Source organism: Cellulomonas fimi (genome assembly GCF_012952065.1).
Lineage (GTDB): Bacteria > Actinomycetota > Actinomycetes > Actinomycetales > Cellulomonadaceae > Pengzhenrongella > Pengzhenrongella fimi_A.
In genome coordinates, this window is record NZ_JABCJJ010000011.1 from 1 (window position 1) to 112,428 (window position 112,428).

The following is a 112,428-nucleotide window of genomic DNA, read 5'->3' on the forward strand; positions in this document are numbered from 1 at the left end:
CGCCGCCCAGCGCCGCGAGCGCCGTCGGGTCCAGCCCGGCGAGCGCGTCGGGCGGCGGGGGCAGGAGGTCGCGCAGGGCGGCGGGCGCGCCGGGCAGCGCGAACGGCGCGCCGAGCCCCAGGGTCGAGGGCGTCCGGGTCCGCAGCCACCACGCGGCGTACGACGGCGCGGTGCCCGACAACCCCGTACCCGACGACCCCGTGCTCGACGGCGCCACCCGGTGCCGGTGGTCGCCCTCGGCACGCACCGGGTCGAGGAGGGCGCGGCGCAGGTCGTGGTCGGTGGTGACGTGCCGCAGCACGGCGGGCCAGGCGTCGTCGCGCACGGCGTCGAGGTCCGCGACCGCCGCCAGCTCGCCCACGAGGGCCCCGGCGCCGAGGCGGTCGGCCAGGACGTCGAGGTAGTCGGACCAGCCGTCGAGCGACCGGGTCGCGAGGTCCTCGGCCGTGCCGCCCAGGAGGTCCGCGCCGTCCGGCTCGACGAGCACCTCGGTCAGCCGGACGAGCGCGAGGTGGTCGCGGACGCCGGCGGCGACCAGCACCTCCCGCCCCCAGCGCTCGACCAGCTCGTCCGCGACCGACGCGAGCACGCGGTCGTCGAGCAGCTCCGCGGCCGGCGACCCGGGCAGGACGAGGCCGCGCGCGGGCGTCGGCTCGTCGTCGGCGTCGTGCAGCGTGAGCTCGCCGAGCCACGCCGTCGCCTCCGTGGGGACCTGACCGTCCGCGACGGCGTCGGCGACGAGCGTGAGGACCGCCGTGGCGACCGCCTCGGCCAGGGCGAGGTCGTCGTCGTCCGCGGCCTCGAGCACGGCCTCGCGCACCGCCGGGACGAGCAGGAGGCCGCCGGCCTCGGGCGCCGTCGCGCCGAGCCGTTCGAGCAGCGGGTGCGCGGCGCCCGGGTGCACGAGCCGTAGCCCCCACCGCCCGAGCACCTCGAGCGCCTCGGCGTCGGCGGGCGCTCCGACCGGTCCCGACGAGGGAAGGTGTGCTCCCGGCAGGACGAGTCCGCGCACGCCGCGGACCGTGCGACCGTCCGCGAGCGGGACGGGGATCGCGCCGAGCGCCTCGCGGACGAGCGGGTCGCCGGCCGACGCAGCGAGCGCCGCGTACAGCTCTCCCCAGCGCTCGGGCTCACCCGCGGCCGGCAGCTCGGCGACGACGTCCGCGAGGTCGCGCACCTCGACGCCCAGCATCCGCGCGGGGGCCTCCTGGCCCGGCCCGAGCACGACCAGCCCCGCTGCCCACCGCGCGAGCGCGCCGACCGCGTGCCGGTCCCGTCCGACCTCCCCCGTGATCGCCACGGCACGTCGCGGCTCGATCAGCCGGGGTCCGCGCGTGGCGGCGCGATCGTCACCGTCACCGTCACCGTCACCATCACCATCACCGGCGGCCTCGGGCGTCGTCGTCGCGTCGGGGGCTGGGACCGACCGGGCGGGCGTCAGCAGCGGGGTGGCGGCGAGCGTGTCGACGACCCGTTCGCGGAGCGCGGCGTCGAGGCTGCCCGCAGGCAGGCCGGTCGGGACCAGCGCGAGCGGGTCACGCCCGTCCTGCACGACGGCGCGCGCCAGCTCCGCGTAGACGTCCGCCGCTCGTTCGACCACGGCCTGGGTCGACCGCCCGGGGACCACGTGCCGACGCGACGGGTCGAGCGGGAGGCTCGCGACGAGCAGCGCGGGAAGCGTGGTGCGCTCGTCGGTGGGCGTGGGCGCATGCACGACGCCGCCCCACCGGGTCGCACCGGTCCCCGCGCCGCCGCCCGCCTCACGCGGCAACGCCCACGTGACGCGCCAGTCGCGCGCCGCCCGCTCCTCGACCGGCCGGTCGGCGACCAGCGCGAGCTCGAGCGTGCCCTCGCCGCGCGCGACCAGCCAACGGGCCGCGACGTCGGCCACCCTCCGCTGCGAGCTCTCGCCGGGCACGTCGACCTCGACGACGACCTCGGTGAGCGCCGGCAGGGCCAGCAGCAGCGGGTCGCCGACGTCGCCCAGCAGCGCGCGGACCTCGTCGACCGCCGCCGCGTCTCGCAGCTCGAGCACGACCGCCGTGTCGTAGCCGGACGGCGGGCGGGCGTCGTCGGGCAGCGGCAGGCGCAGCGTCGGGAGGACGCCGTCGCGGCGTCGGGCCTCGTCGGCGAGCTCGGGATGGTCGACGCCGAGCGCCGCCAGCTGCGCGGTCGCCTCGGCGAGCGAGAACCGGACCGCCCCGGTCGTGGACGCCACGCGGAGCTCGTCCGCGACCGAGCGCACCGCCGCGAAGCCGACGCCGAAGCGCCCGACGGTCGACGTCGTCGCGCCTGCCCCGCGCTTGGCCGAGGCGCGCAGCGACGCGAGCGACGCGACGCCGTCGGCGTCGAGCGGGGCCCCGGTGTTGGCGGCGGTCAGGACCGTCGTGCCGTCCTGCTGGCACAGCCGGAGCAGCAGGTGACCCGGCACGCCTGCCCTGCTCGCGGCGTCGGCGGCGTTCTGGGCGAGCTCGATGACGACCCGGTCGCGGTAGTACCCGCGCGCGTGGTCCTCCTCGGAGTTGGCGTCCTCGCGGAACCGGGCGGGCGACGCGGCCCACGCCTGCAGGACGGCGGCACGCAGGCCGGCCGTCCCGAAGGCGTCCCGGTTCACGACTCCTGCGTGTCGGGGGTCTCGGCGTCCGTGCCAGGAGTCTCGGCGTCCGTGCCAGGGGTCTCGGCGTCCGCCTCAGGGTTCCGGGCGTCGTCCGCGAGCGCCGGGTCCACGTCGGCCAGCTCCGCGGCGATCTCGTCCGCCGGCGCACTCGCGGTCTCGCTCGGGGCGGGCTCGTCGGGGGCCGCCGGTGCGTCGTCGGCAGCCCGCTCCGGGCCGACGTCGCGCGCCGCCGAGCTCTCGAGCAGCGACACCAGCTCGACGTCGAGCTCGTCGTGCATCGCCGACGGCGCGGGCCAGTCGGACGGGTGCGTGTCGAGGTCCGTCTGCGAGTGCGCGCCGCAGCCGTGGTCGAGGCTGACGACCTTGCCGTCGTCGGGCGACCACTCGTTGGTGCACACCCCGAACAGCTGCCCGAGCTCGCCGCTCAGGGGAACGAGGAACCCGCACGTCTGGCACGACGCGGCCGCCGCGACCGCACCCGGCGTCGTCGGCCCGTGGGCCCCGGCGTACCACCGCTCGGCCGCACGCCGGCGCCCCTCGGGGGACAGCACGCGAGCGCGGGCGAGCGCGAGCTCCTCGATCGCGACGAAGTCCTGCTCCTCGTCGCCCGTGGGCGTGTAGCCGGGCTCGAGCCGCGGGTCGTCGGCACGGAACGGGAGCACGTCACCGGGGCCGATGTCGCCCGGCCGCAGCCGCTCGGACCACGGCACCCACTCGCGCGCCAGGATGGCGTCCGGCCCCGGCAGCAGCTCGCTCTCGCACACCGTCGCGACGCGGGCACGGGGCGCGCGGGCGAGGGTGACCGTCCAGTGCCAGCCTCGGTATCCCGGCGCCGTGCACGCGAACCGGTGGGAGACGAGCCGCTCACCCTCGACGACCACACCGAGGTGGTCACCGACGTGTGCGGGGTTCTCCGCCGCCTCGAGGGCCGCGTCGCGCGCGAGGTCGAGCGCGGACGTCAGCACGGCGTCCTTCGTCGCGGTCGCCATGGATCAGACCTCGAGGCTGTCGGCGACGGCGCGCAGCAGGGACGCGTACTTCTCGCCCTGGGCCTTGTCGGGGTAGCGGCCGCGGCGCAGGTCGTTGCCCACGCGGTCGAGCACCTTGATGAGGTCCTCGACGATCACCGCCATGTCCTCGGCCGGCTTGCGCGCCGCCTTCGCGACGGACGGGATGGGATCGAGGACTTTGACGGACAGCGCCTGCGGGCCGCGCCGCCCGTCAGCCACCCCGAAGTCGACCTTGGTGCCCGGCTTCGGCGCGGTGACGCCGGCGGGCAGCGCGGAGGCGTGCAGGAACACCTCGTCACCCTCGTCGCTGGCGATGAAGCCGAAGCCACGCTCGGTGTCGAACCACTTGACCTTGCCGGTGGGCACTGGAACCTCGGAGACGTCGTCGGGACAGGCAGAGGTGGACAGTTTATCGGTCCCGCGGTCGCCCGGGCCCCGCCACGCGTGGACGGGCCGCCGTGGCGTTCGTGTCGGTGGCTGCGGGCACGATCCCGCCATGCCTCCCGAGCTCCTCGTCCCCGACGACTACCCGCTGCTGCTCGCCGAGCTCAAGGAGGCGGTGCGCACCACGCGGGCGGTCGCCCGCAGGGCGGTGAACACCGAGCTGCTGGGGCTGTACTGGCGCATCGGTGAGGCCATCCGCACCCGCCAGGACGCCGAGGGGTGGGGTGCCAAGATCATCGACCGGCTCGCGCTCGACCTCCGCGCGGAGCTCCCTGCGATGACCGGCCTGAGTCGGGCCAACCTCTACCGGATGCGGGCGTTCGCAGGCGCATGGTCGCTCGCGGAAGCTGTCGCACAGCCTGTGCGACAACTCCCCTGGGGACACGTCGTGACCCTTCTGGAGAAGGTCGACGACCCCGCCGTCCGCGACTGGTACGCCGCCGCAGCCGCAGAGTTCGGTTGGTCCCGCAACGTCCTGCTGAACCAGATCATGTCCCGGACCCACTCCCGCGTCGGCACCGCCGCCTCGAACTTCGGCGACCGGCTTCCCGCGCCGCACTCCGATCTCGCGCAGCAGATCGCCAAGGACCCGTACGTCTTCGACTTCCTGGACCGGCGAGGTCGCCGAACGGGACCTCGAGCAGGGACTCATGGACCGCCTCGTCGACACCCTGCGCGAGTTCGGCACCGGGTTCGCTTTCGTCGGCCGCCAGGTGCGCTTCGACGTCGACGGCGACGAGTTCTTCGTCGACCTGCTCTTCCACGTCACCCAGCTCCGATACGTCGTCGTGGAGCTCAAGACCGGGCCGTTCAGGCCCGAGCACACCGGTCAGCTGGGCTTCTACGTCGAGCTCGTCGAGGATCGGCTGCGCCAGCCCGCCCACCAGCCGACCGTCGGGATCCTCCTGTGCACCGGGCACAACGGGACCACCGTGCGGTACGCGCTCCGCAGCACTGCCGCGCCGATGGCCGTCGCCACCTTCTCCTACGACGAGCTGCCTGCCGACGAACGCAGCGCTCTGCCGTCCGAGAAGCTGGTGGTGCACGCACTGACCCGCGCGGTGCGGGCGCCCGAGCGCCCGGAGCGCTAGACCCGCCCGACCAGCACCCGGGCGGCACTCCAGCGACGACCGCCCGGCGCGTACCGTTGTGCGGATGGCCACCTTCAGCGAGCACCTGCGCTCGCGCAGCGACGCCGAGCTCGTCGCGCTGCTCGAGCGGCGCCCTGACCTGGCCAGTCCCGCCCCGTCGACGCTCATGTCCCTCGCCGCGCGGGCCACGAGCCGGTTCAGCCTCGAGCGCGCGCTCGCCGGCGTCGACGCCTCCGTGCTGCAGGTCCTCGAGGCGGTCGTCGCGCTCCATGAGGTGCGGCCTGCGGTCACGCCCGACGACGTCGCGTCGGCGGTGGGCGCCCCCGTGCCCGACGCCGTCGCGCACGCCGAGACCTTCGCCCTGCTCTGGACGGACGCAGGGGCCCTGCACCCCTCGCCCGGCCTGGGTGAGCTGCTGGGGCCCTACCCCGCGGGTCTCGGCCCCGCGCTCGGCGCCGGCCGACCCGCACCGCCCGACCCGGCGACGCTCCTCGCCGACGCCCCGCCGGGTGCCCGCGAGATCCTCGACGCCCTCACCTGGGGCCCGCCGGTCGGCCGCCTCCCGGCTCTCACGTCGACCGGCCCGCGCGCCGCGGTCGACTGGCTCGTGGCCCGCGGCCTGCTCGTGCCGACCGACGCGGCCACCGTGATCCTTCCGCGCGAGATCGCCCTCGCCCTCCGAGGTGGCCGCACGCACCGCGAGCCCGCCGTCGCCGAGCCGCGCCCCACCGGCTCGACGCACCCACCGGCTCTCGTCGAGGCCGAGTCCGCCCGTGCGGCGCAGGAGATCGTGCGGCTGGTCGCGGCGCTCGTGCGCGAGTGGGAGCTCGCGCCCGCGCCGGTCCTCCGCTCGGGCGGGCTCGGCGTGCGGGAGCTGCGCCGGCTGGGCACGCGCCTCGAGGTGGACGATGCCGGCGCCGCCCTGGTCGTCGAGCTCGCCGGCGCCGCGGGTCTGATCATCGACGACGGCGCGGAGCGTCCGTCCTTCGCCCCGACGCTCGAGGTCGACGACTGGCTCGACGCCGAGCTCCCCGACCGCTGGGCCACGCTCGCGACGGCATGGCTCACGACCACGCGCGCCCCCTGGCTCGTCGGCAGCCGCGACGACCGCGGGGAGCTGCGCGCGGCGCTCGACCCCGAGCTGGTCCGCCCGTGGGCGCCGCGCCTGCGCCGCGCGGTGCTCGAGGTGCTCGCGGGCCAGCAACCGGGCACGGCGCTCGACGCCGACGCCGTCACGGCCGTCCTGCGGTGGCGCACGCCACGGTCCGTCCCCCCGCCGGCGGCCGTCGCCGCGACGCTGCGCGAGGCCGGCGCCCTGGGGCTGCTCGGGGCGGGGGCGCTGGCCGAGCCGGGGCGCGCGGTCCTCGCGGCGATCGCCGACGACTCCGCCACCACCGGCTCGCCCACCCACCGGTCCCCCGCCGACGCTCTCGTCGCCACCCTGCCCGCCCCGGTCGACGAGATGCTCGTCCAGGGGGATCTGACCGGGATCGTGCCCGGCCGCCCGACCCGCCAGCTCGCCGAGCTGATCGAGCGCACGGCACGCGTCGAGTCGCGCGGCGCCGCGGTCACGGTCCGGTTCACCGCGGAGTCGGTGCGCGGCGCGCTCGACGCGGGGCACACCGCCGACGACCTGCTGGCCGCCCTCGCAGCGCATGCGAGGGGCCCGCTCCCCCAGCCGCTCGAGTACCTCGTCCGCGACGCCGCCCGACGCCACGGGCGCCTGCGCGTCGGCGGGGCGCTGGGCTACGTCCGCTCCGAGGACCCGGCGCTCCTCGCCGGCCTGCTCGAGGACCCCGCCCTCGCCCACCTCGGCCTCACCCGGCTCGCCCCGACGGTCCTCGCCGCGCAGGGCACGCCGACCGCCCTGCTGAGCGCCCTGCGCGACCGCGGCCTGGCGCCCGCGAGCGAGACGCCCGAAGGGCACGTCGTGCACGCCGGCCCGACCGTGCGCCGGGTCCGGGCCTCGACCCGCCGACGCCGCGCCGCGGGTGGCGTCGTCATCCCGCCCCACGCCGCGCCGTCGGGCACGCGCGCCGGCACCGCCGCCGAGACGACCGCGGACCGGCTCGCCGCGCTGGTGCCCGCCATGCGCCGCGCGGAGGAGACGGCTCAGGCCGAGCGCGCGACCCGTGCGCGCGAGCTGGCAGCCGAGCCGCCACCGTCCGGGCACGCGCGGCGTCGGCCGGGGGCGCCCGGCGGCGACCTGGGAACAGCCGACCCCGTCACCGCGTTGGCCACCCTGCGGGAGGCGGCCGACGCCGGGCGCGAGGTCTGGCTCGAGATCGTCGGCCCGCAGGGCACACCGCAGGGTCGGCGGGTCCGCCCGGTCCGGGTGGACGCCGGCCGCGTGCGCGCGATCGACACCGCGCGTGACGCCGAGCTGACCGTCGCCGTGCACCGCATCGCCCGTGTGACCCCGATCGACCCCGCGCCCGCCCAGCCGGCGGGCACCAGGTCCGACGCGCCCGAAGCCGACGCGCAGAACAGAGAAGGAACCCCATGACGGATGGCCCGCTGATCGTGCAGAGCGACAAGACGCTCCTGCTCGAGGTCGACCACGACCGGGCCGACGCGTGCCGGCGCGAGATCGCTCCCTTCGCGGAGCTCGAGCGCGCGCCCGAGCACGTCCACACCTACCGCCTCACGCCGCTCGGCCTGTGGAACGCGCGCGCCGCGGGCCACGACGCCGAGCAGGTCGTCGACGTGCTGCTCGAGTACTCGCGCTACCCGGTGCCGCACGCGCTGCTGGTCGACGTCGCCGAGACCATGTCCCGGTACGGCCGCCTCCAGCTGGTCAGCCACCCGGTGCACGGGCTCGTGCTGCACGCGCTCGACCGCGCCGTGCTCGAGGAGGTGCTGCGCTCCAAGCGCACCGCCGGCCTGGTGGGGCAGCGGCTCGACGGGACGGACGTCGTCGTGCACCCGAGCGAGCGCGGGCACCTCAAGCAGGTGCTGCTCAAACTCGGCTGGCCCGCCGAGGACCTCGCGGGCTACGTCGACGGCGAGGCGCACGCGATCGACCTCGACACGACCGACTGGCACCTGCGGCCGTACCAGGAGCACGCGGTCGAGAGCTTCTTCCACGGCGGCTCGGGCGTCGTCGTGCTGCCGTGCGGGGCGGGCAAGACGCTCGTCGGCGCGGGTGCGATGGCCCGCGCGCAGACGACCACGCTGATCCTCGTGACGAACACCGTCTCCGCGCGCCAGTGGCGCGACGAGCTGGTGCGGCGCACGAGCCTCACCGAGGAGGAGATCGGCGAGTACTCGGGCGCGCGCAAGGAGATCCGCCCGGTCACGATCGCGACGTACCAGGTGCTCACGACCAGGCGGAAGGGCGTCTACACGCACCTCGAGCTGCTCGACGCCCGCGACTGGGGCCTCATCGTGTACGACGAGGTCCACCTGCTGCCCGCGCCGATCTTCCGCATGACGGCCGACATGCAGGCGCGCCGCCGCCTCGGCCTGACCGCGACGCTCGTGCGCGAGGACGGCCGCGAGGACGAGGTGTTCTCCCTCATCGGGCCCAAGCGGTTCGACGCGCCGTGGAAGGACATCGAGGCGCAGGGCTACATCGCGCCGGCCGACTGCGTCGAGGTGCGCCTCACGCTCCCTGACCGCGAGCGCATGCTCTACGCGACGGCCGAGCCGGAGGACAAGTACCGGCTCGCGGCGTCGGCGTCGGGCAAGAACCGGATCGTCGAGCAGCTCGTCGCGAAGCACGACGGCGAGCCGACGCTCGTCATCGGCCAGTACCTCGACCAGCTCGAGGAGCTCGGCGAGCACCTGGACGCGCCGGTCCTCACCGGTTCCACGAGCGTCCCGGAGCGCCAGCGGCTGTACGACGCCTTCCGCAACGGCGAGATCACGAAGCTCGTCGTGAGCAAGGTCGCGAACTTCTCGATCGACCTGCCCGAGGCGTCGGTCGCGATCCAGGTCTCCGGGTCGTTCGGCTCACGCCAGGAGGAGGCGCAGCGCCTCGGGCGCCTCCTGCGACCCAAGGGCGACGGGCGCACCGCGCACTTCTACACGGTCGTCGCGCGCGACACCGTCGACCAGGAGTTCGCGGCGCACCGCCAGCGCTTCCTCGCCGAGCAGGGCTACGCGTACACCATCGTCGACGCCGAGGACCTGGTTCCCGACACGACGGACTGACGCGCGGACCGGTGCACGACGGCGGCGAACCCGCTCGCGATCGCGCGTCCGGCCGACCCCAGGTCGTCCGCACGCGCGTCGAACGCGTCGAGGACCGCGCCGGTGTCCACGCCGTCGTACTGGTCGGCCCACGCCCGCAGCGTCGCGCGGCCGGCCTCGGGGTGGAACTGCACGCCCCACGCCGTGCCGACGCGGAACGCCTGGTACGGGTACATCGCGCTCGCGCCGAACCACGCCGCCCCCCGGGGCAGCTCGACGATGGCGTCGGCGTGCATGCTCGGCGCCGGGGTCGTCCCGGCGGCGGCGCACGCGCCGAGCACCGGGTCCTGGGCCGCGCCCGGCCGCCAGCGCACGTCGACGATCCCCGACTCGCGGCCGGGAGGGGCCGCGACCTCCACCCGGCCGCCGCACGCCACGGCGAGGAGCTGCGCGCCGAGGCAGATGCCGAGCGTCGGGACGCCCGCCGCGACCGCCGCCGCGAGCAGCGAGCGGGTCGCGGGGAGCCAGGGCGCGACGTCGTCGGCGTAGGCGTTCGTGTGGCCGCCCAGTACCAGCAGGCCGTCGCCGACCTGGGCCGGGTCGGTCGGGACCGGCCGGCCCTCCCAGGCGCGCACGGTCCGCAGCTCGACGCCCTCGAGCCAGCCGGCGAAGCGGTCGAGCGGGACGTCCGCGTCGTGCTGGACGACCGTGATCACGGGCGTGCGGGTCGGGGCGACGGGTGCCTGCTCGGGCATGGCGTCCTCTCCTGGTGGCCGGGGGTACCGGTCAGTACGGGTCAGTCGGAGAAGGTACCTGGTCCTGCGTCGGGTCCGGATCGCCCGGGAGTGGGTTTTCCCCGGACTTTGCCGCGGCCGCGCGCAGGTTTGCCACGCGACGGAGCGGAGGAGAGGATCAGCGGGTGATTCCCGCCGCGCACGCCCGGTCGACCGCCCTGCCGCGCCGAGGGGTCCGGCTGCGGCCCACGCAGTTCGGCGCGCTGACCACCGCGCTGACCACCGCGCTGCTCGCGCTGCTGGTCGCCGTGGGGGGCGCGGCCACGCCCGCCTACGCCGTGCCACCGGCCGACCTGGCCGACGACCTGGTCGATGACGCCGGCGTCATCGGCGGCGACGCCGGCGACGTGCGCGCGGCGCAGCAGTCGCTGCGGGACGCGACCGGGCTCCAGCTGTTCGCCGTGTTCGTCGACAGCTTCGACGGGATGGACGGGGCCACCTGGGGGCGCGAGACGGCGAACCTGTCCGGCCTCGGGCAGGAGGACGTCGTGCTCGCCGTCGCGGTCGAGGACGGACGGTACGGCCTCGTGCTGTGGGAGCCGGGCCCGATCAGCCCGCAGGACCAGTCGACCATCCGGTCCCGCGTCCTCGAGCCGCGGCTCAGCGCCGGCGACTGGGCGGGCGCGGTGATCGACACGGCCGGGGCGATCGAGGAGGCCGCGACCGGCGGCGACGTCGGCGGCGGGGGTGGCGGCGGCGGCCAGGGCGGCGGGGGTGGCTCGGGTAGCGGCGGGTTCCTCACGTGGCTGCTGCTCGGCGCGGTCGCGATCGGCGCCTTCCTGCTGTTCCGCACGTTCCGCAGGCGCGGCAAGGCCGGCGCCCCCGGCGAGGGCGGGCCCGGCGGCCCGCGCGGCCCCGAGCAGGTCGACACCGCGACGCTCGACCGCCAGGCCAGCACCGCGCTCGTCACGCTCGACGACGAGCTCCGGGCCTCGGAGCAGGAGCTGGGCTTCGCGCAGGCGCAGTTCGGGCTCGAGGCCACGCGGCAGTTCGCCGAGGTGCTCGAGGCGGCCAAGGCGGACTCGCTCACGGCCTTCGGCATCCGGCAGCAGCTCGACGACGCGGAGCCCGAGACGGAGCCGCAGCGCCGGGCGATGCTCGGCCACATCATCGAGCTGTGCACGCGCGCCGACGCCGCGCTCGACCGGCAGAAGGAGTCGTTCGACGAGCTCCGCGACCTGCACGCCCGTGCCCCCGAGCTCATCGACGGCACCGAGCGCCGCGCGACCGAGGTGCAGGCGCGCGTCCCGGCGTCCGAGCAGGCGCTCGCCGAGCTCGCGCAGACCTACCCGCCGACCTCGTTGGCGTCGGTCCGGGACAACCCCCAGCAGGCCGCCCGCCTGCTGGCCGGCGCGCACGAGGCGGTGGCGCAGGCCCGTCAGCATCTCGCCGCGGACGACCGGGGCGAGGCCGTCGACGCGGGTCGAACGGCCGAGAACGCCGTCGCGCAGGCCGCCAGCCTCCTCGAGGCGGTCGACCGCGCGGGCGAGGAGCTCGCGACCGCGTCGGCGACCATCGCGTCGGGTATCGCGTCCCTCGGCTCGGACCTCGACGACGCCGCGCGGCTCGCGCCGGACGACCCCGCGGTCCGCGCGGCCGCGGCCCGTGCGACCGAGGTGCGCAACGCCGCGCGTGCTGCGGGCCCGGGCAGCGACCCGCTCCAGATCGTGCGGGACCTGCGCGACGCCGAGGCCGCACTCGACAAGGCGCTCGAGCCCGCACGGACCCAGGCCGAGCACGCGGAGCGGGCCCGGCGCCAGCTCACCGAGGCGCTCGCCGCCGTCGGCTCACGCGTGCGCGCGGTGGGCGACTACATCGAGACCCGGCGGGGCGCCGTCGGGCCCGAGGCACGGACCCGGCTCGCCGAGGCGCAGCGCCTGCTCGACCACGCGCACCGGCTCGTCCGGTCGGACCCGGTGCAGGGCCTCGAGGCCGTGCGTCGCGCCGAGCAGCTGGCGGCGCAGGCGCAGGGCATCGCGCAGCAGGACGTCGAGGAGTTCGAGCGCAACCGGTTCGGTGGACCGCACGGCGGCGGCGGGTTCGGCGGCGGGTCCAACGCCGGCAGCCTGATCCTCGGTGGCATCCTCATCGACAGCATCCTGCGCGGTGGCGGCGGTGGCGGGTTCGGCGGCGGCTGGGGTGGCGGCGGTGGGGGCGGCGGCGGCTTCGGCGGCGGCGGCGGGGGGTTCGGCGGCGGGGGCGGCGGCTTCGGCGGCGGAGGTGGACGCTTCTAGACCGACACCAGGGGCTCGACCACACCCAGCGCGACGCGAGGCTGCGGCTCGACGCAGACTCTGCACAAGGCCCGGCACGACGACGGAAGGTTCAGGTACCACCATGACCGAGAAGCAGACGATCCTGGGACGCATCAGCCAGCTCACCCGCGCCAACATCAACGCGATGCTGGACCGCGCCGAGGACCCGCAGAAGATGCTCGACCAGCTCATCCGCGACTACACGAACAGCATCGTCGAGGCCGAGAGCGCCATCGCCCAGACGATCGGGAACGTGCGGCTCGCCGAGCAGGACCACGCCGCCGACGTGGCCGCGGCCCAGGACTGGGCGAACAAGGCGGTCGCGGCCTCGCGCCGGGCCGACGCGCTGCGCGCCGAGGGCAACACCGCCGACGCCGACAAGTTCGACAATCTGGCGAAGGTCGCGCTCTCCAAGCAGATCGGCTTCGAGCAGGAGGCCAAGGACGCCGAGCCGATCATCGCCTCGCAGAACGAGACGGTCGAGAAGCTCAAGTCCGGGCTCGCGAACATGAAGGACAAGCTCCAGGACCTCAAGCGCCGCCGCGACACGCTCGTCGCGCGCGCCAAGAGCGCCGAGGCGCAGTCGAAGGTCCAGGACGCCGTCGGGTCGATCAACGTGCTCGACCCGACGAGCGAGGTCGCCCGCTTCGAGGAGAAGGTGCGCCGCGAGGAGGCCCGCGTCGCGGGCCAGGCCGAGCTCGCGGCGTCGACCCTCGACGCGCAGTTCGAGGAGCTCGAGGACCACTCGGTCGACGTCGAGGTCGAGGCGCGGCTCGCCGCCCTGAAGAGCGGCAACGCCTGACCCTCACCACAGCACCACCGCAACGTCCGCACTCCGTGGGGCCAGGGCCCCACGGAGTGCGGACGTTGCGGGTGGTTGTGGGCGCCGCGGGTCTGCAGGCGGCTCCCAGCGAAGTCTCAGCCTTCGTGCTCACACTGTGCTCATGAGGAGCGCGACCACCCGGCCCGAGGCGCGGCTCGTCGTCGTCGACGACGAGCCCAACATCCGCGAGCTGCTCGCGACGTCGCTGCGGTTCGCGGGCTTCGAGGTGCACGCGGCGGGGGACGGCACGAGCGCCATCAAGCTCGTGCGCGACCTCGACCCGGACCTCGTCGTGCTCGACGTCATGCTGCCGGACATGGACGGCTTCACCCTGACGCGCCGACTGCGGGAGAAGGGCCAGCACGTGCCGGTCGTCTTCCTCACGGCGCGCGACGACACGTCCGACAAGGTCACCGGCCTCACGGTCGGCGGTGACGACTACGTCACGAAGCCGTTCAGCCTCGAGGAGGTGGTCGCCCGGATCCGCGCGGTGCTCCGCCGCACCGGCGCATCGCCGGACGACGCCGACGACGCGACCCTGCGCTACGCCGACCTCGAGCTCGACGACGACAGCCACGAGGTCCGCCGCGCCGGTCGGACGATCGAGCTCTCCCCCACCGAGTTCAAGCTGCTGCGCTACCTCATGCTCAACGCCGGCCGCGTGCTGTCGAAGACGCAGATCCTCGACCACGTCTGGCAGTACGACTGGGGCGGCGACGCGAACATCGTCGAGTCCTACATCTCGTACCTGCGGCGCAAGATCGACACCAGGTCCGCCGACGCCGACCCCGACGACGCACCGCCGGCCCCTCTCATCCACACGAAGCGAGGGGTCGGGTACGTGCTGCGGCTGCCCCCGGGGTCCGCGTGAGCGTGTCCGAGCGCGTCGGCGGCCTGCCGCTGCGCGCCCGCATGGTCGCGATCATCACGGCACTGCTCGTGCTCGGCCTCGGGCTCGCCGGCGTCACCACGCTGACCCTGCTCGGGCGGTCCCTGGTCGACCAGATCGACGCCCAGCTGGGTGCCTCCGCAGCCCAGGCGGCCCAGCAGGCGTGGGACGGCTCGGAGCGGCTGCTGCGTGGCGACCGTCGCCCGAGCGACTACTACATCCAGGTCGCGACGGCCGACGGGAGCGTCGTCCAGGTGTTCCACACGGTCGCCTCCGTGCAGGCCGGGGCCGCCCCGGACCTCCCCACGCTCACCACCCGCGAGGTCTCCGCGCTGCGCGGCGAGCCGTTCACCGTCCGCAGCGCCGACGGGCGCACGCGGTGGCGCGTCGTCGAGCTCGGGCTCGTCAACGCGCAGTCGCTGCTCGGGTCGGTGGCCGTCGCCCTCCCGCTCACGGCCGCCGACGCCACCATGGCGCAGATGCGCTGGGCGCTGCTCGGGATCGGGATCGCGGTCGTGGCGCTCGGCGCCGTGGCCGGGCACCTCGCGGTCCGGCGGTCCCTGCGACCCCTCCGCGAGATCGAGGAGACCGCCGCGACGATCGCCGCCGGCGACCTGTCCCGGCGGGTGCCGACCGCGCCCGGGACCACGGAGGTCGGCCGGCTCGGGGCCGCGCTCAACTCGATGCTCGCCCAGATCGAGCAGGCGTTCGCCGCGCGGGCCGCGTCCGAGGAGCGCATGCGGCAGTTCGTCGCCGACGCCTCGCACGAGCTCCGGACGCCGCTCGCGACCATCCGTGGCTACGGCGAGCTCTACCGGATGGGTGCCGTGACCACGAAGCCCGAGGTCGACGACACCCTGCGCCGGATCGAGGACTCCGCGCACCGGATGGGCCGCCTGGTCGAGGACCTCCTGCACCTCGCCCGTCTCGACGACGGCCGCCCGCTGCGCTCCGAGCCGGTCGACCTGACGGTGCTCGCCGCCGACGCCGTGAGCGACCTCCACGCGCTCGACGCCGGCCGCCCGATCCGGCTCGAGTCACTGGTCGCGGGAAGGCCGGTGACGCCCGTCGTCGTGCTCGGCGACGAGGACAGGCTCCGGCAGGTGCTCGCGAACCTGACGGGCAACGTCGCCCAGCACACGCCGTCGGGCACGGCCGTCGAGGTGGCCGTGGGCGTGGCGGACGCAACGGGGGCGGGCGACGGCGCGGACGCGGGTGGAGTCAGCAGCGTGGCGGTGCTGGAGGTCCGCGACCACGGACCCGGGATCAGCCCCGAGCACGCCGCTCGCGTGTTCGAGCGGTTCTACCGCGTGGACCACTCGCGCACACGGGAGACAGGCGGCGGCGCGGGCCTGGGGATGGCGATCGTCGCGGCGATCGTGGGCGCCCACCGGGGGACCGTCGAGGTCGCGCCGACCCCGGGCGGCGGCACGACCGTGCGGGTGAGCCTGCCGCTCGCGACCCCGGTCGGCCCGTCACCCGACACCGGCCCGGACCGCAGCGGCGCCGCGACGACCCCACCTGCTGCCCCGCCCGCCGCCCCACCTGCTGCTCCACCTGCTGCTCCACCTGGTGCCCCACCCGCTGCTCCAACGACCCGACCGGCCGACGGCGTCGCGCAACCACCACCCCCGCACCGTCCAGCCGGCTCCAGGCTAGGATGACGGTCTTTGCCCGCCTGTTCGGAGATCTGGTGAGGGAAGGCCATGGGCGTCATCGACGCGCCGCAGTGGTTGGTGTCCGCGTGGGTACGCACCTGCGTCGGCGCGGGGGCGACCGCGTCGCCCGACGAGATCCGCGGAGTCGGTGAGCGGCTGATCGAGCGGTGGTCCGGGCCCGGTCGGCACTTCCACGACCTGAAGCACCTCGCGGACGTGCTCGCGCGGGTCGACGAGCTGGCCGAGGAGACCCACCAGCCCGAGGTCGTCCGACTGGCCGCGTGGTACCACGGCGCGATCTTCGACGCGGCCGACACTGCGGCGTACGCCAACCGCGGTGGGGAGGACGAGGTCGCGAGCGCCGAGCTCGCACGGGCCGAGCTGGTCGGGCTCGGCGTGCCCGAGGACCGGGCCCAGCGGGTGCACGACCTCGTGATCGCGCTGCGTCGGCACGCGTCCGACCCGAGCGACTTCGACTGCGCGGTGCTCTGCGACGCCGATCTGGGCGTGCTGGCGAGCGAGCCCCAGCGCTACAAGGCGTACCTGCGCGACGTCCGCGCGGAGTACTCGCACCTGCCCCTCGAGCACTACGTGCGCGCGCGGATCCGGATCCTCACCAAGCTGCTCGGGCGCTCGGCGCTCTTCCTGAGCCCCCTCGGTGCCGCGTGGGAGGAGCCCGCACGGCAGAACGTCTCCGCCGAGCTCCAGCGACTGCAGAAGGAGCTCCTCGCCATCGAGCAGTCGGGCGAGACCTCGCCCGAGCCGCTCCCGGGCGACGGGGCGGCGCCCGAGCCGCCCCCGGGCGACGGGGCCGCGCACGACGGTGACGGAGCGTCGGATCGCCGGGACCACCAGGGCGCGCCGTCCGCCTGATCGGGTCGACCGCAAGCCCGCGCGAGGTCCTGCGGCCTCACGCTGCGGGGCGGCGTCGAGCACCCGCCCCCAGGCCGCCGTCGGTCGCGCCCCCTCCCCAGCGCCACAGTGCCCGACGTCGCGCGGCCGGGTCGGACACCTAGCGTCGCCTTCCTCGACGACGACGGAGGAACGATGAGCAGGTACGAGGTCGACAGCACCCAGGTCGCGAACGCGGCAGCCGCGGTCCGGGGATCGACAGCGGCCATCCGCAGCGAGGTCGCGGCGATGATGCGGCACCTCAACGAGCTCCAGGACAGCTGGCGCGGCGGTGCGGCGACGGCGTTCGGGTCCGTGATCGCCGACTGGGCCGCGACCCAGACACGGGTCGAGCAGTCGCTGGACCAGATCACGGCAGCCCTCGGCGCCGCCGCGTCGACCTACGCGGACGCCGAGGCGCAGGCGGCGCGACTCTTCGGCCGCTGAGCGCCGGCTCCCGATGCGGCGGTGGCGGTCGTGGGCCCCTCGAGGCCGCGTCCGGTCCGGTGCCCGGGCTCGGTGGCAGCGACGTCGAGAAGGCCTGTGGCTAGCCTCGGGGGATGGCTGTTCTGGTCGACCCTCCGCTGTGGCCCCGGCACGGGCGGCTGTGGAGCCACCTCGTGAGCGACACGTCGCTCGAGGAGCTGCACGCGTTCGCCGCGGCGGCGGGGATCCCTGCCCGAGGGTTCGACCGCGACCACTACGACGTCCCTGACGAGCAGCACGACCGCCTCGTCGAGCTCGGCGCCGTGCCTGTCGACACCCGCGAGCTCGTGCGCCGGCTGCGCGCCTCGGGCCTCCGCGTCCTCGCCCGCGACCGCTGACGCAGGCTCGTGCGGCAAGCCGTCAGCGGGGACCATCGTCGCTGGTCGAGGACCGTCGTCACGCCAGCAACCACCCACGCAGCACGGCGGGCCGGCCACCCGAGAGGTGACCGGCCCGCCGTCGTGCGTCGTCGTGCTGGGGGCGAACCCCTGATCAGTCGATCAGAAGTCCATGCCGCCCATGCCGCCGCCGTCGCCGCCGCCCATCGGGGCCGACTTCTCCGGCTTGTCGGCGATGACCGCCTCGGTCGTGAGGAACAGCGCCGCGATCGAGGCTGCGTTCTGCAGCGCCGAGCGCGTCACCTTGACCGGGTCGTTGATGCCCGCGGCCAGCAGGTCCTCGTAGTCGCCGGTCGCGGCGTTCAGGCCGTGACCCACCGGGAGGGAGCGCACGCGCTCCGCCACGACGCCGCCCTCGAGCCCGGCGTTGATGGCGATCTGCTTGAGCGGGGCGTCGATCGCGAGCTGCACGATCCGCGCACCGGTCGCCTCGTCGCCCTCGAGCACGAGGTCGGCGAACGCCAGCTTGCCGGCCTGGATGAGCGCCACGCCACCACCGGCGACGATGCCCTCCTCGACGGCCGCCTTGGCGTTGCGCACCGCGTCCTCGATACGGTGCTTGCGCTCCTTGAGCTCGACCTCGGTCGCCGCACCGGCCTTGATGACGGCGACGCCGCCGGCCAGCTTGGCGAGGCGCTCCTGGAGCTTCTCGCGGTCGTAGTCCGAGTCCGAGTTCTCGATCTCGGCACGGATCTGGCTCACGCGACCGGCGATCTGGTCGGCGTCGCCGCCGCCCTCGACGATCGTGGTCTCGTCCTTCGTCACGACGACCTTGCGCGCGGTGCCGAGCACCTCGAGGCCGACCGTGTCGAGCTTGAGGCCGACGGTCTCCGAGACGACCTGACCACCCGTGAGGATCGCCATGTCCTGCAGCATCGCCTTGCGGCGGTCGCCGAAGCCGGGCGCCTTGACGGCGACCGAGCGGAACGTGCCGCGGATCTTGTTCACGACGAGCGTGGCCAGGGCCTCGCCGTCGACGTCCTCGGCGATGATGATGAGCGGCTTGCCGGCCTGGATGACCTTCTCCAGGAGCGGCAGCAGGTCCTTCACCGTGGAGATCTTCGACTCGACGAGGAGCACGTAGGCGTCCTCGAGGACGGCCTCCTGGCGCTCCGGGTCGGTGACGAAGTAGCCGGCGAGGAAGCCCTTGTCGAAGCGCATGCCCTCGGTCAGCTCGAGCTCCAGGCCGAGAGCGTTGGACTCCTCGACCGTGATGACGCCTTCCTTGCCGACCTTGTCCATGGCCTCGGCGATCAGGTTCCCGATCGCCGGGTCACCGGCCGAGATGCCCGCGGTCGCGGCGATCTCTTCCTTGGTCTCGATGTCCTTCGCGGCCTTGAGCAGCTGCTCGGTGACGGCCTCGACGGCCTTCTCGATGCCCCGCTTGAGGGCGATCGGGTTGGCGCCGGCGGCGACGTTGCGCAGGCCCTCCTTGACGAGCGCCTGGGCGAGCACGGTGGCGGTGGTGGTGCCGTCTCCCGCGACGTCGTCCGTCTTCTTGGCGACCTCCTTGACGAGCTCGGCGCCGATCTTCTCGAACGGCTCCTCCAGCTCGATCTCCTTGGCGATGCTCACACCATCGTTGGTGATGGTGGGGGCGCCCCACTTCTTGTCGAGCACGACGTTGCGGCCCTTCGGGCCGAGCGTGACCTTCACGGCGTCAGCAAGGGCATTCATGCCCCGCTCCATGCCGCGACGGGCCTCCTCGTCGAAGGCGATGATCTTGGCCATCGGTGTGTGTTCCTCCGCTGTGGCTGGTGGTGGGCCGGCTGATGCCCGCGACGGACGGCTCGGGGAGCGACGGTCATGTCCCGTCCCTGCCCGCACCTCACCGGTCGGCCCGATGATTCTGTCACTCTCAGGTGAAGAGTGCTAACCCCATGGTTAGCACTCTGGGGTGGCGAGTGCAAGCGTCGGCCGGCCCGCGCACCCCCTCCACGCGCGGGCGTCCGTCGCGTTTCGCTGCGGGTGGAACGCGCCGCATACCCTGTCGCGATGAACGTCCCGACCCGCGAGGTCGACACGGGGTCCGAGCCCGGCCCGGCCCCCGCTCCCGGCTCCCCCGACGAGCCGCACCCGGCTGCGCCCGACGACGCGGCCGGCCCGGCGTCGTCGGGCACCGGACGGCTCCCGCGTCGGCCGCGCCGCGGTCGCTGGGGCCGCCGAGCGGTGACCGCAGCGGTCACGCTCACGATGATGGCGTACCCCTTCCTCCTGACCGACCCGCGCTCGCCGCTGGCGAACGCCGGCGAGCCCGCCTACATCCGCCTGTACTCCAACGGGATCGGCCTGGGTCCCGACGGCGCCCCCGAACTCGTCGCGACCGGATCGACCCCGCCCTACCTCGCGGGCAGCCGGGTCCTGGATCCCGGTCCCGACGACCCCGCCGCACAGGCGGAGGCGCGCGCCCTCGCGGCCGAGACGCAGGCCTGGCTCGACGCCGGCACGATCCCCGGGGAGGGTGGCCCCTACGGCGACATGGTGCGCGACGCGCTGCTCGACATCCGTGCCCTCCTGCTCGACGACGGCGCCTCGGTGGCCGGCTGGTCCGCACGCTGGCGGTACGTCTGGCCGCGCGATGCCGCGTTCGTCGCCGCGGCGCTCGCCACCACGGGGCACACGGAGGAGGCGCTCGACGTCCTCGGCTTCCTGCGGCGCGTCCAGCACCGAGACGGCTCGTTCGAGGCGCGCTACCTGCCCGACGGCTCGGGCCCGCCGGACGACCGCGGCATCCAGACCGACGGGACCGGATGGGTGCTGTGGGCGACGGACAACGTGGTGCGTCAGCTCGACCCGGGTGACCAGGCCGACGCCGTGCGGCGCCTGCGCCCCCTCGTCGACCGCTCGACCGCCCGCGCGCTCGAGCTCACGGACCGGCGCGGGACCTTGCCGCCGCCGTCGAGCGACTACTGGGAGGTGGGCGAGTCCCGCGTGACGCTCGGCACCGCGGCGCCCCTGCTGAGCGGGCTCGAGGCGGCGGGCAGGCTGTACGGCGTCCTCGCGGCGGGCGGCACCCCGACCGCCGCCGCCGACGCGGCCCGGGCCGCCGAGGCCACCGCCGAGCGCGCCGCGCAGCTCCGCGCCGCGATCGAGCGCGAGTTCGCGCCACGCTTCGCGCGGTACACCGACGGCCGCGAGCGCGACGCCGCGAGCGCGTTCCTCCTGCCCCCCTTCCAACCGACACCGCTCACGGGCGCCCTCGACGCCTGGCGCGCGTCCGCGGCCGAGATGGCGCGGCCGGCGGGCGGTCTCGCCCCTGGCGCGGGGTGGAAGGACGACGGCATCTCGTGGACCCCCCAGACGTCGCTCTACGCGCTCACGGCCGCCACGGTCGGGGACACGGACGCGGCGCGCGGGTGGCTGACGTGGATCGACTCGCACCGGACGCCGTCGGGCGCGATCCCGGAGAAGGTGCTGGCGGACGGCTCACCCGCGGCCGTCGCGCCCCTGTCGTGGAGCGCCGCGAGCGTCGTGCTCGCGGTGGCCGAGCTCGAGCGTCACGGCGTGTAGTCGTTCTCGAGCACGACCTCGATGCCGTCGACGTCGCCGTCGAGCTCGACCGTGTCGATCCCGAGCTCCGCGGCCGCGGCGCGCGCGGTGACCTCGAGCTCGGACGACCCGTACCGGACGGTCGACGAGGGTAGTGTCCCGCCCGTGTAGTTGGCCGCGCTCACGGCCTCCCACCCGGCGTCCTCGAGGACCCCGGCCGCCGAGGCGGCCAGACCGGAGCGCGACGTGGAGTTGTAGACGACGACGGCGGTGCCGAGGTCGGGCTCGGGCTCAGGCTCCGGCGTCTCGACAGGCGGCGGAGGGGGCGGCGGTGCCGTGGTCTCCTCCGGGGCGGCGCTCTCGGCCGGAGTCTCCGCAGGCGTCTGCGCGGGTGCGCTGCTCTCGGTCGACGCCGTCGCTGGCGGGTCCGCGGCGCGAAGCTCGAGCCAGGACGAGACCGCGCCGTACGCGAGCACCGGCACGACCACCAGCACGAGCAGGAACGGCCACGCCTTGCTCCACCCGGAGCGCGGCGCGCGGTGCACCCCCCGGGGTCCGGAACCGGGCTCGACGAGGTCGAACTCGTCGGGCGCGTACGGGTAGGGGGCCTTGCTCACGGCGGACAGGCTAGCCCGTCCGGAACGGGTCTCAGGCGTCGACACCCAGGCGCCGGGCGCTGCGCGCACGCTGCCGCGACGCGCGCATGCGGCGCAGCCGCTTCACCAGCATCGGGTCGTGCGCGAGAGCGGCCGGGGAGTCGATGAGGGCGTTGAGGACCTGGTAGTACCGGGTGGCCGACATGTCGAAGAGCTCGCGCACCGCCTGCTCCTTGGCGCCCGCGTACTTCCACCACTGACGCTCGAAGGCGAGCACCTGCTGGTCGCGCTCGGAGAGCTGCTGCCCGATCGTCGCGCCCTGCTGCTCACGTGGCTGCTCACGTGCCCTCGTCGCCGTGGCTTCCATGCGTCCTCCTCGCTCACCGGACCCGTCGGGCCTCGTCGCCGTTTGCGGGCTCCGGCCATCGTACGGACGAACAACACCGGTGTCATTCCCCCGCGGCGGGCCGGGCCCCTGCCGGTACTGTCCCGGGCGTGGACCGCGCACCCCTCGCCGATCTCGTGGCACCCGACTGGGCCGCTGCGCTCGCACCCGTCGAGCCGCAGCTCCGCGCCCTCGGCGACTTCCTGCGCGCCGAGGTCGCGGCCGGTCAGGGCTACCTGCCGGCCGGCGACGCCGTGCTCCGGGTGTTCGCCCGACCGCTCGCGGACGTCCGCGTGCTCGTCGTCGGGCAGGACCCCTACCCGACGCCAGGTCATCCGATGGGCCTGTCCTTCTCGGTCCAGCCGGACGTCCGGCCCGTGCCGCGCTCGCTGGCGAACATCTTCACCGAGCTGAGCGCCGACGTCGGCCTCCCCACCCCGTCGAGCGGCGACCTGTCACCCTGGGCCGACCGCGGCGTGATGCTGCTCAACCGCGTCCTCACCGTGCGGCCGGGCGCCAGCGGCTCGCACCGCGGCCGGGGGTGGGAGGCCGTGACGGACCGCGCGATCGCCGCGCTCGTGGATCGCGGCGGCCCGCTCGTCGCGGTGCTGTGGGGGCGTGACGCGCAGGCGCTCGCCCCGGCGCTGAGGTCGACGCCGATCGTCGCGAGCGTGCACCCGAGCCCGCTGTCCGCGCACCGCGGGTTCTTCGGCTCGCGACCGTTCTCGCGCGTCGACGCGCACCTGGCCGCCCAGGGCGCCGCCTCGATCGACTGGACCCTGCCCTGACCTCGTGCCCGTCGCCGATCTCCTGAGCGCGGCCCACCTGTCAGGACCACGTGACGCCCCCGACTCACGCGACGTGCGACAACTCGCGCAGAATGGGGCCGTGACCGCGACGCAACCTGCCGGTGAGACCGCCGATCCCCCCCGCTGGACCCGCTACATCGCCCTGGGCGACTCGTTCACCGAGGGCCTGTGGGACCCCGACCCCGAGGACGCCACCCGGTGCCGCGGCTGGGCGGACATCCTCGCCGCGCGCCTCTCGCTCCGACGCACGACGGCGGGGCTGCCGCCGCTCGAGTACGCGAACCTCGCGATCCGTGGTCGGCTGCTGCGGCCGATCCTCGCGGACCAGGTGCCCGCGGCCCTCGAGCTGCGTCCCGACCTGGTCTCGCTGATCGGTGGCGGCAACGACATCCTGCGCCCCGCCGTCGACCTCGACGCGATGGCCGGGTCGCTCGAGACCGCGGTGGAGCGGCTGCGCGGAGCCGGCGTCGACGTGCTGCTCGGCACGGGGGTCGACACGCGCGACAGCCCGATCGTCCGCCGCACGCGCGGCCGCGTCGGCGTCTACAACGCGCACCTCTGGTCGATCGCCCGTCGGCACGGCGCGCACGTCCTCGACCTGTGGGGCATGCGCTCGCTGCGTGACTGGCGCATGTGGGCGGACGACCGGATCCACCTGACGACCGACGGCCACGACCGCGTCGCCCAGGCGGCGCTCGTCGCGCTGGGCCTGGTGCCCGACGACGTCGCGTGGGACGACCCGCTGACCCCCCTGCCGCGCGTCCCCCGGCTCCAGCAGGCCCAGAAGGACGCCGAGTGGTTGCGCACGCACGTGTACCCGTGGGCGACGCGGCGACTCCAGGGCCGCTCGTCGGGCGACCTGCGCGTGCCCAAGCGGCCCGAGCCACGCCCCGTCGACTGAGCCGTCAGCCCAGCAGGACCACCGCGAGCCCCTCGATGTCCGCAGCGGGCACCTGACCGCCGTCGTGCAGGTGCAGCACGGTCGGCGCCTCGCGCACGACCCCCGTCGCGCGGCCCAGCGCCCGACCCTCGGCGCCGGTGAAGGTGACGCTCACGGTCGCGCCCCGGCAGTCCTCGGGGGCGGAGACGCGCGCGGCGCTGACGCCGTAGCCGCCGAGCTCGGCCACGTAGTCGACGGAGTACTCGACGGAGAGGTCGTCGACCGTGCAGTCGACGCGGTCGAGCGCAGCCGCACCGGCGAGCAGGTCGACCTCGTCGCCTGTCACGGCATACCGGAACCCGAGCGCGGCCAGCGCGACGAACGCGCCGGACAGCAGACGCCGGCCCCAGACATGTGTGCGATCCATCGCCACGGTGATCTCCTCATCCCCGCCACGGGATCGATCCCGCCGCGGAGCACCTGACGTCCAGATCGGCGGCGGTCAGGGGCGTGTGAGGAGTGGGGTCGCCGAGGCGAGCCGGTCACCCGAACGCCAGGGCGCCGCTCAGCCGCACCGCTGGGAGTCGATGGTCGAGCCGCCCGACGACTGCGCCTGGATCCCCAGCGACGAGACCGGCGCCGACGCGGACACCGTCCGGCTCCAGGTGCGCTCGCCCCGGAACCGCAGGACGGGCAGCTCCGTCCCCGTCGAGACGAAGCACAGGTTCTCGCTGGTGAACCGCGACGGGTACCAGGGTGCCTGCCAGACTGTCCCGGGCACCGGCCAGCCGGGGAAGGCCTCCTGCCCCGCCGGCGTGGGGATGCCGGTCGCGGACAGGTCGATCGTGGCCTCCCACACGAACGGCGTCGGGGAGCTGGTCCGCACCACGAGCCTGACCCGGTACCCGCTGCCCCAGTAGAGGTACCCCGCCCACCCGTCGAGGACGACCTCGCACGTCGCGGTCACGGCGGGGTCGACCGGCCGGCACGTGCCGAGGGGCGGCGGACCGTAGGTCCACGTCGCGGGGACGGGCCACGCACCGAGCACCACGTTCGCGCGCAGGTCCGCCTCCGGCCGGAAGCCCGGGGACCCGGTCAGCGTGACGGACCCGCCCGCCGCAGGGACCGTGCCCTGCGCGGTCAGTCGCGCGGGGCTCGTGGCAGCCGCGGCCGGGTCCCACACGCGCACGACGACGGGACGTCCCGCGCAGGCCGCGTCGATGCCGCTCAGCACGACCGACGTCGTCGTGCCCGAGGTCGTGGGCGTCGTGGCGGCCACCGCGTCGTCGCAGCGCGTGACCGTCGAGGCGCTGAACGACGGGCGCCCCGCGAGGGTGAGCTGGGCCGCGCTCGCGCCGCTCGGCAGGAGGAGCGCGGCGACCAGCAGCACGACGGCGACCGCCACGCTCCTCACGGCTCCTCCGCTCGGGTGGTGGTCGGGCCGTCGTCCGCGGCTGTGACGTCGGGAGCATCGTCGTCGGCCTCGTCACGGCGCGGCCAGACCAGGAGCGCGACCGCGAGCGCGATGACCGAGAGCCAGACGACCGGGCTCGTGAGCGCCGCCGCGGCGATCCCCACCCGGGGCAGGTGCAGGCGTGCGGTGCCGAGCACCTCCTCGCCGCGCGGCGTGAACGGGTCCACGAAGTCGTTGTTGTCGCCCTGGAGCTCCCAGCCGGACGCCTCGTCGCCTCCGATCACGCGGTGGATGATGCGCGCGCCACCCGTCGACCCCGGCTGGTAGACCATGACGTCGCCCACCCGGGGCTCGCCGCACCGCGACACGACGAGGTCGCCCGTCGAGTACGTCGGCTCCATCGACTGCCCCGACACGATCGTCAGGGTGGTGCAGCCCCCGAGGCTCGACGGCCAGAGCAGCCACCCGGCGACCAGCGCCGCGACCACGAGGACCGCGTTCCCGAGCACGCCACGGAGCCGGCGCGGGAGTCCCGCGCCGGCGTCCGGCCGCACCCGGTGAGGTGCGTGGTCGATCGTGATGGCGTGCTCGAGCGGACGCGTCGCGTCAGCTGTAGATGGTGAGCGAGACCTGCTTGATGCTGTCGACCTGGGCCGTGTCGAGGCCCGAGATGTCGACGAAGAGCGACGAGGTCGTCGCCGGCGCCACCACGGCGGCGACCGTGCCCGCCTTCTCCGGGACGACGGGCTGGTTGGCCGCGGTCAGTACCGAGACCTTGTAGCTCTTGCCCGAGCAGGCTGCCTGGATTCCCGAGAGGTCGATCTGCGCCGACTTGTAGGCCGCGCCGACCCGCACGGGCGCCGCGAACGTCACGGGGATCGCAGTCGTCTGGCAGTCACCGTTGACGACGGCGGTCGAGCCGGCCTGCAGCGTGCCGGCGGTCGGGCCGGTGAGGTTGAGCTGCGCAGCGGACGCCAGCGACAGCCCCGCGATGCCGACGAACGCGAGGCCGAAGGCCAGGCCCTTGCGAGTGGTGGAGGACTTCTTCGTTGCCATGCTCTCTTCTCCCGAGGTACGCGCCCGAGCGGGCGGCGGGGCGCGCACCCTCGTGCGAACCCTGAGCAGCCCGAGGTGTCGAGCCGTCGCGCAACGTACGGGGGACGGGTGTCGTGACGCCGGCGTGACTTGGGTGTCAGCACCCTCTCGGCCGCGAGTGCCCGGTTTGCCCGGCCCGCGAACCTGCCCAGAAGGGACGAAACCTGAGGGGCGGAGGTCCACGTCACACACACCGCAGTCACCCGCCCGGGCTAACGTCCCGCGGCCGTGACACCCGCTGTGACGCCGTCCTCGGCGTCCGCCGTGACGGGGAGCCACGCGGTGAGCACCGCTCCGCCCGGCGATCCTGGCCGCAGCTCGAGGGACCCGCCGACGAGCTCGAGCCGGTCCCCGAGCCGCGCGGTCCCGGACGGCTCGGCGGCGCGCTCGGGGTCGAGCCCCACGCCGTCGTCGCGGACGGTGAGGCGAAGACCCCCCCGCTCGAGCCCGAGCGTCACCTCGAGGCTGCCGGCGCCGCCGTGGCGCAGGGCGTTCGTGACGCCCTCCTCGACGATCCGCACGGCCAGGAGCCGCTCGGACCTCGACAGCGCCGGCGACGCCGGGTCGTCGAGCCGGCGGACCGGGTCGGCGACCACGAGGCGGGTCGCGATCGACGCGGGCAGCCGCCCGAGCAGGCTGCGTACCGCCGGGACCATCCCGACCTCGAGCCCCTCCGGGTACAGCATCCGGCTCATCTCGCGCACGTCGCCCTCGCGCGCCTGCTCGAGCGTCCGGGCGACCGCGCGGAGCTCGGCGACGTCCGCGGGTGTCGCGGGCCCGTCGCTCAGGCGGTCGGCGAGCGCCTGGACGCGCGCGGTCACGATCACGAGGCGCTGCTGCAGGCTGCCGTGCAGGCCCTCAGCGACCTCACGGCGAACCCGCACCTCCTCGTGCTGGAGGGCGTCGAGGGCGAGCCGGATCTGCGTCCTGCTGGCAGCCGTCGCCAGCACCTGGCGGCGGAGGCGCTGCCTGGACGTGAGGAGCGCGAGCCCGAGCACGTTGGCGGCGCCGGCGGCGAGGAGGCCGCTCACCAGTTCCACGAGGACCTCGCGGGTCGCGGCCGGCTCGTGGACGCCGACCGCGAGCTGCACCGCGACGCGCGCCCCTGCGGCCACGACGGCCGCCACCAGGAGTGCGCTGCCGCGCTCCCATGCCCGGCGTCGCACCTCCGTACGGAGCGCCACGAGCACCACGAGGTCGACGACGACGGCCACGGCGTTCGCGAGGAGCCGGTCGAGGAACGGGGCACCTGGGCCGTCCGGGAGCACCTGCCCGTACACCCACGCCGTCTGCGCGGCGGCCCCGACGGCGAACAGCGCGCAGACGACGCCCGCGCCGAGGAGCAGGGCGCGACGGTCACCCACGACGTCGTGCCGGGTGTCGCGCATCGCCCCTCCCAGGTGCATGGCCCCCCGGGGGCAGAACACGCCCCGGCCGGGCCAGTGTGACAGGCACCCGGGGGCAGTCATACTGCGAGGGATGCCGAACCAGAGCCCCGTCCGTCCCACGCCGACCGCGCCCGCCGATCCTCGCGCGGACGCCTCACCCGTCCGCCTCGGGATCGTCGAGGACCAGCCCCTGTTCCGGACCATGCTCGAGCTGACCCTCGGGTCCGAGCCCGGCCTCGACGTGGTGGCCGCGGTCGGGACCGTCGCCGAGGCGACGCGCGCGCTGCGACCGGGGGCGGTCGACGTCGTCGTGCTCGACATCGACCTCCCCGACGGGAACGGGATCGCGCTCGGCGTCACGCTGCGCCGGGCCCGGCCCCGCCTGGGGATCCTGCTGCTCTCGGCGCACGATGCGATGGACCTGCTGCTCGACCTGCCGAGCGACGTCGCGTCCGGGTGGAGCTACCTCTCGAAGACGTCGTCGACCAGCTCGGGCGCGCTCGTGACGGCCGTCCGCGCGGCCGCGCGCGGCGAGACCACGCTGGATCCCGCTCTGGTCGACCGCATGACGCCGCGGGCCGGCTCCGCGGTGGCGCGGCTCACCGACCGCCAGTACGCCGTGCTCCGGCTGCTGGCCCAGGGGCTCTCGAACGCCGGGATCGGTGAGCGGCTCGCCATCACCGAGAAGTCCGTGCAGAACCACATCAACGCGATCTACGCGACCCTCGCGATCGACGCGGACCCGGCCCGCAACCCGCGGGTGAGCGCGGCGCTCCGTCTCATCGAGGAGACCGGACGGGTCTGAGCCGCTCGCCGCTCCGAGGCTGCAGTCAGGGGTCCAACCGCTCATGCGCACGTGCGCCAGCCTCAGTCGGGAGATCGTCAGCCGGGGCGCTGTCAGACCTCCCAGGAAGCGGCTCCTCCTCCCCGGCGGAGGCGGGCGTCCCTGACGCCGCCACGCTGTCGATGATCCACTGGCGAGCCCGGTCAGCATCACGACGGGACCCCTCGAGGGAACCAACGATGTCCGGGTCGGCCCACTGGGCCAGGAACGCGACACCGGCGTCACGCGCGGCTCGCTCCGCGCTCACTGCGGGAGCCTGGTGCCTCGCCATGGTTCATCGCCTCCCAGCCGTGACCGACGCCGACGGCGTGGGTTCCGGCTCGCTGGTCGAGACCTCTACCGTAACGCTGACGAGCAGAACCACCAGTCCCACGATCAGGGCCCATGCTGCGGCGATGAACCAGCGCCGCTTGTTCCGAAGCCGGCGCTCCCGCTCGCCGTGGAGCCTGACATTCGTCGCCAGCAGCGCTTGGGCCACGTCGCTCGGACGGCGTGCGATGTACTTCTGCGTGGCGTCCACCGGGTCGACCGTCGTGCTCGTCGCTCGCATCAGGACGACGCGCACGCCTAGCACGGCGCTGATCGACGTCGCGGTGGCCGCGAGTACGGACGTGCGATCGCCCCGCGCCAGGAGGATCGCGGTGATGACCCCGGCGAACCCCACGAGGACCCCGCCGAGCTGGTCGATCGCCGCTTCGATCCTCTCCTGAGCGGCTCCCGCTCGGGTGACTTCCACCTCGATCAGCTCGAGCGTGCGCCGATCCGGTTCCCCGCCCGGCGTGGTGGTCATGCCCGGGATTGTGCCGGGTGCGGGCAGGCTCGGCACCCGGCACGCCGGCCCCACCAGCGAGAGGCAGAACTCGCGACCACGCGACCGACCGGGACGCGACAAGGGCTTCGCGTTACCCGTGCGCGGGTTCGGACGTCACGGGTCCCCGCGGCCCGTCGAGAGTCAGCCACGTCGAGCACTGCTCGGCTCTCCGGCGAGGTGACCGCCGCCCCCGCGAACGGATCAGCCAGCGAGTCCTTCGACCGGAGCCTCCTGTCGGATTCGAACCGACGACCCCCTGTTTACAAGACAGGTGCTCTGGCCAGCTGAGCTAAGGAGGCGAGCCGCGGACGGCGAGCCGCCCGCGGTGCGGCGCCCAGCCTACCGATCGGGGGCGGCGGGGATCGCCTCGCGGTCGAGGCCGGGGCACGGCGGTGGATCGAGCGCCTGCCGGGACCCGCCCAGGACCTGCGTCCGCGCCCGGCCCTGGGTCCAGGACCGCTCAGGCGAACGACGGCGGCCCCGGCAGCGGTGTCCACGTGATGGGGTGCCCGGACGCGACCAGCGCCGCGAGCAGCACGGCGCCCGCGAGCGCCAGCACGACGACGACGCCGGCGCCCGCCAGCCCCGGTGCCACCGCGGCCAGGGTCCGCCGCGCCCCGACCCGGGTGAGCGTCGCCATCGGGCCGAACCACACGACCGCGAGCCCGAGGAGCATGGCGAGCGCGAGGACCCCCGGGTAGACCCACGGCGCGTTCGAGCCGTCCGGGCCCGCTCCACGGCCTGACGACGCGGGGTCGACGACGACCTGCCCGGTGCCCAGCAGCCACCAGAGCAGACCGCCAACGAGCACGACGACGCTCCCGCCGACCAGCAGCGACGGGAGCAGGCCGACGACCGCGCGCACCAGGTGCCACGGGCTGGACACGACGGCACGGGCCACGTCCGACCGGGCAGCGCCCCCACGCGCCTCCCGGCGCGCCTGCATTGCGCCGGCGGCGGACCCGACCGTGCGGGCCAGCACGAGTGCTGCGGCGAGCACGAGCAGGGTGAGGCCCGGGTACAGCGACGCACCCGCCGTCGCCAGCACCGCGAGGGCGAGGACCGTGCCGGTCCGGCGCCGCGGCCGCGGGGAGACGTACGCGGGCGGCTCGTCGTACGGGCCCGCGCCCGCCGCCCCGTCGGCGGCGTCGAGGCCGGCGTCGGCGTGGGGGTCCTCGTCGCCCGCCGGTGTGCCGCTGCCCGCCCACGACGGGCGGACGCGCGTCGACCCGACCCCCGCCCCGGGGGCACCGGACGCCGCGGCCGGGGGTACCACGGGCGGCGCGACCCGGGTCGTGAGGACCGCGGTCGGCGCGGGCTCGTCGCCCCGCTCGGCGGCCGCCTCGAGGTCGGCGACGACGTCGTCGGGCAGCGCGCGCAGGTCGGGCTCGGGCGCCAGGGCGGCGCGCAGCGCCCCGGCGGTCACGGCTCCGAGCCCGCCGACGTCGACGTCGCCGGCCTGCGAGCGCGCGAGCACCGCATCCACCGGACGGGTGCCGAACGGCGCTCGGCCGGTCGCGGCGAAGGCGAGCACCGCGGCCCACCCCCACCAGTCGCTCAGCGGACCGGGCTCGCCGTCCGCGAGCAGCTCGGGCGCGAGGTACCCCGGCGTCCCGGCGACGAGACCGGTCGAGGTGACGCGGGCGTCGTCGGCGGCCTGCGCGATGCCGAAGTCGATGAGGACGGGCCCGTCGGGCGTGACCAGCACGTTGCTCGGCTTGAGGTCGCGGTGCACGAGTCCCGCGGCGTGGACCGCCTCGAGCGCGTCCCGGAGCCCGCTCGCCAGCCGGGCCAGCGGCCAGCCGGTCAGCGGGCCGGCGACGCGGACGTGGTCCTCGAGGTTGCGGCCGTCGATCAGCTCGGTCACGAGGAACGCCTCGGTCGAGTCGACCTCGGCGTCGAGCACGGCCGCGACGGCGGGGTGGCGCAGGCGCTGGAGCGCCGCGACCTCCCGCCGGAGCCGGTCGCGCGCCACGGGGTCGGCGTCGAGGTGCGCGTGCAGCAGCTTGAAGGCGACCTCGGTGCCACCCCCGTCGACCGCCCGGTAGACGGAGCCCATCCCGCCCGCGCCGAGCGGCGCGACGATGCGGTACCCGCCGATCTCGACGCCGGGTGCCGGCTCTGAGCCCTCCATGAGGGCACGCTAGCCCGGCCGCGCCCGGCGAGCCGTCGGCGGCGCGGGCGGAATCCGTGCCGGGAAACCCCCCGGCCCACCCTGCGAACCCGCGGCGAGTGACGATAGCCTCAAGAAAACGTCAAGGGGAGATGTGTGAGCAGCGACGGGTACGACCTGATGATGGTGGCCAACCGGCTCCCGGTGGACGTCACGATCGGGACGGACGGGAGCACGACCTGGACCCGCTCGCCCGGTGGCCTCGTCACCGCGCTCGAGCCGGTCATGCAGCGGGCGCAGGGTGCCTGGGTCGGCTGGTCGGGCTCGCCGGACGTCGAGCACGAGCCGTTCGACAACGACGGCGTCCGGCTCGTGCCGGTCACCCTGAGCGAGTCCGAGATCGCGCTGTACTACGAGGGCTTCTCGAACGACACCCTGTGGCCGCTGTACCACGACGTCATCGCGCCCCCCACGTACCACCGCCAGTGGTGGGACGCGTACCGCAAGGTCAACCGGAGGTTCGCCGAGAAGGCGGCCGAGCACGCCGCGCGCGGCGCCACCGTCTGGGTGCACGACTACCAGCTGCAGCTGGTCCCCGCGCTGCTGCGCGAGCTGCGCCCGGACCTGCGCATCGGGTACTTCCACCACATCCCGTTCCCGCCGCTCGAGATCTTCGCGCAGCTGCCGTGGCGCGCGCAGGTGGTCCACGGCCTGCTCGGCGCCGACCTCCTCGGCTTCCAGCGCGTGAGCGACGCCGCCAACTTCGTCCGCTCGGTCCGCCGGTTCACCGACCTCACGACCCGCGGGGACGTCATCACGGTCACGGACGACGACCAGGAGCCGCGCCAGGCCCGCGCGGCGTCGTTCCCCATCTCGATCGACTCGCGGCAGGTCGACGCCACCGCGCGCACGCCGGAGGTCGTCGCCCGCGCCCGCGAGATCCGCGCGGAGCTCGGCGACCCGAAGGTCGTGCTCCTCGGCGTCGACCGGCTCGACTACACCAAGGGCATCCGGCACCGCATCAAGGCCTTCGGCGAGCTCCTCCAGGACGGCCGGCTCGAGGTCCCGGACGTCACGCTCATCCAGGTCGCGAGCCCGAGCCGGGAGAACGTGGGCGCCTACCAGCAGCTGCGCGAGGACGTCGAGCTGCTCGTCGGGCGGATCAACGGCGAGTACTCGCACCTCGGCAAGGCGGCGATCCAGTACCTGCACCACTCGTACGGGCCCGAGGAGATGGCCGCGCTCTACCTCGCGGCCGACGTCATGCTCGTCACCGCCCTCCGCGACGGCATGAACCTCGTGGCCAAGGAGTACGTGGCGGCGCGCACCGACGAGCGCGGCGTCCTCGTGCTCTCGGAGTTCACGGGAGCCGCCGACGAGCTCCTCGGTGCGGTGCTGGTCAACCCGCACGACATCGACGGGATGAAGGACCGGATCGTGTCGGCGGTCGAGATGGACCCGCGCGAGCAGCGCAAGAGGATGCGCCGGCTGCGCCGCCGCGTGCTCGAGGACGACGTCGCGACCTGGTCCCGCTCGTTCCTCGAGGTTCTCGCGTCGGTGCCGTCGCACGCGGGCGCCCCACCGTCGGCGGCGAGCCGGCCGTCCGGGACCGCGGGCCCGGGGAGCGCCACGTGAGCACGCCCGACGCCGTCGCCCCGGCCCGTGACGAGCTCGAGGCGGCGCTCACCGACCTGGCGCGCGACCGCGGGCGCCGGCCGCTCCTCGTCGGGCTCGACTTCGACGGGGTGCTCGCGCCGCTGGTCGACGACCCCGACCAGTCGCGCCCGCTGCCGGCCGGCGCCGCGGCCATGGTCCGGCTCAGCACGACGCCCGACGTGCGGCTCGCCCTCGTGTCCGGGCGGTCGATCGTCGACCTGCACCGCCGCGCCGACCCGCCGGTCGGCACCGTTCTCGTCGGCAGCCACGGCGGGGAGCGCGGCACCGTCGGCCCGCACGGGCTCGAGCGTGACCCCGTCCAGCTGTCCCCCGAGCAGTCGGACCTGCTCACGCAGGTCGGGGCGGGCCTGGCCGCCGCAGCCCGCGGGCGCGAGGGCGTCTGGGTCCAGCACAAGCCGGCCGCCGCCGTGCTGCACACCCGCATGGCCGGCGCCGACGACGCCGAGACCGCCACCGCGCAGGCCCTCGCCCTCGCGGCCGAGCTCGACGTGCACGCCCTGCACGGCAAGGACGTCGTCGAGATCTCGGTGCTCCCGGTGACCAAGGGCGACGCCCTGGTGCGGCTGCGCGACGAGGTGGGCCCCGCCGTCGTGCTCTACGCCGGCGACGACGTCACGGACGAGCACGCGTTCGCGCGGCTCGGCCCCGAGGACCTCACGATCAAGGTCGGCGAGGGCGAAACGGCGGCCCGGCTCCGGGCGGCCGACCCCGCCGAGCTCTGCGACCTGCTCGCATCCTTCGCCGACGCGCTCGCCGTGTGACACGATGAGCGCGGATCGCCCGGCGCCCACGCGGACGTGGACGCCGGCGGACCGTGTCAGCGAAGACACTCTGGCACCGCTCACGACGGATCGTCCGGCACGTACCTGCCGGTGAGGGGATGTATCAATCATGGCTACGGTCACGTTCGACAAGGCCACCCGGGTCTACCCGGGGACCGAGCGACCTGCGGTCGACGCGCTCGACCTCCACGTCGGTGACGGCGAGTTCCTCGTGCTCGTCGGGCCCTCGGGCTGCGGCAAGTCCACCTCGCTCCGCATGCTCGCGGGGCTCGAGGACGTCAACTCCGGGCGCATCCTGATCGGTGACCGTGACGTCACCGACGTGCAGCCCAAGGACCGCGACATCGCGATGGTGTTCCAGAACTACGCGCTCTACCCGCACATGACGGTCGCCGACAACATGGGCTTCGCGCTCAAGATCGCCGGCAAGCCCAAGGCGGAGATCCGGCAGCGCGTCGAGGAGGCCGCCAAGATCCTCGACCTCAGCGAGTACCTCGACCGCAAGCCGAAGGCGCTCTCGGGCGGTCAGCGCCAGCGCGTCGCGATGGGCCGCGCCATCGTGCGACAGCCCCAGGTGTTCCTCATGGACGAGCCCCTGTCGAACCTCGACGCCAAGCTGCGGGTCCAGACCCGCACCCAGATCGCGTCGCTCCAGCGTCGCCTGGGCGTCACCACGGTCTACGTGACGCACGACCAGACCGAGGCGCTGACGATGGGCGACCGGATCGCGGTCCTCAAGGACGGCCTGCTGCAGCAGGTCGGCACGCCGCGGGACATGTACGACACCCCCGCGAACGTGTTCGTGGCCGGCTTCATCGGCTCGCCCGCGATGAACCTCGGGACGTTCCACGTCAAGGACGGCAACGCGTCGCTCGGCGGCACCAACATCGCGATCCCGCGCGCCGCGGTGGACTCGCTCGCCGCCGACGACAACAAGTCGATCGTGGTCGGCTTCCGCCCCGAGTCGCTCGACGTCGTGCCCCAGGGCACGCCCGACGCGATCCCGGTCGAGGTCAACATCGTCGAGGAGCTCGGCTCGGACGCCTTCGTGTACGGGTCGCTCAGCCGGGCCCTGGGGGCGGAGGCGGAGCAGATCCACTCCGGAGCCGGTGACGCGCAGGTCATCGTGCGCGTCGACCCGCGTCAGGTCCCCCTGAAGGGTGACACGATCTGGGTCCGGATCCGCCCGGGCGAGCAGCACCTGTTCCACGCCGGCTCGGGCGAGCGCATCACCGTCTGACGACGACGCGCGAGGGGCGGCCCGGCGAGCAACCGTCGGGCCGCCCCTCGCGTCGTCCACGAAGGAGCACCCGCCCATGGCGCACAACCTCCAGATCACCGCGGCGTCCCCGGACCCGGCGCTGCTGGACCTCCCGTGGCACGTCCCGCTCGAGGACTGGCCCACCGACGTCCTCGCCGCGCTCCCCCGAGGCATCTCGCGCCACGTCGTGCGGTTCGTCAAGCTGTCCGGGCGGGTCATCGCGGTCAAGGAGATCGGGGAGAGCGTCGCCTACCGCGAGTACGACCTGCTCCGACAGCTCGGCCGCATCGACGTCCCGAGCGTCGAGCCGGTCGGGGTGATCACCGGTCGGCGCTCACCCGAGGGCGAGCCGCTTGAGGCCGTGCTCATCACCAAGCACCTGCAGTTCTCCCTGCCGTACCGCGCGGTGTTCAGCCAGGTCCTCCAGCCGGACACCGCGACCCGGCTCATCGACGCGCTCGCCGTGCTGCTCGTCCGCCTCCACCTCGTCGGGTTCTACTGGGGCGACGTCTCGCTGTCCAACACGCTGTTCCGGCGGGATGCGGGGGCGTTCGCGGCGTACCTGGTCGACGCCGAGACGGGGGACCTGCATCAGGCGCTCAGCGACGGCCAGCGCGCGTACGACCTCGAGGTCGCGCGCGTCAACATCATCGGTGAGCTGATGGACCTCGTCGCGGGCGAGCTCCTCGAGGAGGACACCGACACCGTCGCGATCGGGACGATGCTCGTCGAGCGCTACGAGGACCTGTGGACGGCGCTCACCGACGAGGAGTCGTTCACGGCCACCGAGCGCTGGCGCGTCGCGGCGCGCATCGACCGGCTCAACGACCTCGGGTTCGACGTCGGCGAGCTCGACATCACGACCGACATCGACGGCACCACGGTGCGTATCCAGCCCAAGGTGGTCGACGCGGGGCACCACTCGCGTCGTCTCATGCGCCTGACCGGCCTCGACGTCGAGGAGAACCAGGCGCGCCGGATGCTCAACGACCTCGACGCCTACGCGGCCGCGACGGACCGCCAGAACGAGGACGAGTCGTTCGTCGCGCACGACTGGCTCACGCAGGTGTTCGAGCCGGCCGTCCGTGCGGTGCCCCGCGAGCTGCGCGGCAAGCTCGAGCCCGCGCAGATCTTCCACGAGCTGCTCGACCACCGCTACTTCATCTCCGAGGAGCACCAGCGGGATGTCCCGCTGCCCGAGGCGGTCCAGAGCTACGTCCAGGAGGTGCTGCGGCACCGCCCCGACGAGCTGGCCGTGCTCGGCGCGAGCGGCCTGCCCGACGACGAGGCCTGACCGGCCCGGTCCCCCTACCTCGCGGACGTCCGCACTCGCTGCGCTCTCCTTGCGGACGTCCGCACTCCGTGGGGCCATGGCCCCACGGAGTGCGGACGCAACGAGCTCAGCTGCGGTTCGGGAGACGGCGCCTGCGGCTCGACCGTCCGGGCCGGACGGTGAGGGAGGAGCCGCAGGTGAGCCGGGGAGCCGGCCGCGTGTGAGCCGGAGCCCCGGTGCCGGCCGCCCGACCGGGTGGTCAGCGGGTGGTCAGCGATGGCGACGCGGGGTCAGCGACAACACCGGCGCGCGGCAGACGCAGCCGCACGGAAGGCGACTGGTTGCGTGGCGGCGGGTTGCGTGGCGGCGTGCTGCGGGTGGGCGACTCGGCGCGCTCGGTGCGGGCTCACGGGACGTGACCGTAGGCGCGGGTGCCCGCGACCGTCAACGGCGCCACGCCCAGGCTCTCGCGTGCTGAGACGTGGATCGCCGAACCGTGAGACGCCGTGCTATACCTGTCGGCAGGTCACGAGTACCAGCGCCAAGCCCCGGCTCGCTGGTCAGCAACCCCCACGTCACGGCGGGGTGCTCCGGGAGATGACCTGGCCGCGTTGAGGGACGCGGCAAGCGTGATGTACCCATCAGGTGTGCCGTCCGGCGAACCTCGACGGGGCCGAGTCGCCCGACAGGTCGACCGTCCCGGTCCTGGTCGCACCGTCGCACCTCGACCGTAAGGACCGAGCATGTCGACCCTCACCCCCGCCACCGGCGTCGTCGCCGTCGTCGGCAACCCGCGACCGGCGTCGCGCACGCGGACGGCCGCGGAGGCCGTCGCCCGGCGCGTCGCGGAGATCACCGGCCAGCCGCTGCTGAGCACGATCGACCTCGCCGATCTCGCCGGCGAGCTCCTGGCCCCGGCCCACCCCGCCGCCGACGCCGCGCGTGACCGCGTGGCGCGTGCCGCCGTCGTCGTGGTCGCGACGCCCGTCTACAAGGCGAGCTACACCGGTCTCCTCAAGGCCTTCCTGGACCTGTACGGACCGGACGGTCTGCGCGGCACCGTCGCGGTGCCGCTCGTCGTGTCGGGCAACCCGGCGCACTCGCTCGCTGGCGAGGTGCATCTGCGGCCCGTGCTGGTCGAGCTCGGCGCCTGGGTCCCGACGCGGGCACTCGCGCTGGCGGAAGCACAGCTCGGCTCGCTCGACGACGCCGTCACCGCGTGGTCCGACGCGGCCGCACCCGTGCTCCGCTCGCTCGCCGCGGCCGCGAGGGGCACCCTGGCGACGGACGACCTCACGTCGTCCGGCGCCGCGCTCGAGGCGGCACGCTCATGAGCGCCGACGCGCTCCACGCGGTGGAAGGGCTGCTGGCCGTGGACGACGAACCCCAGCTGTCGGGCGACGAGTTCAAGCAGGTGTTCCGTCGCCACCCCGCGGGCGTCGCGGTCGTCACGCTCGTCGAGCCCGGTACGGCTCGGCCGGTCGGCTTCACCGCGACCTCGGTCATCTCGGTCTCGGCGCAGCCACCGATCCTCGCCTTCTCGATCGCGTCGACGTCGTCGTCGTGGCCCGCGCTCCGGGAGTCCTCGACCGTCGTCGTGAACTTCCTCGGCTCGTCCCAGGCGGAGCTGTCGGGACGGTTCGCGACGCACGGCATCGACCGGTTCGACGGGACGCCGTGGGCGCACCTGGCCACGGGCGAACCCGTGCTGCACGGCTCCCTGACGTGGGTCCGGGGTCGCGTTCTCCAGCGGATCCCGGTCGGCGACAGCTACCTGGTCACCGTGCGCGCCCTGTCGTCCGACGTGAGCGCGGCCGGGTCACCCCTGATCTACCACGACCGCGCCTACCGCCGCCTCGGCGACCACTACGAGATCTGAGCGACGGCGAGGTCCGCCGCGCGCTGTCCCACCATCCCGCTCCTAGCCCTCCTGGGCGGACCGCGACCGCGCGACCTCGTACAGCGCGATCCCGGCCGCGACGCCCGCGTTGAGCGACTCGACCGCCGAGGCGATCGGGATCGACGCGATCGCGTCGCACGTGTCCCGGACCAGACGCGAGAGCCCCTTGCCCTCCGACCCGACCACGAGCACCAGCCCGTCCGTCGCGAAGGGCAGCGCGGCGATGTCCACGTCCCCGCCGCCGTCGAGCCCGACGACGAAGCAGCCGGCCTGCCGGTACGCCTGCAGCGCACGGACCAGGTTCGTCGCGCGCGCGACGGGCACCCGGGCCGCGGCCCCGGCCGAGACCTTCCACGCCGACGCCGTCACGCCCGCCGAGCGCCGCTCGGGGACGAGCACGCCGTGCGCACCGAAGGCACCGGCCGAGCGCAGGACGGCGCCGAGGTTGCGCGGGTCGGTGACGCCGTCGAGCGCCACGACGAGCGGCGCCGCGCCCGCGTCCGCCGCGAGGTCGAGCAGGTCGTCGGGCTCGGCGTACTCGTACGGCGGCACCTGGATCGCGACGCCCTGGTGCACCGAGCCGTCGGTGAGCCGGTCGAGCTCGGCCTTCGAGACCTCGAGGAGCGGGTAGCCGCGGCCCGTCACGACGGCGAGGATCTCGCGCGTGCGGTCGTCGGCCTCGATCCGCGTGCCGTAGTAGACCGTGCTCACGGGGATGCCCGCGCGCAGCGCCTCGACGACCGAGTTGCGCCCGGAGACGATCTCGTGGGTCGCGCTGACCCCCTTGCCGCCCTTCGAGCCGCCGGCCGACCGCGACGTCCGCGCGCCCGCGACACCGCTCGGGCGCGAGGTCCCCGTCGCGGCCCGGCGCTCGACCGCGACCTTCTTCTTCGCCGCCGGGTGGTACGGGCGCTCGGTCGCCTTGGGCGTGGGCCCCCGGCCCTCGAGCGCCTGGCGCCCCTGGCCGCCCGAGCCGACCCGGGCGCCCTTCTTGGAGCCGGCCTTGCGCGTCGCGCCGCGACGCGAGGAGTTCCCTGCCATCAGTCCTGGTCCCTCGCTGTCGTGGCGAGCGACCATCGCGCTCCGTCCGGTGAGTCCTCGACCAGGATCCCGGCCGCCGCGAGGCGGTCCCGGATCGCGTCGGAGGTGGCGAAGTCCCGCGCCGCGCGGGCCTGTGCGCGGGCCGTGAGCTCGGCGGTGACGAGCGTGTCGAGCGCGTCCGCGTACCGCGTCCTTCCCCCGCGGGCGACCCACTGCGGGCTCCCGGGGTCGAGCCCCAGCACGTCGAGCATGGCCCGCAGCTGCACGACGACGTCCCGCACCTCGGGCAGGTCCCGCTCCGCGAGCGCGGTGTTGCCCGCGCGGAGGCGCTCGTGCACGACCGCGAGGGCCGCGGGCACGTTGAGGTCGTCGTCCATGGCGGCCGTGAACTCCGCCGGCAGCGCGACCTTCCCCACCTCGTCGTCGTCCACCGCGCCCACGGCCTCGACCGCACGCTCGACGAAGCCCGCGAGGCGGTCCCACGTCGCCTCCGCCTCGCGCAGCGTGTCGTCCGTCCACTCGAGCATCGAGCTGTACTGCACGGCCGTGAGGGCGTACCGGAGGACCGCACCGCGGGTGTGCCTCAGCACCTCGGTCACGAGCAGCCCGTTGCCGAGCGACTTGCTCATCTTGGCGCCGGCCTGCGTGACCCAGCCGTTGTAGAGCCAGAGCTGCGCGAAGTCGTAGCCCGCGGCGCGCGACTGGGCCTGCTCGTTCTCGTGGTGCGGGAACCGCAGGTCCAGGCCGCCGCCGTGGATGTCGAACGCCTCGCCGAGGTAGCGCTGCGCCATCGCGGAGCACTCGAGGTGCCACCCGGGGCGGCCCCGGCCGAACGGCGTCGACCACGAGGCCGTCGCAGGCTCCCCCGCCTTGGGCGCCTTCCAGAGCGCGAAGTCGCGCGGGTCACGCTTGTGCGCGTCGAGCTCGTCGGACCCCGTGTCGCGCGCGGGCACCATGTCCTCGAGCCGCTGGTTCGTGAGCGACCCGTACGCGGGGTACGAGCGGACGTCGAAGTAGACGTCGCCGTCGCCCGCGACGTAGGCGTGGCCGCGCTCGACGAGCCGCTGCATCATCGCGACCATCTCGGGGACGTGGCCCGTGGCCCGCGGCTCGTAGCTCGGGGGAAGCACACCCACGGCGTCGTACGCGAAGGTGAAGGCGCGCTCGTTCTGCATCGCCCACGCCCACCACGGCTGCCCGGCGTCGGCCGACTTCGCGAGGATCTTGTCGTCGATGTCCGTGACGTTGCGGATCATCGTGACCCGGTAGCCCGAGCGCACGAGCCAGCGCTGGAGCACGTCGAACGCGACGGCCGAGCGCAGGTGGCCCACGTGCGGGGGCGACTGGACGGTCGCGCCGCACAGGTAGATGCCGACCTCGCCCGGGACCAGGGGGACGAGGTCGCGCACCTGGCGCGTCGCGGAGTCGAACAGTCGGAGGCTCACCGGCCCAGGCTACCGGGGCGCGCGCTGCGTTCACCGCCCGGGGCGGGCGGCCGCTACGCGGTCTGCACCCCGGGCCGGGCGAGCTGCGCCAGGTGGTCGGCGAACTGCGCGAGGTCGGCGCGAGCAGCCCGGTCGTCGCCGTCGACGAGCCACGCCAGCGCGACGCCGTCGAGGACGGCCACGCACGTGCGCGCGAGGTGGCGCGGTGGCACGCCCCAGTCCGTCCCCGCAGCCGCGGCCGCCTCGACGAGAAGGTCCTCCGCGAGCCGGCGCTCGTGCTCGAGCTGTGCGGTCGCCACCGGCGCGAGCTCGGGGTTGCGCAGGGCCGACAGCGTCATCTCGAAGGCCAGCAGCTGGTCGCCGCGCCGCGCCGACATCGAGTCCCAGATCGCCGTGACCGCGTTTCCGACCGCGGCGCGCGCGTCGAGCGGCGGGGAGCCGAACTCCACGCGCTCGACGTTCCGCGCCGTGATCGCCTCGCCCATCGCGCGGAGCAGCTCGTTCTTGTCCTGGAAGCAGTAGTGCACGACGCCGAGGGACACGCCCGCCTCCGCCGCGACCGCGCGGACGGTGGCCGCCTCGACCCCGTCCCGACTGGCCACGGCCAGCGCGGCGTTGACCAGCTGTTCCCGACGCTTCGCCATCGGCAGACGCGACATCGCGACCTCCTCGCCCCCTCCGCGCGCTGGTCGAGACCACGGCGGAGCTCCATCGTCGCACCACCCGAACCTGCGAGCCACCGCCTGCGCGTACGTCCCTGCCCTGGTCAGGTGCGTGCGGAACGGCCATGATCGATAGCATGTCGCGCGCAGTGGTGGCGACCGCCTACGGCGGGCCGGACGTCCTGAGGATCGTCGACGTCGACCCGGGTGAGCCCGGGCCCGAGCAGGTGCTCGTCGAGGTGCGCGCCGCGGGGATCAACCCCGCCGACTGGAAGGCGTACAGCGGCGCGAGCGGCACGGACGCGTCGCGGCTGCCGATGCGGCTCGGCTACGAGGCCGCGGGCACGGTGCTCACGGCCGGTCCCGGCGTCGACGGCGTCGCGCCCGGTGACGACGTCCTGTTCCAGCGCTCGGGGGCATACGCCGAGCGCCTCGTGGTCAAGGCCGAGAACGTCGTCAGGAAGCCGGCCGCACTGAGCTGGGCCAGGGCGGGGGGCCTGCTCGTCGTCGGGTCGACCGCGATGCACACGGTCGTCGCGACGCGCGTGGGCAGCGGCGACACCGTCCTGGTGCACGGCGCCGCGGGCGGCGTGGGGTCGATGGCCGTGCAGCTCGCCCGCGTGCGGGGCGCCCGCGTCATCGGCACCGCCAGCGTGGCGAACCACGAGTACCTGCTGGACATCGGTGCGACGCCGGTCGCCTACGGTCCGGGCCTGGCCGACCGCGTGCGCGCGCTCGCTCCGCGGGGGGTCGACGCAGCGATCGACACGGTCGGCACGAACGAGGCCCTCGACGTGTCGATCGCGCTGGTGAAGGACCGGCACCGCATCGCGACCGTCGCCGCGTTCGGGCGCGCGCCCGCCCTGCGCATCCAGCTGCTGGGCCACGGGCCGCATGCCGACCCGGGCGACGACATCCGGGCCGCGGCCCGGCCCACGCTGGTCGACCTCGTCGCGACCGGGAGGATCGACGTGCGGATCGCGGGGACGTACCCGCTCGAGCAGGTCGCCAGGGCGCACCGCGTCGGGCTCGCCGGCCACGTGCACGGGAAGCTCGTGCTCGTCCGCTGACGTCCGACCCGGCCGCTCAGGGACCGACGACGAGGGCCGTCGCGATCGCGGCCACGCCTTCCCCGCGCCCGGTGAGCCCGAGCCCGTCGGTCGTCGTCGCGCTCACGGTGACGGGCGCGCCGGCCGCCGCCGACAGCGCCGCTTCTGCCTCGGCCCGACGCGGGCCGAGGCGCGGGCGGTTGCCGATCACCTGGACGGCGACGTTGCCGATCGTGAAGCCCGCCGCCCGGACGCGCCGAGCCGTCTCGGCGAGCAGCGCGGTCCCGGGGGCACCCGCCCACTGGGGCGCGGAGGTGCCGAAGTTCGAGCCGAGGTCGCCGAGCCCCGCGGCGGAGAGCAGCGCGTCCGCCGCGGCGTGCGCGGCGACGTCCGCGTCGGAGTGCCCCGCGAGCCTGGGCTCCCCCGGCCACGTCAGCCCGGCGAGCGCCAGGTCGCGGCCGTCCGCGGCGTCCGTGTCGGCGTCGGCGTAGGCGTGGACGTCGATCCCGATGCCCGTCCGGGGCAGCGCGCTCACCCGTGCTCCTCGAGCAGCAGCCGCGCCAGCGCGAGGTCGCGCGGGGTGGTGATCTTGACGGCGGCCGCGTCGCCGGGCACGACGTGCACGGGTTCGCCGAGGGCCGCGACGAGCGAGGCGTCGTCGGTCGCGGCGAGGGACTCGTCGCCCGCGCGGTGGGCGCCGGCCGCGTGCGCCCGGTCGAGCAGCGCGCGGTCGAAGCCCTGCGGCGTCTGGACGCTGCGCAGCACGCTGCGGTCGGGGTTGCCCGTGACGAGCTCGGCGGTCGCGCCGGCGGTCGCCACCGTGCCCGGCACGCGGTCCTCGACCGCGGTGGGGCCCTCGGGACCGACCTCGACCACGGTGTCCGGCACGGGGACGCCGGGCACCACGGCACGCCGTCCGGCCCGGACCGCCTGCACCACCCGCTCGGCGAGCGACGACGGCGCGAGCGAGCGCGCGGCGTCGTGCACGAGGACGACGTCGACGTCGGGGGGCACCGTCGCGAGCGCCGCCGCGACCGACGCCTGCCGGCTCATCCCCCCGGTCACGACGGTGACCGGGACGCCGAGGTCGGCGGCGGAGAGCACGGACTCGAACGCCGCGAGGTGGTCGCCGGGCGCCGGCACCACGACCAGGTCGACCACGCCGCAGGACGCGAGGCGCCGGGCGGCGTGAACCACGAGCGGCTCGCCGGCGAGCGGGACGAGGGCCTTGGGCAGCACGTGACCGAGGCGGGTGCCGCTGCCCGCCGCAGTGAGGATCGCGGCGGTCGTCACCGCGCGACGCTCGTCGGCGCCGGCCGCACCTGACGGCAGATACCGCTCGGGCGCCGTCCCCCCGGAGGGAACGGCGCCCGAGCGCTGGTGCGGGTGGTGCTCAAGAAGCGAGGACCTCGTCGAGGATGGCCTCGGCCTTCTCCTCCTCGGTGTGCTCCGCGAGCGCGAGCTCCGAGACGAGGATCTGCCGGGCCTTCGCCAGCATGCGCTTCTCGCCGGCCGAGAGGCCGCGGTCCGCGTCGCGGCGGGAGAGGTCGCGGACGACCTCGGCGACCTTGATGACGTCGCCCGACGCGAGCTTCTCGAGGTTCGCCTTGTAGCGGCGCGACCAGTTGGTCGGCTCCTCGGTGTACGGGGCGCGGAGGACGTCGAAGACCTTCTCCAGTCCCTCCTGGCCGACGACGTCGCGGACACCGACGAGGTCGACGTTCTCCGCGGGGACCTCGATGGTGAGGTCACCCTGAGCGACCTTGAGCTTGAGGTAGATCTTGTCCTCGCCGCGGATCGTCCGGGTCTTGATCTCCTCGATCAGCGCGGCGCCGTGGTGCGGGTAGACGACCGTCTCCCCAACAGTGAAAGTCATCTGGTGATGTCCCCTTTCGCGGGAGACCATCCTACCACGGCGTGTCGCGGCCCTGACCTGCCAGATTGTCCCGTGAGGACGCGTCGTCGCAGGTCAGGACCACGGCGGGCGGACGGTGCCCCCGGGCGGGCGACCCACTAGGCTGACCGCAGCAGCCCGAGCGGCGCGCGCGTCGCTCCGGCCGCACGTCGATCGCAGCGACCCGCCCCACCGTCTCGAGGAGTCCATGTGGCCAGCGCTCGTCCGTCCCGCCGTCTGCGACCGTCGTCCCGGTGGGCCGGTCTGCCGGTCGTCGTGCTCGCGGGCACGGCCCTGGCCGGGTGCTCGGCCGTCAACCCGATGACGTCGATGGAGCCCTACAACGCGTCGGACGGCGTGCGCGTCGAGGTGAGCTCGACCGTGAGCGTCGAGAACCTGCTGGTCCTGACCGCGGCGGAGGGCGCGCCGGGCACGCTGGTCGGCGGGGTCGCGAACCGCGGTGACGAGGACGTCCGGGTCACGCTCTCGGCCGACGGCGCCGACGACCTCACCGTGTCCGTCCCCGCGGGCCAGACGGTGGTGCTCGGCGGTGCGGGCGAGGACCCCGCCGAGCTCGACACCGTGAACGCCGCGCCCGGCGCGCTGCTCAGGGTCACGGTCTCGGCGCCCCAGGCGGGCAGCCAGGAGGTCCAGGTTCCCGTTCTCGACGACACCCTGTCGGAGTACGAGGACCTCGTCCCCGCAGCGAGCTGACCCCTCGCGCCCTCGACGTCGTCCGCACGCTGCCGGGCTGTGCCCCGGCGGCCTCGGGCGTTCGGTCAGCCGAAGCGGCCCGAGATGTAGTCCTCGGTGGACTTCTCGCGCGGGGTCGAGAACATCGTGGCCGTCGAGTCCACCTCGATGAGGCGACCGGGCATCCCGGTGCCCGCGATGTTGAAGAACGCCGTGCGGTCCGAGACGCGCGCCGCCTGCTGCATGTTGTGGGTCACGATCACGATCGTGTAGTCGGCCTTGAGCTCCGAGATCAGGTCCTCGATCGCGAGCGTCGAGATCGGGTCGAGCGCCGAGCAGGGCTCGTCCATGAGGAGCACCTGCGGCTTCACGGCGATCGCGCGCGCGATGCACAGCCGCTGCTGCTGGCCGCCCGAGAGGGACGAGCCGGGCCGGTCGAGCCGGTCCTTGACCTCGTTCCAGAGGTTCGCCCCCCGGAGCGAGCGCTCGAGGACGTCCTGCGCGTCGCCCTTCGAGATGCGCCGGTTGTTGAGCCGGATCCCGGCGAGCACGTTCTCGGCGATCGACATCGTCGGAAAGGGGTTGGGTCGCTGGAACACCATGCCGACGGAGCGGCGTACCGCGACCGGGTCGACGCCCTCGCCGTAGAGGTCGACGCCGTCCATCGCGACGGTGCCGTCCACGCGGGCGCCGGGGACGACCTCGTGCATGCGGTTGAGCGTCCGCAGGAAGGTCGACTTCCCGCATCCCGACGGGCCGATGAAGGCCGTCACGGAGCTCGGCTCGATGTCGACGGAGACGTCGGCGACCGCGAGGAAGTCGCCGTAGTAGATGTTGAGGTCCTTCACGTCGATGCGCTTGGCCACGAGGTGTCCTTTGTCTGTCGGCGGAGCGTGTCGCCGCCGGCGGGCGGCCGGGGGTGAGCCGGTCGCCGGCGTCAGCGGGTCTTGGGGGCGAAGAAGCGGGTCAGGAGGCGGCCGGCGAGGTTGAGCAGCATCACGAGCGCGATCAGCACGAGCGCCGCCGCCCAGGCCCGGTCGTAGTTGATCGTCGCGATGCAGTCGACGGCGTCCGGTGCGCAGGGGACGAGCCCCTGGCTGTACTGCCGGTACACGTAGACCGGGAGGGTCATCATGCGGCCCTCGAACACGTTGAAGTTGATCGAGTCGAGCACGCCGACGGTGATCAGCAGCGGCGCGGTCTCGCCGATCACACGAGCGATCGCCAGCATGATGCCGGTCCCGAGCCCCGCGACGGACGTGCGCAGCACGACCTTGACGATCGTGAGCCACTTGGGCACACCGAGCGCGTACGAGGCCTCGCGCAGCTCGTTCGGCACGAGCCGCAGCATCTCCTCGCACGACCGGACGACGACCGGGATCATCAGCACCGAGAGCGCCACCGCGCCCACCGCGCCGAACCGCACGCCCGGCCCGAAGATCAGCGCGAACAGCGCGTACGCGAAGAGCCCGGCGACGATCGACGGGATGCCGGTCATGACGTCGACGAAGAAGGTCACCGACCGTGCGAGCGCGCCGCGCCCGTACTCGACCAGGTAGATCGCCGTGAAGAGGCCGACCGGCACGGAGATGAGCGTCGCCAGCCCCGTGATCAGCAGCGTGCCGATGATGGCGTGGTAGATGCCGCCCGCGTCCATCCCGCCGAAGACACCGCGCATCGAGACCGTGAGGAAGTACGGCGAGAGCCGCTCGATCCCGTTCACGACCACGGTCCACGTCAGCGACACCAGCGGCACGAGCGCCACGAGGAAGGACGCCACGATCAGCCCGGTCATGACGCGGTCGGTCCGCCGGCGGCTCTTGTCCGTGCCCGCGAGCATCGCGCGGGTGTCGGCGTGCGGGTCGAGCGTGGGTGGCGGCGTCGGGCCGCTGCCGGGGGCGCCGGCCGCGCCGGGCGTGAGAGTCGTCATGTCAGTTGGCCCCCGAGAAGTCCTTGCGGCGCGCCACGATCGCGCGGGCGGCCATGTTCACCACGAGGGTGATGACGAAGAGCGCGAGGCCGGTCGCGATGAGGACGCTCACGCCCTCGGTGTTGGCCTCGGGGAACTGCAGCGCGATGTTCGCCGCGATCGTCTGGTGCTTGCCCGCGAGCAGCAGGGCGAACGAGTAGGTGGCGCCCGGCGACAGGATCATCAGCACGGCCATCGTCTCGCCGAGGGCGCGGCCGAGTCCGAGCATCGCGGCCGAGATGATCCCCGGCCGGCCGAAGGGCAGGACGGCGAGCCGCACCATCTCCCAGCGCGTCGCACCCATCGCGAGGGCCGCCTCCTCATGGAGCCGCGGCGCCTGCAGGAAGACCTCGCGGCAGACGGCGGTGATGATCGGGAGGATCATCACCGCGAGCACGATCGCGACGGTGAGGATGACGCGCGGGGGGTCGGACGCGGGCCCCGCGAAGAGCGGGATGAACCCGAGCGTGTCGCTCAGCCACCGCCACACGGGGAAGAGCAGCGGCACGAGCCACAGGGCGCCCCAGAGGCCGTAGACGACGCTCGGGATCGCGGCGAGCAGGTCGATGAGGTAACCGAGCCCGTTCGCCAGCCGGCGCGGCGCGTAGTGCGAGATGAACAGCGCGATCCCGACCGACAGCGGCACGGCGATCACGAGCGCGAGGGCCGCGGCCAGCAGCGTGCCGAAGACGAGCGGTCCGACGAACTCCAGCAGGTTCTCGCCGTCGGGCAGCCAGCTGACGGCCTCGGAGAGCTCCTGCGCGTTCGCCGTCAGCGCGGGCCAGGCCCGCAGCACGAGGAAGAGGGCGACCGCGGCGAGCACCAGCAGGATCAGGACCCCCGCGGAGGTCGCCGTCCACGCGAAGGCGCTGTTCGCCAGGTCGCCCGTGTGGCGGGAGGTCCGGCGCGGCGTCGCGGGAGACGTCGGGGGCGGTGACGTCTCCGGCGCCGACGTGCGGCTCGTGCTGCTCGTCACAGGTGCTCCGGGGGAAGTGTGGTGGGGCAGGGCCTGCGGGCCACGCGCTCCGAGGCTACGGCCCTGAGGGGTCGGACGGCGAGACGCCGACGCGCCGCGGTGGCCGGCTCTCCGTCAGGGGAGCCGGCCACCGGGGGTTGCGAGAGCTCAGGCGCCCGCGGTGATCGACTCGAGAGCCGCCTCGACGTCGGCGCGCAGCTCGTCGGAGATCGGCGCGGAGCCGGCCGCGGTGGCCGCGGCCTCCTGGCCCTCCTCGCTCGCGACGTAGCCGAGGAACGCCTTGACGAGCTCGGCGTCGGCCTCGTCCTCGTACGACGTGCAGGCGAGCGAGTACGAGATCAGCACGAGCGGGTAGGCGCCCGCGGCGGTCGTCGTGCGGTCGAGCTCCACGACGATGTCGTGCTCGTAGCGGCCCTCGACGCGCGGCGAGGCGTCGACGACGGCGGCCGCAGCCTCGGGCGAGTACCCGACCCACTGGTCGCCGACCTTGATCTTCGCGGTGCCCAGCGAGCCGGCCTTCGACGCGTCGGCGTAGCCGATCGTGCCGTTGCCGCCCTGGATCGTCTGGACGACGCCCGAGGTGCCCTGGGCGGACTGGCCACCCGAGACCGGCCAGTCACCGCTCGCCTCGTACGGCCAGGCGGGCCCGGCCGTCGCCGCGAGGTACTCGGTGAAGTTCTCCGTGGTGCCCGACTCGTCCGAGCGGTTGACCGGCGTGATCGGCAGGTCGGGCAGGCTCACGCCCGGGTTGTCCGCGGCGATCTCCGGGGCGCTCCAGGTCGTGATCTTCCGGTCGAAGATGCCTGCCATGACCGACGGGGACAGGTTGAGCTCGTCGACGCCCTCGAGGTTGTAGACGACCGCGATCGGGCTGATGTAGAGGGGCAGGTCGATGGCCTGGCCGCCGACGCAGCGCTCCTCGGACTGCGCGAGCTCGTCGTCCTTGAGCGCCGCGTCCGAACCGGCGAACTGCACGCCACCCTCGAGGAACTGGGTGCGCCCACCGCCCGAGCCGACCGGGTCGTAGTTGATGTTCACGCCCTGGTTGGCGGACTGGAACCCGGCGCGCCAGGCCTCCATGGCGGACTCCTGCGAGCTCGCGCCGGCGCCGTCGAGAGCGCCACTGAGCTCCGAACCCGCGGTGTCGTCCCCGCCTGCTGTCGGGTCGGCAGCACCCGTGGGGTTGTCCGAACCGCACGCCGCGAGCGAGATGGCGAGAGCGCCCGTCAGGGCGATCGCCCCGACGCGGCGGTGGAGGGAGAGCTTCACAGTGTTCCGTCCTGTCGTTCGTGGCGCCGCGCACGGGTCGTCCGCGGCCGGGTCCGAGGGTAGGGAGCCGAGGTGACGCGCCGCCCGGACGAAGGTGAACTCCGGATGAACGCCGGCAGACGACTTCCGTCGGCGAGTGCGACGCAGGTCACGCCCGGTCCGGACTCGTGACCGTGCCCGGATCAGGGGCTCACGTCGTCGGCGAGCTTGTAGCCGAGACCGCGCACCGTGAGCAGCAGCCGCGGGCTGCCGGGGTCGATCTCGATCTTGGACCGGAGCCGCTTGACGTGCACGTCGAGGGTCTTCGTGTCGCCGACGTAGTCCGACCCCCAGACGCGGTCGATGAGCTGGCTGCGCGTCAGCACCCGCCCGGGGTTCCGGAGCAGCATCTCGAGCAGCTCGAACTCCTTGAGCGGGAGCGCGATCGGCTCGCCGTCGACCTCGACCGTGTGCCGGTCGACGTCCATCCGCACGCGGCCGAGCCCGAGCGCGCCGTCGTCGGGCTCGACGTCGTCGTCCGCGCTGCGGCCCCGCCGGAGCACCGCCCGGACCCGGGCGAGCAGCTCGCGGTACGAGTACGGCTTGGTCACGTAGTCGTCGGCGCCGAGCTCCAGGCCGACGACCTTGTCGATCTCGCTGTCCTTCGCGGTCAGCATGATGACCGGGACGTCGCCGCGGGCGCGCAGCTGGCGGCAGACCTCCGTCCCGGACATCCCGGGCAGCATGAGGTCGAGCAGCACGAGGTCCGCCCCACCCTGGTCGAACTCTGCCAGCCCGTCGGGCCCGGTGGCCGCGGTCGCCACCTCGAAGCCGTCCTTGGTCAGCTGGTAGGACAACGGGTCGCGGTAGGACTCCTCGTCCTCCACGAGCAGGATGCGCGTCACGCACCCACCTCCTGGGTCGTCGGTGCGGGGGACCCGGGCGGGAGGTCCGCGGCCGGGATTCGAAGCGTGAAGGTCGAGCCGCGCCCGGGCTGCGACCAGATGACGACGTCGCCGCCGTGGTCGGCCGCGACGTGCTTGACGATGCTCAGCCCGAGGCCGGTGCCGCCCGTGTCGCGCGAGCGCGCGGGGTCGACCCGGTAGAAGCGCTCGAACACGCGCTGCTGCTCGTCGGGCGCGATGCCGATCCCCTGGTCGACGACGGCGATCTCGACCATGTCGTCCCGCCGCCGCACGCCCACGCCGACGTGCGTGCCGCGACCCGAGTACGACACCGCGTTGTCGAGCAGGTTGCGGACGGCCGTGACGAGCAGCGCGTGGTCGCCGTAGACGGTCGTGCCGGTCTCGCCACCGGCGTCGATGGTGATCTGCTTGGCCGCCGCGGTCGTGCGCGCCCGGTCCACCGACTCGGCCAGGACCCGGTCGATGTCGACCGGCGCCAGGGCGCTCAGCGCACCGGCGACCTGGAGCCGCGAGAGCTCGATGATCTCGTGGACGAGCGCGGACAGGCGCGCGGACTCCCGCTGCATGCGACCGGCGAAGCGGCGCACCGCCTCCGGGTCGTCCGCCGCCGCCTCGACGGTCTCGGCGAGCAGCGACAGCGCACCCACGGGCGTCTTGAGCTCGTGCGACACGTTGACGACGAAATCCCGCCGGATCGCCTCGAGCCGCCGCGCCTCGGTCCGGTCCTCCGCGAGCACCAGCAGGCGGTGCGGTCCGACGTGCGCGATGCGCACCTGGATCAGGATCGTCGCCGCTCCCGCCGGCCCGCGCGGCAGCTCGAGCTCCTCGTCACGGATCTCGCCGGTGCGGCGGACCTCGGCGATGAGGTCGCGGATGGCGGGCGGGACGATGCGCCCCTCCCGCACGACGCCGAAGACGTACGCGGGCGGGCTCGCGCGCAGCACGTGGTCCTCGTCGTCGAGCACGACCGCGGCCTGCCGGAGGACGGCGAGCACGCGCACGAGCCCCTCGTCGAGCAGCGGCTCGGGCTGCGGCGGGAGGCGGTGCTGGACCCGCTCGCTGTAGCGGAAGGCGAGCCCGGCGGCGAGCCCGACGAGCAGGCCGAGCAGCCCCGCGACCACGATCTCCACGCCGTTCACCTGGCCAGACTACGGTTGACCCGAGACCGCTCGACGACGAGACGGACCCGTGAGGCGGGCACGGCACCCGATGTTCACCTGCGGTCGGTCCGACGTTCATCGCCGCCTGTGAGGGTGGGCCGCCACACCGGGAAGAGGGAGACATGCGGGAGATCTTCGAAGCCGAGCTGCACCAGCTCGGCACGGACCTGACCACGATGAGCCAGCAGGTCGAGGTGGCCATCCGCGACGCCGGCAGAGCGCTGCAGACGGCCGACCTCCAGCTCGCGGAGTCGGTCATCGTCGCGGACGAGGCGATCGACGCGCTCGAGCGCGAGCTCGACACGCGGTGCGTGCACCTGCTCGCGCAGCAGGCGCCGGTCGCGGGCGACCTGCGGGTCGTCGTCACGTCGCTGCGCATGAGCGCGACCCTCGAGCGGATGGGCGATCTCGCGCGACACATCGCGCAGGTGTCCCGCCGGGGCTACCCGCGCGTCGCGATCCCGCAGGCCGTCTCGGGCACCTTCGCGGAGATGAACGACGCGGCCGTGCGGGTCGCGGAGCGCACCACGCAGCTGCTCCGGACGCGCGACCTCGACCTCGCGACCAGCATCGAGCACGACGACGAGATCATCGACCGGCTCCACGAGGAGACGTTCACGGCGATCCTCGGCGGCAACTGGAACGGCACGCCGCAGGAGACCGTCGACACCACGCTGCTGAGCCGGTACTACGAGCGGTTCGGCGACCACGGCGTCTCGATCGCGCGCCGCATGGTGTTCCTGGTCACCGGCGGGCACATCGCCGGCGCCCACACCACGGCCTGACCGGCGTCGAGTGCGACGTTCCCGCGCCCCATCGCTGCCATGACCGGGGCAACGTCGCACTCGGGGTCCGGTGGGTGTCGCCGCCGAGAGGGCACCGGCGACGACGGCGCGCCCCCGGTGAGGAGGCGCGCCGTCGTCGGTGGTGCGGTTCGTCCGCGTCAGCGGCCCTGGTTGGCGACGGCCGCGATCGCGGCGGCCGCGGCGTCGGCGTCGAGGTACTTCCCCCCGGGGACGGTCGGCCTCAGGTCCTCGCCGAGCTCGTAGACGAGCGGGATGCCGGTCGGCACGTTGAGGCCCGCGATCGTGTCGTCGTCGATCCCGTCGAGGTGCTTGATGATCGCGCGCAGGGAGTTCCCGTGCGCGGCGACCAGGACCGTCTTGCCGGCCCGCAGGTCCGGGACCACCTCGGCGTCCCAGTACGGCAGCGCGCGCTCGAGGACGTCCTTGAGGCACTCGGTGCGGGGGATCGGCTCGCCGGTGTAGCGCGGGTCGGCGTCCTGCGAGAACTCCGAGCCGAGCTCGATCTCGGGCGGCGGCGTGTCGTACGAGCGGCGCCAGAGCATGAACTGCTCCTCGCCGAACTCGTCGCGGATCTGCTTCTTGTCCTTGCCCTGGAGCGCGCCGTAGTGCCGCTCGTTGAGCCGCCAGTGCCGCTTGACGGGGATCCAGTGCCGGTCGGCCGCGTCGAGCGCGAGGTTCGCCGTCGTGATGGCGCGGCGCAGGAGCGAGGTGTGCACGACGTCGGGCAGGAGCCCCGCGTCGGTCAGCAGCGTGCCGCCGCGGACGGCCTCCGCGGTGCCCTTCTCGGACAGCGGGACGTCGACCCAGCCGGTGAACAGGTTCTTGGCGTTCCACGTGCTCTCGCCGTGGCGGAGCAGGATCAGGGTGTAGGTCATGGCGTTCATCCTGCCGCACGACGCCCGGTACGGTGCGGTTCAGCCGTGGCGGCGCTGACCCGCGAGCGCGTAGGCCTTGAGCACCTGCTCGGCGGCCGGGCCCCATCCGAGCCGCGTCCCCGCGCGCCGGGCGCCGCCAGCCAGACCCGCGCGCGCGACGTCGTCCCCGAGGAGGTCCGCGAGCGCGTCCGCCCAGTGCGCCGGGTCGTGCGACGGGACGAGGCGGCCGGTCACGCCGTCCTGCACGACCGTGCGCAGGCCGCCGACGGCGGCTGCCAGGACGGGCGTCCCGCTCGCCTGCGCCTCGGCCGCAACGAGCCCGAACGACTCGGTGCGCGACGGCATCGCGACGACGTCGACCGCGCGGTACCAGTCCGCGAGCTCGCTGCGCGGCAGGGGCGGTCGAAGCACCACGTGCTCCCCCACGCCGCTCGAGGCGGCGAGCGCCTCGAGCTCGCGCACCGCGGTCGGGCGCCCGCTCGGCCCGCCGAGGACGACGAGCAGCGGTACCGGGCGGCCGGTGGCCGCGAGGACCCCGAGCGCCCGCACGAGGACGTCGGGCGCCTTGAGCGCCTGCACGCGGCCGGCGAACAGCACGACGGGGCGGTCCGCGGGGAGGCCGAGCCGGGACCGCACCACGGCGCGCGCCCCCGGAACGGCCGGCAACGGGCGGAAGAGGTCGAGGTCCACCCCCGGCGCGACGACGTGCACGGCCGCCGGATCGGCGTCGTACAGGCCGACCAGGTCCGCCGCCTCCTGCGCGGTGCTCGCGACGAGGGCGTCCGCGGCCGCCACGACCTGCTCCTCGCCGATGACGCGCCCGAACGGCTCGGGGGTGTCACCCGGCGCGAGCGAGGCGTTCTTGACCTTGGCGAGCGTGTGCATGGTGTGGACGAGCGGGACGTCCCAGCGGTCGGCCGCGAGCCACCCGACCTGGCCGGAGAGCCAGTAGTGCGAGTGCACGACGTCGTACCAGCCCTCCGAGCGGCCGGCCTCGGTGCGCAGCACACCCGCAGCGAACGCACAGAGCTGGCCGGGCAGGTCGTTCTTGTCGAGGCCCTCGAACGGCCCCGCCGGGACGTGCCGCACGAGCACGCGCGGGTCGCCCTCGTCGAGCTCGACGACGTCGGCCTGGCGCGACGACGTGGCTCGCGTGAAGATCTCGACGCGCGCCCCGCGGCGGGCGAGCGCGCGCGAGAGGTCGGTGACGTACACGTTCATGCCGCCCGCGTCACCGACGCCCGGCTGGTCGAGGGGCGACGTGTGCACGGAGAGCATGGCCACGCGGGGCTGCTCGATGCTCACGGTGCTCCAGGCGAGGACGGGCGCTCGCGGCTGCGGCGCGGGAGGACGGGTCTGGTCCTAGTGTCGGTCACCGGCCGGGCGGGTCGCACATCGAGGCGCGACGTCGGAACGATCCACGACGTCGGAACGATCCACCAGGCGCGTCGCACGCTCGCGCCTCGTGCGCATGCATTGACGCCCTCGTTCACCTGCGGGGCGTGTCCGTGAACCCGTCGTCCGTGGGGACGAGAGGACACCCCCTCGACGGCGGAGCGCCCGCATTCCGAGTTCCCCCGGAATGCGGGCGCTTCGTGAGCGGGCGCCGCGAGCCTCGCACGGGCTGCGCCGCCCGGCGCTCGCCGAATCTCAGTGCGCGGCCTCGTAGGCGGCCTTGACGTCGGCCGAGATGCGACCCCGCTCGGAGACATTGTGGCCGTTCGCGCGGGCCCACTCACGGATCGCCGTCGCATCGCTCGAGCCGCTCGACCGGCGCGCGCTGCCACCGGAGCCGCGTGCCTGCCGCGCACCGGAACGGCCGCTCACCTTGCGGGCGTGGCCGACCCACCTGCCGAACGAGTCGCGAAGCTCCGAGGCGTGCGCCGCGGTGAGGTCGATCTCGTAGGAGACGCCGTCGAGAGAAAAGGTGACGGTCTCGTCGGCTGCGACGCCATCGATATCGTCGACCAGAAGAACCTGGACCTTCTGAGCCATGGGATTGCCTCGGATTCAGCGTGGGAGGAGATCGGGTGCTGAAATCATGGCACCAGATGAATCATGCGTCAAAGGCTGGCCCGCCACCGCTGCGAGTCGCGCGAAGATATGACTCGACGGGTGACGGGTGTTACTGGCTCGGCATTCCGCGCACACCACCCAGCGGTTGCCGGACGGCTTTACTGGTGCGACGATTCCGCCGCGTCGCGCTCCTGGGCGTCGAGACGCGCGAGGGCCGCCCGCTCGTTGCGGTCGGCATTCACGACCGCGCGCATCGCGAGATAGAAGAGGAACCCGACCCCGGCCGAGGGGACCAGGGCGGCGATGCCGGCGAGCACGGGATTCACACGCCTACTGTACGTCGGCGCTCGGGCCGGTGGCGGCCGAATCAGGCGAGGGGCTTGACCAGGGGAAAGAGGATCGTCTCGCGCACGCCGAGCCCGGTGAGGGCCATGAGCAGGCGGTCGATGCCCATCCCCATGCCACCTGCGGGCGGCATGGCGTACTCCATCGCGGTGAGGAAGTCCTCGTCCAGGGCCATGGCCTCGTCGTCCCCGGCCGCGGCGAGCAGGGCCTGCGCCTCGAACCGCTGCCGCTGGATCACGGGGTCGACGAGCTCGGAGTACGCCGTCGCGAGCTCGAACCCGCGCACGTACAGGTCCCACTTCTCGACCTGACCGGGCTCGGTGCGGTGGTCCCGCGTGAGGGGCGACGTCTCGACCGGGTAGTTGCGCACGAACGTCGGCGCGTACAGGTGGTCACCGACGAGGTGCTCCCAGACCTCCTCGACCAGCTTGCCGTGGTTGACCTTCGCGGGGTCGACGGCGATGCCGAGCCGGTCGGCGTGCGCGCTGAGCTCCGCCACCGACGTCGAGGCGGTGATCTCCTCGCCGAGCGCGTCCGAGAGGGAGTCGTACAGGCGCAGGGTCGTCCACTCGCCGCCCAGCTCGTACGGCTCACCGTTCGGGAGGGTCACGCTCGTCGTGCCCAGCACGTCGAGCGCCGCGCGCTGCACCAGGTCCTGGGTGAGGGTCGCCATCGTGTCGTAGTCGCCGTACGCCTCGTACGCCTCGAGCGAGGCGAACTCGGGCGAGTGCGTCGAGTCGACGCCCTCGTTCCGGAAGTTGCGGTTGATCTCGTAGACCCGCTCGACCCCGCCGACCACCGCGCGCTTGAGGAACAGCTCGGGCGCGATGCGCAGGTAGAGCTCGAGGTCGAACGCGTTCATGTGGGTCGTGAACGGGCGGGCCGACGCCCCGCCGTGGATCGTCTGGAGCATCGGCGTCTCGACCTCGAGGTAGTCGCGTCGGTGCAGGTTCTCGCGGATCGAGCGCACGACGCCGGCCCGCAGCCGGACCATGTCGCGGGCCGCCGGGCGGGCGATGAGGTCGACGTACCGCTGCCGGACGCGCGCCTCCTCCGACAGGTCCTTGTGCAGCACCGGCAGGGGGCGCAGGGCCTTCGCCGCGAGCTGCCAGTCGTCGGCCATCACGGAGAGCTCACCGCGCCGCGAGCTGATGACGCGGCCGTGCGCGTAGAGGTGGTCGCCGAGGTCGACGTCGGCCTTGAACCGTGCGAGCGACTCCTCGCCCACCGCCGCCTGGCTCAGCATGACCTGGAGCCGGGACCCCTCGCCCTCCTGCAGGGTGACGAAGCAGAGCTTGCCGGTGTTGCGCAGGAACACGACGCGGCCGGCGACGCCGACGACGTCGTCGGTCTCCTGACCCGCCTCGAGCTCGGGGTGCGCCGCGCGGACCTCGGCGATGCCGTGCGTGCGCGGGACCGAGACGGGGTACGCCTCGCCGCCCGCGGCCAGGATCCGCTCGCGCTTCTCCCGGCGGACCCGCATCTGCTCGGGCAGGTCGTCGGCGGCCGGGGCCGCCCCGGCCGGCCCCGTGGGAGCGGCGACGGCCGACCGGTCACCGCCCGAGGCAGCGGTGGTTGCGGCGTCGGCGGTGGGGACGGTGGGGACGGTGGGGTCGGACGAGGTCACCGCGTGATCCTACCGACCGGCTCGCGCCCGTCCCTGGCGCCGCCGACGTCACGACCGCGCGACGAGGTCCAGCGCGAGGTCGAGGATCGGCGAGGAGTGCGTGAGCCCGCCGACCGACAGGTAGTCCACCCCCGTGGCCGCGACCTGCGCGGCGCGGTCGAGCGTGAGGTTGCCGGTCGCCTCGAGCTCGACCGGGCCGGTCTCGGCCTCCCGCGCCCGCACCGCCGCGACCACCTCGCGCAGCACGGGCACGGGCATGTTGTCGAGCAGCAGGAACCGCGCCCCGGCGTCGAGCGCCTCGAGCGCCTGCTCGCGGGTGTCGGCCTCGACCTGCACGACGACGTCCGGGAAGCGGGTGCGCACCGCCGTCACCGCGGCGCTCACCGAGCCGGCGGCGACGACGTGGTTGTCCTTGACCATCGCGACGTCGTAGAGCCCCATGCGCTTGTTGGTGCCGCCGCCGCAGCGCACGGCGTACTTCTCGAGCGCGCGCAGGCCCGGGGTCGTCTTGCGCGTGTCGAGCACCTTCGCGCCGGAGCCGGCGAGCGCCTCGGCCCAGCGGCGCGTGTGCGTCGCGACCCCGGACGCCCGGCTCGCGAGGTTGAGGACCGTGCGCTCGGCCACGAGCAGCACCTGGACCCGGCCACGGACGACGGCGAGGACGTCGCCGCGAGCCACGGCTGCGCCGTCGGGCACGTGGAGGTCGACCTCCGCCCGGGGCAGGCCGAGCCGGTCCGCGACCTGGTCGAGCACCTCGGCGACCGCGACGAGGCCCGCGACCACGCCCGCCTGCCGCGCGACGAGGTGCGCCGCGCCGGTCTCGTCGGGCGAGACCGTGGCCTGCGTCGTGACGTCGCGCCCGGGCGCCGGCCCGAGGTCCTCGTCGAGGGCGCGGGCCACGACACCGGCGAGCCAGCCGTGGTCGAGCGGCTCGAGGGCGGGCGCGGGACGGGCGGCGGGGCGGACTGTCACGCGGTCACGGTAGCGGCGGGCAGGAGCACGCCTGACCTGCCGATGTCGAGCGCGTTGGTCACGAGCACCTCCCCTTCCCGCGCGCCTGCTCCGGCTGCCACCCTCGAGCATGGTTCCCGACGACGCCCCGCCCGCACCGGCAGCGCCCCGTCCGCGTGGCGGGCCGCTCGACACCGACGCACTCCTGCGCGAGGCGGCGGACGCCGCGCTCGCGTACGCGGCCTCGGTCGACGGCCGGCGCGTCGCTCCGGACGCCGACGCGGTCGCCGCGCTCACGGCGTTCGACGCGCCCCTCTCCGACGCGGGTACCGACGCGGCGGACACGCTGCGGCTGCTGCGCGACGTCGGCGGCCCCGCGACGGTCGCGAGCACCGGGCCGCGGTACTTCGGCTTCGTCACGGGCGGAACCCAGCCGGCCGCCCTCGGAGCCGCCTGGCTCGCGGCGGCCTGGGACCAGAACGCCGCGCTCCCCGTCATGTCTCCCGTGGCGGCACGTCTGCACGACGTCGTGCGTGGGTGGCTCGTCGACCTGCTGGGGATGCCGGACGGCACCGCCGTCGCGTTCGTCACCGGCGCCACCGTCGCCAACGCGACCGGGCTGGCCGCCGCGCGCGACGCGCTGCTCGCCCGGGCGGGGTGGGACGCCCAGGCGGACGGGCTCTTCGGCGCGCCCGCGATCGACGTCGTCGTCGGGGAGCGTGCGCACTCGACGCTGTCGAAGTCGCTCGGCCTCGTGGGGCTCGGCCGCTCGCGCGTGACTGTCGTCCCCGCGGACGACCAGGGTCGGATGCGCGCGGAGCTGCTGCCCGAGCTGCTCCCCGAGCGGGCCGGGCCCGGGCCGGTGCTGGTCTGCGCGCAGGCCGGCGAGGTCAACACGGGCGCCTTCGACCCGTTCGACCGGCTCGCGGACTGGGTCGCCGCGCGCGGCGGCTGGCTCCACGTCGACGGCGCCTTCGGGCTCTGGGCGATGGCCGACCCGACCCGACGGGACCTGGTGCGCGGCCTCGAGCGCGCCGACTCGTGGGCGACCGACGCGCACAAGTGGCTCAACGTGACCTACGACAGCGGGATCGCGTTCGTCCGCGAGCCGGCCGACCTGCGCCGCACGTTCGCCGCCGTGGCCGGCTACCTGCCGTCCGACGTCGGCTTCGAGGCCATGCACCACACGCCGCAGTCGTCGCAGCGGGCACGCCAGGTCGAGGTGTGGTCGGTGCTGCGGACGCTCGGCCGGCGCGGGATCGCGGACCTGGTCCAGCGCGCGTGCGACGCAGCGGTGCTGATCGCCGACCGGCTGCGGGCGGGGGGCCTCGAGGTCCTCAACGACGTGGTGCTCAACCAGGTCCTCGTGCGGTGCGACGACGGCCCGACGACGCAGGCGCTCGTCGCCGCGGTCCAGGCGGACGGCCGGATCTGGGTCGGCCCGACGTCGTGGGACGGCGCGGCGGCCATGCGCATCAGCGTCTCGTCGTGGAAGACCGACCTCGACGACGCCGCGTTCGCCGCCGAGGTGATCCTCGGCTGCGCGAACCGGGTCCGCGCGACGAGGTGAACCCTGCGACACACTGGCCGCAGTGACGGACCGGCCGCAGTGACGGACCGGCCGCGGTGACGGACCGGCGGCGAAGGCGAGACCGGTGTCCCGCAGCCTGGGTCGCCGCCGTCGTGCTCCGATGCCACAGTGGTCGGGAAGCTCTGCCGATGATCGCGGACGGTGGGTACCGGAGGGCAGCATCATGGACCGCGCCGGGCATGCGCGGGCCGACGACGACGCGGGGGCGGTCGACCCGACGACGCCCGGCTCCGAGCACCTCCCCGAGGCCCGCGACCGCGAGGAGGCGCCGCGTGCCCGGCCCTGGCGCGGCCGGATCCTCTTCTTCGTCGGACTCATGCTGCTGGCGCTGTCCCTCCGTCACGCCGTCACGGGAGTCGCGCCCCTGCTGACCCGCATCGAGCAGGAGATCGGTCTCGACACGTTCGGCGCCACGATCCTGGGGATGCTGCCGACGATCGCGTTCGGTCTGGCGGGGTTCGTCGCGCCGGGGTTCGTCCGTCGCTACGGTCCTACGCGGGTCGCCGTCGTCGCGATGCTCGTGGGTGCCGCCGGCACCGTGGTGCGTGTGCTGGGGAACTCCGACCTGGCGTTCCTGGCCTTCGGGTTCGTCGCGCTCTTCGCGATGGGTGTGGGCAACGTCGTGGGCCCACCGCTGGTCAAGCAGTGGTTCGGTGACCGGCAGGCCACGGCGATGTCCGTGCTGACGCTGCTCACCCAGGCAGGGGCGACCATCCCTGCACTGCTCGCGGTCCCCGTCGCGAACAGCCTGGGGTGGCGCTTCTCGGTCGGTTCCTGGGGCGGGCTCATGGTGCTCGCCGCGCTGCCCTGGATCGCCGCTGCGGTGCAGGAGCGCAACCGCGCCGCCGACCCCGCTGCCGCCGCGACACAGGAGTCGCCGAAGGTCGGCATACGGACGCTGCTGACCAATCCGACGTCCCTCGGCGGGGCGATCTTCTACAGCATGGCCGCGCTCAACACGTACGCGATGCTCGCCTGGATGCCCGTGATGTTCCAGGACCTCGGCGCCACCGAGGCGCAGGCCGCGGGCACGTACTCGATCTTCACGTTCCTGACCCTGCCCATGGCACTGGTCACCCCGATCATCACGTCCCGGCTGCGCAGGCCGTTCGTGATCGGCCTGCTGTTCCCTGTCGTCCTGGCCGTCGGGTACCTGGGGATCATCGCCGCGCCTTCGGCGGGGGTCCTGTGGGCGTTCGTCCTGGGCGTCTCGGGCGGCGCGTTCCCGTTCGCCATGGTCATGTTCAACCTCCGCACCCGGACGCCGGAGGGCTCCGCGGTCGTCACCGGCTTCAGCCTCGGCGTCGGTTACGCCGTCGGAACCGTCGGCCCGTTCCTCGGTGGGCTGCTCTCGAGCGCCACCGGCGGATGGACCGTCCCCCTCCTCGTCTTCGTCGCCTCCGCGGCCGTCATGGTCGTGGGCGCGTGGCTGCTCACCCGCGACCGCCTCTTCGAGGACGGCGCGACCTTGCCCAACGACCGGACCACCGAAGGAGAAGCATCGTGACCCAGCATGTCCTGATCACAGCCGGTGCAGGCGGCATCGGCCGCGCCATCGCCCAGGCCTTCGTGGCCGACGGCGCCCGCGTGCACGTCGCGGACATCGCCGACGACGCCGTCGCGGAGGTGGTCGCGAGCTCCGACTCCGTCACCGGGTCCGTGACGGACGTGAGTGACGAGGGCGCCGTCGACCGCCTCTTCGAGGACGTCCGCCGCGACCTCGGCGGGCTCGACGTGCTCGTCAACAACGCCGGGATCGGAGGGCCGACCACGCCCGCTCATGAGCTTCCCTTCGAGGACTGGCGCGCCGTCGTCGACGTCAACCTGCACGGCACCTTCCTCGTCACCCAGCGCGCCATCCCGCTGCTCAAGGAGTCCGACGCCGGCTCGATCATCACCATGTCGTCCCTCGCGGGCCGGTTCGGGTACCCGAACCGCATCGCGTACGCGGCGACCAAGTGGGCCCTGGTCGGCTTCGCCAAGACCCTCGCGATGGAGCTGGGCGAGTTCGGCATCACGTCGAACACGATCCACCCCGGCGCGGTGGCCGGGGACCGCATCGACCGCGTCCTCGCCGGCCGCGCCGAGGCGACCGGGCGGCCGCTCGACGACGTCAGGACCGAAGCCCTCGGGAACCAGTCGATCAAGCAGTTCATCGACGCCGCGGACATCGCCGCCCTGGTGCTGTTCCTCACCGGCCCCCACGGCCGGACCATCAGCGGCCAGATGCTCCCCATGGACGGCGACTCCAAGTCCACGCAGTAGCCGTCCGGCAGCTGGTCGTCCCCGATCCGACCCCGGCGGGGGACGAGGCGCTCGACAGGTCAGCCGAGCGGCGCGCGCTCCGTCCTGAGCCCGCCGTCCGCCGTGAGGGACGACTCGAGCCGCACCCGCCACGCCTCGTCGGGCACCGGGAAGTCCGCCCGGAAGTGCCCGCCGCGGCTCTCGGTCCGGAGCAGGGCGGTCGCCGTGAGCACGGTCGCGGCCTGGTGGAGGTTCGTCGTCTCCCACTCCGCGGACTGCGGCGCGGCGACCACGCCGGCCGCCCGGTGCGCGTCCGTCCGCACCGCGGCGAGCTCGACCTGTGCGGTGGCCAGTCCCTCCGCGGTCCGCACGACGCCCGGCCCCGACGACGCCGCCCGCTGGATCCGTGAGCGTGCGGCCGCCGCGACGAGCGCATCACCGCCGGGCCGCTCGACCGGGTCGCGGTGCGGCAGCTCGCCTGTGGCGACGCGCGACGCGATGTCGCGCGCCGCGCGCTGCGCGAACACGAGGCCCTCGACGAGCGAGTTCGACGCCAGCCGGTTGGCGCCGTGCACCCCCGTGCACGCCACCTCGCCCGCTGCGTACAGCCCGCTCAGCGTCGAGCGACCGGACAGGTCCGTCACGACGCCGCCCGAGTGGTAGTGCTGCGCCGGCGCCACGGGCACGACGTCGGTCGTGAGGTCGATGCCGTGCTCGAGGAGCCGGTCGTGGATCGTGGGGAACCGCGCCCGCAGGAAGTCGGCACCGAGGTGGCGGGCGTCGAGGAGCACGTGGTCGGCCCCTGTCTGCGCCATCCGCCCGACGATCGCGTGCGCCACCACGTCGCGCGGCGCGAGCTCCGCCATCGGGTGCACCCCCGGCATGAACCGCACGCCGTCGGTGTCGAGCAGGTACGCGCCCTCGCCCCGCACCGCCTCGGAGACGAGCGTGAGCTGGCCCAGCACGCCCGACCCGAGCCACAGCACCGTGGGGTGGAACTGGACGAACTCGACGTCCCCCACGCGGGCCCCGGCGCGCAGCGCGGCCGCGATCCCGTCGGCCGTGGCCTGGACCGGGTTGGTCGACGACCGGAACACCTGCCCGATGCCGCCCGTGGCCAGCACGACCGCGCGCCCCAGCGCCGCGCCGACCCCGTCGCGCGACCCCTCGCCGATCACGTGGAGCGTCACCCCGCACGCCGCACCCGGACGCCCGTCGGGACCCGGGGCGCTCGTGAGGACGTCGAGCACCAGCGCGTGCTCGATGACCTCGATGCCCGGGTCGGTGCGCACGGCCTCGAGCTGCGCGACGAGGGCGCGCGAGATCTCGGCGCCCGTCGCGTCGCCACCCGCGTGCACGATGCGGTCGGCGTGGTGCCCGCCCTCGCGGGTCAGCGCGAGGTCGCCCGCGGCGTCGAGATCGAAGACGGCGCCCCGGGTGACCAGCTCCCGCACGCGCGCCGGACCCTCGGTGACCAGCACCTCGACCGCCCGCGGGTCGCACAGCCCGGCACCCGCGACGAGCGTGTCCGCCAGGTGCGCGGCCGGCGAGTCCTCGGGGTGGAGCGCGGCCGCGACGCCGCCCTGCGCCCACACGGTCGAGCCGGACGCGAGCGCGCCCTTGGTCACGAGCAGCACGCGCGGGACGCGGTTCCGCAGCTCGAGCGCCGCGCTGAGCCCCGCGATCCCCGAGCCGACGACGACGACGTCGGCCTCGGTCGTCCACCCCGGCGCCGGGGCCGCGAGCCGTCGTGCGAGGCGGGTCACCGCCGGGACCCGTGGAGGGGCAGCCCGCTCGGGCGCAGGCCGCCGTGCAGGTCCGCGGCGGCGTCGGGCACCTGACCGGGATCGTCCGAGAGCTCGACGACCCGGTTCTGCTCGTCGACGAACACCACGCTCGGCGCGTAGGTGCGGGCCTCGGCGTCGTCCATCGACCCGTAGGCGATGAGGATGACGACGTCGCCGGGGTGCACGAGGTGCGCGGCCGCGCCGTTGATGCAGATCTGGCCGGAGCCGGGCTCGCCCGCGATCACGTAGGTCGTGAGCCGGGCGCCGTTCGTCACGTCGACGACGTCGACCTGCTCGCCCGGGAGCAGGTCCGCGGCGGCGAGCAGCGTGGAGTCGACGGTCACCGAGCCGACGTAGTGCAGGTCGGCCTGCGTCACGGTCGCCCGGTGGATCTTCGACGTCATCATGGTGCGACGTCGCGAGGTCATCGGGTCGCCTCCCCGCCGAGGGTGAGCGGCACGTTGTCGATGAGGCGGGTGGCGCCGACCCGGGCGGCGACCGCGAGGACCGCCGGTCCCCGGTAGCCGGCCGGTACCTCCTCGGCCGTCGCGGGGTCGACGAGCGCGAGGTAGTCGAGCACGACGTCGGCCCCGTCGAGCGCTGCCCGGGCGGCCGTGCGCGCGGACTCGGCGTCGCCGTCGTGCCCGGTGAGGGCGTCTGTTCCCGCTCGCAGCGCGCGCGGCAGGACGAGCGCACGCTCGCGCTCGGCCGGCGAGAGGTAGGCGTTGCGCGAGGACATCGCGAGCCCGTCGGCGTCGCGCACCGTCGGCGCGACGTCGACCACGACCGGGACGTCGAGGTCCCGGACCATCCGCCGGACGGCCATGACCTGCTGCGCGTCCTTCTGGCCGAAGATCGCGACCTCCGGGGCGACGAGGTGCAGGAGCTTGAGGACGACCGTGAGGACGCCGTCGAGGTGGCCGGGGCGCGCCTCGCCCTCGAGCACGTCGCCGATCCGCCCGGCGGTCACGCGCACCACCGGGTCGCCGTCGGGGTACACGACCTCGGGTCCGGGCGCGAAGACGACGTCCGCGCCGGCGCCCGCGAGCAGCCGCAGGTCGCCCGCGAGGTCGCGCGGGTAGCGCTCGAGGTCCTCGCCCGGCCCGAACTGCAGCGGGTTGACGAAGATCGTCACGACGACCTGCTCGGCGAGCTCACGCGCGCGCCGCACGAGCGAGAGGTGGCCCTCGTGCAGCGCGCCCATCGTCATGACGACGGCACGCGCGTGCGGTCCGCCGGCCGCGGCTGGATGCCTCGCGAGCGCCGTCCGCAGCTCGTCCCGGGTCCGGACGAGCCGAGGGTCGGACGGGGTCATGCGGGCTCCTCGGGGGATCCGGGTGCGGGCGGCTCAGACGGGTCGGGCGGGTCGGGCGGCGCGGGGCGCGCCGGGGGGTCGGGCGGCGGTGTCCGGTCGGGCGGCGGTGCCGGGTCGGCGAGGGCGTCGAGGAGTGCCTGGGCGGCGTCCTCCCGCAGCCGGCCGGCCGCGAGCGCCCGCTGCGTCCCGGCGCGCGCGAGCGCACGGTAGGTGCCGGGCACGTCGAACGCCCCCTCGCGTGCCGCGAGCTCGGTCAGCACCGCGAGGTGCTCCCGCACCGTGCCGACGTCACCCCGCGCCACGGGTCCGGTCAGCCCGGCGATCGCGCCCTGTCCCGCGTGGGCGACCTGCCCGTCCTCGGCACGCAGCGCGCCGTCGAGCGCGGCCGTCAGCAGCGGCGTCAGCATGCGCCCCGGCTGCTCGACGCCGGCGGCCGCGAGCGCCTGCGCCGCCTGCGCGACGAGCACCACGAGGTGGTTCGCGCCGTGCGCGAGGGCCGCGTGGTAGAGCGGCCGCACCTCCTCGGCCAGCACGACCGGCTCGCCGCCGAGCTCGACGACGAGCGCCTGCCCGATCGGCAGGACCGGGCCCGGTCCGGTCACCGCGAAGCAGCAGCCCTCGAGCCGCGCGAGGTCCAGCGAGGTGCCCGTGAACGTCATCGCCGGGTGGACGGCGAGCGGGATCGCGCCGGCGGCGCGCGCCGGCGCGAGCACCCCTGTCCCGTACCGGCCCGACGTGTGCACCACGATCTGCCCCGGCTGCCACGCCCCCACCGAGGCGAGGCCGGCGACCAGGGGCTCGAGGGCGTCGTCGGGCACGGTGAGCAGGACGAGCTCGGCGCGCTCGACCACCGCGGGCACCTCGAGCAGCGGGACGCCGGGCAGCAGCGCGTCGACCCGGTCGCGCGAGGCGGCGGAGATCCCGCTCGCGGCCACCACGGGGTGCCCGACGGCGCGCAGCGCGTTCGCGAGCACCGCGCCCACGCGGCCCGCACCCACGACGCCGACGCCGAGCCGACCCGGTCGGGCCGGCCCGCCCTGGCCCGCCTGGCCCCCCTGGCCGGCCCGGCCGGACTGGCCGGCCCGACTGCCCTGGCTGCCCTGACCGCCCTGGCTGCCCTCAGGCGCTCCGGTCACGGCGTGGCCTCCGGGCGCAGCCAGAGCTCGGGCCCGGCGCCCGCGCGCGCGGTCCGCGCCCGCGCCGACTGCTCGGTGAGGAGGTCGCGGGCCACGTACCCGTCGAGGTGCGGCACCCTGGGGCTCACGGGGCCGGCCGTCGAGTGGACCGTGAACGTCGCGACACCCAGGCGTCGCTGGAGCGGACCCTGCTCGAGCCCGAGCGACTGCGTCCGCTCGTGCGGCACGATCGCGACGCGGCGGACGATGCGACCCGTGCGGATGACCAGCGCGCGATCCGTCACCACGAAGCCCGTCCGGCGCCAGGCGAGCGGGTCGAGCCAGCGCGCCCGGCGCGGCGGCGTCGTGAAGCCCTGGTCGGGGCCCGACCCGTCCATCGCCCCGGCGAGGAGCTCACGCGGGTCCGCGACGCCGAGATCGGGCAGCACGAGCCAGACGGCGAGCAGCGTGTCGTCGCGGTCCCCCACCGGCAGCAGCACGTTCTCGGCCGACTGGGCCTCGCTGCCTCCGCTGTAGCCGGCCACGTTCATCTCGACGCGCCACCACCCGGCCCTGCGCCAGAACGGCCCCTGCGTGAGCTGGAGCGCCTGGACTCGCCCGGGCGGGACGGTCTGCGACCGCTGCTCGAGGAGACCGTGGCGCAGCCCGATGCCGTCCGGCGAGATCGCGGCACGGAAGTTGAACTCGCGCGAGAAGCGCGTCCAGTAGAAGCTCGCGGCGCCGAGGATGCCGGGGATCAGCACGAGCACGGAGCCGATCTCGCGCGTCACGACCGTCACGACGACCACCAGGACGACGACGAACGCCAGCACGAACGAGGCGCTCGAGCGGAGCATCGCTGCGACGAGCCGGCTGGGCGGCACCTCGAGGACCTTCTGCTCGGGCGCCGCGGGCTGTGCGGGCTCACCCTCGGTGCGCCGGACACCGGCGGCACGGGCGAGCAGCTCGGCCCGGAGCGCGGCGGCGTCGTCCTCCTTGAGGAACGCGAGCGAGACGCCCGAGCCGCTCCCGCCCGCGACCTCGAGCTTGAGCTCGGCCAGACCGAGGATGCGTGCGAGCAGCGGCTGCACGACGTCGACCGCCTGGAGCCGGTCGAGCCGCGCCTTGCGCTGCTGCCGGAAGAGGATGCCCGAGTGGAGGTAGACGGACTCGTCGTCGACCGCGAACCGCGTCATCCGCCAGGCGATCGCCGAGTACACCAACCCGAGGACGACGACGGCCGCGATGACCCCCACCACGACGAGCCAGCCCCGGCCCTGGAGCAGGTCGCCTGCCTGGCGGAGGTTCTCGCCCGCCTGCTGGACGGCGATCACGGCGGCGACCGCGAGGATCTTCCAGGCCTTGACCGCGGGCGTGACCGGGTGCATCCGGTGCCAGCTCAGGCCCTCAGGCGCGGCCGCCTCGGCGCCGGTGGCGACGGCGTCGGAGGCCACGGCGTCGGAGGCCACGGCGTCGGAGGCCACGGCGTCGGGGTCGGCGTCGGAGCCGGCGCCGGGGGCGTGGCTCACAGCCCCGCCAGCCGGGCCTCACCGCGCGACGCGAGGCGGTCGCGCAGCCGCGTGGCCTCCTCGGGCGGCAGACCGTCGATGACGGCGTCCGTGCCGGGTGAGGCGGTGTGCAGCTGGACCGAGGCGATGCCCACCGCGCGCGCGAGGGGACCCGCCTGCACGTCGACGTACTGCATCCGCCCGTACGGGACGACGACCAGGCTCCGGAAGAGGATGCCCTTGCGGATCAGGAGGTCGTCGGCACGCTCGGCGTACCCGATCGCGCGGACCTGGCGCGGGATCAGCAGCCCGTCCCAGAGCATCAGCAGGCCGATCACGGCGGGGACGGCCCAGAGCCACGCGAGGCCGCTGAGGGCCGCGGCGACGACCCCGCCGGCCAGGGGAAGGCCGCCGACGACCGCCACCATGATGAAGCGGGCCCTGGCGAGCTTCGGGGAGACGGGGGTCCACTCGACGTCCGGCGGGTCGAACGGGCTGAGCCCGGCGTGCGAGGTCATGCGCACATCCTTCCATCGCCGCGGGTCGACCTCGACGAGCGCGGGGTCGGGCCGGCCGGGGCGGTGGACGCGGCTCGCGCCGACGGTGCCGTGGGCGGTGCTGTGGTCGTTGCTGTGGTCGGTCCTGTGGGCGGTGCTGTGGGCGGTGCTGTGGTCCGGGACGCCGTCACGCGGCGGCCGGGTCGGTGGACTCGTCACCGGTCGGCTCGGCGCCCTCGTCCGTGGGCGGCGGGACGCGGCAGAACCACTCGACGACCAGCCCGACCACGGCGAGGAGGACCGCGCCGGCGACCGCGATCGCCGCGGTGACGGCCCGCTCGCGCTGGGAGTCGAGGTCGAGGTCGCCGAGGACCAGGAGCACCTGGGCGGCGTACCAGCCCGTCAGCAGCGAGCCGGTGTAGCAGGACGCCTTCGCGAGAACGACGGTCCGGGCTGCCCGGATGGGGTCGAGGTCGGGCCGCTTGCCCCGCAGGAACTGGCGGACCGCCCACCCCATCCTGAACACGATCCCGGAGATGACGACGAGCACGACCACGACGAGCCACGGGACGGGCGGGAGGCCGATCCCCTCGCCCTCGAGCGCCTTGAGGACGATCCAGCCCCCGAGCGCCGTCGCGACGGCGACGAGCAGGAGCGTCTGCCAGCGCGTGCGCTGCATCAGGAGGGGTCCTGGCGGCCGGGAGCGGCCGGCGCCGCGGGAGCAGGCGCGGCGTGCGCCGTGGCCGCCGGTGCAGCGGCGCCGGGCCGCGCCGAGAGCCAGTCGAGAGCTAGCCAGCGGATGCCGTCCCGGTCGGGGGCCGTCGCCGCGAGCGCCGCGACCGGTCCGCCGCCGAGGCCGGGGAGCACGGCGTCCGGCGCGATCTGGACCCACGGCTGCAGCACGAACGCGCGCTGGTGCGCCCGGGGGTGCGGCAGCTCGAGGTCCTCCGTCACCGCGAGCACCGACCCGTACACGATGACGTCGATGTCGAGCGTCCGCGGGCCCCAGTGCTCGTGCCGCTCGCGCCCGTGCGCCGACTCGACCGCCTGCGTCGCGCGCAGGAGCCTGCGCGGCGAGAGGGTCGTGCGGCCGACCACGACGGCGTTGAGGAAGTCCGGCTGGGCGGGCCCGCCCACCGGTGCGGTCCGCGCGAGCGGCGAGACGGCGAGGATCTCGAGCCCCGGCACGGCGGCGAGCGCCGAGACGGCGTTCCTGAGGATGTCCTGCGGGGCACCGAGGTTGGAGCCCAGCGCGAGCACGACCTCGACGGCCTCGTCGGGCTCCTGGTCCAGGCGGTCGGGCTCGGGCGTACCGGCCGCCGCCGGCCCGGACGCGGACGCCACCGCGGCACGAACCGCCTCGACGCCGAAGGCGTCGACGTCCGGCTCGGGAGCGAGAGCCAGGACGGCCGTGGCGTCGGCCCCGGACGGTCGGGTCGCGGTCTCCGCACGTGGCGGGGTGACGGGCTCGGAGGACGCCGGGGCCGGGGGGTGCCGCAGGCTCGACACCCCAGGCTCGGTGCGAAGGCGCTGGGCTGCCCGCTCGGCCGACCACGGCTCGGCGGCCGGCAGCCGCTGGTGGTCCCGCCGGATGGCGACGACGACGTCCTCGAACGGGACGGTGATGGGTGCCTGCGGCTTGTGGACCACCACGTCGACGGCGGCGACCAGCGGGTGCGCGAGGGCTGTCGCGGCGATCCGCTCCGCCACGGTCTCGACGAGGTCGGCCGGTTCACCCGCCAGCACCGCGGCGACCTGCTCGGCGAGCACGCCGTAGTTGACCGTGCGCGCGAGGTCGTCGGTGGCGGCGGCCCGGCGCGTGTCCACATGCACCACCACGTCGGCCCGGAACAGCTGGCCCTCGCGTCGCTCGTGCTCGAAGACACCGTGGAACCCCGTCGCGGTGATCCCCGTCACGCGGATCTGGTCGTACGGGCGGCCGGACTCGTCCGACGCCGGCCCGACCCCGCTCGGCTGCATGCTCACGCGGTCATGTCCCTCTCGTCTCGCACGGATCGGGCGGCGGCCGCACGCGTCCACGCGGCGGCCACTCGCACGGCGTCGGCCGAGCCGCTGACCTCGTGCACCCGCACGCACCACGCGCCGGCGGCGGCCGCGAGGGCCGTCACTGCCGCCGTCGCTCGGTCGCGCTCGATCGGGGGCACCGGCTCGCCGTCCGCCCCTGCCAGCAGGTGGCCGAGGAAGCGCTTGCGTGACGCACCGACCAGCACCGGGCGCCCGAGGCCCACGAGGGAGTCCAGGTGCGCGAGGAGCGGCCAGTTGCTCGCACCCGACTTCGCGAACCCGAGGCCGGGGTCCAGCACGATCTGCTCCTCGCGCACCCCGGCGGAGACGAGGGACGCCATGCGCTCGGTGAGCTCACGACGCACGTCGGCCACGACGTCGTCGTAGTCGTCGCGCGAGTCCATGACGTCGGCGTGGCCGCGCCAGTGCATCGCGACGTAGACCGCACCCGTCTCGGCGGCCACCTGCGCCATCCCCGGGTCGGCGAGGCCGCCCGACACGTCGTTGATGAGGGCGGCCCCGCGCTCGACCGCCGCGCGGGCCACGACGGCGCGGGTCGTGTCGACGCTGACGACGGCACCCTCTGCGACCAGCCCCTCGACGACCGGGAGGACGCGCGCGACCTCCTCGTCGACCGGGACGCGCGCCGCGTGCGGACGGGTCGACTCCCCGCCGACGTCGACCAGGTCGGCGCCGTCGGCGAGCAGGTCCAAGCCGTGCCGCACCGCGGCGACCGGCTCGAACCAGCGGCCGCCGTCGGAGAACGAGTCGGGCGTCACGTTGACCACGCCCATGACCAGAGTCCGCCCGGGGCTCCGTAGCCGCTCCGGGAGACCGGCCGGCAGCGCGGGGTGGGGGTCGACGGTGACTGGCACGGCGTCAGCCTAGGCGTCCGGTCGAGGTCAGTGGCGCAGGATGAGGCTCATCGCCTCGGCCCGGGTGGCGACGTCGAGCATCTGCCCGCGGACCGCCGAGGTCACCGTGCGGGACCCCGGCTTGCGGACGCCGCGCATCGACATGCACAGGTGCTCGCACTCGATCACGACGATCGCGCCGGTCGGCCGGAGGTGCTCGACGAGCGCGTCGGCGATCTGCGACGTGAGCCGCTCCTGGACCTGCGGACGCCGGGCGTAGACGTCGACGAGCCGGGCGAGCTTGCTCAGACCGGTGATCCGCCCCTCGGCCGACGGGATGTACCCGACGTGCGCGACGCCGTGGAACGGCACGAGGTGGTGCTCGCACGTCGAGTACACCTCGATGTCCTTGACCAGGACCATCTCCTCGTGGCCGAGGTCGAAGGTCGTGGTGAGGACGTCCTCGGGGTGCTGGCGCAGACCCGCGAACGTCTCGGCGTAGGCGCGGGCCACGCGCGCCGGCGTCTCCTGGAGCCCCTCCCGCTCGGGGTCCTCGCCGACAGCGAGAAGGAGCTCGCGGACCGCCGCCTCGACGCGCGCGGCGTCGTACGGCCGCACCGTGCTCCCGGGCGGCGGCGTCACGTCGCGGGCCGGTGACGTCACCCCTCGGCCCGCGGTGCGGCGTCGGGGGTCTGGCCCGGCGGGACCTCGACGGCGACGGCGGCCGGGTGCTCGGGCTTCGCGGCCGCGGCCTCGTCCTGGGGGATCACCGGGTGGCCGTTGAGCTCGGCCGTCTCGGCGGGCGTCAGGACGGGCGGCCGGTGCGAGACGGCGCGCTCCTCCGACGACAACCACACGTCGCGCGGTTCCCGCTTGGTGATGGGCGCGAAGACCTCGGCGAGCTCGGCCTGGTTGAGCGTCTCGCGCTCGAGCAGCTCGAGCACCAGGTGGTCGAGCACGTCGCGGTACTCCACGAGGATCGACCACGCCTCGTCGTGCGCGGCCTCGATCAGGCGGCGGACCTCGACGTCGACCGTCGCGGCGACCGTCTCGGAGTACTCCCGCCCGTGACCCATGTCCCGGCCCATGAAGACCTCGCCCGAGTCCTGGCCGAGCTTGATCGCGCCGATCTTCTCGCTCATGCCGTACTGGGTGACCATCTTGCGGGCGATCGCCGTCGCCTTCTCGATGTCGTTCGACGCGCCGGTCGTCGGGTCGTGGAACACGAGCTCCTCGGCCACGCGGCCACCCATGGCGTACGCCAGCTGGTCGAGCAGCTCGTTGCGGGTCGTCGAGTACTTGTCCTCGAGCGGCATGACCATCGTGTAGCCGAGTGCGCGGCCGCGCGGCAGGATCGTCACCTTCGTGACCGGGTCGGTGTACCGGAGCGCGGCGGCGACGATGGCGTGCCCGCCCTCGTGGTAGGCCGTGATCTTCTGCTCCTTGACCTTCATGATGCGCGTGCGCTTCTGCGGACCCGCGACGACGCGGTCGATCGCCTCGTCGAGCTCGTGGTCACCGATCAGCTGGCCACCCGTGCGGGCGGTCAGGAGCGCTGCCTCGTTGAGGACGTTGGCGAGGTCGGCACCGGTGAAGCCGGGCGTGCGGCGCGCGACGGCCTCGAGGTCGACCACGGGCGCCATCGGCTTGCCCTGCGCGTGGACGGAGAGGATCTGGTGGCGGCCCTTGAGGTCCGGCGGGTCGACCGCGATCTGGCGGTCGAAGCGGCCCGGGCGCAGGAGCGCGGGGTCGAGGATGTCGGGCCGGTTGGTGGCTGCGATGAGGATGACGTTCGCGTTGACGTCGAAGCCGTCCATCTCGACGAGCATCTGGTTGAGCGTCTGCTCGCGCTCGTCGTGACCGCCGCCCATGCCGGCGCCGCGGTGGCGGCCGACGGCGTCGATCTCGTCGATGAAGATGATCGCGGGCGCGTTCTCCTTGGCCTGGGTGAACAGGTCGCGCACGCGCGAGGCACCGACGCCGACGAACATCTCGACGAAGTCGGAGCCGGAGATCGAGTAGAACGGCACGCCGGCCTCGCCGGCGACCGCGCGCGCCAGCAGCGTCTTGCCGGTACCGGGCTGGCCGTAGAGCAGCACGCCCTTGGGGATCTTGGCGCCGACGGCCTGGAACTTGGCCGGCTCGGCGAGGAACTCCTTGATCTCGACGAGCTCCTCGACCGCCTCGTCGACACCGGCGACGTCCGCGAACGTCACCTGCGGGGACTCCTTGCTCACGAGCTTCGCCTTGGACTTGCCGAAGCTCATGACGCGCGAGCCGCCGCCCTGCATGTTCGACATGAGGAACCAGAAGATGGCCAGGATGATGATGAACGGCAGGAGCAGGCCGAGCAGGCTGGCCCACCAGGACTGCCGCGGGACCTCGGAGTTGTAGCCGCCCTCGGGGTCGGCGTCGGCGATCGCCTCGACGACCGACTCGCCCTGCGGCACGACGTAGAAGAACTCGACGTTGCGGCCCTTGTTCTCGTCGCCGACGACGTAGTCCTCGGTGAGCGTCAGGGCGACGCGCTGCTCGCCGTCGACGATCTCCGCCTGCTCGACCGTGTCCCCCGCGAGCAGCTCGAGACCGGCCGAGGTGTCGATGCGCTGCACGGCAGGCGTCATCAGGGTCGACGCGCCGATCCACATGATCGCGACGGCGAGGGCGACCCAGAGGATGGGGCCGCGTGTCAGGCGCTTGAGTTTCATGGGCGACGGGGGCGGGGCCCCCTTCATCCCTCCAGATCCGAGGACGGGTTCGCCAGTGAAGTTACACGTTCAACCGTGCGATCCTGGCCTCTGTTCGCCCAGGGCAGGACGCCCGGCCGGGCTCAGTGGCTGTAGACGTGGGGGGCCAGCGTGCCGACGAAGGGCAGGTTCCGGTAGCGCTCGGCGTAGTCGAGGCCGTATCCCACGACGAACTCGTTGGGGATCTCGAAGCCGACGTACCGCACGTCGACCTCGACCTTCGCCGCGTCGGGCTTGCGGAGCATCGTCGCGATCTCGACGCTCGCGGGGCCGCGGCTGCGCAGGTTCGACAGCAGCCACGACAGGGTGAGGCCCGAGTCGATGATGTCCTCGACGATGAGGACGTGGCGACCGGTCAGGTCGGCGTCGAGGTCCTTGAGGATCCGCACGACGCCCGACGACTTGGTGCCCGAGCCGTACGACGAGACGGCCATCCAGTCCATCTCGACCGGACCGTGCAGGCGGCGGGCCAGGTCCGCCATCACCATAACGGCCCCCTTGAGCACCCCGACGAGGAGGACGTCCTTGGCCGCGTAGTCGGCGTCGATCTGCGCAGCCAGCTCGTCGAGCCGTGAGCTCAACTGCTCCTCCGAGAGCAGGATCCGCTCCAGGTCGTCGCCCATGTCGGCAGCGTCCACCGTCGTTCTCCTCAGTCGTGGGGGGGTCGAAACGTCAGCCTGCCATACGCGCGCGCGCCCCGGACCCGGCCCGGGAGGTCGACCGGTCCCTGCCCGTGCCAGTCCGTCAGCAGCGCGTCGAGCGCGAGCACGTGGACCCGGTGCAGCGCCCCCGCCGGGCAGCCGGCCTCGGTCGCCGCCGCGCGCAGGGCCCGTCGGCGCACCGCGTCGAGAGCCTCCGTGAGGACGTCGACGCGGAGCCCGACCTCCCGTGCCGGCTCGCCGTCGCGGCCGGCACGGGCGGCGTCGTCGGAGGCGTCGTGGCCGCCGCGGCGCGCGGCGGCGAGCAGGTCGGCCGCGAGCCCGTCGAGGGCGTCGGCGTCCTCTCGGAGCTGGTCCGCGGTGCGGGCCAGGGCCTGCGCGACGCCCGGGCCGAGCACCTCCTCGAGCACGGGCAGCGCGCGCGCACGGACCACGCTGCGCACAGGCGCGGGAACGGCTGGACGGGGGCTGTCGGTGGCGGGTGCCAGGGTCTGGGCATGCCAGTTCGGGACGTGCGAGTCCGTGGGGTCGTGCCAGTTCGTCGGGTCGTGCCAGGGCGCGAGTCCGAGCGCCGCGCACGCCGCCTCCGTGTCCGCGCGGCGCAGCCCCAGCAGCGGGCGTCGCAGCAGCCCGCGACGGACCGGCATCCCGGCGAGCGACCGCGCACCGGAACCCCGCGCGAGCCCGAGCAGCACCGTCTCCGCCTGGTCGTCGAGCGTGTGCCCGAGCAGCACGGCGGCCGCACCGAGCCGACGCGCTGCGTCGTCGAGCGCCTCGTACCGGGCCGACCGGGCCGCACCCTCGGGCCCGCCACGCTCCCCGACCTGTACCCGCACGACATGCACCGGGTCCAGGCCGAGCTCCCGGCACGCGGCCCGGGCGTCGTCGGCCACCTCGGCGCTGCCCGGCTGGAGCCCGTGGTCGACGACGACCGCCCCCGCCCGCAGTCCCGCGCGCGGGGCGACGAACGCCGTCGCCGCCGCGAGCGCGAGCGAGTCGGGCCCGCCCGAGCACGCGACCAGCACGAGGTCGCTCGGCTCGAGATCCGCGAGCCCACGACGCACGGCGAGCCGCACCGCCGCCACGGCCGGGGCGGGGCCGCTCACGCGTCGTCAGCCATGGACGCGGCGCACCCAGGCACGCGGGTCCGCGATCTCCCGGGCGCTGGGCAGGTGCGCCGGCTGCGCCCACACGGCGTTGAACCCCTCCTGCCCGATGTCGCGGGTCACCGCCCGCACGAACGCGGCACCCTCGCGGTACTGCGCGAGCTTGAGGTCGAGGCCGAGCACCTGACGCAGCAGGCGGTTCACCGGACCCTGCCGGCCCGCGCGGCTGCGCCGCTCCTCGAACCGCGCGCGGATACGGCGGACCGTGGGGACGACCGAGCGACCGACCGCGTCCATCGACACGTCGGCGTGCCCCTCGAGGAGCGCCATGACGGCCCCGACCTCCTCGAAGACGCGTCGCTCGTCGGCGGTGAGCATGGCCGCCACGCCCGGTGCGTCGTCGTCGCCCCGCAGCGTGCGTGCCGCCCCGGTGACGAGCGCACGCAGGCGTTCGCGCTCATGAACCTCGTCGTCGCGGGTGAGGTCGCCCAGCAGAACCCCGGCGCGCGCCCGGAGGTGGTCGGCGAGCCACGGCGCGGCGGCGAACTGCAGGGCGTGGGTCTGCTCGTGCAGCGCGACCCACAGCCGGAAGTCGGCGGGCGCGACCCCCAGCTCGCGCTCGACCTGCAGGACGTTCGGAGCAACGAGCAGCAGCCGCCCGCGCAGCGCACCGCCCGGCACGGCCCTCGGCGTGAACGGGTCGAACTGGCCGAGCACCTTCGCCGAGAGGAGCGCGAGCACGCCGCCCGCCTGCGCGCTCCCCGCGAACCGCGTGGCCCGCGACGGTCCCTTCTCGCCGGGTTCCGGCGAGAGGTCGGCAGTCATCGACGCGAGCAGCTCGGTGTTGGCGCGCGCCCACCGCGACCGGTCGACGACCAGCACGCGCGAGAGGGGGACGTGGTCCGGGTGCGCTCCGTCCGCGGGCGTCATGCCCGTGATGCGCACGACGTGGCCGGCGGCGGTCGTGGCCGCCGCGCGGAGGTCGCCGACAAGCGTCGTCAGCTCCGCCCGCTCGGCGCTCGGGCCGGGGCGGACGAGGCTGTGAGCGAACCGCGCGGCCGTGGGCCAGTCGACCGGGACCGCCGAGGCGTGGGCGTTCATCGAGCCAGTATCCGGCAGCGTGGGCGCGTCCTGGTCGCGGCGCCCGGCACTCAGCTGCAGCCGCACCCGGCGAGCTCGGCCACGAACCCGTCGATCGCCTCGCGCGGAGCCCACTGGCCGCCGGGCGGGGTCTGGTCGGCGATGACCACGAAGAGCAGCTGGCGGCCGTTCGCGTCCACGACCGTCCCCGCGAGCGACGTGACGTTGGGCAGGCTCCCGGTCTTGGCGCGCACCAGGCCGCGCGCCGAGCTGGCGGTGAACCGGTCGTCGAGCGTCCCGGTCAGGCCGGCGATCGGCATGCCGACCGCAACCTGGCGCAGCTCGGGGCGGGTCGGGTCCGTGATGAGCTCGAGGAGCCCGAGAAGGGTCTGCGCCGAGAGGCCCGAGCCGGCCGCGAGCCCGCTGCCGTCGACGAGCCGGGCACCGGTCGTGTCGACATCGAGTCGCCCTACCTGGGTCAGGACGGCCTGGGCGGCGCCGTCGAAGCTCGCCGGCAGGCCGGCCTCGATGGCGACCAGCCGGGCCACCACCTCGGCGATGACGTTGTCGGACGTGTCGAGGAAGTACTCGACGATCTCCCCCATCGGAGCGGAGTCGACGGACGCGAGCTCGAGCCCGCCCGAGGGGGCCGCACCGCGCGCCGGCGTCCCCGTCACCGTGATGCCGGCCGCGATGAGGCGGGCCGCGAACTCACGGGCGGCCGAGAGCGCCGGGTCGGTCTGGCGCGGCGGGTACGGGACGTCGGTGCGTAGCGCGGCGATGTCGACCGCGATCGCCGTGATCGGTGCGGTGAACCCGTTCGCGAGGTGTCCCGGCTCCCAGCCCGGGCTCAGGGCCGGCCCGGTGAACAGCGTGTCGTCGACCCGGACGCTCACGGTCGTGGTCCCCGCGAGCGTCAGCTCGTGCGCGGTGCGTTGCGCGAGGTCGGCCAGGCCGGCGTGGCCGTTGACCAGGCCCGGGTCGCCGTCTCCTGCCGCGAGCATCATGTCGCCGCCGCCCACGAGCACGACGCCGTCCTCGCCGTCGCGCACGACGCGCGTCTTGAGCGTGCGCTCAGGGCCGATCGTGCTGAGCGCTGCCACCGCCGTGGCGAGCTTCGCGGTCGAGGCGGGGACGCGTGGCGTCGCCGGTTCGTACTGCGCCAGGACCGTCCCGGTGAGCTGGTCGGCCACGATCGCGCCCACGGACGGGCCGAGCCTCTCGTCGGCCACCAGGCCGGCGAGGAGGGCCGCGACCTGGTCCGGGGCGGGAACCGGGGCGTCGCCGGGCAGGGCCGGGAGGACGGCGGCGAGGTCAGGGGCGGGAACCGCGCCGGGGGCCGTCGGGAACGGGGCGGGCGGGTCCGGCACGGGCGCGAGGGTGACGACGCCGGGCACCACGTCATAGGCGTCCGCCGCTGCGTAGCCCCCGGCGCCGAGCAGGACGACGAGCAGGCTCGCGCCGGCGACCCGCCCTGCCCTGCCCATGCCTGCTCCTCACGTGCTGGCCGCCCGGCTCGCAGGGGGCGGTGCATCGTGCGCCACCCCGCCGGTCGCGGTGCCGGCTCGCGCCGCCTCGGCTCCGTACGGACGACCGCCGGACGGGTCGACGTCCGTCGGTGCGTCACACTAGTGGCCTGGAACGGCAGCAGACGGCCCGGCATCGCCGGACGGCTGCGGCCACCGTCACCATTTCGTCGTCGTCGTCGGCCCGCGCCCGCGGAGGCCGACGACGCGCCAGGCAAGGGAGCACCGTGGAGTTCGACGTCACGATCGAGATCCCGAAGGGTCAGCGGAACAAGTACGAGATGGACCATGCGACCGGGCGGATCCGCCTCGACCGCATGCTCTTCACCTCGACCCGCTACCCGGACGACTACGGCTTCATCGACGGCACGCTCGGGGAGGACGGGGACCCGCTGGACGCGCTCGTGCTGCTCGAGGAGCCGACGTTCCCCGGCTGCCTCATCCGGTGCCGCGCCCTCGGTATGTTCCGCATGCGCGACGAGGCGGGCGGCGACGACAAGGTGCTGTGCGTGCCGTCGGGCGACCAGCGGGCGAGCTGGCGCCAGGACATCGACGACGTGTCGGACTTCCACCGCCTCGAGATCCAGCACTTCTTCGAGGTCTACAAGGACCTCGAGCCGGGCAAGTCGGTCGAGGGCGCGCACTGGGTCGGTCGCGTCGAGGCCGAGGCGGAGATCCAGCGCTCCCGCCAGCGGGCCGTCGACACCGGCTACTACGCCGACGGCGCCCACTGACCCCTCCCCTCCCCCCCTTCCCCCTCCCCCTCCCCCTCCCCCCTCCCCCTTCCCCCCGCAACGTCCGCACTCCGTGGTGCCCCGACCCCACGGAGTGCGGACGTTGCGCATTGCCGAGGGGGAAGGCGGGTGTCCACAGGCTCGGGGCGTGGCGCTCCGTGCACCGGGGAGGGCGAACGTCCGCGAGCTCGCCTCTGGCACGACGCAGGATCTGTCGCCGTGTCCCGCGATCCTCGGTTCCGTGCGGCCCGCCGCCTGCGTGTCGTGCACGCTGCGCGATTCCAGGCGGGGATCCTGTCGCGCTCTCAGGTGCGTTCGCTCGGCCTCACGGCGGATGAGGTCCAGGCCGAGGTCGAGGCAGGTCGCTGGCAGCCTCGGGGCGCGAGCTGCCTGCTCGTCTCTCCGGACGACGGCGTCGGCAGATCCGACTGGTGGCTCGCTGTTCTCGAGGCCGCACCGAGGAGCGCCGTCGAAGGCGCTCCACGTGCCGCACTGGGCGGCGTCACCGCACTCGTCGCGGCGGGGTTGGAAGGGGTCCACGGCGACCGGCTGATCCACGTGGTGGCGCCCAAGTCGTCGCACCCGGTTCCGGCCGCGCCTGGTGTCAGGATCCACGAGACCCGCCGGTGGACCGACGACGACGTGATCCGGGTCGGCGGCATCCCCTGCGTCCGCCCGGCGGTCGCATGCGTCCAGGCCGCGATCTGGGCCCGCACCGACCGGGAAGCGGCACTGATGCTGTGCTCCCCGATCCAGCAACGGGTCACCGCGGCGCACGAGGTGGCGGAGGTGCTCCGACGCATCCGACGCGATCGGCGCCGCACGTTCATGGTGTCCGTCGTCGCGGAGATCGGCGGCGGCGCCCAGTCGCTCAACGAGCTGGACTTCGCCGTGCTCTGCCGCCGCCGAGGCCTGCCGGAGCCGGACCGTCAGGTGCTCGTCACCGGCCCGAACGGACGGGCGTACCTGGACGTCCGCTGGGCGCGGTGGAAGGTGGTCGTGGAGGTCGACGGCGTCGGGCACCTGCGGGTGGACCGGTGGATCGACGACAGCCTCCGGCACAACGAGATCGCCCTGCGTGGCGGCACCGTCCTCCGCGTCCCGAGCCTCGGCCTGCGGCTCGACGAGGACGTGCACATGGCGGTCGTGGAGCGAGCCCTCGTCGCTGCAGGCTGGCGCCGCGGCACGTAACCGCTCCACGAACCACGGCGCCGCCCACGACGTCCGCACTCCGTGGGCCCAGGGCACCACGGAGTGCGGACGTTGCGGGGAAAGCGGAGCGGCTCTCACCCGCGCGAACGGGCGGCGAGCCGCCCTCCGGGCACCTGGGGCGACCAGCAGGTGAGACGCGTGTTTCACATAGAGGACACGCCTCCTACCCTCGAGCCATGTCCCGCCGTCGAATGTGTCGCTGACCTCGCACGCTCGGCTGCGCCGCGCGCCCGGAGGACCCGCCGCACCGCGACGACCATCCCGGCACCCCGGCACACCCTCGTGCGACCCACCCACCCTCGCGGGCGCCGGCGGTCAGCATGCTGGCGCTCCCCCGCAGCCAGCCAAGGAGCCCACCCCATGAATGACGCCTGGTCCTTCGAGACCCGCCAGATCCACGCCGGCCAGACGCCGGACGCCGCCACCGGCGCCCGCGCGCTGCCGATCTACCAGACCACCTCGTTCGTGTTCCCCGACGCCGGGGTCGCCGCCGACCGGTTCGCCCTCAAGGACCTCGGCCCGATCTACACCCGGATCGGCAACCCGACCACCGACGTCGTCGAGCAGCGCCTCGCCTCGCTCGAGGGCGGCGTCGGCGCCCTGCTCCTGTCGTCCGGCCAGGCCGCGACGACCTTCGCGATCCTCAACGTCGCCGAGGCGGGCGACCACGTCGTCGCGAGCCCGAGCCTCTACGGCGGCACGTACAACCTGCTGCACCACACGCTCGCGAAGCTCGGCATCGAGACGACGTTCGTCACCGACCCGCACGACCCGCAGGCATGGCGCGACGCCGCCCGCCCCACCACCAAGCTGTTCTTCGGCGAGACGATCCCCAACCCGCGCTCCGACATCCTCGACATCGAGGCGGTCGCGGCCGTCGCGCACGAGGTCGGCGTCCCGCTGATCGTCGACAACACGGTCGCCACGCCGTACCTCATCCGTCCGATCGAGTTCGGCGCCGACGTCGTCGTGCACTCCGCCACCAAGTACCTGGGCGGCCACGGCTCCGCGATCGGCGGCGTGATCGTCGACGCGGGCACGTTCGACTTCGCGAAGCACCCCGAGCGCTTCGCGAGCTTCACCACCCCGGACCCGAGCTACCACGGGCTCGTCTACGCGCGCGACCTCGGCGTCGGCAGCGCGTTCGGCGCCAACCTCTCCTACATCCTCAAGGCCCGGGTGCAGCTGCTGCGCGACCTCGGATCGTCGATCTCGCCGTTCAACGCGTTCCTCATCGCGCAGGGCATCGAGACCCTGTCCCTGCGGGTCGAGCGGCACGTCGCCAACGCGCAGAGGGTCGCGGAGTGGCTCGAGGCGCGGGACGACGTGCGCGGTGTGCACTACGCCGGCCTGCCGTCCAGCCCGTGGTACGACCGCGCGCAGAAGTACGCGCCCCGCGGCGCGGGCGCTGTGCTCGCGTTCGAGCTCGACGGCGGCACCGAGGCCGGGCAGGCCTTCGTCTCGGCGCTCGAGCTGCACTCGAACGTCGCGAACATCGGCGACGTCCGCTCGCTCGTGATCCACCCGGCCTCGACGACCCACAGCCAGCTCACCGTCGAGGAGCAGGCGCTCTCGGGCGTCACGCCGGGGCTCGTGCGGCTCGCGGTCGGCATCGAGCACATCGACGACATCCTCGCCGACCTCGACGCGGGCTTCCGCGCGGCCAAGGGCGTCTGAGGCATGACGCAGGGACCGCCCGCCGTGCAGGGAGCACACGACAGCCACGACGCGCGTGCTCTCGTGCGCGAGACCCCTGTCGTGGACGTCCCGCGCGCGGCGGCGGTCCCGCCCGTAGATTCGAGGCCCATGCCCCGCAAGCGCGAGAACCGGTACCGGTCCGCGACGGCCGAACCGCCGCCCGCCGGCGCGCCGACGCGTCCCCACGCACCCGAGCGCCCCATCCCCGCGAGCGCGGCCTGGCGCGAGGGGGACGACCCCGGACGACGCCGGCTCGCCGACGTCGGGCCCCTGGAGCTCGAGGCGGGCGGGCGGCTCCCCGCCGTCCGGCTCGCGTACGAGACGTGGGGCACCCTCTCCCCGAGCGGCGAAAACGCGGTCCTCGTCCTGCACGCCCTGACCGGCGACTCGCACGTCACGGGGCCCGCCGGCGCCGGCCACCCGACGGCCGGGTGGTGGCAGTCCATGGTGGGCCCCGGGGCGCCGATCGACACGGACCGCTGGTTCGTCGTCGCGCCCAACGCGCTCGGCGGCTGCCAGGGCAGCACGGGCCCGTCGTCCGCCGCCCCCGACGGCCGCCCCTGGGGCGGGCGGTTCCCGCAGGTCACGATCCGCGACCAGGTCGCCGCCGAGCTGCGGCTCGCGGACCGGCTGGGCATCGACTCGTGGGCGCTGGTCGTCGGCGCGTCCCTCGGTGGCCTGCGCGCGCTCGAGTGGGCCGCCTCGGCGCCCGACCGCGTGCGCAACCTCGCCGCCATCGCCGCCTCCGCGCAGACCTCGGGCGACCAGATCGCCAGCTTCCACACCCAGCTCCGTGCGCTCCACGCTGACCCGCGGTTCGCCGACGGCGACTACTACGACGCGCCCGACGGCGAGGGGCCGCACGTCGGGCTCGGCGTCGCCCGGCAGATCGCCCACGCGTCGTACCGCAGCGCGCGCGAGCTCGACGAGCGGTTCGGGCGCATCCCGCAGGGCGCCGAGGACCCGCTCGGCGGCGGCCGGTTCGCGGTCCAGTCCTACCTCGACCACCACGGCGAGAAGCTCGCGCGCCGCTTCGACGCGAACACCTACGAGGTGCTCACCCGCACGATGATCACGCACGACCTCGGGCGGGACCGCGGCGGGGTCGAGGCCGCGCTCGCGTCCATCACCGCGCGCACGCTCGTCGTCGCGGTCGACTCGGACCGGCTGTTCCCGCCGGCCCAGTCGGAGCGGCTCGCCGCGGGGATCCCGGGCGCAGGCCCGGTCGAGATGATCCGCTCCGACTTCGGCCACGACGGCTTCCTCATCGAGGAGGACCAGATCGGCGCCATCGTCCGCAGGTTCCTCGCCGACGCCTGACGCCCTCGCGTCGCCTCACCACGGCCGGCTGACGCCTCGCGCGCACCGCACGGCCGGCCGTCACCTCCCGGGTGCGCGAGGCGGCGCCGGGAGGAAGATGGCGCCATGACCTCCCAGCGTGCCTCCATCGACCTCGCCACCTCGTCGGCACTGCTCGACACGCAGTGGCGGGTGCTCCGGACCTGGCTGCGGGACACCCTCGACGACGACGACGTGCTGGCCGCCCCGAGCGTGCTCCCCCAGTTCACCGTCGGTGAGCTCCTCGCCCACGTCCGCCGCGCCATGGACGCGCTCGCCGCGTGCGAGCCGGCGGTGCCAGGCCTGCTCCCCGTGACGCTCGGCGAGTACCTCGGCGGCTACGCCGAGGCCCCCCGCCACGACGCACCTGCCGACAGCACGTCTGCCGTCGAGACGCCTGCCTCCGGGCCCGTGGGTGCCGGGGAGCCCGCAGCGCCCGGAGCCGGACCCGACCCGCTCCGGACCCTCGAGCGCTCGACCGACGCCGCGTTCGCCACGCTCGGGCGGCTCGGGTCGGACGACCGCGTGATCCAGACCCACCGCGCACCGCTCCTGCTCTCGGACCTGGTCCTCACCCGCCTGCTCGAGCTCGTCGTGCACGCGGACGACCTCGAGCGTTCGGTGCGCCGGGCGGGCGAGAGCCCCGTCGAGCGAGAGTCGCTGGAGCTGGTCGCGCAGGCGCTGCTCGGCATCGTGGTGGCACGTGGCGGGTGGAGCCTCGAGCTGGTCGATCCCCTGCTCTGGATGCGGCTCGCGACCGGGCGGGTGCCGTACCACGTCGACCGCCTGGCCGAGGCGCTCCGCGCCCGCTTCACCTCCGACTCGGTGCCGGACCTCGGGCGGATGCTCCCGCTCGTCTAGGTTGGGCCCATGCTCGCCGCCTACGCCGCCCGCCTCTCCCCGCAGGACCCGTTGAGCGCGCTCGAGGTCGGTGAGCAGCCCGAACCCGCGGCGCGCGAGCACTGGAGCACGGTCGACGTCCGTGCTGCGAGCCTCAACCACCACGACCTGTGGTCGCTGCGCGGGGTGGGCCTGCGCGCCGAGCAGCTGCCCATGATCCTCGGCACGGACGCCGCCGGCGTCACCGCGGACGGGCGCGAGGTCGTGCTGCACGGCGTGATCGGCGCGACGGGCCACGGCGTCGGGCCGGGCGAGCGGCGCAGCCTGCCGTCCGAGCACTACCCCGGGACGCTCGCCGAGCGCGTCGCGGTCCCCACGTGGAACCTCGTGCCCAAGCCGGCCGAGCTCAGCTTCGCCGAGGCGGCCTGCGTGCCCACGGCCTGGCTGACCGCCTACACCATGCTCTTCACGGCCGGCCGCGCGGCGCCCGGGACGCGCGTGCTCGTCCAGGGCGCGGGTGGCGGGGTCTCGACCGCGGCCGTGCTGCTCGGCGCCGCAGCGGGGCTCGAGGTGTTCGTGACGAGCCGCGACGAGGCCAAGCGGTCGCGCGCGCTCGAGCTCGGGGCCGCGTCCGCCGTCGAGCCCGGTGGCCGGCTTCCCGCCAAGGTCGACGTCGTGCTCGAGACCGTGGGTGCGGCCACGTGGGGCCACTCCGTACGGTCGCTGCGCCCGGGCGGCACGCTCGTCGTGGCCGGTGCGACCTCGGGCGACGCGTCGCCCGCCGAGCTCCAGCGCATCTTCTTCCTCGAGCTCACCGTCGCGGGGGTCACCATGGGCTCCAAGGAGGACCTCGGCGCGCTGCTCAACCTGCTGGTGCGCACGGGCATCCGCCCGATCGTCGACACCGAGCTGCCCCTCGCGCGCGCCGCGGAGGGCTTCGCGCGGCTCGAGGCGGGCGCGCAGTTCGGCAAGATCGTCCTCACCGCCTGAACCCGACGGCCGACGATGGCGACCCGGTGGCGGCAGGATGCGCTCGGTCCGCACTACCAGGCGCGCACGCTCGAGCTGGGCACGGACGACGAGGGCGAGGTCGTCGCGACGGTCGTGCGCTACCGCCCGCCGGCTCCCGAGCCGGTGCGCCCGGCCCGCGCGATCCTCTACGTGCACGGCTGGAGCGACTACTTCTTCCAGACCGAGCTCGCCGAGTACTGGCACGCGCAGGGCGCCGCCTTCTACGCCGTCGACCTGCGCAAGTACGGCCGGAGCCTGCGCCCGCACCAGACGCCCTGCTACGTCGACGACCTCGCCGAGTACGACGCCGATCTCGAGGCGGCCCTCGACGTCGTCAGGCGGGACCTCGGCGTCCATGCGCGGATCATGATCATGGGCCACTCGACCGGGGGGCTCGTCGCCTCGCTGTGGCTGGACCGGAACCCCGGTGTGGTCAGCGGGCTGGTGCTCAACAGCCCCTGGCTCGAGCTCCAGGGCTCCGCCGTGATGCGCCACATCAGCACGCCGGCCATCAACCAGGTCGCCCGGTTCCAGCGCAAGACGCCGCTGCCCAACATCGACCCGGGCTACTACCACCGGACGATCAGCGCCGATCAGGGCGGCGAGTGGGCGTTCGACCCGCGCTGGCGGCCGAGCCCGGCGTTCCCGGTCCGGGCGGGCTGGCTGCGCGCGATCCTCGCGGGGCACGCCCTCGTCGCGCGCGGGCTGTCGATCTCGGTCCCGATCCTCGCCCTCGCCTCGGCGCGCAGCCTGATCAGCCCGCGCTGGAGCGACGCGATGACCGCCGCCGACGTCGTGCTCGACGTCGAGGTGGTCGTCCGCCGCGCGGTCCAGCTGGGCTCCGGGGTCACGGTGGTCCGGATCGACGGCGGCCTGCACGACCTCACGCTGTCGCCCCGCCCGGTCCGCGACCGCTTCTACGCCGAGATCACCCGCTGGACGACGGCGTACGGCTGGGACTGAGCGGCGGTGTCACCAGGCGGCCGGTGCACCGGCGCAGACCTCGGCGAGGGTCGGGCCGTCGTCGTCGCCGAGCCGCCAGACGCGCCAGCCGTCGACGTCGATCTCGATGCCCGCCGCAGCGGCCGCCGCCTCGCCGGGGTCGGCGAACACGGCGCCGTCGGGCAGCTGGACGAGGCCGTCCGGCCGCAACGTCGCGACGAGGCGCTGGCGACGGCGACGGCGGAACCACACCAGCGTCGTCGGCGTCCGCACGTGCGCACCCAGATCGGCGAGCACCGGGTCGGGCTCCGGCGGGCCGAGGTCCGCCGGACCGACGGGGACCGTCAGCACGGAGGGGAAGGTGCCGCTCGGGGCGGCCGCACCGGCGCTCGGGACCGGGCCGGTCGACAACCTCTCGACCGCCGAGCGACGACGCGCCCCGGTGGGTGCGCGAAGCTCGGAGCCGAGGTCGACCGTTGCGTGCTCGCCCGGCGGCGGGGACGCCAGGGCGTCGTCGAGCCCCGGGCCCTCGTGGGACCAGGCGTCGTGGGGCGAGGCGTCGTGGGGCGAGGCGTCGTCGGGCCCGGGGACGCCGGGTGACGACCCGAGCCCGGCGGGCAGGTCCACCGCGCCCGAGAGGTCGACGGCGGACGCGGCCGGATCCACGTGCTGCGGCGTCAGGGCCACGTCCCGGTCGAGCGGGTCGGCGCCGCGCGTGGCCGGCACGTCGGGAAGGTCCTGGCTCCAGGCACGGGTCTCGTGGACCACGCGCCGGTCGACGCCGTCACGACGCTCGACACCCTCCCGCCGGTCGGTCAGGTCGCGACGCTCGCCGTCACGGCGGTCGACGCCGTCCCGCCCATCCGGCCCGTCATGCTGCGCGTCGCGCGGGGTCGCGGGCGAGGTGGACTCGCTGCCGTGGACCGCACGCAGGGTCGAGGGCTCGACCGCGCGCCGCGCCGGCGCCTGCGGGGCGAGCGGCGACACGTCCACGTACCGGCGGCCGTCCGCGCCGCGCAGCACCCCGACCTGCAGCACCTCGACGTGCCCGCCGGGGCCGCGCAGGAACTCGACCGCGTTCGCGACGGACTCGTCCACCTCGGAGCACACGAGGAGCAGCCGTGCGCCGGCGTGGCGGGCGGCCGTGTGCGCGACGGCGACCGGGACGTTCTCGCGGAAGGCGACGAGCTCGCTCGCGAATCGTTCGGGGCCCCCGTGGTACGCCCGCGCGAGGTCGGCCGAGCTCAGCCGCGCCGCTCCGCCGACGTAGCGCAGCGCGCGGACCAGCGCCTCGGCGTCGAGCACGTGGACGACCTCGACCACGACCGGCTGCCCCGCGGCGTCGACCGCGAGCAGGTGGGGCGCGTCGGCGCCCTGCTTGCGCGTCGCGACGGGGAAGAGCTGCTCGCCGAGCAGGCTGCCGAGGTGGTCGGCGACGACCGACGTCGAGTCGGTGGGGAACGCGCCGGCCGCCGGTCGCATGGGCTGGACGAGCACGGGTCGGCCCCCGTCCAGCTCGAAGATCGGCACGCTGCAGCCCTCCGTCGGTATCCGCCACCACCGCGACCGTCGTTCGCCTGCCGGCATCTCGCCGGGGCCCGCCTGCGGTCCGTCCACTGTGCCATGCGCGCGTCGTCGCGGGCCACGCCCCGGCGCCCGCACACGCCCGAAAGGGGCCGTTCGAGTGCCTGATCTCACCCGCCGCGCCCGGTCGACGCACCCCGTGCCCGCGTGGCCGGACGCGCCCCCGTCAGTCGCGGGCGAGCCGGCGCTCGACGCGCTCGACCTTGGCGGTCAGCTCGCCGGTGCGCCCGGGCCGGATGTCGGCCTTGAGGACCAGCGAGACGCGCCCACCGTGCCGGCCCGCGGCCTCGGTCGCGCGCCGGACGACCTCCATGCACTCGTCCCACTCGCCCTCGAGCGTGGTGAACATGGCGTCGGTGCGGTTCGGCAGGCCCGACTCGCGGACGATGCGGACGGCGTCGGCGACCGCCTCGGTCACGGACTCGCCGACGCCTACGGGCGCGACGGAGAAGGCAACGAGCATGCCTGAGCCTCCCACACGGTCCCGCCCGGGGTCAGTGGTGGGCGGGCTCCTCGGCCGGCAGCCGCGCGGCGAGCAGCTCCGCGAGGCTGACACCCGCGACGCCGGCCAGCTGCTCGGCCTGCGTGCGGCACGAGAAGCCGTCGGCGAGGAACACGTCACCGGGGGCGGCGTCGCGCAGCGCGGGCAGCAGCGCGTTCTCCGCGACCGCGACCGACACGTCGTAGTGCCCCTTCTCCATCCCGAAGTTGCCCGCGAGCCCGCAGCAGCCGGCGAGCTGCGTGATCGTCGCGCCGCCCTCGGTCAGCAGCGCGCGGTCCGCGTCGAAGCCCATCACCGAGTGCTGGTGGCAGTGCGGCTGCACGACGGCGGTCACGTCGCTGAGGTCGGGCAGGCGCCACCCGGAGCCGGGGTCGGGTCCGATCGGCGCGGGCGCGGTGAGCAGCTCGGCGAGAGTGTGCGTCGCGCGGGCGACGGCGACGGCGCGCGGGTCGTCGGGCAGCAGCTCGACCAGGTCCGAGCGCAGCACGGCCGTGCACGACGGCTCGAGCCCCACGATCGGGACGCCGTTGACCGCGTACGGCGCCAGGACCGCGAGCAGGTCGGTGAGCCGACGGCGGGCACCGTCGAGCTGACCGGTCGTGATCCAGGTGAGACCGCAGCACGCCTGCTGGTCGGGCACGACCACGTCGAAGCCGGCGGCGTCGAGCACGCGCAGCGCCGCCTGCGGGACACCCGGCGCGAGCGTGTCGCTGAACGAGTCGACCCAGAGCACGACCTGCGGCCGGCGGCCCTCCCTGGCCTCGGCGCCTCGGCGCACGCGCCACGGGCCGCCCGGTCGCGGCGCCGCGCCGTCGTCCCCGTGGCGGCGGTGCCACGTGCGGAACGGGATCTCCGCGAACCTCGGGACCGACCGGCGCGTGTCCATGCCACCCGCCGCCAGCACGACCTTGGCGACCGGCCGGATGCCGAGCACCGCGTTGACCAGCCGCGGCGCGAGCCCCACGAGCCGGGCCCAGCGTGGCAGCCAGCCGAGCGCGTAGTGGCTCACGGGTCGCAGGCGCCGGCGGTACGTGCGGTGCAGCACCTCCGACTTGTACTGGGCCATGTCGACGCCGGCCGGGCAGTCGCTCGAGCAGGCCTTGCAGCTCAGGCACAGGTCGAGCACGTCGTGCACCTCCGGCGACCGCCAGCCGCCGGTCACGAGCGAGCCGTTCGCCATCTCCTGCAGCACGCGCGCGCGGCCCCGGGTCGAGTCCTTCTCGTCGCGGGTCGCCAGGTACGACGGGCACATGAAGCCGCCGGCCGCCGTGTTGTCCGCACGGCACTTGCCCACGCCGACGCAGCGGTGCACCGCGGTGGTGAAGTCCCCGTCGTCGTGCGCGAAGGAGAAGCCGCTTGCGGCCGCGAGCGGGAGGGCGGCGGGGCGGCGCAGGTCGGCGTCGAGCGGCCGCGGACGCACGACGACGCCTGGGTTCAGCAGGTCCCTCGGGTCCAGCAGGTCCTTGAACGCCTCGAACATCCGGATGGCGTCGGATGAGTACATGAGGGGAAGCAGCTCGCCGCGGGCGCGGCCGTCGCCGTGCTCGCCCGACATCGAGCCGCCGTGCGAGGCGACGAGGCGCCCGGCGTCGAGCATGAACGAGCGGAGGTTGCCGGCCGCCGTGGCCGGGTCGGCGAGCGGGACGTCGAGGCGCAGGTGCAGGCACCCGTCGCCGAAGTGCCCGTAGGCGAGGCCGTCCACGCCATGCGACGCCATGAGCGCCTCGAGCTCACGCAGGTACGCGCCGAGACGCTCGGGCGGGACGGCGGAGTCCTCGAACCCGGGCCACGCCTGCTCCCCCGACGGCGTCCGGCCGCCGAGCCCGGCGCCGTCCTCGCGGATGCGCCACATCGCGGTCGCCTCGGGCCCGGGCGGGAAGATGCGCGAGGCCCGGGTGCCGGCGTCGGCGGCCAGCGCCCGCGCGCGGTCGAGCGCCTCGTCCAGCGAGTCGCCGCCCACCTCGACCATGAGCCACCCGGCCCCCTCGGGCAGCTCCGGGACCGCGGCGGCCCCGCGGACGCGACGCACGACGTCGACCAGGCGTGCGTCCATGCCCTCGATCGCGAGCGGGCGGTGCGCGAGGAGCGCGGGGACGGCGTCGGCGGCCGACGGCATGTCCGGGTACCCGAGGACGACCAGCACGGGGGCCGAGGCGATCGGGACGAGGTTCACGGTCGCGCCGAGGATCGAGACCACCGTTCCCTCGGTGCCGACGAGCGCCTTCGCGAGGTCCGCGCCCTTCTCGGGCAGCAGGTGCTCGAGCGAGTACCCCGACACCTGCCGCCCGAACCGGCCGAGCTCGCGCCGCATCGTCTCGAGGTTGGCGCGCACCAGGCGGTCGAGACCCGGCACGACGTCGAGGCCCTTGCCCGCCGTGAACCGGCGCCCGGTGCCGTCGACGACGTCGAGCTCGAGGACGTTGTCCGCGGTGCGGCCGTACGCGACGGCGCGCGGACCGCACGCGTTGTTGCCGATCATGCCGCCGAGAGTCGCGCGCGCCTGGGTCGACGGGTCGGGACCGAACCTGAGCCCGTGCGGTGCGGCCGCCTTCTGGAGGTTCCCCATGATCGCGCCCGGCTCGATGCGGGCGGTGCGCGCCTCGGGGTCGATCGCGAGGATGCGGTTGACGTGCCGGGACAGGTCGAGCACGACGCCGGGCCCGACGGCGTTCCCCGCCACCGAGGTGCCGCCGCCCCGGGTGGTGATCGGGGCGCCCGCGGCGCGCGCGACGGCCAGGGCGGCCTGGACGTCGTCCGGGTCGCGGGGGAAGACCACGACCTCGGGGACGACGCGGTAGTTCGACGCGTCGGTCGAGTACTCGGCGCGGCGGCGGGTCGAGTCGTCGACCGCGCCGCGGACCTCGGCGCGCAGGGCGTGCACGAGGTCACGGGTCGCGGCGGCGTCCGCCGGCTGCGGTCCGGGCTCGCGGGTCACTGTCGACACGGGCGGCAGTCTCCCACCCACCGACGACCACCCGCCGCCCGGAACCGCTCTCCGGACACCGCCGCCCGGAAACGTGTCAGACCGAGCGCGCGGCCCGGCGCGCGCTCCGCCTGACACCCCACGGGAAGCGACACGTGTGTCAGACCGAGCGCGCGGCCCGGCGCGCGCTCCGCCTGACACCCGCAGTCAGTCGAGGGCGGCGTCGAGCGTGATAGTCGTGCCCGTGAGCGCCTTGCTCACCGGGCAGGTCTCCTTGGCCTTCTCCGCCGTCGCCAGGAACACGTCCTTGTCGAGACCCTCGACCTCGCCGTGCAGCGTGAGCCGGATGCGCGGGATGCGCCAGCCACCCGCGGGGTCGGGCGCGAAGTCGACGTCCGCCGTGACGTGGAGGGCCACCGGGGTGCCGCCGGCCTCGGCCAGGAGCGCCGAGAGCTGCATCGCGAAGCACGAGGAGTGCGCAGCCGCGATCAGCTCCTCCGGGCTCGTGCCACCCGGTGCGCCCTCGGCGGTCCGCTTGCCCCACGAGACGTCGAACGTCCCGAGTCCCGACGTCGTCAGCTCGACCTGACCCGAGCCCTCCGCGAGGTTGCCGTTCCATGCGGTCCGTGCCGTACGCGTGGCCATGACGCTCCTCCAGCTCGTGGGACGGACGCCGGGCGGCATCCTCGACCACCGTAGGCCGGGAGCCCCCGAACCGCAGCCACCCGGAGCTACTACGCCACGACCACGACGCCGCCGCCGAGGTCCCAGGACGAAGCGGCGGCGACCTCCGAGGCAGGGTGGGCCCTCAGCCGATGAACTCCCAGTGCCACGGCTCGCTCTTGCTGCCGCCACGGCTCGCCCAGTCGGGGAGGTCCCAGCCGAACGCACCGGCGTTGTCCTCCATCCACTCGTGCTTCCGGCTGCCGAAGCTCTCCACGCCGTCGCCGAAATCCACCGCGACGGCGCGGCCGTGATTGGACGTGCCGGGCACCGCGCACAGCCCACCCTTCGCTCGCTGGCACGCGACCTGGGCCGAATACGAGCGGTAGGAGTCGGTGAGCTTCATGTCCCGGCCGAACGTCGCCTTGTAGGCCTCGTTCAGCTCGGTCAGCGCCTCCGCGGCGTCGCACCGGAGCTGCTGGGACTGGTCGAAAGACACGGCGCACAGGGCGTCGGCCGGTATGCGACCGTTGGCGTAGGCCTCGAGCGAGGCGCGCTGCGCGCTCTTCTCGGCGGCGAGGCGCTCGGCCTCGGCAGCGGCGGCCGCCGCCTCGACGGCGGCGCGCTCGGCCGCGGCGGCCGCGGCGGCCGCGGCCTGGGCGGCTGCGACGTTGGCCTGCGACGTAGCCTGCACCTGCGCGGTCAGGTTCGCGACGACGGCGGCCGCGGCCATGATGCCTGCGGCGACCTCGTCCTGAGGAGCAGCGTCGTCCTTGCGGGGCTCGCCACCGGCGACAGCGTCCTCGGGCGTGCCCAGAGCCGCTTCACGGGCGGCGTCGCTCGCGGCGATCGCGGCACCGAGGGCGGTGTCCGGCTCAGCAGCCGCGGAGGCTGCCGGCGGAGCAACGGGGTCGGCGTCCGCGACCGCGGGCTCCGCGGGATCGGCTGCGCCCGGGCTCGCCGCCGCCGGGCTCCCCGCGGCGGGGTCGGTCGAAGCGGAGCCGGTCGCGGCGGGGTCGGCGGGTGCGCCGGTCGCGCCGTCCTCCGTCGTCGTCGGGACCGGGCCGCGCGTCACTGCACGGGACGCCCGCTCGATGCCGCCGGTGCGGACCTCGTCCAGCACGGGCAACAGGTCCTCGGGCAGGGAGTCCGCGGGGACCTGGGCGAGCAGGCTGGTCAGCTCCGCGACGGCGTCCTCGAGCGGCGCGAGCTCGGCCGCGCTGACGGTCGACGTCGCGACCGTCTGCACCGCGGTCGCGTCGGCGACGGCGTCACGCGCCGTCGCGACGGCCCGCTCACGCTCGGCGGCGATCTCGGCCTGCTGGCGCTCGGCGACCGAGGCGGAGATGCGCTGCTGCGCGATCGTCTGCTGCTGCGTCGTCGACTCCGCGACGGTGTAGCCGCCGAGCGAGAGGACCAGGCCCAGCACAAGGGCACCCTGTGAAGCCTTCACAGGGTGGAAACGGTGGCGGAGGCGCGGCGCCGCAGGCGCGACCGGAGCGCGATGCCGGCCTCGCGACGAGCGCCGAGAAGCCGGCATTCTGTCACTCACGCGTCACAGGTTAAACGACGCCGTTACCGATCCGTAACCCGCTCCAGTGTGCGCTCCGTCACGCATGCGTGACAGGCGACTACACTTCACCCGTGGAACCTGCGCTCGACGCTTCGCCGCTCGCGCCGAACGCGGCCTCGACGGCCGCACACTCCCTGGTGACCGCCGACCCGACCCATCCTGTGGTCTCCGGCTCGTTGGCGCCAGTCGGCGGCTCCGCCGTGCCGGTCGGCGGCGCCGCTGTGCCTGTCGGCGGCTCCGCCGTGCCGGTCGGCGAGGTCCTGCCACCCGTGGATGACCTGCCAGCCGTCGACGTCCTGCCGCGCGCCGAGGTGGCGGCGGCGGCGCCCTTGGTGCCGGCGGTCGCCATGACCACGCTCCTGGTGCAGGCCGCGAGCGCCACCTCGGCCGCATCCGCGCGGCCAGCGGCAGCCCCGGTCGCCGTCGTGCCACCGGCACCGCTCGCGCCGCCTGTCACCGCCGAGGGCTTCGCCGAGCCGCTCGAGCCCGCCGAACCGCAGCGAGGCCTGGACGACCTGTACGACATCGGCCGCCTCGCCGCGCGCCTGGGCGTCGAGCACGCGACCATCCGGGTGTGGCTCTCACGCAAGGTTCCCTGGCTCCCCGCGCCCGACGGTCGGCTCAACGGCGGCGCGGTCTGGCGTGCCACGACGCTCACCGGCATCGAGGAGCGGCGCGTACCTGGCCGGCCCGGCCGCAAGCGCCAGACGATCGCCCCGCCCGGCTGACCCCCGCCGCCGCGGCCTACGCTGGGCCGGGAACCACCGTCGGCGCCGCGGTCGTCGCCGCGGTCCGGCTGACGCGGGTGCGGAGGTGGACGATGACGGACCCCGAGCGGGCCGCCGACGTCGCGGCAGCCATGTCCGCCCTCGACCGGCGCGCCTTCCTGCCGCCCGAGCAGGTCGAGTTCGCCGCCGAGGACCGCCCGCTGCCCCTCGGCCACGGCCAGACGAACTCCCAGCCCTCGACCGTCGCCGCGATGCTGCGCCTGCTCCACGTGCCTGTGGGTGCGCGCGTCCTGGACGTCGGGGCGGGGTCGGGGTGGACGACAGCGCTCCTGGCCCGGCTGGTCGGCCCGGAGGGAAGCGTCACGGGGATCGAGCTGGAGCCGGACCTGGCCGTCGCCGGAGCGGCGAACCTTGCCGCCTGGGGCATGCCGTGGGCGACGCTGGACGTCGCGCACCCCGGCGTCCTCGGTCGGCCCGGCCCGGAGGGCTACGACCGGATCCTCGTCTCGGCCGCCGCGCGCGAGCTGCCGCAGAGCCTCGTGGACCAGCTGCGCGACGGCGGGCGCATGGTGATCCCGGTCAGACGCAGGATGCTCGTGGTCGAGCGCCGCGGTGACCGGATCGGGACGAGCGAGCACGGCTCCTACCTCTTCGTGCCGCTGCGCTGACCCATGGGCCGCCACTCCGACGACCGTGCGCCCACGGACGGCGCTCCTCGCGACGACCGTCCCGTGATCGCCCACGCCCGCGCGCTGGTCAAGACCTACGGCACCGGCGACACGACCGTCCGGGCGCTCGCCGGCATCGACGTCGACTTCGTGCGGGGCGAGCTCACCGCGATCATGGGCCCCTCCGGCTCGGGCAAGTCCACGCTGATGCACTGCATGGCCGGGCTCGACGACGCGACGTCCGGGACCGTCGTCGTCGACGGCGAGGACGTCAGCGGCATGTCCGAGCGGCAGCGCACCCGCCTGCGCCGCACGCGGCTCGGGTTCGTGTTCCAGGCGTACAACCTCGTGCCGACCCTCACCGCGGCCGAGAACATCACGCTCCCGCTCGACATCGCCCGGCGCGCGGTCGATCGCGACCACTTCGACGCCGTGGTCGACGCCGTGGGGCTCCGGGACCGGCTTCACCACCGGCCGAACGAGCTCTCGGGCGGTCAGCAGCAGCGCGTCGCGTGCGCACGGGCGCTGGTGTCGCGGCCCGCGGTGGTCTTCGCCGACGAGCCGACCGGGAACCTCGACTCGCGGTCCTCGGGCGAGGTGCTCGCGTTCCTGCGCCGCTCGGTCGACGACCTCGGCCAGTCGGTCGTCATGGTGACGCACGACCCGAGCGCGGCCGCGGTCGCGCACCGCGTCGTGTTCCTGGCCGACGGTCGCCTGGTCGGCGAGCTGGCGCACCCGACCGCGGACACGATCCTCGACGCGCTGCGTGAGCTCGGCTGATGCTGCGCGTCACGCTCCGAGGCATCCGCGCCCACCTGGTCCGGTTCGTGCTGTCGGTGCTGGCAGTGACGCTGGGGGTGGCGTTCGTCGCCGGGACGTACTCGCTGCGCGCGATGCTCGCGTCGACGTTCAGCGAGATCGTGGCCAGCTCGCTCACCGGCGACGTGTACGTGCGCGGCTCCGAGCCGGCCGGCGCGAGCTCGCCGCTGGGCACCCTGGGCGAGTCCCGCAACGCGATCCCCCTCGACCTGGCCGACGACGTCGCGGCGGTTGACGGCGTCGACCTCGCCCTGCCCGACCTCGCCGGGCCCGCGGTGCTCGTCGGCGCGGACGGGACTGCCGTCAGCCAGGGGCAGGCGCCGAGCTTCGCGCAGTCGCTCGACCCGCGTGACCCGGCGGTCAGCGTCGCGGCCGGACGCGCGCCCTCGGGTCCGGACGAGGTCGCGCTCGCGTCGGAGACGCTCGAGGCGTCGGGGCTCGCGCTCGGGGACCGGACGAGCGCCGTGATCGGCGGCGAGCTGCGAACCGTTGCCGTCGTGGGCGAGGTGGAGTTCGGTGCGCCGCTCGCGGGTGCCACGGTCGTGTTCGTCGACGTGCCGACCGCGACCGCGGCGTACGCGCCCGGCGGCCTGGTCGAGACCATCACCGTGCACGCCGAGCCCGGCGTCGACGCGCGGGCCCTGGCGGAAAGGCTCGACGCGGTCGTGTCGGCCGAGGCGGACGCCGAGACGATCACCGGGGACCGGCTGCGCGCCGACGCCCGCGCGGAGATCGACGAGGCGCTCGGGTTCGTCGAGACGTTCCTGCTCGTGTTCGCCGGGATCTCGCTGTTCGTGGGCGCGTTCATCATCGCCAACACCTTCGCGATGTCGGTCCGCCAGCGCATGCGCGAGCTCGCCCTGCTCCGCGCGCTCGGTGCATCCCCCGCGCAGGTCTTCGCGTCGATCCTCGTCCAGGCCGCGGTGATCGGGCTCGTGGGCTCCGCGCTCGGCGTCGTGGCGGGTTTCGGGCTCGTCACGCTGCTGCGCGAGGTGCTCGGGCGGTTCGGGATGAGCCTGTCGGGAGAGATCCCGCTCGACGGGTACACCGTCACGGTCTCGCTCGTGGTCGGGACCGTCATGAGCGTGGTGGCCGCCGCGGTCCCGGCACGGCGCGCGGCGCTCACGGCTCCGGTCGAGGCGATGCGGGACGACGTCGTCGTGCAGGAGCGGACGCTGCGGTGGCGCGCGCTCGTCGGGAGCGTGCTGACGCTCGGGGGCGCCGTCGCCGTCGTGCTGGCCGTGCGCCGGCCCGAGGCGAGCGGCGGGACGGTGCTGGGTGTGGGCGCGGCGGCGGTGCTCGTCGGGATGCTGCTGCTCGCCCCCGTCGTCGCCCGGGCGTCGCTGCGGGTCCTCGCGGCGCCGTTGGTCGCGACGATCCGGCCGCTGGGCCGGCTCGCGCGCGGCAACGTGACGCGGAACCCGCGGCGGACGGCGAACACGGCGGGGGCGCTCATGATCGGGATGGCGCTGGTGGGCGCGTCGGCGGTGCTCGCGGCGTCGGCGCAGGGCTCGACGCGGTCGATCGTCGCGGAGGCGTCGACCGCCGACCTCATCCTGCGGTCGGCGGCGGGAGACGTGCCCGTCGAGGCGCTCGCGGGTGCGCGCGAGGTCGAGGGGGTCGTCGCCGCCGACGCCGTCACCCTCGGCTCGGTGCTGCTCGCGGAAGCCGGTCGTGGCCCGGGCAGCGGCCCGGGGGAGGGCTCGACGGACCCCACCACGGTCGTCGGGATCGACCCGGACGCGTTCGGCCGCACGATGGCGATCGAGGCGACCGAGGGCTCGCTCGACCGGCTCGCGGACGGCGAGGTCGCCATCCAGCGCGCCGAGGCCGAGGACACGGGCTGGGGGATCGGGACCGAGCTCGAGGTGACGTCGTCGACCGGGCGGGCGAGCGTCGTCGTCGGCGCGGTCATCGACTCCCCCGCGATCCCCGCGCCGGTCGTGCTGCCCGAGCCGCTGTTCGCCGAGCTCGTGCCGGCCGAGCAGGCCGCGGTGAACCTCGTGTTCGTCAAGGCGGAGCCCGGGACGGACCTCGGCGAGCTGCGCGAGTCGCTGACCGACGTCGTCGCGCCGTTCGTCGTGGTGTCGGTGCTCGACAACGACGAGTTCGCGAGCGAGCTCGCCGCGCAGGTCGACCAGGTGCTGGTGATCCTCTACGCGCTGCTGGGGCTGTCGGTGGTGATCGCGATCCTGGGGATCGTCAACACGCTCGCGCTGTCGGTGATCGAGCGGACGCGCGAGATCGGGCTGATGCGCGCGGTCGGGCTGGGGCGGCTCCAGCTGGCCGGGACCGTGGCGATCGAGTCGGTGCTGACCGCGCTGTTCGGGACGGTGGTCGGGGTCGCGGTCGGCGTGGCGCTGGCGTCCGCGATGCCGTCGGTGTTCGCCGACGTCGGGCTCGGCACGCTCGTGGTGCCGTGGGACACGGTCGGCTGGATCCTCGTGCTCGCGGTGGTGGTCGGCGTGCTCGCGGCGATCTGGCCGGGCATCCGGGCGGCCCGGCTCCCGGTCCTCGAGGCGGTCACGGTCGACTGACCCGCTCCCCCTCGCGGACGTCGCGGTCGGAAAAGCGTCAGAAGAGGGCGTCGAGCTCCTGGGCCGGCGGGATCGGCGCAGCTGACGCGGCGGGGCGGGCGAGCGTGCCGCCGGTGTCGGCGCCCGCGGCCGGCGCGGCCGCCCGGGCGGCCGCGCCGGCGAGCTCGTCCGCCAGCTCGTTGAAGTGGTTGCCGACGTGCCCGCGCACCCACGTGAAGGTCACCGGACCCGTCCGCTCGGCGATCGCCCGCTCGATGCCTTGGACCAGCGCGAGGTTCTGCACCGGCCCGCCGCTCGCAGTCCGCCAGCCCTTGCGGCGCCAGCCGGCGACCCACACCGACGCGCACTTGATCGCGTACTGCGAGTCGGACTCGATCATCAGCGGCTCCGGCCCGGGGTGCGCCGTGATGGCCTGGAGCACCGCCATGAGCTCGGCGATCTGGTTCGTGCCGGACGCGATGCCGCCCGACGCCGTCGGGCCCGCGTGGTCGACCCATGCCCAACCGCTCGCGCCGCCCGGGTTCTTCAGGCACGACCCGTCGGTGCTGACCGTGATCACGTGCTCCTCCTCGCCGGCCCACCCGCCGCGGGCCGCGAGCATTCTCCCCCGGCGGGCCACGGGATCCGGCCCACCCGCGCGGGTCCGGGTCCTGGTGTTCACTGGTCGCATGCCTCTCAGTGGTGAGTACGAGCCGAGCACCAGCCCACGCACCCGCGACCAGGTCGACCTCTACGAGCGCTCGGGGGGCACCCAGGGGACGACGTTGCACGGACGCCCGTGCGTCATCGTCACGATGCGCGGGGCGAGGTCCGGCAAGCTGCGCAAGGTCGCGCTGATGCGCGTCGAGCACGCCGGCGACTACGCCGTCGTCGCCTCGATGGGCGGCGCGCCGAAGAACCCGACCTGGTACCACAACGTCGTCGCGCACCCCGAGGTCGAGCTGCAGGACGGGCCCGAGCGCTGGGACATGACGGCGCGCGAGGTGCACGGTGCGGAGAAGGCGGCGTGGTGGGAGCGCGCCGTCGAGGCGTTCCCGCCGTACGCCGACTACCAGCGGCGGACGCAGCGCGAGATCCCGGTCTTCGTGCTGACGCGCGCGCAGGGCTGACGCCGCAGCAGGAGCCGGAGGCTGACGGGGCACGCACGGCGACCTGCCCGCAGCCCGGTCAGCCGTTCGACATCGCCGTGACGATCCTCGTGACGCTCGAGGTCAGCCCCCAGCGCTCCGCGAGCCCGACGAGCGCGCCGGGGTCGGCCGGGGTGGGAGGCAGCGCGTCGTCGAGGTCTCCCACCGGTGCGTCCGGAGCGACGCGGACGACGCCGGGCGCCACCTTCAGGTAGTCCGCCGCCTCGGTGAGCCGGGCACGCTGCGTCGCCGAGAGCCCCTTGTCACCTGCGTCGCGCGCGGCGAGCAGCCCGTCCAGGTCGCCGTACCGGTGCAGCAGGGTCACGGCGGTCTTCTCGCCGATCCCCTTGACGCCCGGCAGGCCGTCGCTCGGGTCGCCGCGCAGCACCGCCATGTCGGCATACGCCTGTCCGCTCGGCACGCCGTACTTCTCGTGCAGGCGGGCCTGGTCGATGACGTCGAGCTCGGCCACCCCGCGGGACGTGTAGAGCACCCGCACGCCCGCGTCGTCGTCCACCAGCTGGAACAGGTCCCGATCACCCGTGACGACCTCGACCGGCGAGCGCTCGGCGGGGGGCCGCGCGATCTCGCGGGCGACGAGCGTGCCGATGACGTCGTCGGCCTCGTAGCCGGGGGCCCCGACGCGGGGGATCCCGAGCGCCTCGAGGACCTCGACGATGACCGGGATCTGCGGGAGCAGGCGGTCCGGGGTCTCCTCGACGTCGGTCGTCCCGGCGACGAGGCGGTGCTCCTTGTACGAGGGGATCGCCTGGACGCGGAACGCCGGGCGCCAGTCGTCGTCCCAGCACGCGACCACGCGACTCGGGTGGCGCTGCGTGATGAGCCGCGCGGTCATGTCGAGCAGACCCCGCACCGCGTTCACGGGGACGCCGTCGGGCGACCTGATCGAGTCCGGGACGCCGAAGAAGGCGCGGAAGTACAGGGACGCGGTGTCGAGCAGGAGCAACGGGCGGTGCGGCTGCGGCATGGGGGAACGCTACGCCGGGCCTGCGACACCGCGTGCGACACCGCCACCGGGTCCGCGTCCGGCGCCGGCTGCCGCGAGCGCCGGCGCCGAGGCGCCCGCACCCCGTTGTCCACGTGTCGGACATGATTGACGCACCAGGTGAGACGCCCTAGTTTCTCTTCCAGGTCATGAGCGCCAGCGCGAAGCCCCGGCTCGCTGGCCGGCAACCCTCCTCGTCGTGGGGTGCTCCGGGTGAGGACCCGACCCGTGCGACCGCACCGGTAAGGACGGCAAGGAGATCCCCGTGCGAATGCGCTGCTGTCACCCCTGACGGCGCACCCTCCGGTGCGCCCCTCCGCGCACCCGCACGCAGGTTCCCTGCTCCCGTGACCCCTCCCTGAGAGCCGGCCGGCGGGCCTGCGCGAACCCCGACCGGCCCGTCACCAAGGAGACGCTCATGAGCCAGACCCCCGAGAAGAAGCGCATCGTCCTCAACGCGTTCGACATGACCTGCGTGACCCACCAGGCCGCCGGCACGTGGCGCCACCCGGAGAGCCGGGCGTGGGACTACAACACCCTCGAGTACTGGACCGAGCTGGCCCAGCTGCTCGAACGCGGCAGGTTCGACTCGCTGTTCATCGCCGACGTGGTCGGCGTGTACGACGTGTACCGCGGCACGGTTGCGGGCTCGCTCACCGACGCGGTCCAGGTGCCGGTCAACGACCCGTTCCTCCAGGTCCCCGCGATGGCGGCCGTGACCCAGCACCTGGGCTTCGGCATCACGAGCGCGCTGACCTACGAGCAGCCGTACGCGCTGGCCCGCAAGTTCTCGACCCTCGACCACCTGACGAAGGGCCGCGTGGCCTGGAACGTCGTGACCGGCTACCTCAACAGCGCCGCGATCAACCTCGGCTTCGACCGCCAGATGAGCCACGACGCGCGGTACGACCTCGCCGACGAGTTCCTCGACGTCACCTACAAGCTGTGGGAGGGCAGCTGGGACGACGACGCCGTGCTGCGCGACAAGGAGAAGGGCGTCTTCACCGACCCGACGAAGGTCCACCCCATCGGCCACCAGGGGGAGTTCTACTCGGTGCCCGGCATCCACCTGTCGGAGCCGAGCCCGCAGCGCACGCCGGTGATCTTCCAGGCGGGCGCCTCGCCGCGCGGACGCGGGTTCGCCGCCAAGCACGGCGAGGGCGTCTTCATCAGCCCCGGCACGATCGCCCAGGCGCGCGCGACGAGCGACGACATCCGCGACCGCGCCGAGGCCCTCGGCCGCTCGCGCGACTCGGTCAAGATCTTCACGCTCATCACGGTGATCACGGCCGAGACCGACGAGGCGGCGCAGGCGAAGTTCGAGGACTACCTGCGCTACGCGAACCCCGAGGGCGCGTTGTCGCTGTACGGCGGGTGGACCGGCGTGGACTTCTCCGAGTACGACCTGGACCAGCCGCTGGTCGAGGTCGAGAACGACTCGCTGCGCTCGGCGCTCCAGATGCTCACGACGATCGACCCCGACCGGGCGTGGACGCCGCTGGACATCGTCACCAAGCGCAGCATCGGCGGCCTGGGACCGGTGCTCGTCGGTTCGGTCGAGAAGGTCGCCGACGAGCTCGAGCGGTGGGTCGACGAGGGTGGGATCGACGGCTTCAACTTCGCCTACGCGGTGACGCCCGGCACGTTCGAGGACCTGGTCGAGCTCGTCGTGCCCGAGCTCCAGCGGCGCGGGCGGGCGCGCACCGAGTACGAGGGCTCGACGCTGCGCGAGAACCTCTTCGGCGAGGGCCGCGTCCACGCGGAGGACACGCACCCGGCGCGCCGGTACCACGGGGCGTTCACCGGGGGACCGAGTGCCGCCGACGGCACCAAGGAGTCGAAGATCTCGACCGGGCTCGCAGAGACCGCGCGGATATGACCGCGGAGTCTCGGCGGCGCGGCGCGGCGCGACCGCCGCGCCGCCGACACCCCGTGGAACGATCGGCTCCCGCAGACCGGTCAGGCGCTCAGCTCCGCCAGCACGACCGGGAGCTCGTCGAGCAGCTCACGCGCGAGGAACCCGGTCGGACCCACGCGGGCGGCGAGCCGGTCCCCTGCGGCGGCGTGCAGGTGCGTGCCCCAGCACGCCGCCTGGGCGGGCGAGGCACCGCGCGCGAGCAGCCCGGTGATCGCGCCCGCGAGCACGTCGCCGCTGCCCGACGTCGCGAGGCCCCCGTACCCCGTCGAGATCTGCCACCGACCGCCGTCGGGGTCGGCGATCTCGCCGTAGCAGCTCACCACCGCTCCGTACCGCCGCGCGATCTCGGGAGCCGCCCGCGCGGCGTCGTCCACGTCGTCCTGCTCGAGCAGGCGCGCGGCCTCGGCGAGGTTGGGCGTGAGCACGAGACGACCGCGGAGCGGCTCGACGGCGTCGCGCAGCTCCACGAGCACCCCGAGCGCGTAGGCGTCGAGCACCAGGGTGGTGTCCTCGCCGAGCAGCGGGACGAGGGTCCGCAGCAGGGCTCCCGTCTCGTCCGGGTCGTCGAGGCCCGCGCCGACCAGCACGGTGTCCGCCGAGCCCAGGTCGTCGGCCAGCCGGTCGACCCCTGCCCCGTGGACCGACCCGGCGTCGTTCTCGGGCAGCCCCCGCACGCCCGACTCGGGCACCGCGACCGCGAGCGCGACCGCGACCGACTCCGCCACGCCGAGCGTGAGCCGCCCTGCACCTGCCCGCAGCGCCGCGAGCCCCGCGAGCAGCGCGCCGCCCGGCGTCCTGCGCGCACCGCCGACCACGAGCACCTGCCCACGCCCGTACTTGGAGTCGGCGACGTCGGGCAGCGGCCACCCCCGCAGGGACGACGGGGTCACGATCACCGGCCCCTCCCGTCCGCCGCTCGGCGGCCGGTCAGCCCCCGAGGACATCGTCCGACCGCGGCTGCTCGGTGGCGGGGACCCGCTGCTCGTCGAGGTGCTCGTCGAGGTTGAAGGCGTCGACCGTCCAGCGCCCCTCACCCGTCGGGCGCAGCAGGCGCGTCACCGAGGCGTTGCGGACCGTGGACGTGCGCTGGATCTCGAGCACGGCGTCCTCGGTCAGCTCCTCGCAGACGTACCGCAGCACCATGATCACCGCGTCGTGGCAGACGACGAGCACGCGCCGGCCGTGCTCGAGCCGGTCGAGGTCCTGAAGCAGGGACCGCAGCCGCAGGGCCATGTCGGCCCACGACTCGCCGCCCGGCGGGCGGTGGTAGAACTTGCCGAGCCACCGCCGACGCGCGGCCTCCTCGGGCAGCCGCGCCTCCACCCCCGCCGTCGTGAGCAGGTCCAGGACCCCCAGCTCGCGATCGCGGAGGCGCTCGTCGAACCGGATCGGCAGGGGCAGCCCGCTCGCCTCGATGGCCAGGAGCGCCGTCTGGTGGGCCCGCACGTACGGCGAGCTCCACACGCTCTGAGGGGCCTCGTCGTCAGGCAGGTCGCGCAGCCAGGAGCCGAGCGCCTCGGCCTGGGCCGCTCCCAGCTCGCTGAGCGGGACGTCCGCGTCGCGGAACCCCACGTCGATCACCTCGGCCGCGGCCGCCTCCGCGGCTGCCGCGGCGACGTTGCCCAGGCTCTCCCCGTGCCGCACCAGCACCAGCTCCGTCGCACCCATGCGAGCGACGCTAGTGGAGCCTCGGGCAGCCTGCCGGGGGAGGCCGGCCGATCCTGGTCGTGCGCAGGGATGCGACCGTCTCGAGAGAGCCGTCTCGAGAGAACCGCCTCGAGAGAGCCGTCTCGAGAGAGAGGACGGCCCGACGCATCCGCAGGGGGCTGGGAACGTCGGGCCGTCGCGGACACGCTAGCGCCCCGGCTCTCCGCTGGGAAGAGTGCGGAGCGGGTGAGTGCCCGGAAAGCTCGACCGGACGCTCGCTCGCCGCTCGCCCGCGGTCAGCGCGCGGGTGCCAGGTCCAGCTGCGACTCGGCGACCGCGATGACGGACCACGTGCCGCCGTCGTCGCTGCTGAGCTCGTACGCCGGGACGAGGACCGTGGCTCCGTCGGGCTGCGTGTACAGCGTCAGGCCGAGGCGCGACGACGTGAGCGTCACCTCCGTCACGGGCCACCGCAGCGCGCTGCCGGGTGCCACCGTCGGCGGGACGGTCGGGTCGGTCGCCGGCGCGGGCTCGGACGCAGCCGACGACGTGCCCGTGTCGAGCTCGGTGATCGCACCCTCGAGGGTCACTCCGCCGCGGGCGGCATACATGATCGGCCCGCCGGTGGTGGCGCCGAACCGCGGGTCCATGAGCCGTTCGGCAGCCTCGGCCGGGCTCACCACGTCGTACGCGCCGAGCGGGACCAGGGGCGCGAGCGAGCCGTAGAGGCTCTGCACGCCGTCACCCACGAACGTCACGCTCCACGCGGTCCCGCTGAGCTGCTCGTCGACGACCTGGTTGGCGGTCACGTACGACAGCTCGCGCATGCCGGAGTCACCGGTCTCGTACTGGTAGGCGTCCGGGTCGACGCCGACCGACGCGAGCAGCTCGCGGAACCGCGACACCGCGGCGTCGCCCTGCGGCGCGTCGCCGAGGGCCGCCGAGTCGAGGCACTCCCGACCCGGCTCGGGCACGGGCACGGGCACGGGCACCATCTCGGGGGCTGCCGGCTCGGCGGACCCGGCGGACCCCTCCGTGCTGCCCGAGGTCCCCGACCCGTCGGAGCGCGTGGGCCCCTCGCCGGTCGGCTGCGGGCAGGCGTACGGGTCCAACGTCGGGTCGTAGTAGCTCACGCTGGCCGTGCCGTCGGGCATGAGCTGGAGCGAGGCGCCCGTGCCGTCGTCGGGGCCGACGGCCCACGAGCCGAACCGCAGCTCCGCGCTTCCGCTCACGCCGAGCGCCTGCGCGACCCGCTCGGCCGTCTCGGCGCTGAAGACGGACGCGCCGTCGAACGCCCACCCGTCGGCCGTCCCGCCCTCGCCCGACAGGCCGGCGGCCGTGAACACGGTCCGCCCGCCGTACCAGGGCGCGATCATCGAGCTGCGCGCGGCCGCGTCCGTCGCCGCCTCGGGCGCGCCGAGCGCCTGGCTCGGGGCCGCGCCCGCCGTCATGCCCTGCAGCGTGATGGCCGGCGCAGCCGACGGCGTCTCGTCCTCCCCGGCCGAGCCGAGGGCGTACCCCGCCGAGCCGAACACGAGCGCACCCGCAGCGACGGCCGCGGCGGGGACCCACCGGGAGCGCCCACGCCGGGCGCGGGCGACCGCGAGCTCGTCGGTCGTGCCGGCGACGGGCCGCTCGGCGGCGGGAGGGCTCGCCACGCGCGACCGGACCGCGGCGTCGAGCGACCTGGTGTCCGGCTCAGCGCCGACCGCCGGGTCGGACGCGCGCAGCCGCTCGAGGGCGGCGTCGCCCTCCTGCGGTGCGGCGTGCTCGTGCGCTGCGTGGTGCCCGTGGGGGCCGGCGTGCGCCGCGGCGGTCGGTTCCGAGCCGCCCGGGCGCGCGGCCTCCGGCTCGTCGGACGGGCGGATGGTGTCGTTCACGGCGGCCTCCTGAGGTCGGGCCTGCGCGGCTGGTGCCGTGCGGTCGATGGCGGTGCGGTCCGATGCGGTGCGGGACCGGCTCTACCTCCTCTGTGTGGTCGACCACCCCCCTCTTGCACCCGACACCACCCCACCCGCCGAGTGCGACCTTCCGACGCTTCCCCGGCGGCGCGCGCCGGTGGAACGTCGCACTCGCAGGGGCGAGAGCGGTCGGCTCACCCCTGCGGGCGGCAGTCAGACCGCCGCGCGCTCGCTCCAGGCCTCGCGGAGCCGTGCCCGAGCCCGCGAGAGCGCCGCGTCGGCCCCGCCGCGCGAGATCCCGAGCACCTCGGCGAGCTGCGCGCCGTCGAGCCCCTCCCACGCGTGGAGCAGGAGGATGCGCCGGTCGCGCGGCGACAGCGCCGCGAGGACGGCGCGGACCTCGTCGTCCTCGACCGCGAGGGTCGCGGGGTCGCTGTCGTCGACCTCCTCGGGCACCACCTCGACCGGAACGGGTCGCAACTTGCGGCGGTGGTTGGCGAGCACGAACCCCGCGGTGCGGTACAGCCAGGGCAGCTCCGCGCCGTCGGGCACGTCGTCGCGCCGGCGCCACGCGACGGCCAGGACGTCCGCGGTCAGGTCCTCGGCGTCGTCGCGCGGGGCGCGGCGCACGAAGTAGCGGTAGAGCGCGGTCGAGTGCAGGTCGAAGAGACCCTCGAACCAGGCGTCGTCGCGGGGCGCCACGGGAGTCTCCAGTCAGTCATCCGGCTGCCTACACCCGCACTGTGTCGCACTCGCCCCGCATCTTGCACCCGCGAAGGCACCGATCGCGGCACGTGTCAGACCCAGCGCGCGCCCGGGCCCGCGCACCGCCTGACACGTCAAGCGCAACCCCACGCCAGCGCCAGCGCCCCACCCCCCACCCCCCCACGTGTCAGACCCAGCGCGCGCCCGGGCCCGCGCACCGCCTGACACGTCAAGCGCAACCCCACGCCAGCGCCCCACCACCCCCCACGTGTCAGACCCAGCGCGCGCCCGGACCCGCGCACCGCCTGACACGGGTCACAGGCCCTCGGCGACCGCTGCCGTCACGTTCAGCCAGGCCTCGCGCGTGGCCGGTGCGAGCTCCTCGACCACGAGCGGTCCGCCCGAGACCAGCGCCGCGTCGTGCGGCACGTCGAGCACCGTCCGCGTCAGCCGACCGAAGTGGTGGTGGAGCCGCGCGCGGAGCCTCGGGTCGACGTCGGCGGCGGGCGCGGAGAGCACGGTCACCGCACGGCGCACGGCATCGTCGTGGCCGGTGGCGCGGAGCGCGTCGACGGCCCACGCGGCCGACTGCGCCGTGTCCTCGCGGATCGTCGAGACGATGACGAGCTGGTCCGCCGCGTCGACCGCCGCCTGCCAGTTCGAGGCCCGCATGTTGTTGCCCGTGTCGATCACCATGACGCGGTAGAACCGCGCCAGCGTCCGGTGCAGCGCCGAGAACGCCTCCGCGTCGATCGAGGCGGCCGACGCCGCGTCCTCGTCGGAGGCCAGCACGTCGAACTGGGCCGTGGGCTGCGAGCGGACGTAGTTGTCGAGGTCGCCCACCCGGGCCGACCTCGCGTCGGCGAAGCGGCCGAGGTCCTGCAGCAGGTTGACGGCCGTGTTGGTGTGCGGGCCGTGCGCCGACCGCCAGCCCAGCGTGCCGCGGGTCTCGTTGTTGTCCCACGCGAGCGTGTACCCGCCGCGGTGCGTGCCGAAGGTCGCGGCGATCATCAGCGTCGCGGTCGTCTTGTGGGCGCCGCCCTTGGGGTTGAGCACGACGACGGTCTTCGGGCCGTCGAGGCTGCGCTGCACGGAGCGGACCGCGGCCCGATGACGGAGCTCGGCCCGACCGGGCGACGGCGCCACGAGGCCCCCGGTCAGGCGACGGACGTACGCCTGCCAGCCCAGCTCGGCCGGGCCCTCCGGAGGACGCGGTCGGGTCGCGAGCAGGTCGTCGAGCGTGGGCAGGTCCTCGCGTGGCCGCGGCGACGGTTCCTGCCAGGTGCGCGGCGGCGTCCGGTCGTCGGTGGTGAAGTCGGTCGGCACCGCGGGGATCGTGATGGTCGGCGCGTCCTGCGGAGGGTCGACCGGGTGGGAGCTCGCCGGCACCGCGGCGGACCGACGCGGCGGGATGGTGATCGGTGAGCCGTCGGTCGGCGGCGGGGGATGGGCAGGCGACGCGTCGGGAGGCGGCGTGTCGGCGTGCGACGCGTCGGGAGGCGGCGTGTCGGGCGACGCCACGGTGGGGGCCGGGGCGGTGGGGGCAGCGGCGTCGGGACCGCCCTCGTCCGCGTACTGGCGGCGTCCGCGTGGCTCGTGCGACGCGCCGCTCGCCTCCTCGACCGTCCCGTCGGGGTGGATGGTGACGAACCACTCGCCGCCCGGATCCTGGATGCGGAGGTGGATCAGGCGGCCCTCCTGGGCGGCCCGCCGGGCGATGGCCTCGATGACGGCGGCGTCGGCGTCCGCCACGCTCGCGGCGGAGAACCGGTGACTCACCCCCTCGACGACGAGCTCGGCCTCGCCGTCGGGCTGGACGAGGGCCTCGGCCCAGACGCCCGCCGCGGCCGCGCTGCCGGGCTCACTCATGGGCTCGCTCCCTGTCCGATCGCGCCGATCCACGTGCTACGAACGGGCGACCAGCAGGGCGCCCGCGGGACGAACCTACGCCGCGACGCAGGTGGGCGCACTGTCGTGCGGACGCCGCGAGCCCCGCGCCCGGCCTCGCCCCGCTCACCGAGCGCCGCCGAGTCCCTCACGATCCCGCGGTCCCGGCCGATGACGACCTCATGACGACGACGCACCTCGACGACGCGGTGATCGACGTGACGCCGCAGCCCGTCCCCTGCGCCGCCCGCCCGTGGACCGACTTCGTGCACCTCGACGGCTCCTGCGCGTGCTTCTACGGCGGCCCGGCCCCGCTGTTCTCGGTCCCCCAGCAGCGCGCCTCCTCCGGCGTCTGAGCCGTCGCCGGGCCGTAGCGCCGCGGGGTCCTGCGCACGCACGAGTGCCCCGGCCGGAGCCGGGGCACTCGTGGTGGTGCAGAGCCTCAGAAGAGGGCAGAGCCTCAGTGGAGGCTCGAGATGATCCGCGAGATCAGAGCGGGCGGATGTTCTCGGCCTGCGGGCCCTTGGGGCCCTGCGTGACGTCGAACTCGACCTTCTGGTTCTCGTCGAGCGAGCGGTAGCCGCTCGTCGCGATGGCGGAGTAGTGGGCGAAGACGTCAGCGCCGCCGTCGTCGGGGGCGATGAAGCCGAAGCCCTTCTCAGCGTTGAACCACTTCACAGTTCCGGTAGCCATGATGAATTCTCCTCCAGGAGCGTTCGGTCGACCCCGACTGTCGGGGTCGCTCGTCGCGGTGTCCGTCGTCCGCTCCAGGAAGGAACAAACCGCGCCGGCCCGGGGGGCCGACAACGTTCAAGACGTTCGATGCACAGCAACTTCGAGGCCAGCGTAGCCGACTCAGCTCCACGGGGGAACGGGACCGCCTCCACCGTGTCGCTTGCCCGTGCGCCGAAGGGCACCGCCACAGCCGCCCGCGGGCGCCGGGCTCAGCCGACCACGACGCGGTCCCGACCTGCGCTCTTCGCCGAGTACAGGGCCGAGTCGGCCGCCGCGACGGCGCCGCGGCCGAGCGCCGACCGGCCCACCCCCACCGACACCGTGACGCCGAGCCCTGCTGCGACCTCGTGCCACGGCGCCACGCGCACGGCGTGGTGGAGCCTCGACGCGACCTCTGCGGCCGCCGCCCAGCCCCCCTGGACCAGGATCACGAACTCGTCCCCCCCGTACCGCACGACGACGTCGCCGCCCCGGGTCTGCGCGCGGAGGATCACCGCGAGCCGCCGGAGGACCTCGTCGCCGACCGCGTGCGAGTAGTGGTCGTTGACCTGCTTGAACGTGTCGACGTCCACGAAGATCGCCGCCGCGTCCTCCGTCGCCTCGTCGATCGCCTGGGCGAGCAGGCGCCGGTTCCCGAGACCGGTGAGGGGATCGCGCAGCACGTCACGACCGATGCGGTCCGTCGTGACCGTCAGCTCACGCACCCGGTTGTGCGCCTGGAGCGCGAGGAAGCGCCCGTCGCGCTCGTTCCACAGCTGGTCCAGCGCGGCCCGGCCGAGCCGCCTCAGCACGTCGACCGCCGGATGGTTACCGTGCTCCGCGACGTGGACGTCCGCGAGCGCCTCGGTGGCGGCCTCCACCCACACGTCGCGGCCCGCGTCCGGAGCCCTCTCCAGGACGTGCGCCAGCTGCGCACGGGCCTCGTCGTACCCGCCCGCGGCGGAGGCCGACGCCGCCAGGACGAGCCGCGCCAGGTGGCTCTCGACGAGCTCGGCCCGGAACGTGAACCGCCGCATCGCGTCCTCGACCCGCGCGGCGGCGAGCTCGACCTGGCCGAGCCGGGCGAGCGCGTACGCCTCGATGACCTCGGCCCGGGCCACCATGCTGCCGTTGCCGGCCAGCCGGGCGATCCGCGCCATGCGGAGGGCCCGCTCGGCCGCTCGGACGAAGTGCGCACGACCCTCGGCCCCCCGCCCGACGAGCTGGAGCGTGGTCCCCCAGAACGTGCTCAGCAGGGCGAGCTCCTGCACCACGAGCACGTCGACGTCGGAGTCGTGGCTGGCACGGATGCCGCGGAACATCTCGTCGGACTGCTCGAGGAGATGCACCGAGCGCAGCGCGAGCGCGATCGCCATGCTCGTGGAGAGGTGGCTGTAGGTGCCCGGCCGCACGTACGCCATGAGGTGGACGGCCTCCGCGAGCGCGTCCATGGCGCGGCCGATCTCCTGGTTCCGGTTCGAGGCCTCCGCGAGCAGGCCCAGCGCCTTCGCACGCCACGCGGTGTCCGGCGGCGCCGCCTCGAGCTCCGCGAGCAGCTCGAGCGCGACGGCCACCGCCTCGGGGTGCCGGCCCCCGTCCTGCAGCGCGACCCCCTGGACGTAGAGCAGGAACCTCGTCGTCGCGACGTCGCCGGCAGCCCGCGAGACCGCGAGCCCCTCGCGGCACAGCTGCACGGCCCGCGCGTTGTCGCCGTCGACGTACAGCCCGTGCGCGAGGTCCGCGAGCTGGTCGAAGGGACCGAACTCGGCGACGTGGAGCACCAGCGCGGATCGGTCGTCGTCCACGTGTCCCCCTCCCCTCGCCGCCCGGCCGCAGGTCGCGGCACAGGTTAGGTGCCCATCGGCAGCGGCGCCCGATGGTGAAGGGGCGTGGCGCAAACGTCACCCGGGCGAGGTCGGGCGCTCCCCCCTAGGCTCGGGCGCGTGGGCAAGCCGTTCCTCCTCCTCGCGTCGAGGGCCGACGACGACGCGGCGCACGAGGAGCACGCCGCGTTCCTCCGCTTCGGCGGCCTGCGGCCGGGCGAGCTCCACCGGGTGCGCATGGAGGCCGGCCCGATCCCTCCTCTCGACCTGGACCGCTACGCCGGTGTGCTCGTGGGCGGGAGCCCGTTCTGCTCGAGCGATCCCGTCGAGAAGAAGTCGGAGGTCCAGCTCCGGGTCGAGGACGAGCTCCGGCACCTCCTCGACGAGATCGTGGAGCGCGACATGCCGTTCCTCGGCGCCTGCTACGGCGTCGGCACGCTGGGGGTGCACCAGGGCGCGGTCATCGACTCGACCTACGGCGAGCCGATCGGGGCCGTCCCGGTGACACTGACGCCTGAGGGGCGCGACGACCCGCTCCTGGCGGGATTCCCGGACAGCTTCGACGCGTTCGTCGGCCACAAGGAGGCCTGCCGCACGCTCCCCCCGCACGCCGTGCTCCTCGCGTCCTCACCGAGCTGCCCGGTCCAGATGTTCCGCGTCAAGCAGAACCTCTACGCGACGCAGTTCCACCCCGAGCTGGACGTCCCGGGCATCCTCACCCGGATCGAGACCTACCGCTACGCGGGGTACTTCCCGCCCGACGAGGCCGACGTCGTGGCCGACCGGGTCCGACACGCGGACGTCGACGTGCCGCCCCGGATCCTCGCCGCGTTCGTGCGCCGCTACGCGACCTGAGCGACGACGAGCGCCGCGTGCGCCTGACCAGCTCCACGGCCAGGGACGCCAGGAGGAGCGCGCCCAGCACGCCGGCCAGGACCGCGGGCAGCCCGAGGGCCGCGGGCTCGCCTGCCGCACCGGCGAGCAAGCCGTCGATCAGCAGCCGGCCCCCGGCCAGGGAACCCAGGCCCACCAGCACGGGAACTCCAGGCCCTCGGAGTCGGCGTCGTCGCGCGGCGGCCCGAGCGCGTCGGCGACCCGGGCGGCGTACTCGTCCGCCGGGCCGAACGCCTCCGCGAGTCCTCCCCGGTCTCCTGGAAAACTTCCGGCCGGGGCCGGCGTCACCCTCGCGCCGGCTCGACGCGACGAGGCCCTCGGCCTCGAGCCGGGTGAGGACCGGGTAGAGCGTGCCGCCCTTGACCGTGCCGAGGCCGGCCGCCTGAAGACGCTGCGCGATGGCGTAGCCATAGGTCTCGTCGTCGGCCACGACGGCGAGCACGCACAGCGAGAGCACGCCGCGCGTGACCCATGAGCCACGTCACCAGGTAGTTGGGTGTGTCCGATTTGACCTGTTTGTCCCGGCCCTGCCAGCATCGGCGTCGCAGGGGGCCAAAGGGGGCAACACGGACAGACACGCGCGGTGCGTGTCGCGGTTCCTCGCGGGATGTCCCCTGCTCAGGGGAAGATCCGCATGAAGCGTCTCAGCAAGATCCGGGCGGCCATCGTGTCCGCCACCGCCGCCCTCCTCGTCGCCGGCGTCGTCGGCGGCGCGCCCGCCCAGGCCGCCGAGTGGGAGCCGCCGCCGCTCGACGGCCGGGCCGTCGTCACCGTCTCGACGCTCTGGGGCGTGGAGCGCGTGGTCACCGGTCCCGAGCTCTCGGCGATCATCGCCCGGCCCGGCCTCTACACGGCCTACTCCCTCTACTTCGACCGCAACGAGACGAACTGGGCGGCGAACGGCGCCGCCGGCTGGCTCGTCTTCTCGGTCCAGGACCCGCCCAACGAGCTCGTCACGTCGTTCGGCAAGGCGTCGGCCACGGTCGGCCAGATGGCGCAGGTCGCCGAGCTGTGGAAGGGCTGCGTCACGACCCGCACGCCGCTCAGCGCGCCCGACAGCACCGCGAAGGTGACCGTCTACAGCGGCGCG

The 112,428-nt window shown here is 74.6% G+C and carries 104 protein-coding genes, 1 tRNA gene, 2 pseudogenes and 2 riboswitches (1 of these 109 only partly in view); of the genes and pseudogenes, 43 read left to right on the plus strand and 64 right to left on the minus strand.

Translation table 11 applies throughout. The annotated features are described in order from the left end of the window. The 3 genes from HIR71_RS08700 to HIR71_RS08710 form a co-directional block, all read right to left on the minus strand. Window positions 1–2,614, minus strand: a 2,614-nt coding sequence (locus HIR71_RS08700; RefSeq protein ID WP_169324673.1) for a sacsin N-terminal ATP-binding-like domain-containing protein, incomplete at its 3' end; no start/stop codon positions are given. Beyond that, window positions 2,611–3,606: a DUF3027 domain-containing protein gene (locus tag HIR71_RS08705; protein WP_169324674.1), complete on the minus strand. Its 996-nt coding sequence runs from the start codon at window positions 3,604–3,606 to the stop codon at window positions 2,611–2,613. The genes HIR71_RS08700 and HIR71_RS08705, both read right to left, overlap by 4 nt. Before the next feature lie 3 nt (window positions 3,607–3,609). Continuing rightward, window positions 3,610–3,993, minus strand: a complete 384-nt coding sequence (locus HIR71_RS08710; RefSeq protein WP_169324675.1) for a cold-shock protein — start codon at window positions 3,991–3,993, stop codon at window positions 3,610–3,612. A 130-nt stretch (window positions 3,994–4,123) separates the two neighbouring features. On the opposite strand from HIR71_RS08710, the pseudogene HIR71_RS17450 reads away from it, so the two are divergent. The 4 genes and pseudogenes from HIR71_RS17450 to HIR71_RS08725 form a co-directional block, all read left to right on the plus strand. Next, window positions 4,124–4,522, plus strand: a pseudogene (locus tag HIR71_RS17450) (DUF1016 N-terminal domain-containing protein); the annotation flags it as partial. A gap of 199 nt (window positions 4,523–4,721) precedes the next feature. Further along, the gene (locus tag HIR71_RS17455) at window positions 4,722–5,162 is read left to right on the plus strand and encodes a PDDEXK nuclease domain-containing protein (protein WP_311836190.1); all 441 of its coding nucleotides are present in this window, start codon (window positions 4,722–4,724) and stop codon (window positions 5,160–5,162) included. Between the two features lie 64 nt (window positions 5,163–5,226). After that, window positions 5,227–7,668, plus strand: a complete 2,442-nt coding sequence (locus HIR71_RS08720; protein ID WP_169324676.1) for a helicase-associated domain-containing protein — start codon at window positions 5,227–5,229, stop codon at window positions 7,666–7,668. Next, on the plus strand, window positions 7,665–9,317 hold the full coding sequence (locus HIR71_RS08725; RefSeq protein WP_169324677.1) for a DNA repair helicase XPB: 1,653 nt from the start codon (window positions 7,665–7,667) through the stop codon (window positions 9,315–9,317). Before HIR71_RS08720 ends, HIR71_RS08725 begins: the two co-directional genes overlap by 4 nt. Here HIR71_RS08725 and HIR71_RS08730 read toward each other — a convergent pair. Beyond that, window positions 9,263–10,051, minus strand: coding sequence for a type 1 glutamine amidotransferase (locus HIR71_RS08730; RefSeq protein ID WP_169324678.1), 789 nt, complete (start codon window positions 10,049–10,051; stop codon window positions 9,263–9,265). The genes HIR71_RS08725 and HIR71_RS08730 overlap by 55 nt on opposite strands. Before the next feature lie 164 nt (window positions 10,052–10,215). On the opposite strand from HIR71_RS08730, the gene HIR71_RS17180 reads away from it, so the two are divergent. From HIR71_RS17180 to HIR71_RS08765, 7 genes are all read left to right on the plus strand, one after another. Then, entirely contained in the window at window positions 10,216–12,324 is a 2,109-nt protein-coding gene (locus HIR71_RS17180; RefSeq protein WP_211373972.1) for a TPM domain-containing protein, read from the plus strand. Between the two features lie 103 nt (window positions 12,325–12,427). Further along, complete coding sequence (locus tag HIR71_RS08740) at window positions 12,428–13,147, plus strand: PspA/IM30 family protein (RefSeq protein WP_169324679.1); 720 nt, start codon at window positions 12,428–12,430, stop codon at window positions 13,145–13,147. A gap of 142 nt (window positions 13,148–13,289) precedes the next feature. Further along, window positions 13,290–14,039: a response regulator transcription factor gene (locus tag HIR71_RS08745; RefSeq protein WP_169324680.1), complete on the plus strand. Its 750-nt coding sequence runs from the start codon at window positions 13,290–13,292 to the stop codon at window positions 14,037–14,039. After that, the gene (locus HIR71_RS08750) at window positions 14,036–15,721 is read left to right on the plus strand and encodes a sensor histidine kinase (protein ID WP_311836191.1); all 1,686 of its coding nucleotides are present in this window, start codon (window positions 14,036–14,038) and stop codon (window positions 15,719–15,721) included. Before HIR71_RS08745 ends, HIR71_RS08750 begins: the two co-directional genes overlap by 4 nt. A gap of 42 nt (window positions 15,722–15,763) precedes the next feature. Then, window positions 15,764–16,588, plus strand: coding sequence for an HD domain-containing protein (locus HIR71_RS08755; RefSeq protein ID WP_169324681.1), 825 nt, complete (start codon window positions 15,764–15,766; stop codon window positions 16,586–16,588). Window positions 16,589–16,762: 174 nt separating this feature from the next. Beyond that, window positions 16,763–17,053, plus strand: a complete 291-nt coding sequence (locus HIR71_RS08760; RefSeq protein WP_169324682.1) for a WXG100 family type VII secretion target — start codon at window positions 16,763–16,765, stop codon at window positions 17,051–17,053. 113 nt (window positions 17,054–17,166) lie between these two features. Beyond that, on the plus strand, window positions 17,167–17,430 hold the full coding sequence (locus HIR71_RS08765) for a DUF4031 domain-containing protein (RefSeq protein ID WP_169324683.1): 264 nt from the start codon (window positions 17,167–17,169) through the stop codon (window positions 17,428–17,430). A 162-nt stretch (window positions 17,431–17,592) separates the two neighbouring features. Here HIR71_RS08765 and groL read toward each other — a convergent pair whose 3' ends face one another. Then, window positions 17,593–19,221 carry a chaperonin GroEL gene (gene groL, locus HIR71_RS08770; protein ID WP_169324684.1) on the minus strand — a complete coding sequence of 543 codons (1,629 nt, stop codon included), beginning with the start codon at window positions 19,219–19,221 and terminating at the stop codon, window positions 17,593–17,595. A 264-nt stretch (window positions 19,222–19,485) separates the two neighbouring features. Between groL and HIR71_RS08775 the strand changes: the two genes are divergently transcribed. Beyond that, on the plus strand, window positions 19,486–21,000 hold the full coding sequence (locus HIR71_RS08775) for a glycoside hydrolase family 15 protein (protein ID WP_169324685.1): 1,515 nt from the start codon (window positions 19,486–19,488) through the stop codon (window positions 20,998–21,000). Here HIR71_RS08775 and HIR71_RS17460 read toward each other — a convergent pair. Continuing rightward, on the minus strand, window positions 20,988–21,596 hold the full coding sequence (locus HIR71_RS17460) for a LytR C-terminal domain-containing protein (RefSeq protein WP_169324686.1): 609 nt from the start codon (window positions 21,594–21,596) through the stop codon (window positions 20,988–20,990). The genes HIR71_RS08775 and HIR71_RS17460 overlap by 13 nt on opposite strands. 31 nt (window positions 21,597–21,627) lie before the next feature. Continuing rightward, on the minus strand, window positions 21,628–21,942 hold the full coding sequence (locus HIR71_RS08785) for a DUF3263 domain-containing protein (protein ID WP_169324687.1): 315 nt from the start codon (window positions 21,940–21,942) through the stop codon (window positions 21,628–21,630). A 128-nt stretch (window positions 21,943–22,070) separates the two neighbouring features. Here HIR71_RS08785 and HIR71_RS08790 point away from each other — a divergent pair, with 128 nt between their 5' ends. Both HIR71_RS08790 and HIR71_RS08795 read left to right on the plus strand, forming a co-directional pair. After that, a complete protein-coding gene (locus tag HIR71_RS08790; RefSeq protein ID WP_169324688.1) occupies window positions 22,071–22,748 on the plus strand; it encodes a uracil-DNA glycosylase in 678 nt (225 codons plus the stop codon). 100 nt (window positions 22,749–22,848) lie between these two features. After that, the gene (locus HIR71_RS08795; protein ID WP_169324689.1) at window positions 22,849–23,670 is read left to right on the plus strand and encodes an SGNH/GDSL hydrolase family protein; all 822 of its coding nucleotides are present in this window, start codon (window positions 22,849–22,851) and stop codon (window positions 23,668–23,670) included. A 4-nt stretch (window positions 23,671–23,674) separates the two neighbouring features. Here HIR71_RS08795 and HIR71_RS08800 read toward each other — a convergent pair whose 3' ends face one another. From HIR71_RS08800 to HIR71_RS08820, 5 genes are all read right to left on the minus strand, one after another. Further along, complete coding sequence (locus HIR71_RS08800; protein ID WP_169324690.1) at window positions 23,675–24,076, minus strand: hypothetical protein; 402 nt, start codon at window positions 24,074–24,076, stop codon at window positions 23,675–23,677. Window positions 24,077–24,214: 138 nt separating this feature from the next. Further along, complete coding sequence (locus HIR71_RS08805) at window positions 24,215–25,063, minus strand: hypothetical protein (protein ID WP_169324691.1); 849 nt, start codon at window positions 25,061–25,063, stop codon at window positions 24,215–24,217. Continuing rightward, entirely contained in the window at window positions 25,060–25,617 is a 558-nt protein-coding gene (locus HIR71_RS08810) for a signal peptidase I (RefSeq protein ID WP_169324692.1), read from the minus strand. Before HIR71_RS08810 ends, HIR71_RS08805 begins: the two co-directional genes overlap by 4 nt. 52 nt (window positions 25,618–25,669) lie before the next feature. Further along, window positions 25,670–26,119, minus strand: a complete 450-nt coding sequence (locus HIR71_RS08815; RefSeq protein ID WP_169324693.1) for a hypothetical protein — start codon at window positions 26,117–26,119, stop codon at window positions 25,670–25,672. 251 nt (window positions 26,120–26,370) lie between these two features. Then, window positions 26,371–27,546 (minus strand): sensor histidine kinase, encoded by a 1,176-nt coding sequence (locus HIR71_RS08820; protein WP_169324694.1) that lies wholly within the window; start codon window positions 27,544–27,546, stop codon window positions 26,371–26,373. A gap of 91 nt (window positions 27,547–27,637) precedes the next feature. On the opposite strand from HIR71_RS08820, the gene HIR71_RS08825 reads away from it, so the two are divergent. After that, window positions 27,638–28,351 (plus strand): response regulator transcription factor, encoded by a 714-nt coding sequence (locus tag HIR71_RS08825; RefSeq protein WP_169324695.1) that lies wholly within the window; start codon window positions 27,638–27,640, stop codon window positions 28,349–28,351. Window positions 28,352–28,664: 313 nt separating this feature from the next. On the opposite strand, the gene HIR71_RS08830 is transcribed toward HIR71_RS08825, so the two are convergent. The 3 genes from HIR71_RS08830 to HIR71_RS08840 form a co-directional block, all read right to left on the minus strand. Then, complete coding sequence (locus HIR71_RS08830) at window positions 28,665–29,180, minus strand: hypothetical protein (protein ID WP_169324696.1); 516 nt, start codon at window positions 29,178–29,180, stop codon at window positions 28,665–28,667. 246 nt (window positions 29,181–29,426) lie between these two features. Continuing rightward, window positions 29,427–29,500: transfer RNA gene (locus tag HIR71_RS08835), tRNA-Thr, on the minus strand. Window positions 29,501–29,661: 161 nt separating this feature from the next. Continuing rightward, window positions 29,662–31,335, minus strand: coding sequence for a serine/threonine-protein kinase (locus HIR71_RS08840; RefSeq protein WP_169324697.1), 1,674 nt, complete (start codon window positions 31,333–31,335; stop codon window positions 29,662–29,664). A gap of 159 nt (window positions 31,336–31,494) precedes the next feature. On the opposite strand from HIR71_RS08840, the gene HIR71_RS16840 reads away from it, so the two are divergent. The 6 genes from HIR71_RS16840 (at window position 31,495) to HIR71_RS08865 (ending at window position 38,186) form a co-directional block, all read left to right on the plus strand. Continuing rightward, complete coding sequence (locus HIR71_RS16840) at window positions 31,495–32,949, plus strand: alpha,alpha-trehalose-phosphate synthase (UDP-forming) (RefSeq protein ID WP_249051717.1); 1,455 nt, start codon at window positions 31,495–31,497, stop codon at window positions 32,947–32,949. Beyond that, window positions 32,946–33,752 carry a trehalose-phosphatase gene (gene otsB / locus HIR71_RS16845; protein ID WP_311836192.1) on the plus strand — a complete coding sequence of 269 codons (807 nt, stop codon included), beginning with the start codon at window positions 32,946–32,948 and terminating at the stop codon, window positions 33,750–33,752. Before HIR71_RS16840 ends, otsB begins: the two co-directional genes overlap by 4 nt. A gap of 130 nt (window positions 33,753–33,882) precedes the next feature. Next, entirely contained in the window at window positions 33,883–35,013 is a 1,131-nt protein-coding gene (locus tag HIR71_RS08850; RefSeq protein WP_169324698.1) for an ABC transporter ATP-binding protein, read from the plus strand. A gap of 76 nt (window positions 35,014–35,089) precedes the next feature. Continuing rightward, window positions 35,090–36,328 (plus strand): DUF4032 domain-containing protein, encoded by a 1,239-nt coding sequence (locus HIR71_RS08855; protein WP_169324699.1) that lies wholly within the window; start codon window positions 35,090–35,092, stop codon window positions 36,326–36,328. 503 nt (window positions 36,329–36,831) lie between these two features. Further along, window positions 36,832–36,943, plus strand: a riboswitch (SAM riboswitch). 107 nt (window positions 36,944–37,050) lie between these two features. Beyond that, window positions 37,051–37,641, plus strand: coding sequence for an NAD(P)H-dependent oxidoreductase (locus HIR71_RS08860; RefSeq protein WP_169324700.1), 591 nt, complete (start codon window positions 37,051–37,053; stop codon window positions 37,639–37,641). Continuing rightward, window positions 37,638–38,186, plus strand: a complete 549-nt coding sequence (locus HIR71_RS08865) for a flavin reductase family protein (RefSeq protein WP_169324701.1) — start codon at window positions 37,638–37,640, stop codon at window positions 38,184–38,186. Before HIR71_RS08860 ends, HIR71_RS08865 begins: the two co-directional genes overlap by 4 nt. 42 nt (window positions 38,187–38,228) lie before the next feature. On the opposite strand, the gene rlmB is transcribed toward HIR71_RS08865, so the two are convergent. The 3 genes from rlmB to HIR71_RS08880 are packed head-to-tail and all read right to left on the minus strand — an operon-like array spanning window position 38,229 to window position 41,352. After that, window positions 38,229–39,248, minus strand: a complete 1,020-nt coding sequence (gene rlmB, locus HIR71_RS08870) for a 23S rRNA (guanosine(2251)-2'-O)-methyltransferase RlmB (RefSeq protein WP_169324702.1) — start codon at window positions 39,246–39,248, stop codon at window positions 38,229–38,231. Then, a complete protein-coding gene (gene cysS / locus HIR71_RS08875; protein ID WP_169324703.1) occupies window positions 39,248–40,693 on the minus strand; it encodes a cysteine--tRNA ligase in 1,446 nt (481 codons plus the stop codon). Before cysS ends, rlmB begins: the two co-directional genes overlap by 1 nt. Window positions 40,694–40,746: 53 nt before the next feature. After that, window positions 40,747–41,352, minus strand: a complete 606-nt coding sequence (locus HIR71_RS08880; RefSeq protein ID WP_169324704.1) for a TetR/AcrR family transcriptional regulator — start codon at window positions 41,350–41,352, stop codon at window positions 40,747–40,749. A 140-nt stretch (window positions 41,353–41,492) separates the two neighbouring features. Here HIR71_RS08880 and HIR71_RS08885 point away from each other — a divergent pair, with 140 nt between their 5' ends. Beyond that, window positions 41,493–42,425 carry an NADP-dependent oxidoreductase gene (locus tag HIR71_RS08885; protein WP_211373973.1) on the plus strand — a complete coding sequence of 311 codons (933 nt, stop codon included), beginning with the start codon at window positions 41,493–41,495 and terminating at the stop codon, window positions 42,423–42,425. Window positions 42,426–42,441: 16 nt separating this feature from the next. Here the strand turns inward: HIR71_RS08885 and ispF are convergent, their stop codons facing one another. The 3 genes from ispF to HIR71_RS08900 form a co-directional block, all read right to left on the minus strand. Then, window positions 42,442–42,939 carry a 2-C-methyl-D-erythritol 2,4-cyclodiphosphate synthase gene (gene ispF, locus HIR71_RS08890; RefSeq protein ID WP_169324705.1) on the minus strand — a complete coding sequence of 166 codons (498 nt, stop codon included), beginning with the start codon at window positions 42,937–42,939 and terminating at the stop codon, window positions 42,442–42,444. Continuing rightward, window positions 42,936–43,697 carry a 2-C-methyl-D-erythritol 4-phosphate cytidylyltransferase gene (gene ispD / locus HIR71_RS08895; RefSeq protein ID WP_169324706.1) on the minus strand — a complete coding sequence of 254 codons (762 nt, stop codon included), beginning with the start codon at window positions 43,695–43,697 and terminating at the stop codon, window positions 42,936–42,938. Before ispD ends, ispF begins: the two co-directional genes overlap by 4 nt. Before the next feature lie 100 nt (window positions 43,698–43,797). After that, window positions 43,798–44,280 (minus strand): CarD family transcriptional regulator, encoded by a 483-nt coding sequence (locus tag HIR71_RS08900; RefSeq protein ID WP_169324707.1) that lies wholly within the window; start codon window positions 44,278–44,280, stop codon window positions 43,798–43,800. A 228-nt stretch (window positions 44,281–44,508) separates the two neighbouring features. Between HIR71_RS08900 and HIR71_RS08905 the strand changes: the two genes are divergently transcribed. Continuing rightward, on the plus strand, window positions 44,509–45,012 hold the full coding sequence (locus HIR71_RS08905; RefSeq protein ID WP_169324708.1) for a hypothetical protein: 504 nt from the start codon (window positions 44,509–44,511) through the stop codon (window positions 45,010–45,012). Window positions 45,013–45,077: 65 nt separating this feature from the next. Here the strand turns inward: HIR71_RS08905 and pstB are convergent, their stop codons facing one another. The 6 genes from pstB to HIR71_RS08935 form a co-directional block, all read right to left on the minus strand. Continuing rightward, a complete protein-coding gene (gene pstB, locus HIR71_RS08910; RefSeq protein ID WP_169324709.1) occupies window positions 45,078–45,857 on the minus strand; it encodes a phosphate ABC transporter ATP-binding protein PstB in 780 nt (259 codons plus the stop codon). A 71-nt stretch (window positions 45,858–45,928) separates the two neighbouring features. Beyond that, the gene (pstA, locus tag HIR71_RS08915; RefSeq protein ID WP_249051720.1) at window positions 45,929–46,831 is read right to left on the minus strand and encodes a phosphate ABC transporter permease PstA; all 903 of its coding nucleotides are present in this window, start codon (window positions 46,829–46,831) and stop codon (window positions 45,929–45,931) included. Window positions 46,832–46,922: 91 nt separating this feature from the next. Continuing rightward, window positions 46,923–47,936: a phosphate ABC transporter permease subunit PstC gene (pstC, locus tag HIR71_RS08920; RefSeq protein WP_169324711.1), complete on the minus strand. Its 1,014-nt coding sequence runs from the start codon at window positions 47,934–47,936 to the stop codon at window positions 46,923–46,925. A 147-nt stretch (window positions 47,937–48,083) separates the two neighbouring features. Beyond that, complete coding sequence (locus tag HIR71_RS08925; protein WP_169324712.1) at window positions 48,084–49,205, minus strand: phosphate ABC transporter substrate-binding protein PstS; 1,122 nt, start codon at window positions 49,203–49,205, stop codon at window positions 48,084–48,086. A 182-nt stretch (window positions 49,206–49,387) separates the two neighbouring features. Beyond that, complete coding sequence (locus HIR71_RS08930; protein ID WP_169324713.1) at window positions 49,388–50,089, minus strand: response regulator transcription factor; 702 nt, start codon at window positions 50,087–50,089, stop codon at window positions 49,388–49,390. Continuing rightward, window positions 50,086–51,249, minus strand: a complete 1,164-nt coding sequence (locus HIR71_RS08935; RefSeq protein ID WP_169324714.1) for a sensor histidine kinase — start codon at window positions 51,247–51,249, stop codon at window positions 50,086–50,088. The genes HIR71_RS08930 and HIR71_RS08935 overlap by 4 nt, the downstream gene beginning before the upstream one ends. A 143-nt stretch (window positions 51,250–51,392) precedes the next feature. Here HIR71_RS08935 and phoU point away from each other — a divergent pair, with 143 nt between their 5' ends. Continuing rightward, complete coding sequence (gene phoU / locus HIR71_RS08940; protein WP_169324715.1) at window positions 51,393–52,055, plus strand: phosphate signaling complex protein PhoU; 663 nt, start codon at window positions 51,393–51,395, stop codon at window positions 52,053–52,055. A gap of 158 nt (window positions 52,056–52,213) precedes the next feature. Here the strand turns inward: phoU and HIR71_RS08945 are convergent, their stop codons facing one another. The 6 genes from HIR71_RS08945 to nadC all read right to left on the minus strand — a co-directional run bounded on the left by HIR71_RS08945 (window position 52,214) and on the right by nadC (window position 57,839). Next, a complete protein-coding gene (locus tag HIR71_RS08945) occupies window positions 52,214–52,951 on the minus strand; it encodes a phosphoglyceromutase (RefSeq protein WP_169324716.1) in 738 nt (245 codons plus the stop codon). A 39-nt stretch (window positions 52,952–52,990) separates the two neighbouring features. Further along, entirely contained in the window at window positions 52,991–54,229 is a 1,239-nt protein-coding gene (gene mshA / locus HIR71_RS08950; RefSeq protein ID WP_169324766.1) for a D-inositol-3-phosphate glycosyltransferase, read from the minus strand. A 372-nt stretch (window positions 54,230–54,601) separates the two neighbouring features. Then, window positions 54,602–54,946 carry a histone-like nucleoid-structuring protein Lsr2 gene (locus HIR71_RS08955; protein WP_169324717.1) on the minus strand — a complete coding sequence of 115 codons (345 nt, stop codon included), beginning with the start codon at window positions 54,944–54,946 and terminating at the stop codon, window positions 54,602–54,604. A 179-nt stretch (window positions 54,947–55,125) separates the two neighbouring features. Beyond that, entirely contained in the window at window positions 55,126–55,293 is a 168-nt protein-coding gene (locus tag HIR71_RS08960) for a hypothetical protein (protein ID WP_169324718.1), read from the minus strand. Between the two features lie 41 nt (window positions 55,294–55,334). Continuing rightward, the gene (lysS, locus tag HIR71_RS08965) at window positions 55,335–56,795 is read right to left on the minus strand and encodes a lysine--tRNA ligase (RefSeq protein WP_169324767.1); all 1,461 of its coding nucleotides are present in this window, start codon (window positions 56,793–56,795) and stop codon (window positions 55,335–55,337) included. A gap of 192 nt (window positions 56,796–56,987) precedes the next feature. Further along, complete coding sequence (gene nadC, locus HIR71_RS08970) at window positions 56,988–57,839, minus strand: carboxylating nicotinate-nucleotide diphosphorylase (RefSeq protein WP_396031303.1); 852 nt, start codon at window positions 57,837–57,839, stop codon at window positions 56,988–56,990. Window positions 57,840–58,020: 181 nt separating this feature from the next. Here nadC and HIR71_RS08975 point away from each other — a divergent pair, with 181 nt between their 5' ends. The 3 genes from HIR71_RS08975 (at window position 58,021) to HIR71_RS08985 (ending at window position 61,746) form a co-directional block, all read left to right on the plus strand. Further along, window positions 58,021–59,460: a pyridoxal phosphate-dependent decarboxylase family protein gene (locus tag HIR71_RS08975; RefSeq protein WP_169324720.1), complete on the plus strand. Its 1,440-nt coding sequence runs from the start codon at window positions 58,021–58,023 to the stop codon at window positions 59,458–59,460. A 184-nt stretch (window positions 59,461–59,644) separates the two neighbouring features. Continuing rightward, on the plus strand, window positions 59,645–60,988 hold the full coding sequence (locus HIR71_RS16850; protein ID WP_169324721.1) for an MFS transporter: 1,344 nt from the start codon (window positions 59,645–59,647) through the stop codon (window positions 60,986–60,988). Continuing rightward, on the plus strand, window positions 60,985–61,746 hold the full coding sequence (locus tag HIR71_RS08985) for an SDR family oxidoreductase (protein WP_311836194.1): 762 nt from the start codon (window positions 60,985–60,987) through the stop codon (window positions 61,744–61,746). The genes HIR71_RS16850 and HIR71_RS08985 overlap by 4 nt, the downstream gene beginning before the upstream one ends. A 59-nt stretch (window positions 61,747–61,805) precedes the next feature. On the opposite strand, the gene HIR71_RS08990 is transcribed toward HIR71_RS08985, so the two are convergent. The 15 genes from HIR71_RS08990 to dacB form a co-directional block, all read right to left on the minus strand. Beyond that, entirely contained in the window at window positions 61,806–63,491 is a 1,686-nt protein-coding gene (locus HIR71_RS08990) for an L-aspartate oxidase (RefSeq protein ID WP_169324722.1), read from the minus strand. Further along, on the minus strand, window positions 63,488–63,940 hold the full coding sequence (panD, locus tag HIR71_RS08995) for an aspartate 1-decarboxylase (protein ID WP_169324723.1): 453 nt from the start codon (window positions 63,938–63,940) through the stop codon (window positions 63,488–63,490). Before panD ends, HIR71_RS08990 begins: the two co-directional genes overlap by 4 nt. Then, window positions 63,937–64,827, minus strand: coding sequence for a pantoate--beta-alanine ligase (gene panC, locus HIR71_RS09000; RefSeq protein ID WP_169324724.1), 891 nt, complete (start codon window positions 64,825–64,827; stop codon window positions 63,937–63,939). Before panC ends, panD begins: the two co-directional genes overlap by 4 nt. Beyond that, a complete protein-coding gene (locus HIR71_RS09005; protein WP_396031305.1) occupies window positions 64,824–65,825 on the minus strand; it encodes a Rossmann-like and DUF2520 domain-containing protein in 1,002 nt (333 codons plus the stop codon). Before HIR71_RS09005 ends, panC begins: the two co-directional genes overlap by 4 nt. Before the next feature lie 134 nt (window positions 65,826–65,959). Continuing rightward, entirely contained in the window at window positions 65,960–67,471 is a 1,512-nt protein-coding gene (locus tag HIR71_RS09010) for a PH domain-containing protein (RefSeq protein ID WP_311836195.1), read from the minus strand. Beyond that, window positions 67,468–67,968 (minus strand): PH domain-containing protein, encoded by a 501-nt coding sequence (locus tag HIR71_RS09015; RefSeq protein ID WP_169324726.1) that lies wholly within the window; start codon window positions 67,966–67,968, stop codon window positions 67,468–67,470. The genes HIR71_RS09010 and HIR71_RS09015 overlap by 4 nt, the downstream gene beginning before the upstream one ends. A 166-nt stretch (window positions 67,969–68,134) precedes the next feature. Next, window positions 68,135–68,626: a DUF3180 domain-containing protein gene (locus HIR71_RS09020; protein WP_169324727.1), complete on the minus strand. Its 492-nt coding sequence runs from the start codon at window positions 68,624–68,626 to the stop codon at window positions 68,135–68,137. Beyond that, on the minus strand, window positions 68,626–69,927 hold the full coding sequence (folK, locus tag HIR71_RS09025) for a 2-amino-4-hydroxy-6-hydroxymethyldihydropteridine diphosphokinase (protein WP_169324770.1): 1,302 nt from the start codon (window positions 69,925–69,927) through the stop codon (window positions 68,626–68,628). Before folK ends, HIR71_RS09020 begins: the two co-directional genes overlap by 1 nt. Before the next feature lie 2 nt (window positions 69,928–69,929). Beyond that, window positions 69,930–70,847 (minus strand): dihydropteroate synthase, encoded by a 918-nt coding sequence (gene folP / locus HIR71_RS09030; RefSeq protein WP_396031285.1) that lies wholly within the window; start codon window positions 70,845–70,847, stop codon window positions 69,930–69,932. 27 nt (window positions 70,848–70,874) lie between these two features. Next, window positions 70,875–71,489, minus strand: a complete 615-nt coding sequence (folE, locus tag HIR71_RS09035; RefSeq protein ID WP_396031287.1) for a GTP cyclohydrolase I FolE — start codon at window positions 71,487–71,489, stop codon at window positions 70,875–70,877. Next, window positions 71,486–73,534: an ATP-dependent zinc metalloprotease FtsH gene (ftsH, locus tag HIR71_RS09040; protein WP_169324728.1), complete on the minus strand. Its 2,049-nt coding sequence runs from the start codon at window positions 73,532–73,534 to the stop codon at window positions 71,486–71,488. The genes folE and ftsH overlap by 4 nt, the downstream gene beginning before the upstream one ends. Window positions 73,535–73,656: 122 nt before the next feature. After that, the gene (gene hpt, locus HIR71_RS09045) at window positions 73,657–74,211 is read right to left on the minus strand and encodes a hypoxanthine phosphoribosyltransferase (protein WP_169324729.1); all 555 of its coding nucleotides are present in this window, start codon (window positions 74,209–74,211) and stop codon (window positions 73,657–73,659) included. Window positions 74,212–74,222: 11 nt separating this feature from the next. Then, entirely contained in the window at window positions 74,223–75,338 is a 1,116-nt protein-coding gene (gene tilS / locus HIR71_RS09050) for a tRNA lysidine(34) synthetase TilS (RefSeq protein ID WP_169324730.1), read from the minus strand. Window positions 75,339–75,344: 6 nt separating this feature from the next. After that, window positions 75,345–76,439 carry a zinc-dependent metalloprotease gene (locus tag HIR71_RS09055; RefSeq protein ID WP_169324731.1) on the minus strand — a complete coding sequence of 365 codons (1,095 nt, stop codon included), beginning with the start codon at window positions 76,437–76,439 and terminating at the stop codon, window positions 75,345–75,347. A 50-nt stretch (window positions 76,440–76,489) separates the two neighbouring features. Further along, on the minus strand, window positions 76,490–77,905 hold the full coding sequence (gene dacB / locus HIR71_RS09060) for a D-alanyl-D-alanine carboxypeptidase/D-alanyl-D-alanine endopeptidase (RefSeq protein WP_169324732.1): 1,416 nt from the start codon (window positions 77,903–77,905) through the stop codon (window positions 76,490–76,492). Window positions 77,906–78,171: 266 nt separating this feature from the next. On the opposite strand from dacB, the gene HIR71_RS09065 reads away from it, so the two are divergent. The 7 genes from HIR71_RS09065 to HIR71_RS09095 all read left to right on the plus strand — a co-directional run bounded on the left by HIR71_RS09065 (window position 78,172) and on the right by HIR71_RS09095 (window position 85,740). Further along, a complete protein-coding gene (locus tag HIR71_RS09065) occupies window positions 78,172–78,678 on the plus strand; it encodes an inorganic diphosphatase (protein ID WP_169324733.1) in 507 nt (168 codons plus the stop codon). Between the two features lie 219 nt (window positions 78,679–78,897). Then, the gene (locus HIR71_RS09070) at window positions 78,898–79,869 is read left to right on the plus strand and encodes a hypothetical protein (RefSeq protein WP_169324734.1); all 972 of its coding nucleotides are present in this window, start codon (window positions 78,898–78,900) and stop codon (window positions 79,867–79,869) included. A 381-nt stretch (window positions 79,870–80,250) separates the two neighbouring features. Beyond that, window positions 80,251–81,567: a bifunctional o-acetylhomoserine/o-acetylserine sulfhydrylase gene (locus tag HIR71_RS09075; protein ID WP_169324735.1), complete on the plus strand. Its 1,317-nt coding sequence runs from the start codon at window positions 80,251–80,253 to the stop codon at window positions 81,565–81,567. 129 nt (window positions 81,568–81,696) lie between these two features. Continuing rightward, entirely contained in the window at window positions 81,697–82,908 is a 1,212-nt protein-coding gene (metX, locus tag HIR71_RS09080) for a homoserine O-acetyltransferase MetX (RefSeq protein ID WP_169324736.1), read from the plus strand. A 105-nt stretch (window positions 82,909–83,013) separates the two neighbouring features. Further along, the gene (locus HIR71_RS09085) at window positions 83,014–83,787 is read left to right on the plus strand and encodes a maleylpyruvate isomerase N-terminal domain-containing protein (RefSeq protein WP_169324737.1); all 774 of its coding nucleotides are present in this window, start codon (window positions 83,014–83,016) and stop codon (window positions 83,785–83,787) included. 9 nt (window positions 83,788–83,796) lie between these two features. Next, window positions 83,797–84,756: a zinc-binding dehydrogenase gene (locus tag HIR71_RS09090; protein ID WP_169324738.1), complete on the plus strand. Its 960-nt coding sequence runs from the start codon at window positions 83,797–83,799 to the stop codon at window positions 84,754–84,756. 15 nt (window positions 84,757–84,771) lie between these two features. Beyond that, window positions 84,772–85,740 (plus strand): alpha/beta hydrolase, encoded by a 969-nt coding sequence (locus tag HIR71_RS09095; protein ID WP_169324739.1) that lies wholly within the window; start codon window positions 84,772–84,774, stop codon window positions 85,738–85,740. A gap of 9 nt (window positions 85,741–85,749) precedes the next feature. On the opposite strand, the gene HIR71_RS09100 is transcribed toward HIR71_RS09095, so the two are convergent. From HIR71_RS09100 to HIR71_RS09120, 5 genes are all read right to left on the minus strand, one after another. Continuing rightward, the gene (locus HIR71_RS09100; RefSeq protein WP_169324740.1) at window positions 85,750–87,249 is read right to left on the minus strand and encodes a hypothetical protein; all 1,500 of its coding nucleotides are present in this window, start codon (window positions 87,247–87,249) and stop codon (window positions 85,750–85,752) included. 220 nt (window positions 87,250–87,469) lie between these two features. Continuing rightward, a complete protein-coding gene (locus HIR71_RS09105; RefSeq protein WP_169324741.1) occupies window positions 87,470–87,766 on the minus strand; it encodes an MTH1187 family thiamine-binding protein in 297 nt (98 codons plus the stop codon). 31 nt (window positions 87,767–87,797) lie between these two features. Continuing rightward, window positions 87,798–90,749 carry an FAD-binding and (Fe-S)-binding domain-containing protein gene (locus tag HIR71_RS09110; RefSeq protein ID WP_396031293.1) on the minus strand — a complete coding sequence of 984 codons (2,952 nt, stop codon included), beginning with the start codon at window positions 90,747–90,749 and terminating at the stop codon, window positions 87,798–87,800. A gap of 186 nt (window positions 90,750–90,935) precedes the next feature. After that, window positions 90,936–91,373: an OsmC family peroxiredoxin gene (locus HIR71_RS09115; RefSeq protein ID WP_169324742.1), complete on the minus strand. Its 438-nt coding sequence runs from the start codon at window positions 91,371–91,373 to the stop codon at window positions 90,936–90,938. Between the two features lie 163 nt (window positions 91,374–91,536). Next, window positions 91,537–92,820 (minus strand): M15 family metallopeptidase, encoded by a 1,284-nt coding sequence (locus HIR71_RS09120; protein WP_169324743.1) that lies wholly within the window; start codon window positions 92,818–92,820, stop codon window positions 91,537–91,539. A 215-nt stretch (window positions 92,821–93,035) separates the two neighbouring features. Here HIR71_RS09120 and HIR71_RS09125 point away from each other — a divergent pair, with 215 nt between their 5' ends. The 4 genes from HIR71_RS09125 to HIR71_RS09140 all read left to right on the plus strand — a co-directional run bounded on the left by HIR71_RS09125 (window position 93,036) and on the right by HIR71_RS09140 (window position 97,716). Beyond that, complete coding sequence (locus tag HIR71_RS09125; RefSeq protein ID WP_169324744.1) at window positions 93,036–93,692, plus strand: hypothetical protein; 657 nt, start codon at window positions 93,036–93,038, stop codon at window positions 93,690–93,692. Between the two features lie 92 nt (window positions 93,693–93,784). Further along, window positions 93,785–94,360: a protein-L-isoaspartate O-methyltransferase family protein gene (locus HIR71_RS09130; protein WP_169324745.1), complete on the plus strand. Its 576-nt coding sequence runs from the start codon at window positions 93,785–93,787 to the stop codon at window positions 94,358–94,360. A gap of 3 nt (window positions 94,361–94,363) precedes the next feature. Continuing rightward, complete coding sequence (locus HIR71_RS09135; protein ID WP_169324746.1) at window positions 94,364–95,140, plus strand: ABC transporter ATP-binding protein; 777 nt, start codon at window positions 94,364–94,366, stop codon at window positions 95,138–95,140. Further along, window positions 95,140–97,716, plus strand: coding sequence for an ABC transporter permease (locus HIR71_RS09140; protein ID WP_169324747.1), 2,577 nt, complete (start codon window positions 95,140–95,142; stop codon window positions 97,714–97,716). The genes HIR71_RS09135 and HIR71_RS09140 overlap by 1 nt, the downstream gene beginning before the upstream one ends. A gap of 37 nt (window positions 97,717–97,753) precedes the next feature. On the opposite strand, the gene HIR71_RS09145 is transcribed toward HIR71_RS09140, so the two are convergent. Further along, window positions 97,754–98,275: a ribonuclease H family protein gene (locus tag HIR71_RS09145; RefSeq protein WP_169324748.1), complete on the minus strand. Its 522-nt coding sequence runs from the start codon at window positions 98,273–98,275 to the stop codon at window positions 97,754–97,756. A 109-nt stretch (window positions 98,276–98,384) separates the two neighbouring features. Between HIR71_RS09145 and HIR71_RS09150 the strand changes: the two genes are divergently transcribed. Further along, entirely contained in the window at window positions 98,385–98,825 is a 441-nt protein-coding gene (locus HIR71_RS09150; protein ID WP_169324749.1) for a nitroreductase family deazaflavin-dependent oxidoreductase, read from the plus strand. A gap of 58 nt (window positions 98,826–98,883) precedes the next feature. Here the strand turns inward: HIR71_RS09150 and HIR71_RS09155 are convergent, their stop codons facing one another. Next, a complete protein-coding gene (locus tag HIR71_RS09155) occupies window positions 98,884–99,831 on the minus strand; it encodes a 5'-3' exonuclease (protein ID WP_169324750.1) in 948 nt (315 codons plus the stop codon). Window positions 99,832–99,994: 163 nt separating this feature from the next. Then, a riboswitch (SAM riboswitch) is annotated at window positions 99,995–100,104 on the plus strand. A 163-nt stretch (window positions 100,105–100,267) separates the two neighbouring features. Here HIR71_RS09155 and HIR71_RS09160 point away from each other — a divergent pair. Further along, a complete protein-coding gene (locus tag HIR71_RS09160; protein WP_169324751.1) occupies window positions 100,268–101,728 on the plus strand; it encodes an LLM class flavin-dependent oxidoreductase in 1,461 nt (486 codons plus the stop codon). Between the two features lie 80 nt (window positions 101,729–101,808). Here the strand turns inward: HIR71_RS09160 and HIR71_RS09165 are convergent, their stop codons facing one another. From HIR71_RS09165 to HIR71_RS09185, 5 genes are all read right to left on the minus strand, one after another. Then, window positions 101,809–102,711, minus strand: a complete 903-nt coding sequence (locus tag HIR71_RS09165; protein WP_211373975.1) for an NAD(P)H-hydrate dehydratase — start codon at window positions 102,709–102,711, stop codon at window positions 101,809–101,811. Then, window positions 102,695–103,435, minus strand: coding sequence for a histidine phosphatase family protein (locus HIR71_RS09170; protein ID WP_169324752.1), 741 nt, complete (start codon window positions 103,433–103,435; stop codon window positions 102,695–102,697). Before HIR71_RS09170 ends, HIR71_RS09165 begins: the two co-directional genes overlap by 17 nt. A 275-nt stretch (window positions 103,436–103,710) precedes the next feature. Next, window positions 103,711–105,294, minus strand: a complete 1,584-nt coding sequence (locus HIR71_RS09175; RefSeq protein ID WP_169324753.1) for a hypothetical protein — start codon at window positions 105,292–105,294, stop codon at window positions 103,711–103,713. Window positions 105,295–105,528: 234 nt separating this feature from the next. Then, complete coding sequence (locus HIR71_RS09180; protein WP_169324754.1) at window positions 105,529–106,017, minus strand: RNA polymerase sigma factor; 489 nt, start codon at window positions 106,015–106,017, stop codon at window positions 105,529–105,531. 318 nt (window positions 106,018–106,335) lie between these two features. Further along, entirely contained in the window at window positions 106,336–107,889 is a 1,554-nt protein-coding gene (locus HIR71_RS09185) for a MinD/ParA family ATP-binding protein (RefSeq protein ID WP_169324755.1), read from the minus strand. Between the two features lie 200 nt (window positions 107,890–108,089). On the opposite strand from HIR71_RS09185, the gene HIR71_RS09190 reads away from it, so the two are divergent. Next, window positions 108,090–108,263 carry a hypothetical protein gene (locus HIR71_RS09190; RefSeq protein ID WP_169324756.1) on the plus strand — a complete coding sequence of 58 codons (174 nt, stop codon included), beginning with the start codon at window positions 108,090–108,092 and terminating at the stop codon, window positions 108,261–108,263. A gap of 133 nt (window positions 108,264–108,396) precedes the next feature. Here HIR71_RS09190 and HIR71_RS09195 read toward each other — a convergent pair whose 3' ends face one another. Beyond that, a complete protein-coding gene (locus HIR71_RS09195; protein ID WP_169324757.1) occupies window positions 108,397–108,600 on the minus strand; it encodes a cold-shock protein in 204 nt (67 codons plus the stop codon). 251 nt (window positions 108,601–108,851) lie between these two features. Beyond that, window positions 108,852–110,426: a GGDEF domain-containing protein gene (locus tag HIR71_RS17465; protein WP_169324758.1), complete on the minus strand. Its 1,575-nt coding sequence runs from the start codon at window positions 110,424–110,426 to the stop codon at window positions 108,852–108,854. A 138-nt stretch (window positions 110,427–110,564) separates the two neighbouring features. Between HIR71_RS17465 and HIR71_RS09205 the strand changes: the two genes are divergently transcribed. Next, window positions 110,565–111,299, plus strand: a complete 735-nt coding sequence (locus HIR71_RS09205; protein ID WP_169324759.1) for a glutamine amidotransferase — start codon at window positions 110,565–110,567, stop codon at window positions 111,297–111,299. Between the two features lie 138 nt (window positions 111,300–111,437). Here HIR71_RS09205 and HIR71_RS16440 read toward each other — a convergent pair whose 3' ends face one another. Next, the gene (locus HIR71_RS16440) at window positions 111,438–111,626 is read right to left on the minus strand and encodes a hypothetical protein (RefSeq protein WP_211373992.1); all 189 of its coding nucleotides are present in this window, start codon (window positions 111,624–111,626) and stop codon (window positions 111,438–111,440) included. 34 nt (window positions 111,627–111,660) lie between these two features. Next, window positions 111,661–111,795: pseudogene (locus HIR71_RS16445) on the minus strand (PadR family transcriptional regulator); the annotation flags it as partial. Between the two features lie 177 nt (window positions 111,796–111,972). Between HIR71_RS16445 and HIR71_RS09215 the strand changes: the two are divergent. Further along, on the plus strand, window positions 111,973–112,428 hold the 5' portion of the coding sequence (locus tag HIR71_RS09215; RefSeq protein ID WP_169324760.1) for a hypothetical protein. It continues 12 nt past the right edge of the window; 456 of the gene's 468 nt are visible here — the first part of the coding sequence; it begins with the start codon at window positions 111,973–111,975; the stop codon falls past the right edge of the window.

What these genes read in the sequence shown, in the direction of transcription:
- HIR71_RS08705 (WP_169324674.1), bottom strand. Translation starts at nt 3,606, where the DNA reads ATGGCGACCGCGACGAAGGACGCCGTGCTGACGTCCGCGCTCGACCTC.
- HIR71_RS17455 (WP_311836190.1), top strand. Translation starts at nt 4,722, where the DNA reads ATGGACCGCCTCGTCGACACCCTGCGCGAGTTCGGCACCGGGTTCGCT.
- HIR71_RS08720 (WP_169324676.1), top strand. Translation starts at nt 5,227, where the DNA reads ATGGCCACCTTCAGCGAGCACCTGCGCTCGCGCAGCGACGCCGAGCTC.
- HIR71_RS08725 (WP_169324677.1), top strand. Translation starts at nt 7,665, where the DNA reads ATGACGGATGGCCCGCTGATCGTGCAGAGCGACAAGACGCTCCTGCTC.
- HIR71_RS08730 (WP_169324678.1), bottom strand. Translation starts at nt 10,051, where the DNA reads ATGCCCGAGCAGGCACCCGTCGCCCCGACCCGCACGCCCGTGATCACG.
- HIR71_RS08740 (WP_169324679.1), top strand. Translation starts at nt 12,428, where the DNA reads ATGACCGAGAAGCAGACGATCCTGGGACGCATCAGCCAGCTCACCCGC.
- HIR71_RS08745 (WP_169324680.1), top strand. Translation starts at nt 13,290, where the DNA reads ATGAGGAGCGCGACCACCCGGCCCGAGGCGCGGCTCGTCGTCGTCGAC.
- HIR71_RS08755 (WP_169324681.1), top strand. Translation starts at nt 15,764, where the DNA reads ATGGGCGTCATCGACGCGCCGCAGTGGTTGGTGTCCGCGTGGGTACGC.
- HIR71_RS08760 (WP_169324682.1), top strand. Translation starts at nt 16,763, where the DNA reads ATGAGCAGGTACGAGGTCGACAGCACCCAGGTCGCGAACGCGGCAGCC.
- HIR71_RS08765 (WP_169324683.1), top strand. Translation starts at nt 17,167, where the DNA reads ATGGCTGTTCTGGTCGACCCTCCGCTGTGGCCCCGGCACGGGCGGCTG.
- groL (WP_169324684.1), bottom strand. Translation starts at nt 19,221, where the DNA reads ATGGCCAAGATCATCGCCTTCGACGAGGAGGCCCGTCGCGGCATGGAG.
- HIR71_RS08775 (WP_169324685.1), top strand. Translation starts at nt 19,486, where the DNA reads ATGAACGTCCCGACCCGCGAGGTCGACACGGGGTCCGAGCCCGGCCCG.
- HIR71_RS08785 (WP_169324687.1), bottom strand. Translation starts at nt 21,942, where the DNA reads ATGGAAGCCACGGCGACGAGGGCACGTGAGCAGCCACGTGAGCAGCAG.
- HIR71_RS08800 (WP_169324690.1), bottom strand. Translation starts at nt 24,076, where the DNA reads ATGGATCGCACACATGTCTGGGGCCGGCGTCTGCTGTCCGGCGCGTTC.
- HIR71_RS08815 (WP_169324693.1), bottom strand. Translation starts at nt 26,119, where the DNA reads ATGGCAACGAAGAAGTCCTCCACCACTCGCAAGGGCCTGGCCTTCGGC.
- HIR71_RS08820 (WP_169324694.1), bottom strand. Translation starts at nt 27,546, where the DNA reads ATGCGCGACACCCGGCACGACGTCGTGGGTGACCGTCGCGCCCTGCTC.
- HIR71_RS08825 (WP_169324695.1), top strand. Translation starts at nt 27,638, where the DNA reads ATGCCGAACCAGAGCCCCGTCCGTCCCACGCCGACCGCGCCCGCCGAT.
- HIR71_RS08830 (WP_169324696.1), bottom strand. Translation starts at nt 29,180, where the DNA reads ATGACCACCACGCCGGGCGGGGAACCGGATCGGCGCACGCTCGAGCTG.
- HIR71_RS08840 (WP_169324697.1), bottom strand. Translation starts at nt 31,335, where the DNA reads ATGGAGGGCTCAGAGCCGGCACCCGGCGTCGAGATCGGCGGGTACCGC.
- HIR71_RS16840 (WP_249051717.1), top strand. Translation starts at nt 31,495, where the DNA reads ATGATGGTGGCCAACCGGCTCCCGGTGGACGTCACGATCGGGACGGAC.
- HIR71_RS08850 (WP_169324698.1), top strand. Translation starts at nt 33,883, where the DNA reads ATGGCTACGGTCACGTTCGACAAGGCCACCCGGGTCTACCCGGGGACC.
- HIR71_RS08855 (WP_169324699.1), top strand. Translation starts at nt 35,090, where the DNA reads ATGGCGCACAACCTCCAGATCACCGCGGCGTCCCCGGACCCGGCGCTG.
- HIR71_RS08860 (WP_169324700.1), top strand. Translation starts at nt 37,051, where the DNA reads ATGTCGACCCTCACCCCCGCCACCGGCGTCGTCGCCGTCGTCGGCAAC.
- HIR71_RS08865 (WP_169324701.1), top strand. Translation starts at nt 37,638, where the DNA reads ATGAGCGCCGACGCGCTCCACGCGGTGGAAGGGCTGCTGGCCGTGGAC.
- rlmB (WP_169324702.1), bottom strand. Translation starts at nt 39,248, where the DNA reads ATGGCAGGGAACTCCTCGCGTCGCGGCGCGACGCGCAAGGCCGGCTCC.
- HIR71_RS08880 (WP_169324704.1), bottom strand. Translation starts at nt 41,352, where the DNA reads ATGTCGCGTCTGCCGATGGCGAAGCGTCGGGAACAGCTGGTCAACGCC.
- HIR71_RS08885 (WP_211373973.1), top strand. Translation starts at nt 41,493, where the DNA reads ATGTCGCGCGCAGTGGTGGCGACCGCCTACGGCGGGCCGGACGTCCTG.
- HIR71_RS08900 (WP_169324707.1), bottom strand. Translation starts at nt 44,280, where the DNA reads ATGACTTTCACTGTTGGGGAGACGGTCGTCTACCCGCACCACGGCGCC.
- pstA (WP_249051720.1), bottom strand. Translation starts at nt 46,831, where the DNA reads ATGCTCGCGGGCACGGACAAGAGCCGCCGGCGGACCGACCGCGTCATG.
- phoU (WP_169324715.1), top strand. Translation starts at nt 51,393, where the DNA reads ATGCGGGAGATCTTCGAAGCCGAGCTGCACCAGCTCGGCACGGACCTG.
- HIR71_RS08945 (WP_169324716.1), bottom strand. Translation starts at nt 52,951, where the DNA reads ATGACCTACACCCTGATCCTGCTCCGCCACGGCGAGAGCACGTGGAAC.
- mshA (WP_169324766.1), bottom strand. Translation starts at nt 54,229, where the DNA reads ATGCTCTCCGTGCACACGTCGCCCCTCGACCAGCCGGGCGTCGGTGAC.
- HIR71_RS08955 (WP_169324717.1), bottom strand. Translation starts at nt 54,946, where the DNA reads ATGGCTCAGAAGGTCCAGGTTCTTCTGGTCGACGATATCGATGGCGTC.
- lysS (WP_169324767.1), bottom strand. Translation starts at nt 56,795, where the DNA reads ATGCGGGTCCGCCGGGAGAAGCGCGAGCGGATCCTGGCCGCGGGCGGC.
- HIR71_RS08975 (WP_169324720.1), top strand. Translation starts at nt 58,021, where the DNA reads ATGGTTCCCGACGACGCCCCGCCCGCACCGGCAGCGCCCCGTCCGCGT.
- HIR71_RS16850 (WP_169324721.1), top strand. Translation starts at nt 59,645, where the DNA reads ATGGACCGCGCCGGGCATGCGCGGGCCGACGACGACGCGGGGGCGGTC.
- panD (WP_169324723.1), bottom strand. Translation starts at nt 63,940, where the DNA reads ATGACCTCGCGACGTCGCACCATGATGACGTCGAAGATCCACCGGGCG.
- panC (WP_169324724.1), bottom strand. Translation starts at nt 64,827, where the DNA reads ATGACCCCGTCCGACCCTCGGCTCGTCCGGACCCGGGACGAGCTGCGG.
- HIR71_RS09015 (WP_169324726.1), bottom strand. Translation starts at nt 67,968, where the DNA reads ATGACCTCGCACGCCGGGCTCAGCCCGTTCGACCCGCCGGACGTCGAG.
- HIR71_RS09020 (WP_169324727.1), bottom strand. Translation starts at nt 68,626, where the DNA reads ATGCAGCGCACGCGCTGGCAGACGCTCCTGCTCGTCGCCGTCGCGACG.
- folK (WP_169324770.1), bottom strand. Translation starts at nt 69,927, where the DNA reads ATGCAGCCGAGCGGGGTCGGGCCGGCGTCGGACGAGTCCGGCCGCCCG.
- ftsH (WP_169324728.1), bottom strand. Translation starts at nt 73,534, where the DNA reads ATGAAACTCAAGCGCCTGACACGCGGCCCCATCCTCTGGGTCGCCCTC.
- HIR71_RS09055 (WP_169324731.1), bottom strand. Translation starts at nt 76,439, where the DNA reads ATGAACGCCCACGCCTCGGCGGTCCCGGTCGACTGGCCCACGGCCGCG.
- dacB (WP_169324732.1), bottom strand. Translation starts at nt 77,905, where the DNA reads ATGGGCAGGGCAGGGCGGGTCGCCGGCGCGAGCCTGCTCGTCGTCCTG.
- HIR71_RS09075 (WP_169324735.1), top strand. Translation starts at nt 80,251, where the DNA reads ATGAATGACGCCTGGTCCTTCGAGACCCGCCAGATCCACGCCGGCCAG.
- metX (WP_169324736.1), top strand. Translation starts at nt 81,697, where the DNA reads ATGCCCCGCAAGCGCGAGAACCGGTACCGGTCCGCGACGGCCGAACCG.
- HIR71_RS09085 (WP_169324737.1), top strand. Translation starts at nt 83,014, where the DNA reads ATGACCTCCCAGCGTGCCTCCATCGACCTCGCCACCTCGTCGGCACTG.
- HIR71_RS09090 (WP_169324738.1), top strand. Translation starts at nt 83,797, where the DNA reads ATGCTCGCCGCCTACGCCGCCCGCCTCTCCCCGCAGGACCCGTTGAGC.
- HIR71_RS09095 (WP_169324739.1), top strand. Translation starts at nt 84,772, where the DNA reads ATGGCGACCCGGTGGCGGCAGGATGCGCTCGGTCCGCACTACCAGGCG.
- HIR71_RS09105 (WP_169324741.1), bottom strand. Translation starts at nt 87,766, where the DNA reads ATGCTCGTTGCCTTCTCCGTCGCGCCCGTAGGCGTCGGCGAGTCCGTG.
- HIR71_RS09115 (WP_169324742.1), bottom strand. Translation starts at nt 91,373, where the DNA reads ATGGCCACGCGTACGGCACGGACCGCATGGAACGGCAACCTCGCGGAG.
- HIR71_RS09130 (WP_169324745.1), top strand. Translation starts at nt 93,785, where the DNA reads ATGACGGACCCCGAGCGGGCCGCCGACGTCGCGGCAGCCATGTCCGCC.
- HIR71_RS09135 (WP_169324746.1), top strand. Translation starts at nt 94,364, where the DNA reads ATGGGCCGCCACTCCGACGACCGTGCGCCCACGGACGGCGCTCCTCGC.
- HIR71_RS09140 (WP_169324747.1), top strand. Translation starts at nt 95,140, where the DNA reads ATGCTGCGCGTCACGCTCCGAGGCATCCGCGCCCACCTGGTCCGGTTC.
- HIR71_RS09150 (WP_169324749.1), top strand. Translation starts at nt 98,385, where the DNA reads ATGCCTCTCAGTGGTGAGTACGAGCCGAGCACCAGCCCACGCACCCGC.
- HIR71_RS09155 (WP_169324750.1), bottom strand. Translation starts at nt 99,831, where the DNA reads ATGCCGCAGCCGCACCGCCCGTTGCTCCTGCTCGACACCGCGTCCCTG.
- HIR71_RS09160 (WP_169324751.1), top strand. Translation starts at nt 100,268, where the DNA reads ATGAGCCAGACCCCCGAGAAGAAGCGCATCGTCCTCAACGCGTTCGAC.
- HIR71_RS09165 (WP_211373975.1), bottom strand. Translation starts at nt 102,711, where the DNA reads ATGTCCTCGGGGGCTGACCGGCCGCCGAGCGGCGGACGGGAGGGGCCG.
- HIR71_RS09170 (WP_169324752.1), bottom strand. Translation starts at nt 103,435, where the DNA reads ATGGGTGCGACGGAGCTGGTGCTGGTGCGGCACGGGGAGAGCCTGGGC.
- HIR71_RS09185 (WP_169324755.1), bottom strand. Translation starts at nt 107,889, where the DNA reads ATGAGTGAGCCCGGCAGCGCGGCCGCGGCGGGCGTCTGGGCCGAGGCC.
- HIR71_RS09190 (WP_169324756.1), top strand. Translation starts at nt 108,090, where the DNA reads ATGACGACGACGCACCTCGACGACGCGGTGATCGACGTGACGCCGCAG.
- HIR71_RS09195 (WP_169324757.1), bottom strand. Translation starts at nt 108,600, where the DNA reads ATGGCTACCGGAACTGTGAAGTGGTTCAACGCTGAGAAGGGCTTCGGC.